This is a genomic window from Ligilactobacillus sp. WC1T17 (genome assembly GCA_900110005.1).
GTDB classification, from domain to species: domain Bacteria; phylum Bacillota; class Bacilli; order Lactobacillales; family Lactobacillaceae; genus Ligilactobacillus; species Ligilactobacillus ruminis_A.
This window is the reverse complement of sequence record FOCC01000009.1, coordinates 1-88,784: the sequence shown is the minus strand read 5'-3', so window position 1 is coordinate 88,784 and position 88,784 is coordinate 1. Positions and strand designations below refer to the sequence as shown.

Sequence of the window (88,784 nt, the reverse complement as noted above, 5' to 3'; positions counted from 1 at the left end):
GGGATTATAACGCAGCCTTAAACATTAGGGAATGGGGCTTACACCCAGAAAAACATGTAAAATTAAGGGATTATCCTAAATTAAAAGCAAGTAACTTGGTGGAAATAATTTAAAAAAAGAAGTTTTTTTTAGGAAACGGAACCAAATCCTACCGAACTAATAGCACAAAATTATGCGTATCACCCTGAGCGAGTCAAAATGGGTGCGATAATTAGTGAATATTATATATTTAGTATAGTGGCGGTATTTCCAGTCATTATAACTAGGTTCGGAGCGTGTATCGTTTTTTTAATGTACACGTAATGTAATCGCGTGACGCGATTCCTACGATTTAATCGTAGGTAGTTCAAAATACATAACATCCCTCCTAGACTATTTCTTTTCATCGAGTAAAACCCCTTTCAGCTAACAGTATAGCCTTTAAAAAGGATTTTTGCTTGAAATAAAAAAAGAAACTAGCCAAAACCAGCTCCGCAAAATATGCTATCTTTGGTATCTGATTTATTAAACATCAAAGCAATTTCACAAAAATTCGCCAAGGCACTTAATAAAGCTAACATTTGGGCAATTTACCTAGCTTCTAAGGAGAAGAGTTACTGGACATTCAACCTTACCAAAAATGTACCTGAAACCTATACCTTACAAGATATAGCAAATTTTTCTAAAGGCTATCTCAAAGATTATCCTGTCTTTAACCAAACAACGTCCGATGGTCTTTTGATTTTAGGATATCCTAAAGACAACTACACCAAAATTGTAGGAACCTACTTTTCTATCCATGCTGTGCACATGCTTCCCCTTGTTGCCATCCTTCTTTTAGGATTTGATTTTTCGCTATTATTCTTATTATCAGCCTAACACATCGTTTTTAAGCAATTGGTATATCGGCAAAATAATAAGGCCCATTTTACTTTATCAAGTATCTTTCCAGTCTTAATTATCTTTCCTGGAGTTCCTTAGCTCTAACTTTCTTTTGATTCACCAACAGTTCTGAAAGCCAACAGGCAAATGCAGCTTTAATTGTCTTCTTTCTCGATAGAATTTCTGAATCTGGTCCTAAAAGCTTTTGACCTTCAGCATTTTTCCAGACCCAACCACTGGTAGCTGGCATTAGATAGCCATAGGTAACGTCCACTTCATCCAGTACATTCCATACGTTTGTAGGTGCCTCACTCGTTAGGCAAAAATACGCCTTTATTGCGTACTTTTCGCCCTCTGGGATACAGAAAAAGCATCCGTATTTAATCTTCTCCGGGTTACCAAAAACAACGGTAGCATACGCTAGTTGACCGAGCTTCTTAGTACTCTTTGACTTCTTTACAGCTGGTTTTGCTTTTCCAGTTGGCTTCACATCCTGCCCCTTTGATATTTCCGGCAATTTACCAGTTTTCACTTGCTCAGCATAAGCTTTAATAAGCTTCCATTCTTCATTAGTTGCCCGAATTGTATGAACTTTACGACCACTTTTTGGCCGTCCCGCACCTTTTCTAAACCCACCTCTAGGCATATCAAATCCTCCTTTGATTACGTATTACGTTTTCTATCTATATTATACTATGATTTCGTATTACGCAAATCAAAAAAAGGAAGCTAATTAGCTTCCTTTTTCATCTCTATTCAATTATTTCTAACTTAGGCAAGTTGTTAACTAAATCAACAGTCTGGAGAGACACGTTAATAATCCGAAGAAGCAGGTTAAAGATGTACTTTGGATCATCACTAAAGTCGTTAGGATCATCGGTAATACCAGACTTCTTATCAGTCTTAACCTGGTATTGATCCATAATCCACTCAATAGCAGAACGTCCATTTACAACGTACTCATAAGCCTTTTCGGGAATGTCTTTGATAGTGATATCAGAGTTAAAGATAATGGTTGACTTGTCTTTCTCCAACTTGCCAGACTCTGCATCCCTCTTCTTGCCAAACTTCATCTTCTTAACAACATAGCTTGGATTTTCGCGGGCTACAATCTGAACTCCGTCGTAAACAGGTACTTCTTCATAGTTGATATGCAAATCCATCAGCTTCTTGCCGACTTCAACATATTTTTCCTTATTAGCTACGATAGGGATGCGAGCTAGATCTTTCTTCAAATCATTAGCATATTTCTGCTGATATTCTGGAGAATTAAGCAAGCCATAGACATAAGCAAAAGTATCATCAAGAGACAATCCAATTTTATCTGCAAATGCTTGATTTACATTATCATGATTTGTTTCAAATAGATCAGATACATCGTTTTGCTCGTTGTCATAACGCATAAACCCTTGGCCCTTTTCAAGCGTATCCATGTTTGGAATTACATTAGTTGCTAATACAGAAAAGTCTCGACTAGCACCTCGACCAGTAGTCACAAGAGTCAAATTATCTTTTCCCCACTTTTTATAATATTGTCCAGGCCTTTCCACAACATCATCATTAAAATACAGCCATTTCTTCGTATATGGTCTGTACATACTAAGCTGAATTTTACTTGGGTCAAACTCTAATTTTAATCCCTTAGTTAAATAATCCTTTAGTTTTACTGTCCACTTTATCTTCTTAGGATCAAGCAAACCAGCTTCACGTTCATTTTTCTCTACTTCAGTATTATAGTTGTCTTCTAAAGTTTTAACATGTTTCAACACTGATGACCTATCATATCCATAAACCCATGCATCCCTATTTGTACTTACCCCAATTGCATTATTATAAAATGGTGATGCTTGTTCACCGACAATGCTAACATAGTTTTGGTAATTAGGATCTCTCTGATTAATCCAATCTTGATTTTCATCGGGAATAATCTGTTGCCAGTTGAGTCCATTAATATTATTGGAATTTTCCAAGATTTGTAACTTTTCATTTCGGCTCAAGTAGTCACCAATATCATGGTAATAGAGCTCATGAGCATCCGAGCCATCCTTTACTAAGATACTGATGGCAATAGGAGTTCTTGTTCCCTGTCCGAAAACGTTATCCTTTTCTTTTCTACGTTGCTCACCTTGTGTTCGAGCATTACCACGCAAATTGAAGATATACAAATAATTAAACTCTTTGTAGAAAGAAGCTCGAAGACCATCTGTACTATTAGAATCAATATAGCTACCATTCGTTACAAAACCAATGATACCCCGATCTCCTAATCTATCTGTCGCCCATCTAAAAGCTTTAACATAGCTGTCATAAGTCCCCTTGCTTAGAGATGATTTACTACTTGTCACATAAGTATTTCTAATTGCTTGTTCTAGTTGGGGATAATGCAAATTTTGATTATTATCGTTGGCATTTTTTTGTCCTACTGAATATGGCGGGTTCCCAATAATAACAGTAATTGGCTCCTTTTGCTGTTCCTTCAAGCGAGCATTGTTTTCACCAAACAGCTTGTCATCTAATACAGGCTGCTCTTCAGTACTTTCAAATGTATCCGTAAGAACAATCCCGTTAAACGGAACATAACCTTCATCTGGCCCATTAACCTCATCAAAAACCGTTTCAATGTTAATCGCCGCAATATAGTAGCTCAGCAGAACAATCTCGTTAGCATGCAGTTCGTGCATGTACTTCCGTAAAATGTCCGCATAGGTAATCTTGCCTTCATCCATCTGTTGCTTCAAGTATTGAAGTGTCCGGGTAATAAAAGTCCCGGTCCCAGTAAATGGGTCAAGAATGTGGACATTTTCATCCGCCAAACTTCTCCCAAGATACTTCTTTAAAGCCCAGCCAACAGATTTAACAATAAAGTCTACTACTTCCACTGGAGTAAAGACAATCCCCATCTGCTCCGTGGTCTTCTTGAAGCCCTTTCTGAAGAAGTTGTCATACAGAGTAACAATAATTTTCTGCTTTGCCTCAGCATTATCAATACCTGATGCCCGCAACTTAACCGATTCATAGAATGGCTCCAATTCCTTTTGCTCTTTATCAAAGCCAAACAAAGAGAAGGCAGAGATAACGTCGTTCATTGCCTTAGAAACCGGATTATTGTTAACAAAGCTGTATTCGCCAAACAAAGCTTGGAAAACAGGCTGGGTAATCAAGTGCTGGGCCAGCATCTCAATAGCCTGTTCTTCATCAATTGAATCGTTAATGTTGTAGCGCAAGCCCTTGATAAAGGTATCAAAGGCCATTTTAGCCCCGCTTTGACTGTCAATCAGATCCTTAATCTTGGTAATGTGCCGCTGGGCAATTCTAGCAACATCAGCTGACCAGTCTTCCAAATACCGACGGTCCCCAACTTTTTTAACAATCTTGCCGTAAAAGGCTTGCTCTATATCAGAAACTTCATCCGTATTCAAGTCAAGACTAAGCTGTTCACCATTCTCCCGCTTTCTCTCTGCTTCCTCTCCCCGCTTTTGAGTAACTGGTCTGCTTGGGTGATTATGAACAGGATTGATCGTTAAACGTTTTGACTTATGCTTGTTTAACTCCAGCTTATTAATTTCTGCTTCAAACCGTTCGTCAGTAGAGCGCAGAGCGTTTAATACCTGCCAAACTTGTTGATACTTCTTGTTATTGTCCAATGCCATTGCTGGATCAACGTTTGCATCAATGACAATCGGCAGGATGATATAACCGTATTTCTTGCCTTCAAATCGTCTCATAATTCGGCCAACAGCTTGCACAATATCAACCTGTGACTTCTTCGGGCTGAAGAAAATGACAGCATCCAGGTTCGGAACATCAATTCCTTCAGTTAAGAAGCGGACGTTAGACAGAATACGGGCTTCATTTTCGGGAATGTCACCTTCTAACCAATCAAGGGCATTCTTTTTCTGCAACGCATTTAAGCCGCCGTCAACGTGCTTAACGTTCACATAGTAGCTACCTTCGCTTTGATCGTCCAGATAGTCATTAACGACACTATTAAATTCATCCGTAATCTCTTTTGAATGAACAATCTTGTCAGTAAATAGGATTGCCCGCTTCATTGGTGCGCCTTCAATAACGCCCGTTTTGCCATTACGTTTAACCATGGCATTCCAAACACCAATGATTTTACCAACGTCATCAGTCACTAATTCACTATCATCATTAGATAAAATGGACTGCATATTCTTGTTGATGTAGCTTTCACTAACCGCAATGACAGAAACCTTGTAGTCAGTCAAGTAGCCTCTGTTAACTGCATCCCCAAAGCCCAAACGGAAAATTTCTTCCCCATAAATGTCTTTGTCATCCATTGATGAAATGACGTAGCTTTCAGATTCAGCCTTCTTCTTAGCATCACTACCGTAAACCTTCGGAGTGGCGGTTTGATACAGGCGAAGCTTTCCCTTTACATTCTGGTTTGAGTGAACCTTGGTAAATACCGTTGGATCACCCATTTGCGCCGCACCAGTTGTCCGGTGCGCTTCATCTGAAATAATCAGATCAAACTCTGGGAAGCCTTGCTTTTGAGCCCGGCCAATAACATCAATTGACTGGTAGGTTGAAAAGACTACTCTAATCTGCTTGCCGTCTCCATCCTTCAAAGCATGGTAGTTCTCCATGAACTGATCCACGTTAGTGGTAGCCGGGAAGCCAATGTCTTTTGCACTTAACTCATCATCCCCGGTCTTTTGCTTAGTTGCCTTGCTGTCCGAAACTACAGAGAAAGAGTCCATCTGCAAATCTGGATTAACATCACTGTTCCAGCTAAACAGGGTCTGAGATAACAGCTGGATGCTTGGAACCAAATAAAGGACATTATAAATATCTTTGCCAGATTCTTTCATCAAGGCTTCTGCAATCTTCAAACTAGTAAAGGTTTTCCCAGTCCCTGGAGCCATAACCAGCTTTCCACGTGAGTGATCCTTAAAATAAGCCACTGACTTTTCAACGGCTTCAATTTGGTAATCTCTCATCTTCTTGGTTTTATGACGCAGATTTTCATTTTTAGAATCAAAGTCAAACAGTTGCCAGTCAATATCAGCGTTTTCCAGCTGGGACAAGCCAATCCTGGTAATAGGCTTAGAGAGACCCTCTAGATCATTTTCAGCGTGCTTGTTCCAATCATCCGTAGTCGTGATTAAAATGCCGTCTGCGTAATAATTCTTGCTTGCTTCAGCCACAAAAGAATCTACATCACCCTTGCTGACCTTGCCCTTATAAAATTTAGCTTGAATAGCCGTGAGTTTACCGCTTACCCGGTTTTTAGCAACAATATCAACCCCAGTGTCTACTCTAGAGATATTATATTCTGCTGGGACTTCCGACAACATCCAAACATTACTAAATTTATTCTTGTAGGCTGGTTCATTCTTGAAGTAAGCAACAGCCATCTTTTCAAATGCTGTTCCCCGGTCCCGGGTATGCTTACCATCGTTAGGCAAATTATTGTCAATTTGCTCGATCAGTTCGTTAAAGGTTGCCATTTATTTTCCCCCAATTAATTGCTTACTGTCTCCTATTTTAACAATTTCTCTAAACAAAAAACTACCTAGTTGGCTAAAACTAGATAGTTCATTGCAGACTTTTGGCAGACAACCATGTCTGCCAGTCTCTTTTTTAGTAGGTGTTGCTTCTCTAAGATACCGTTAAATCAAGGTTCCGCAATCAAATTAAATAAGTCTTTTATTCCCATTCAATTGTTGCGGGCGGCTTAGAGGTAATGTCATACACGACGCGGTTGACGTGACCGACTTCATTAACAATCCTAACGGAAATCTCTTGCAAAACATCCCAAGGAATCTTAGCAAAGTCAGCTGTCATCCCATCAATCGAGGTTACGGCTCTAATGCCGACGGTATAGTCATAAGTCCGGCCGTCGCCCATCACACCAACGGAACGAATCCCTGGCAAAACCGTGAAGTATTGCCAAATCTCTTCATCAAGACCATGTTTGGCAATTACTTCACGTAAGATAGCGTCTGAATCGCGGACAATTTCCAATTTATCCTCGGTAATTTCACCAATAACGCGAATACCGAGACCAGGCCCTGGAAATGGTTGCCGCCACACGAGTTCATGGGGAATGCCTAATTTTTCGCCCAGCTGGCGGGTTTCATCTTTAAATAGAGTCCTAAGCGGTTCAATTAATTTGAAGTGCATGTCCTTAGGAAGTCCGCCGACATTATGGTGTGATTTAATCGTCTTAGCTGTATCTGTGCCTGATTCAATCACGTCGGTATAAAGCGTACCTTGAGCTAAGAAATCAACGTCTTTTAATTTTTGCGCTTCTTCATTGAAGACTTCAATGAATTCCTTGCCAATAATCTTGCGCTTTTGTTCAGGGTCGCTGACACCTTTAAGCTTGCCTAAGAAGCGCTTAGCCGCGTCAACCTTGACAATATTAACCCCTAATCCTTCTGCCAAAGCTGCCATCACTTGCTTGGCTTCATCTTTTCTAAGCAAACCATGGTCGACAAAAATGCAGGTTAATTGCTGACCGATAGCCTTATTTAATAAAGCTGCCGTTACACTAGAATCAACCCCGCCGGAAAGACCTAAGATAACTTTTTTATCCCCGACTTCTTGGCGAATCTTTTCAACTTGCATCAAAATAAAGTCATCCATCGTCCAGTTAGCCTGAGCTTGGCAAACGTTAAAGGCAAAGTTCTTTAAAATATCATTGCCATAAACAGTATTGCGTACTTCCGGATGGAATTGCAAACCGTAAAGTTTGCGGTCATCATTAGCCATCGAAGCAATTGGGCAGTTGGCACTCTTCGCTACGACTTCAAAACCTGCAGGCACTTGGGTCACCAAATCGCCGTGGCTCATCCAAACATCTTGCTTTTGGGGCAAATCTTTAAACATTTTGGCCTCGGCAGAAATAATTTCAATTTCAGCCTTACCATATTCTTTATTTGCCGCACTTTCAACCTTACCGCCCAGTTCATGCGCCATCAGCTGCATACCATAGCAAATGCCCAAAACAGGAATCCCTAAATTGAAGATTTCCGGATCAACTTTAAAAGCATCTTCATCATATACACTGTTAGGCCCGCCGGATAAAATAATCCCTTTAGGATTCATGGCTTTAATCTGTTCTGCTGTTAATTTATGTGACAGCAATTCAGAATAAATGCCAAATTCACGAATACGGCGGGTAATCAACTGGTTATACTGGCTGCCGAAATCTAAGACGATAATCTTGTCAAAAGCCTGCATATCAACATTAGCCACGCTGGTCACCTCATTAGTTTAATATTTGTCTTTACTACATTGTACAGATTGACTTACGCTAGGTCAAACCTTTTCACGGACATTTTAGCAATTTATAATAAAAATAACCATCAAAAGACGGTTATTAAAGCTCATAGATTTAAATTTAATCGGTTTTAGCTAATATTTGCGCAATTTAAGTTCCTTAATCAAATGGTCTTTGCCTTTGACCACAATCAAATCAGCGCGATTTTTGGTCGGCAGGATATAATCAAGCAAGTTAGGATGATTGACCTCTTGCCAAACTCTAGCAGCCATCTTAAAAGCTGCTTTTCGGTCGCCGATGGCATAAGGATAGTAGTAATTAGTCGGATCTTTGAATGCTGTATCCAGCAGTAAACCGAACCGTTCCAAATACCAGCGTTTAATATAACTTTCTTTGGCATCCACATAAATCGAAAAATCAAAAAAGTCGCTGACATAAATCGGTTCATGACTAGGCAGCTGCAAGACATTAATCCCTTCGACAATTAAAATGTCAGGTTTATCAATAATATCAAATTTATCAGCCACAATATCATAGACCTTGTGCGAATATACCGGTGCTTTGGCGGGAATCCCATTTTTAACATCATTGACAAATTTAATCAGCCGCGGCATATCGTAGCTTTCCGGAAAACCCTTGCGCGCCATAATGCCTTTTTTCTTCAACAATGCATTCGGATAAATAAAACCATCCGTCGTAATCAGCTGTACTTTTTTGTGGGGATAAACTTCCGCGAGCAGATTTTTCAACAACCGTGCTGTAGTACTTTTTCCTACCGCCACTGAGCCGGCAATCCCCAAGATAAATGGAACCTTATGTGTTTTAATGCCTAAAAATTTAGCCTGATCCTGCTGCAAAGCCTGCTGGTGCTTCATAAACATCCCTAGCAAATGCACCATTGGCAGATAAATATCAGCGACATCTTTTAGCGATATCTGGTCATTTAATGACTTAATACGCTCTAGCTCCTCTTCGGTTAAATCAGGAATATGATCTTTATAAAAATTGCGCCATTCGTCACGTTCAATTTTATAATAATTAATTTGATTTTCCATTATTCTTGTCCTTAATCTACAATATCAATACGCTTTTATTTTAACACAAAACCAGGGTGCTTTGGCGAATGGTCATGAGGCGTAAGCCAAGCTTGCCCAAATGGCGACGTGAGGGGCTTGTCCCCTCCTAGCCATTTAGGCCTTGGCTCTAGACTCATATGAGCCAAAGCCCGACTAAAATAGGGTGCTTTTCTTGGCGGTTAAGCTTCGTAAGCTAAGTGTCCTGACCCCGCCGTGGGCTGTCAAGCCCCAAGGGGTTAGGGTCTTAGCTCTAGGAGCTTGCCAAGAAAAGCCCGACTACTCCAGGGTGCAAACTGAGCGCTTATGAGCCGTACGCTAAGCTTGGCCTGATGGCGACGCGAGGGGCTTGTCCCCTCCTAGCCTTCAGGTCCTTAGCGCTAGGCTCATGCGAAGTTTTGCCGTACTACACAGGGTGCTTTGGGGAGCGGTTATGGGCTGTATGACAAGCGGACTGCGACGAAGCGGGGCTGTCAAGCCCCCGAGGAGTAGTTCCTTGTCACTAAGCCCATACGACCAAAAGCCCGACTAAACCAGGGTGCAAACTGAGCGCTTATGAGCCGTACGCTAAGCTTGGCCTGATGGCGACGCGAGGGGCTTGTCCCCTCCTAGCCTTCAGGTCCTTAGCGCTAGGCTCATGCGAAGTTTTGCCGTACTACACAGGGTGCTTTTGGGAGCGGTTATGAGCTGTATGACAAGCGGACTGCGACGAAGCGGGGCTGCCAAGCCCCCGAGGAGTAGTTCCTTGTCACTAAGCCCATGCGACCAAAAGCCGTACTACACCAGGGTGCTTTTGGGAGCGGTTATGGGCTGTATGACAAGCGGACTGCGACGAAGCGGGGCTGTCAAGCCCCCGAGGAGTAGTTCCTTGTCACTAAGCCCATACGAGCCAAAGGTGCTTTTTTTAATTACTATCTGCGGTCAATCAGCTGATACAATTCAGGTGAGACGTGGTCAAATAAAGGTGAAAGTTCCCCTTGAGCTAAGATATCCAGCTTATGCATCGCACGCGAACAAATCGTGTAAACCAGCTGTCTTTCATCTTCTTCATGATAATTTTCAGCATTGGCATTCCACATAATGACCGCATCAAATTCCAAGCCCTTAGCCAAGTAGGCTGGCACAATAATAGTGCCTGGAACTAAGCGTTGATTTTCGGTGCGGATGACTGTGGTCTTAATATTTTTTTGCTTTAACGCTTCAAATAAATCCACACATTCCTTTAAGCTTTTAGCGATAATGGCAGTGGTCATTTTCTGCTGGTCATTTTCTGCCAATTGTTTAATGACATCAGCTACTAGGTTTTCTTGGCTTTGGTCAAGTGTTATTGTTGGTAAAGCGCCCTTGCGGTTGAAGGCCGTCACTTTTTCGCCATTGAGCAAAACTTCTTTGGTAAAATCAGTAATCTGCTTGGTTGACCGGTAAGATTTGGTCAGCTGAATAACCTTGGTCTTTTGCCGATCAAATAACGATTCCAATTCATTTAAGAGGCTATGACTATTTTCCTTGGTAAAGATGGCCTGATTCAAATCACCCAGCATGGTGAAATGGGCTTTAGGAAATTTGGTCTTCAAATAAGCCAGCTGAAAGGCGGTGTAATCTTGAATTTCATCAATAAAGACGTGACGCATCTTCGTATCGCCGCTTTGACCGGTAATCAGGTCATATAAATACAAATAGCCCGTCACATCCGTCATCGACATCTTGCCTTTTTTCAATGCTTCAACCACCGAAGCAACATTATCTTGCCAAACATCCTCAGTCAGACCATATTTTTCCACGGCTATTAATTCAGGCAAGTGCCGCAAAAAGTGGATATACTGTGCATTAGGGTTCAAAAAGCGCTTCTTGCGGATTTTTTTGGCAACCTTTTCCAAATCACGCAAAACATACTGTTTGCATAAGAAGAGCAATTCCTTATCCCCATTAGTAAAATTACGCGGATGATCACCGTACAATTCATTGAGTTCCTGAGGCGTTAAGTCTTGAACCGCCTTTTGTACTTCATCCGTGCGAGCTAAATGGCCGATCTTAGAACTAAGACGTTTTAACAGCTCTTCTTGGGTAGCTTCCAACCTAATGCCCAAGTAATAATTTTTATTGAAGGAATAGTAAATTGCTTTGATTTCTTGTTTTGAGAAAAAGATTTCCCCATTGTGCATGATATTTTTAAACCGCATCCCATTTGTTTCCAAATAGTGGCTGTAAACCGTCATGGCCTGGAAAAATTTCAAGCTGTCTTTTAAAGTCTTAACTTGCTTGGCTGAACCCTGGTTATCTTCTTCAAACCGTTCTTTTAAGGTCTCAACTTTTATCTTGGGCAAACGGCGCTGCGTATATTGATAATAAGTCATCTGCACCATATTGTGCTCGCCTAATTCCGGCAAAACCTGGTCAATATAGTCGTTGAAAAGCTGGTTAGGTGAAAATAAGATAATCTGGCCTGAGGTAATCTTGCCCCGGTACCGGTACAAAAGGTAAGCGACCCGCTGCAAGACCGCGGATGTCTTTCCTGAGCCAGCCGCTCCCTGTACAAAAAGCAAATCAGACTTGGTATCGCGGATAATTTGATTCTGTTCTTTTTGAATCGTGGTCACAATACTCTTCATCTTGACATCAGACGCTTCATCTAAAACTTCCAAAAGCATTTGATCGCCCACCGTTTCATCCGTATCAAACACCGTTAAAATTCGGCCATCTTCCACCATAAACTGCCTTTTAAGCAGTAAGTCGACCTTACGTACGCCAACGGGGGTTTCATATTGAGCGGCCCCTAATTTGCCGTCATAATAAACACTGGAAATTGGTGCCCGCCAGTCGTAAACCAAAAAATCATTCGGTCCGTCCGAAAAAGTGGCCAAACCGATATAAATTTTTTCCGGTTTAGCTTCGTCTGCTTCCTGCAAATCAATGCGGGCAAAGTAAGGCTTTTTTTCCAGGCGCTGCAAAATATCCAGCCGATTTTGCGCTTGTTGGCGGTTATTTTCTCTTTCAGCCAATTGCTGCTGCTGTTGGCGGACAGTCAGTGCTGTTTCCATCATTCCAGAATAAGAGCTTGTTTTAATCCGGACGTTATTTTTAAAATCGGCTTGGATGGCAGCCGTATCTTTTTTTACTTGTTTGATTTTCTTTTGTGCTTTAGCTTCAGCTTCTTTAATCTTTGAAACGACCATATCCATTCGTTTTTGTTCTTGTTGCTTAATTGTTTCCGCCATAAAATGCCTCTTTTTCAAAAAATTTCAGTATTCTATTGTAGCATTTTTACTTAGTATCTGAAAAGTATCTGAAAAGTATCTGAAAAGTAAAGTGATTTTTATTCAAATAGGCAAGCCATCCGCTTTTTTGAGAAGCGAATTGGCCTGCCTAAAATAAATTCTTCAGTTATTCAGTAAGCTCTTTTGACAATAAGCTTATTTTTGCGCCAGTTCAGCTTCAATTTTTTGCATTTGCGCTTCAGCTTCCTTAGGCCAAAAAACCTCAAAACCTAAATCTGTCAAATAGTCTTCCCAATTCAAAAAAAGACTGCCGTCTTCTCTTTGCAAGGCCGGTAAGCCGGCATCGCCAATTTCTTTGGAGTGGTCAAAAACGGCTTCTTTATCGCGCAAATCTAAAAAACTTTTGAATTTAGGCATTGATTCAAAAATATTTACAAATTCATAATCAATACCGGCTTTTTTAAAATTAGCCTCCATTGCAATGCAATCAGGGCAAAGCTTAGTGCCGTATACTTTAAGCATTCATATCACCTCTAACACAAATTCATTCCTATTTTACTTTTAAAAAGCGTTTTCGTCACTTATTTTGCTTAACTTCAGCCACATATTTAACAATAAAGTAATCATCCTGTCCTAAAACCGCACTGGAAAAATCTTCTTGATATAGCGGCGGTATGATGGGCTCAAAAGCTTGCAATTTTTTTAGCGCCTTTTTTGCATATCGGGGAATTTCAGCATTTTTCAACCGAACATAAAAATACACATACCGGCCCGCCGGCTTAATAAAATTAGCCTTTTTTGGACTAACTGCCTTGAAAAATTTATCTGGTTTTTTATCCAAAAAATCAGTCGTCAATGTCCCGTACTCAAGTCCAAAGCTGGTTGGATTCAGCGAAATATTATGCTTTAAGGCCGTAACCTGATAATATTTGGGCTGGTTGAGCACTTCTTGGCAAACTTTATTTTCCCCCACCGCAGCAAAATCTTGGAGCCGTTTTGTTACAAAGGCTAGGCTTTCATCCATTTGTTTAAGCATTGCTCTTTGTTTGAAGACGGCTTTTCTTTTAGCATCTAAATACGCTTTTTTGGCGGATAAATCAGTTAGATGAAAAAAGGATTCAATCTCATTTAAAGAACTCCCTAATTTTTGCAAAAGCGTAATCGTCGCCACTACATCGGCTTGTTCTAGGCGATAATACCGATAACCATTACTTTTGACTAAAGCTGGCGTAAGTAACCCTTTTTGTTCATACACATATAGCGCTTTTTTGGTCACATGGCAGATCTTCGCAAATTGTCCGGCTAATAAATAATTTTCTTTCATGCTGTCACATCCTTGACTATGCCCTTAGGTTATAGTTTAAGCTTGAAGCTAGTAAATAACAAGGAGGCTTTTTTATGCAAACAGACCTTAAAAAAAGAGTTGTCTTTTTTTCCTTACCCATTATCAGCGGCTTATTTGTACAACAACTTTACAGCGTCATTGATATAGCTTTAGTCGGTCAATTCATCGGTTCAAATGCCTTAGCTGCCGTGGGGAATGCTTCAAATGTCATTATGTTATTTTTAGTGGTTTCAGGCGGATTTGAAATGGCAGTGGAAATCATGGTTTCCCGTCTATTAGGCGCCCACAAAACCGGCGAAAAAATTGCTATTACCCGCGATATTTTAGCTTTGACGGGCTTAATCGGCATTTTAGCTGCTATCTTAGGCTGGTTTATCCTGCCTTTTATCTATCAAATGATTGCCGTACCTAAGCATCTGTTGCCAATATCTTTAACCTATGGCCGTGTTTATCTCTTAGGTTTGCCTTTTATGTATCTCTATGATGTCAGTCGGGCCGCTCTTTTGGCTAATGAAAAAGCTAAATTCTCTTTTAATCTTTTGCTAGGTTCCAGCATTTTAAACCTCTTATTAAATCTCATGTTCATCTTAGGCTTTAACTTAGGTGTTTTAGGATCTGCTTTAGGGACAGTTTTAGCGCAATTGTTCTTTATGCTAATCACCGTAGCATCCTTAGTTAAATTAGCTAAAGCAGAAAGTCCTACGCTAAGTCTAAGACCTAGATTAACTCCTCACCATGTCAAAGAAGTTTTAGGGATTGCTTTACCAACGATTTTTCAACAATTTGTGATTTCTTTTTCAGCTACGCTAATTCAAGCTTTGGTCAACCCTTTCGGCAAAGAAGTCATTTTAGGTTATGTCGCAATCATCAAAGTAATGAACCTCACCCGCATCGTCTTGGTCGGTTTAGCCCAAACCCTAACCATGCTCTCCGCCCAACTTCTAGCTCAAAAAGCTTTAAAAAAAGTTCGCCAAGTCTATCGGTGGTGTAGCCAATTATCGTTAACCTATTGCTTAATTTTGAATGTACTTTTTATTTTCGCACCTAAAATCTTGGCCGCTATTTTCTTTTCCCCCAGCCAAAACCCGCTGGCTTTTAGCTTCTTTAAGAACTACCTCTATGCCTTTATCGGCATTCAAGTTTTATCCATCTTTAAATTCTTAAACGAAGGCCTCTTGCGCAGTATGGTTAAGATGAAGGCCTACTTATACTGCAATGTCGGCGAGTTAGTCGGCAAGCTTTTGGCTACCTGGCTTTTACTGAAACCTTTAGCCACCAATGCTTTTTGGAGTGGCGAACTTTTAGCGCGGGCTTTACTCCTTTTAGTTTCAACCTGGTACGTCAGCCATTACCTCAAAGAAACGACTAAAATCACTAAAAAGGCATAAATCATTGCTAAAATAAAGGCAATCTTTTTTAGAAAGGATGACGCATATGTCAATTTCATTGATGCTGGTAGTCATCTGTGCCTTTATCACGCCGATGATTCTGGCACGTTTTAAATTATCCCTTTTGCCCAATTCCGTCGCGGAAATTTTGGTAGGAATTATTATTGGCAAAAGTTTTCTGAACCTCATCCAAATCGATGATATTTTAACCGAAATGTCGACTTTTGGGGTCATTATCCTGCTCTTTTTGAGCGGCATGGAAATTGATTTTTCCCTCTTTCAAAAAAATAATGGTCCTAAAACACCTTTGGAAGAAAAAAATGCCGACGCAAAAATTTCCCCAGTTAAAGTAGCCTTGCTAGCCTATGGGTTAAGCCTTTTGACGGCGTTGGGGCTGGCTTTGCTCTTTAAGTGGACCGGTCTTTTTACCAATGTCCCCTTAGCCACCATCTTATTTGCCACCGTGGCCTTGGGCGTAGTAATTTCAGTCTTGAAAGAAAATGAACTGCTGGCTAAACCCTTGGGTCAAACCCTTTTGCTCATTGCGGTCTTGGGCGAAGTGGTACCTTTGTTAGCTCTGACTATTTATAGCTCACTTGTTTCTGGACGGGGTGGTTCCATTTGGCTGATTGGCCTGCTTTTTATCGCGGGCGCTTTAATGTTAAGGCATTTTCGCTGGTTTTTCCCAGCTTTATCTAAATTCAACAAAGCTACCACTCAAGTTGATATGCGCTTAGCTTTTGCGATTATCTTTTCGTTAGTGGTTTTAGCCGAACACGTCGGCGCCGAAAATATTCTGGGAGCCTTTGTCGCTGGCATTGTCATCAAATTACTCAAACCCAGTCATGCTACCGAAGAAAAATTAGATGCCATCGGCTATGGCTTTTTAATCCCCTTCTTTTTTATTTTGACCGGGGCTAAATTAAATATTCCCAGCCTCTTAGCTGATCGGCAAACGCTAATCTTAATTCCGCTCTTTTTTGCAGCTTACGTTATTGCCAAGCTGCCAGCTTTTTTGGGACTAAAAATGCGGTTCAATACCCGCAACGCCTTTGCCGGAACACTGCTGTCTTCGACCACCATCACCTTGGTTTTAGCCGTTTTGACTGTTGCACAAGATTTAAAAGTTATCACCACTCAGCAAGCGAGCGCCTTCATTTTGGCAGGGATTTTGACCTGTCTGGCCGGACCTTTGGCTTTCAATAAATTGCGTATTTTGGAAGCTGATGATTTCAAAAAAACAATTGTCCACTTTTTGGGAACCAATATTGTCACCGTCAACGCTTCAAAACGCTTAAATACGGACTTGTATGATATTAATTTTTACACAAACCTCAAAGAAAATTTCAATACCTATAACTATCTGCAAAATGTTCATTTTTTGCCCGGTTTAAATGTGGATAAATTAATCGCTGACAAAGTCTTTGATGCTGATATTTTAGTTTTAGGCTACGCCAATGCCAATCAAAATGTCCGTTTAGCTTTAGCAGCAAAAGCGTATGGAATCCAGCGGGTTATTTGTGTCTTAGACAATAACGACCCTAAGAGTATGGCCCACATGGAAGAAACCTTGGCCCAAGCCGATATTGAAGTCTTCAATCCTTTTGATACCAGAGTTGGAATGTTAAGTGCTGTTATTACTACACCTTCCATGCTTAATGTCTTGACGGGTAATGCCCGCATCTATGAAATTGTCGTTAAAAATGCTAAATTTGCCGGTGTGCCTTTAAGCAGACTGCCTTTTATAAATGATATCACCGTTAGCCGGATTTACCGCAATCACAAAGCTATCTCGCCTCATGGCGCAACTAAAATCGAACTTGGAGATCACATCTTGTTTTCATGTGATAAAGATATCCTGCTGAAAGTAAATTCAATCCTTAGCAAATTAAATGAATAACTGTTATAATTTGTGTTAGTTTGGATTTGGAGGAATTTGATGGCTTACAAAATTTATCTCGTTCGTCATGGACAAACGATTTTGAACCGCTACAATAAAATGCAGGGCTGGTGTGATTCACCGTTAACACCCAAAGGTATTGAAGACGGCAAAATGGCAGGACAGCATTTAAAGCACCTTAAATTTGACTATGCTTTCCATAGCGATACCACTAGAGCACAACGAACTTGCGGCTATATTTTAGCTGAAAATGACCACCCTACACCGCAACCTTTGGCCTTAGAGAATTTCCGCGAACAAGGTTATGGTTATTTTGAAGGAGCTGATTCTAGCCAAGCATGGCTGATGATTGGCGCAACTCATAACTGTCGGACTTTTAAAGAGTTAATCACCCAATACTCGATTGAAGAAGCCCGCGATTTTTGTAAAGAGCAAGACCCTTTCCATCAAGCCGAAAATAATCAGGAATTTTGGAATCGTTTAGGTCAAGGTTTTGCCTATATCGCTAAAATTGCCCAAGATCAACAAAATATCTTAGTCGTTAGTCATGGAACAACGATTAGAAGTATTGTCCACCACTTTGATCCGACTGTTGATATCACGCAAAGCCCTAAAAACGGCTCTGTGACACGTCTTACTGTCGATCATGACCAAATTAGCGTTGATTATTTCTCGCATTATTTAGATAACGATCTTTACTAGGAGGAAAATTATGATTGACAAATGTTTAGCAAAAGTACCAAACACCAAAATCTATTTAGCTACCCCTTGGTTTAATCCTAAACAAAAGGAAAGGGCTGAACTGGCTAAAAAATATTTAAATGAAAATGAAACTGTCGGTGTTATCCACTTCCCGTTTGATTTCCAATATAAGGATGCTACGGTGGATAATGACCCTGAAGGTGTTTTCGGTACGCCTGAATGGATTCAAGCCACTTTCCAAAATGACTGCACAGCTGTTGCTTCCAGTGATGTCGGTGTCTTTTTGTATGACCTTGACAACATCGATGATGGTTCCGCTTATGAACTGGCTTTATTCCGCAGCCAAGGTAAGCCTTGTGTCATGATTCCATTTTCAGACCGGCCTAAAGATGAAGTTGAAATCAATTTAATGATTGCCGGCGGAGTAACTACTTGGATTAGCCAAGAAAATTTCGCTGACCTTAAAAACTTTAACTTCAACCATCCCCAAGCTAACCCTGTACCGCCATTTAAAGTCTTTTAACTTTTTGCCCCCATTCTACTAAGCAGAATGGGGGCCTTTTTATTTTTAAATAATCGTTTTTTAGCTATTTTACCTCAAACACCGTGTTAAAATAATCATAATTAAAATGTGCTTTAAAGGAGTACAATACATTGCTAACCAAAATAAATTAGTCCTCTACAATGCCAGCGGTCAAATGCTCTATGGCACTCAAACCGTTTCTGGCAAAAAATATTACTTTAATAAAGTTACCGGTGCCTTACAACAAACGGGGCAAGTCTATCTTCAAGGTCACTGGTACCTGCTTAACAGCTACTCCAAACCTTTAACTGGTTTCCAATATATCTCCAGCCAAAAAAAGACCAATCGAACGATTGGTCTTTTTTTATTATAAACTAACTAACGCTTGTGTTCCAATATATACCTTAAGTCCAATAAAAATACCAGATAAACTCCCTGAACACACAAGCCTAAGTTTATCAATAAATAATATTTTAGGCAAATTAGGCACAATTGTCTAATGTAGGATGTATCAACATGGATAATAGCCATAATTATTTTAATTTAGCACTATATTTAGACAGCGTGTCAAAGCAGCATCAACCTTCTTAAAAAAACTTAATATTTTAAAATTTAACTACGATAACTAATCGTTCTATAATTTTTATCTTGACTTTTCTTATATAAGTATTATACTTATATAAGTTGTCTATACTTTTTTTGTGAGGTGCCTAAGGTGAATAAATCTGTCAGAAAAATAATCGATTCCTACTTATCATTGGTCAATCAATATGGAAAAGTAGACGTTCCTATTTTAGCTATTACCAAAAATGCAGATATTTCACGCGCCACCTTCTATAATCATTTTAATAATGTTGAAGAAGTAGTTGTTTTAATTGAACAAGATATTGATAAACAAATTAATCAAACAATCCAAAAATATCGCCAAGACTACGTTGATCAGCCTTACTTAATGCTCGCCCAAAAAGTCCTGCCTATCTTATATGAAAAACGTGATATTTTAAAAATCCTTTATACCAGTCCTTTAAGAGCACATTGGCTTAACTTTTTACGTCAAAAATACGATGGCTGGGTCTCATCTTTTTTTAAAACTAACAAAGATAATAAAATTCCCAAGTACTATTCGAAAAATATGAGCTACTTTTTTTATTTTTCTATCGTCGAACTTTGGCTGGCTAAGCCAATCCCTGAAGATCCGCAAACTTTTGAAAAAATCTTCTTACAAATGGTCTCAACGCCTATTATCAATTTAATTTAATAAAAAAGCCCGTTTAAAACGGGCTTTTTATTATTTAGCGAAAGCTGCCAACAGCTGCAAAATACCTGTAATAATTAAAAACAGCGCAATCACCCAAACCACTAGCACACCAGCTTCTAGAGGATTAAATAACAAAATAACGCCTAACAGTAAAATTAAGAGGTTGCTTACCATGATTATTTTATAATAACTTTCACTAAAAGTTTTGAGTATGCGAGCAAAGGAAAGCTGCAGCACTGCATCTAAAATAAACCAAAAAGCAAATACATAAACAATGAAATTAATACCAGCTAAAGGCCTAAAAACAAAAAGCAAGCCTAAAATAATATCGACAATTCCTAATATAAACACTTTTCCCAACTTTTGGCCGGTCCATTTTTCGAGCCATTGCTTAAACCACAATTCATAGATACCCTTAATGATGGCTAAAATGCCTAAAAGTGTAGCTATCAAAGCCAAAGTTGCTTTGGGATGGCTTAACACAAACAGTCCACTCAAGATAAATAACAAACCTATCAGAAGTAAGGACCAATTGAAACCTTGTCGTGTCTTAAACATAAAATCACCTTCTTTCCCCTTATTATAAGACTTATCAAGCGTAAAAGCTCTAATTTACTCTTGGCTAAAAAAGTGTTACACTAGGCTAAAGTTAACTTTAGGGAGGTTTTTTATGTATACAATTGGCCAAGTTGCTAAAATAACAAATTTACCAATTTCAACCCTACGCTACTATGATAATGCAGGCCTTTTGCCTGAACTCAAAAGACAAAATGGTATCCGCTCCTTTAGCGATCACGACCTTGACACCTTAAATATGATTGACTGCCTGAAAAAGTCAGGCTTGGAAATCAAAGATATCAAATATTATATGGAATTATGCAAAGAAGGTCCCGCAACATTTGGGCAAAGAAAAGAAATCTTTGAAAATCAAAAAGAGCTGGTCTTAGCTGAAATGAATAATTTAAAACGGGTTTTGGCCATGCTGAATTTCAAATGCTGGTATTATGACCAGGCCATCAAAATGGGCACCAGTGATCCGCTGGACCATTTGGACCCTGACGAGCTGCCTGAACCTATTAAAAATGATTATTTATTATCTCATTCTGCCATTAAACACGAAAAAGCCGGTTAAAACCGGCTTTTTTTGACTCCTAATAAACCGCTAGTTCACTGGCTAAATCAAAGAAGTGAGCTTTATTAATATCAAATCCCATCTTAACTTTAGCTCCTGGCTTCATAAAATCTCTAGCATCAACTTTAGAGACAAATTCTGTTTCGCCGACCCGGCTGTAAAGCTGCGAATCAGCCCCTAAAAGTTCGGAAACCACAACTTCACTTTCTACTACTGAGTTAGGGAAGGCTGCCAAAAAGGCTGGTTCGGAGTGAATATCTTCCGGACGAATCCCAAAAATAATTTTCTTATCTTGGTAGCCTTTATCAACTAACACCTTAAGACAGCCCTCAGGCACTTGTAAGGTAAAATTATGCCCTTCATCGGTAATTTGGCCATCATGCAGCGTTACTTTGAAAAAATTCATCGCCGGTGATCCAATAAAACCGCCAACAAAGACATTAGCCGGCTTATCGTACACTTCTTGCGGAGTACCGACTTGTTGAATTTTGCCATCCTTCATGACCACAATCCGGTCGGCCATCGTCATCGCTTCAGTTTGATCGTGGGTCACATAAATCGTCGTCGTTTTGAGCGATTGATGGAGTTTAGCAATTTCAGCCCGCATGGATACCCGTAATTTAGCATCCAAGTTAGACAATGGTTCATCCATCAAAAAGATAGGAGCATCACGTACAATAGCCCGGCCTAAAGCCACCCGCTGCCTTTGACCACCTGACAAAGCTGCCGGCTTACGGGTTAAATATTCTGTTAGCCCCAAAATTTTAGCCGCATGCTGCACTCTTTGATCAATATCTTCTTTAGGATATTTGCGCAATTTCAAACCAAAAGCCATGTTATCATAAACCGTCATATGCGGGTAAAGAGCATAATTTTGAAAAACCATCGCAATATCGCGGTCTTTTGGTGCTTCGTCATTTACCACCCGGCCGTCAATCAAAAATTCACCTTTGGAAATATCTTCCAAACCCGCAATCATCCGCAGAGTCGTAGACTTCCCACAGCCTGAAGGACCAACAAAAACAATAAATTCGCGGTCTTTGACTTCCAAATTAAAATCCGTCACTGAATATTGATCTGCGTCTGCGTTATCATAATGTTTGTAAATATGTCTTAAACTAAGTTCAACCATGTAACTCACCCTTTATTTTTGATTACGTTTACATTGTACACTAGCAACCGTTTGCACAAAATACCAAACTGCACAAAGAGCAGGTGCTTTTTTAGGCACTATGCTGAGCATGTAAAATTAGGTAGCAAAAAACCAAATCATCCATCTCCCGCAAGTTAAGACCCGTTTCCTGCGCCAATTTATCGATTTGATACTGCAAGGTATTGCGGTGGACATATAAAGCTTTGGCAGCCGATGAAATGTTGCCCTTATGCTGGTATAAAGCAGTAATCATAGGCGCTAAAGTCTGCTCTTGGGTAAGCGCAGCATAATATTTTTGCGCCAAGTAATCCTGGTCTAAATTCGTAAAATAGTCAAGGCTCACTGCGGTAAAGTTAAACACTTTTTTAGGCGCTCTAATCGTTACAAAAACTTTTTCTTCTGCTTTAAACAATCGCGCCAAATCATCACCGGCTTCCCAGCTGTGTCCGACAAAGAGGCGGCTTTGGCATTCAAAATCATCCTCTAGCGTTTGCATGACCCCTATCAAATCTTCTTTGGTTAGGCTGGTAGGCGTTATTTTTTCCACTACTACCCCCCGGTTGGGCGCTAGCAAAATGACATCTTCGGGCGGAAAAACAAACATCTTCTTTAAGGCCGCTAAAAAGGTTTCCATGACAAAATTTTGGCTTAACGGCTTGATTTTAAATTGCAAAAATCTAAATTTACCGGTGGAAACCGGCTTTTTTTGCCGCCGCAGCAGGTAATCAGCCCAAGGACTGTGCTGAACTGGAAATGATGGCTTTTGCATTAGCTTCAGAAGCATTTTTTCCCGGTTCGTGAGCATCTCCGCGGTCAAATTAAGCCACTTGTCGCCTACTTTAAAATGCCAGCCTTCTCCCTTATTGTCTTGTGAAAGTTTCGTTTCAAACAGTTGTTGTACCTTATTTTCATCCATCCTACCCCTTCTTTCTGCCTTAATTGTAATCAATGTAAGCGGATTATGCAATCGTTTGTAATATTATTAAAAAAATAAACGCGCTTAAAAAGCCCGCTTATTTAACAAAGGTTTGATAAATTGCGCGAATGGCATTTTCAAAATCCCGTTCAGCCACTGCAATGATAATGTTAAGCTCTGATGACCCTTGATCAATCATCTTAATATTAATATGTTCTTTAGCTAAAGCCGAAAACAAACGTGCAGCCGTCCCCAGCTGATCTTTCATCCCGCGTCCAACGACCGCAATCAAAGCCAAATCAGCTTCGATTTCAATCGAATCAGGGTTGGTTAACCGGTGCAACCTCGTTACGACGGCTTGTTCTTTGTCTAAAAATTCATCTTCATGTACAACCACCGTCATCGTATCGATTCCAGAAGGCATATGTTCAATTGACAAATTACAATCTTCAAAGGCCTGCAGTGCCCGGCGGCAAAAACCAATTTCTGAATTCATCAAATCTTTGGTCACCGTCAACGAACAAAAGCCTTTTTTCCCAGCAATTCCGGTAATAATATAATCCGTTTTGCGTGCTGTGCTTTCAACAATCCATGTGCCGTCATCATCAGGTTTGTTGGTATTTTTAATATTGATTGGAATTCCTTTTGAACGCACTGGGAAAATAGCCGCTTCGTGCAAAACCGAAGCGCCCATATAAGATAATTCCCTTAATTCGCGGTAGGTGATTGTTTTAATCGGCACCGGATGCGCCACAATTTTAGGATCAGCCACTAAAAAGCCTGATACATCTGTCCAATTTTCATAGATATCCGCTTCGCAAGCTGCCGCTACAATTGATCCGGTAATATCCGATCCGCCACGCGAAAAAGTCTTAACCTGACCATCCTTAGCCTGTCCATAAAAGCCGGGAATCACCGCAAATTGGCTTTGAGAAAGGCGCCTAGCCATATTTTTTTGCGTTTTGTAACTGTTTAAATAACCGTCTTCATTGAAAAAAATATACTCATAAGGGTCAATAAAATCAAATTTTAAATAGGCCGCTAAAATTTTACCATTCAGATATTCACCCCGCGAAGCCACATAATCAAACTGCGGTTTTTGGTTTAAATGCTGTTTGATTTGTGAAAAATCTTCTTCTAAGGATAAGTCAAGTTTAAGTCCTTTGATGATGGCTTGAAAACGTCCTTTAACCTGCGCTAATTGGCCCAAAAAATCCTGCTTGCTGCTGGCTAATTGATAACAATTAATCAGCATATCGGTCACTTTTTGGTCTTGTTCAAATCTTTTTCCAGGTGCACTGGGAATCACATATTGCCGCGTTTTATCAGCTTTAATCAACTGACAGGCTTTGGCAACCTGCTTGGCATCAGCCAGGGAGCTGCCGCCGAATTTGACTACTTTTTTCATAACCATCCCCCTTTTGTTACTAGCATTTTCGCGCATTTTTGCCTACATTGCAAGTCCAAAAAAATCCAGCAAAATACTTTGCTGGATTAAAAACAAGGAGGTAATTAACTTTTATTCATGCACGAGCATTTTACTTTCCCAGGAAGTGGCCGTTTGACTTAAAACATCATTCAAGTCTTCAATATTTTGCCGACCGACTGTATCGCACCATTCGATGGCTTTTTGTTTGCCTTCAGTGGCAAAAGGTTCAATGCTGTGGCGCCATGTTGCCCGGCCGCATAAAACACCATTAAAAGTTGAACCGGCTTCATGAGCTAAACGCAAGGTATCTTGGAAGACCTTAGCTGGTACACCGGCACTTAAGAAGATATATGGTACGCCATTTGTAGCCTTGTCTTGTTCTTGGAAGAGTTCTAAAGCTTCTTCTTTGGTATAAACAGGTTCTTTGGTGCCATAACCTTCAACAAAGTCCATAATAATTGGTACTTCAACTTTTAAAACATCAACATTATAGATTGGTTTAGCAAATTCTTTGATCATCTCATTGACCTTATGTGCTTTAACTTGAGCATATTCACGGCTCTTATTGTCGGCAATCTTAGCATCATAAGACATCAATTCCAAGAAGAATGGCATGTCTTCAGCGACACATTCATCCCCGATTCTTTCAACAAAGGCCTGCTTTTTAAGGTTAATTTCATCAGGTTCATCAACATCATAATACAGCATAAATTTAACCGCATCAGCGCCGGCTTCTTTGAGGCGCTTAGCCGACCAGGTTGGCAATAAATCGGGCATGCGTCCTGGTTCAGTAGTGTCATAGCCTGTCTTTTCATAAGCTACCAACAAACCGGCATTATCTGCTCTAACTTTAGCAGCGGGCCAGCCATACTCTGGATCAAGTAAAATGGCTGAAGCATAAGGTGTCAATTCCTTGGAGATTACTTTTTTAAATTCAACAATATCTTCTTCATTTGATTCCTTATTGGCTGCTTGTGCCAACATCTTCTTCAACGATCCCCGCTGGTCAATCGCCAAAGCTGCAATCACTCCATTTTCATTTGATAAACGTTTCAAAGCTTCAATTTTATTTGACATCATTACTACCTTCCCTTTCATACTTAATTAATCGTGATAATATCCTTCACTCCACAGTTGCATTTCATGGTCGAAGAAATGCGGATTGTCATGTTGGTCTTCATTGTCTTCTTCAAGAGCATCAATCTTTTTAATCAAAGCTTGATTCTTTTCGGTTGGCTGATACTTTGCTTCCAAGAAGGTTTTGACAATATCTTCAGCCAAATGTTCGCCAACGGTAGCCCCCCCAAAGCCGATAACATTGGCATTCAATTCTTCTTTAGCATACTTGGCTGTCACAATATCACTAACTAAAGCTGCCCGAATACCGACATTTTTATCAGCTGCCGTTGAAATACCAACCCCGGTTCCGCATAAGACGATCCCCAAATCAGCCTTGCCGTCACGAACCAAGTCAGCTACCTGCAAACCATAAATGGGATAGTGTGTCCGGGTATTGTCGTAAGTACCTACATCAATAACTTCATGTCCCATTGACTTCAACATATCTGAAATTTGAATTTTAATATTCGTAACAATATGGTCATTTCCTAAAGCAATAATCATCGCATTTTCCCCCTAGTACAATTTTTCCAGCATGTCTAAGCGGATTTGGTGTCGTCCGCCCGCATATTCAACGCTCAAATAAGCATCCACTAAAGCTTCTGCCAACTTAGGCCCGACAATTCCGGCCCCAATGGCAATCGCCTTAGCGCCATTGTGCAAGGTTGTCATACGGGCTGTATTTTCTTCTGTCACATTGGCGGTTACCATGCCATGAATCTTATTGCTGGCCATGGCTGATCCCAAACCGTATTCATCAAACATAATGCCTCTTTGGGCTGTATGGTCAAGGACGGCTTTAGCAACGGCAGCCGATGAATCCACAAAGTCTTCCGCCGGTGTCTGCGTTAAATCAAGCACCTCGTACCCTTTATTTTCCAAATAAGCTTTAATCGTTTCTTTTAAATCAAATCCCGCCTTATCAGCGGCTACTGCGATTTTCATCTGATCTTCTCCTTTTGGCTAAGCTAGAATCATTTGAGTATACTCCTGATAATGTGCAAGTGAATTTTCATTCAGCTCAGCATTCGTTATCAAAGCATCCAAATTATATAAATTGTAAAAATAATAAAAATCATCACGGTTAATTTTATGGTAATCACACACACCGATTTTTTGATTGGCATTATTGAGCGCAACCAATTGGGTCTGGCCTTCTTCAGTGTTAGCCGTCATCATCCGGTCATCATGAATGCCGTTTACACCCACAAAAGCTTTGGTGAATTTCAATTCATTTAATGAAGTATTCGTCAACCCACCGATAAAAGCTCCTGACCTTTGGCGGTAAGTCCCACCGATTAAGACCAAGTCAACATTGCGCTTATTTTGCCAACTCTCAAAAACGGGCAGGCTATTAGTGACAATTCTAAAAAAGGAAACATCGTTAACATAATTGACGATTAATTCGTTGGTCGTCCCAGGGCCTAGGTAAATGGTTTCGTGCGGCTTAATCAATGAAGCGGCCTTTTTGGCAACAGCCTTTTTAGCATCCAGGTTCAATTCTTTTTTTTCACTGCGCGACAGCTCAACTTTGCTTTGACTGGCAACACTTTGAGCCCCGCCATGAATCCGAATCAGCTTGCCAATTTGGTCTAATTCATCTAGATCGCGCCTAATTGTCATGTCAGAAACACCTAAACTAGACGTGAGGTCGCTGACCGTCACAATTTCATTTTGATTGACTAAATCTAAAATGGCTAATAAGCGTTTCTTTTTCAGCACTGGGCTTCCCTCCTTTGCGTTTTTGTTCTTCTATGTTCCTTACACTGTTTAATTTAACACCCAAATAAACATAAGTCAACATTTTTCGCACAAAAAATGTTGACTTTGGTGCCGTTTTTAGCTTAAAGACACAAAAAGGCTTGCTATAAAGGCTTTCCCTACTTTCGGATATACTTTATTTTTTTACTTTTTTTACTATCATCATCCTTTTATATAGCATCTTATTTCGTTTTTATTATAAAAATTACTCATTTTTTATAGTTAACTTGACTCTTTACTATTGAAATGCTATTTTATGTTTGTACAAACATTTATAAACAAAGGAGCTTATTGATATGGTAAAACCTATTTTAACTTTGACTCTAAATCCATCAGTTGATATCAGCTATCAACTGCCAACCTTAGCCCTTGATACCGTCAACCGTGTCACCACCGTTTCAAAAACAGCTGGCGGAAAAGGATTAAATGTCGCCAGGGTACTTTCTTTATTAGATCAAGAAGTCTATGCTTCAGGCTTTTTAGGTGGAACTTTAGGCAAGTTTATCTCCCAAGCTTTACCAAAAGATGCAATTGAAGACAAATTTATGCAAATTGCCGGCGAAACGAGAAATTGTATTGCTATTTTGCATGATGACGGCAAACAAACTGAAATTTTGGAAAGCGGACCGGTCATTAGTCAAACAGAAGCCCAAAACTTTTTTAATCACCTCATTTCTTTATTGCCCAAGGTTGATTTGATGACTATTTCCGGCAGCTTGCCTAAGGGGTTGGATAGCGATTTTTATGCGCAATTAATTTCTTTAGCCGACCAATATAATGTTAAAACTATCCTTGATTCTTCTGGCCCAGCGCTCTTGGCCAGCTTAAACGGATCAACACTTCCTTTCTTGATTAAACCTAACCAAGACGAAATTAATCAGATTACCCGTCAAAAGATTGATAGCTTAGAACAATTGGCCAAGCTTTTATTAACTAATTCAAACTTAAAAAATATTCCTTGGGTCGTTGTTTCCCTTGGTGCTAAAGGAGCATTAGCCAAAGTCAAAGATAAACTCTACTTAGCCAGAATTCCTAAGATTACCGCCGTTAACCCTGTAGGATCAGGTGATTCAACCGTCGCCGGCTTAGCCTATGCCCTTAACCAGCAAAATGACCCCAAATATGTCTTAAAAACGGCTATGACCTGCGGTATCTTAAATACTTTAAATCCTAAAACCGGAGTCATTAATCCTGATTTGTTTGATGTTTACTTTAAGCAAGTTGAAATTGAAGAAATGAAATTAGAGGTGACCTTATAATGGAAATAGATGAAAGCTACCAACAAATCTGCCAGCTAAATCCAACGTATCAAATCAAACCCATCACTGATCCTTCTTTTAAACAATATGGCGTTATCTGGGAAAATTATGATTTAACCGAAGTCAAAAATTTTGCTCATAACCACTTTACGATTCCAAGCGGCCCTAATGTTTACGTTCCTTCTAATCCGGAACTTGAAAAATGTGCTTTATTTGGAGAATTATCGCGCGATATTTACGCCTTTATGCCGCTTGAAGCTGGGCAATGTATGGGACATACCAGCGACTTTACGGCCGTTGAATACCATCAAGGAAGTGAAGTTAATATCACTTTGACTGACGTTATTATGGTCTTAGCCCACCGTGCAATCCTTGAAGAAAAAGACTCCATCGATGCTCAAAAAGAAGCCGACCTCTTTTATGTTCCTGCCGGTACCGTTTTTGAAATGTACAGCGATACTTTGCACTACAGTCCCATCATGGTTCACGATAGCGGCTTTAAAGTCATCGTCGTCTTGCCTAAAGGCTCCAATCAGCCGCTAAAAGATGGCTTAAAAACACATAATCCCCGCATCGTGAAACAAAATAAATTTCAATTGGTGCATAAATGCCGCACCGATAAAATCGCCCAAGGTGCTATAATTGGAGTGACTGGTGATTTAATTAAAATCACACCTTTAAAGGAGGATTAAACATGGCTGTTTTACTTGAAAATGAATTTCTTGCCGTAACCATCAGTGAATTTGGCGCGGAACTGACTTCTATCCGTGACAAAAAAAGTGGTCGTGAATACCTTTGGAATGGGGACGCCAAATACTGGAAAAGACATGCCCCTGTCTTGTTCCCCATTGAAGGCAAATTAAAAGACGATACTTACTATGTTGATAATCAAGTTTTCCATATGTCACAACACGGCTTTGCCCGCGATATGGCCTTTGATGTCCTTGAAAAAGCCGAAACCAAAGCTTCTTTTGAACTAAAATCAAATGCACAAACCAAAGCAAAATATCCTTATGATTTTGCCTTTATCATCACTTATAGTCTGGAGCAAAATACAGTCAAAACAAACTATACTGTCAAAAATCCTAGTGAACAGACTATCTATTTCGGCCTTGGCGCTCACCCTGCTTTTTCAACCCAACTCAGTGCCGCTGATAAATTTGAAGACTATGTCATTACAACATCTCCACGAAAGACGTTGACGCGGATTCCACTTGAACAAGGCTTAGTCAATCCTAAAAAGGCTTACCCTGAAGATGTTGGCGAATTTAAAGTCACACATGCCTTGTTTAAAGATGATGCTTTAATTTACGACCTAGGGCAGACTGAACAAGAATTCACCTTAAAGAGCACCGTTCACGGTCACGGCGTTACGGTTAAGACACCTGATTCCAAAGCTTTAGGCCTTTGGTCATGCTACCCTAATGAAGGACAATTTGTCTGCATCGAACCCTGGTGGAGTGTCGCTGATACCGTTGATACTGATCAAAATTTCAAAAGCAAATACTACACAAACACTTTAAAAGCAGGCGAAAGCTTCAGTGCTGGTTTTGAAACAATTATCTTTTAAAAAAAGAGCTGGGAAATCCCAGCTCTTTTTTAGACTTAAGAGAGTTAATTGGCAACAAAGTTCAAGATGTCTCTGAAAAATCGTCGTCCTCAAACTGATTCTTAGAGAACCAAATTTTACGCCCAATGACCAAATAAACAAAAAAGCTAGCGTATGCTAGCTTTTTTTTGCCATTTAATTAAACTATTAAGTTGCCTATACAACATTTCTTTTTGCTTTAAGGTCATTTTGCGCTTTTTTGCATTATGACCGGTCACTGTCCCTACATGCACCCTAACCTTGCCATCTTTTCTAATACCTACAATAAATGGTACCGTTAAATCATCTGATTTTGTCCACTTAGCATACATTTGTTCTAGTATCCTACATTGGTATTTATTAAATGTTCGTTTCTGTGTATTAACTGCATACGATTGTGTTTGATTATTTTTTAGAGTTTGCTGATAAATCGGCAATAATTCTTGACACCAAGGACAAGTAGGAAAGCCGTAATAATAAATACCTGGTTTTAAATCATGCATCTTATTTAAGACTTTAGTCGCATTTTGTTGGCTAAACTGAGCTGTTTTAGTGTTATAATTTCCTGTCCCGCCTGCCGTATCAATCGCACTTCTATACCCAAAATATAATAAATATCCTAATACCATAATGCCTACGCAGATACTTACTTTTTTTAACAATTGCTTTACTCCTCCCAAATGCAATAATGCATATAAAATAGCTTCCCCATCAGCTGTAATCGGTATAAAATTTAAGATATTTACCAAACACATACATTTCATAACAATCATCCATATATTTGGTGAAATCATAATTCCAACTGCTACTAAAAATAATGGCGCTGATGCCGAAATAATCAGTATTTTTAAATAATGATGACGATTGCGATATGAAACTATAGGTGTTAAATACTTTTGAACTACCTACGATTAAAATCGTAGGAATCAAAATGAATAGCTGGATTGCACCCTAAAAAAAAGGCAATTCCATAATGTATAAATTCATGTAAGAAAACGACAAGCAAAATAGATAATAGGTACCAACTCATAAGTTTTAGCATAACTTCGTCCTTTGTTTTAGCGATATTTTCTTAAAAACAAATCGAATAATGCTGCAACTTATCATAAACAGCAGATATGTGGCTAAAACTTTCCAAGTCAAAGCAAAATGTGAATTGAGTGCTTCTTTAGTCATCGACACCTTGATTTCTAGCCCCATTACAGTTGTAATAACTTTGGATGCATTAATTTGAAAAAGCTCTACAAAAGTGTCAATTAAAAAGATAATAAGATATATCATCGAAATTAAACTAAAAAAATTAGTTTTTTTCATCCTTATTTCCCCTTTCTTTAAAAAGAATAAAACTAAGCAGTACTAAACAAATAACGCTTATCACATATAATGTCCATGGAACAGTCAGCGCTAAAGATAATAAAATTAACATCAACATCAATAATAAGGCGGAAACAGCTTCATTTAAATTTCCGGCCGATTTCGGAAATAAAAAGCCAATAATCACTGCCATCATAAAAAACGTTATACTAAAAATAAAATCTTCAACTGCCTTGGAGGTCAATAATACTAAAGCTAGGGTTGGCATAGAGATAATAATTCCTGTCAAAAGCAGTGAAATAACCTCACGCATCACAGAAATTCGGTAAAAACAGTATAGTTTTCCTACTTTAGCAGTAGCATCCCCATAATACATGCCGCTAATTCCAAATAATGGCAATAAAAATAATGCGAGTTGCAGTGTTTCGTCAGTTGAAGCCGTAATAAAAGAAAACAACAGTACTGACAAAATTACGAGCACAATATATAAAGTAGCTTTATTTCGTATAATTGCTCCCATAGTTGTTTTTAGGTTTAGTCTAGGATAAGGAAGGGTTAATTTAAAGTAACGATTCATCCGATAAGTTGGCGTTTGAAGTTTTAAATGAACAGTTAATAACATTAAAATAGTCATTAAAAATACAGATATCACCACATAGATGCCAATGATTATCTCCACACTAGTTAACTTTTTGCCTAAAAAACACTCTACTTTAAAACGATATTTTTCTAAATATATGCCCGCTAATAGTAAAAGAGCAAGATTAAATATTCCATCTACTAAAGGAAGTTTCCTTTTAATCAAGTTCAACCACAAATCATGTAGAAAATCGCTCAAAAGAAAACCAGCAACAAATAATAAATTTGCTGAAAGTAAAACCAACGGCAACATCAAAGCAGAAATCGAAAATAGTTTCAAAACAGGAAATAAGATAATAAATATAAATTCAAAGAGTAATATCCCAATTAGTAGCTTAAAAATCTTTTGAGCAAACCAAACTTCAGCTTCAGTAAACGGAAGTGCTTTTGATATAAAGATAGAATCATCGTTTAGCTTAACCGTCATATTTACTGAAACGTAACAAATTAAAGCAAAAATCCAGCAAATATCAAAAAGGCTGACCAAAGTAATCTTTTCGGCTAAAATCTCAGCAGGAGAGTTAATAAACTTGCTGATATTTTCAAGGCCTTGTACTTCCCTTAAGTTAAGTAAAAAATAATCATAGTAAGCGAAAAACAACCCAATTCCAAAAATAATACGGTTACTCTTTCTTTGAAAAAAAGGACGGCTTAAAATTCCATGAATCGAATCGTTAATGTAAAACTTTGCCAGCGTCCAAATATTTTCCCAATTCAGCGATTTTGGCATCTAAATGCCCCTTCCTTTTGATAATTTCAATTATTTCATCGGGTGTGCCAGAAATTATTCGACTCAAATGTGCATCATCCAAAATCAAAATATTATCAGGGAACCTGCGCAAGAGACTCTCCTCATGCGATACTAAAATAATTTTTTGAACTTTGCTTTGATAAGCGACTGCCTCTTGAACAAAAATAGTCGTTTCAAAATCCAATCCACTAAAGATTTCGTCTCCTATCAATACTGGCGTATGCGTACTGAAAGCAATTGCTATTTGCAGTTTTTTCTTCATTCCAAAAGAATAGGCTGCAATTTTTTTATCAAGTTCCTCCAATATACCAAGCCAAACAGCATATTGTCTGAAATCAGCCGAATTTCCATACGGATAAAGTCCTAAAATAAATTCAGCGTATTCATGTCCAGTCATATATTCAGGCAAAAAAAAGTCTGACGGCAGATAGAAAATAGCTTCTTTAAATTGTTTCTCATTATTTGGACAGCCGTCATATAAAATTTGGCCTGCATCAACTCTATTTAAACCGACAATACTGTTCAATAAGGTTGTCTTACCAGCTCCGTTAATGCCTACAATCACTGAAAGTCCTGTCTTTGAAAAAGTCAGTGTAATATCATCCAAAACTTTTTGTTTGCCAAAAGCCTTGCTTAAATTCCTAACTTCAAGCATTATCTTCTCTTACACCCGATTCCCATCTCCCAAATTTTTGGCCAATGAATCTTAACTCTCCCGCTGAAAGAATAGCCGCGTCTGGTACAATAAAAAGCATATGCTGTAAAAGAAGCAAAAACTACCACCGCAAAAAACATCCAAAACCACTTATTAGTAATAGTGCGCTGATATTTCGTGTTGATTTTTAAAAACCACATATCAATTAAATATCCCATACAAATACCCTCTTTTCAAAAATACATTTTGCAAATCTAATTATATTACCCCTCAAGTATCTCTGTCATAAAAAAGATTAAGCGCTAACTTTTTTTAGTTAAACGTTGCAGCATAATCTTTTTTGGGGCACTCACTCCCTAAAATAAAACACTTAGTGCTATAATCAACTGAAAGGGAGTTGAATCACATGCTAGAAGTACTTATTTTAGAGACTAATCAGAGTTTTCAAACAAAACTCAAAACATTTATTCACAATTTAACGCTGTTTGAAGAATTACAGCTTAATGTGATATCTGGGCTAGATAAGGTACATCCACAAGAACAGGGATTAGAGATGCTTATTTTACTAGCCTTAAATACAGCGGATGATCTAAATCAGGCCAAAAGCATTCATCAAAAAATGCCCAAGGCTAATCTTATTTTATATTCCGCCAATAAACAATTACTTTATCAAGGAATCCATCAGCATTTGTGTCCGCTTGATTGTATCCAAAAAAGCATCGACACTTCAGCTTTTTTTTCCGCTATCCGCCAAAATATCTTATTTGTATCCCAAAATCCGCTATTCCAAATGCCCAAGGATAGTTTTTACTATTGCAAAGTTGAAAATAAAATTGTGCCTATCGCATTAAGTGAAATCTACTACTTTAAACTTATCAATTCCAATACGTTGCAACTTGTTTTTAAACAGGGAAATTTACGCTGTAACGGAACCCTTAAAGAAATCGAAAACTTAAATTTAACACAATTTTTCCGTTGCCATCGCAGCTATATTCTCAATTTACCTAGCATTTCTTTTATTGATTTAGTTGAGCGCAAATGTTTTTTTGATTTTTCAAAAAAAGATTATTGTCCTATTTCAACCCGAAAAATCGGATACTTAAAGCAATACTTTTCAAAAAAAGCATAAAAAATCCACCGGTTTCACGCTGACCGGTGGATTTATTTTTTCATAAAGGAGACTAATTTTAGATCAATGGTTTTTAACTTCTAACTACAAAACGCTGATTGTACCATTAGCAATCAAAACAATGGATAAGATGCACAAAGCTGTAATGACAGCAAAAGTAATCTTTTCGTTCTTGTTGAGCTTTTGGCCCTTTTCATGAACGCATTGGTAGTAGATAATCATACCTGGAATATAACTTAAGGAAACAACTAAAACTGAAGACCAGCCGGCAAGAATCATGCAGATTAATTGGAAGATTGCTGCCAAAAGTCCATAGAACCATTGGAGCCATTCGCCATGTTCACGGCTGTACTTCATTTGGTATAAACCAACGAACATGTAGGAGAATAAAATAGCACTGGAAGCTAAAGTATAGCAGAATTCATAAGCTTGATCTGTGAAAAGCAAAGAGAACAAGAAGATTGTTTGCAAAACAGCTGTTGTATTCAAAGCGTTTACAGGAGCATTATTTTTGTTCAACTTGCCCCAGAACTTAGGAGCAGCATCGTCTTTAGCAATCAAAAGCATTGTTTCAGCAGGAAGCATAGTCCATGAAAGCCAAGAAACAAGCGTTGAAATAATAAGACCAATGTTGATAACATTAGCACCCCAAGCGCCAACGACTAACTTCAAATCGCTGCCTAAAGCTGGCTGTGAAGCACTGGCAAGTTGTGCACGTGACAAAGTACCATAAGGCAAGATAGAAATCATCATGTAGAAGACAAGAAGCAAAAGGAAACCAGTAATCGTAGCTTTTTGAGCTTCTTTTAAACTCTTAGCACGAGAACCCATGACAGAAGCACCTTCAACCCCGATAAAGACCCAAATCAAGGTCATCAAAGTACCCTTCATTTGTTCCCAAAGGCTGCCGGTTGTAGTACCTTTAGACCAGTTATTAGCTACATTGCCCCAAAAATCAGTAGTAAACATGTGACCTTTGAAGAAGACCACGCAGATAATAACAAACATAATCAATGGTACAACCTTGCAGAAAGTACCGATTGTATTAATGAAAGAAGCACTTTCCACCCCTTGTTCAACCAGGAAGGTCAACAACCAGCAAATAATAATGGCAAAGATAATTGATGGAAGATTTTGACCACCTTTAAACAAAGGAATAAAAGTCCCAATCGCACTCATTAACATGGTCGCAAAGGCTAAGTTTCCCAACCATGCTGAAAGCCAGTATGCCCAGCCAGAAATAAATTCGCCTAAAGGGCCAAAGCCGGCACCGGCATAAGCAAAGATACCACTAGACAACTCAGGACGTTTAGCTGTTAAGTTGTTCAAGGATAACACTAACATTAAAAAGCCAAAGCCAACAAATAACCAAGATAAAATTGCAGGTCCTGGAGCTGCTGATTGAGATACACTACTTGTAATACCGAAGATACCAGTCCCGATAGATGAACTAACAATTAAAGCAGTTAATCCGACAAAACCAATACCATTTTTATTTTCATTTTCCATGATACTCACCTCTCAATAATTTACTACCCTTAAAAAAATATAGGACGGGCTATCTACATTATAACCTGTCCTATACCTGTTGTATCTTTAATTATTTAAGATCTTCACGAACAATTGGGCAGGACATGCAACGTGGACCCCCACGACCACGGGATAATTCACTTGAACGAACTTCATGAACTAAGATGCCGTGTTCTCTGAGCAAAGCATTGGATACATAGTTACGGTTGTAGGTTACAACTTCGCCTGGTGCAATTGCCAAAGTATTAGAGCCATCATTCCATTGTTCACGTGGAGCAACAATAGGATCACCATTACCAGTTGGGATCAAATCGATTTGATCTTTACCCAAAGCCTTCTTGAGTACTTCTTTAATATCTGTGTGGTGTTCGAATGTAACACCGCCATCTGCAGTTGGATGGAGTACCCAGTTATCAACATGGCCATCTTCGGTCAAGATATCTGGATGCACTGTGAATTGATCATAATTAATCATGGTAAACACTGTATCAAGGTGCATCATTGCATGGTTATGAGGAATAGAAATTGCAATGATTGTATCGTAGTCAGAATTTGCAAACAAATTCTTAGCCAAGTCTTGAATAGCATTTGCTGTTGTACGTTGGGAAATACCAATAGCAACTACATGATCACTTAAGACAAGTTCGTCGCCGCCTTCAATATGACTTGAGTGGTTGCGATCACGCCATACAGAAACCTTGCCTGCAAAACGTGGGTTATACTTCAAAATGTATTCTGTAATCATGGATTCACGTTGACGTGCTGGGAATGTCATCCGGTTAACAGTCATCCCATCACCGATGGAAGCTTGTGGATCACGTGTGAAATAAGCATTTGGAAGTGGATCCATCAAGAATGGCCATGCAGGTTGTTCAGCAACGGCTGTCAAATCAAGATGATGGATTGCCAAATCTTCATTACGAACCCCTTCATAAATCTTGGTTACCAAATCCTTTGGTGAGAAACTCTTAAGATATTCGATTAAAGCATCATGTGTCATACCTGCAACATAACCTGCTTCAGCCACTTGACGTTCGATGAATTCGTTACGAACAGCTTCGTCGCTTAAAGCTTCAGTGGCAAGATCTTCCGTGTAGATAACTTCGATATCATTGTCACGTAATGTTTGTGCAAAGAAGTCATGTTCTTCTTGTGCAATTGGAAGGTATGGAATATCATCAAAAAGCAGACGTTCCATTGAATCTGGCGTAATATTTTCAATTTCATGTCCTGGACGGTGAAGCATAACTGTCTTCAATTTACCGATTTCAGAAGTAACATGAATTGGATGTTCGTTTGACATAAATTTCACCCCATTTAAATATTTATTAAAATACTTTATAACATCTTTTATGCATGAATAACTGTACCGATTTCACCTGCAAGTGCAGCATCAAGATTTTCCAAAGAAGTTACAATTGCTTGTCTTTCTGGATGGCCTTCAACAAAGGCTAAGCAGGCTTCAATCTTAGGCAGCATACTACCGGCTGCAAATTGCTTTTCGTTGATGTATTTCTTAGCATCAGCTACAGATAAATCAGTCAAGTTTTCTTGATTTGGCTTGTTGAAGTTAATTGCTACATAATCAACAGCAGTTAAGATAATCAACTTATCAGCACCAAGATCATTAGCTAATAAGGCACTTGAACGGTCCTTATCGATAACAGCAGGCACCCCGCTTAAACCGCTTTCAGTTTCAACTACAGGAACACCGCCGCCACCAGCAGCAATGACAAGTTCATTGGCGTTAACCAAATCTCTAATTGTGTTCATTTCCACAATCTTTTGTGGGATTGGGGAAGGAACAACTCTTCTCCAACCACGACCAGCATCTTCAACAAAAGTGTAGCCACTTTCTGCCACAATCTTGTCAGCTTCTTCTTTAGAATAGAAGGCACCGACTGGCTTAGTTGGATTTTGGAAAGCAGGATCAGATGGATCAACAATTGTTTGTGTAATAATTGTAGCTACATCCTTTTCCATGCCGCGCTTCTTCAATTCATTTTGCAAGCTTTGTTGCAAATGATAGCCGATATAGCCTTGGCTCATAGCACCACATTCAGGGAATGGGAATTTAGCACATTGGCCATGTTCAGCAGCGTAGCTCATACCAAGGTTGATTTGGCCAACTTGAGGCCCATTACCATGACTGATAACAACTTCATTGCCGGAGCTAATCAAACCAATTAATGAAGCTACGGTATTTTTCACCAATTCCAATTGCTCGGCTGGTGATTTACCGAGGGCATTACCGCCCAAAGATACTACAACTTTTGCCATATTAATCACCTAATGTAGCAACCATAACAGCCTTGATTGTGTGCATTCTGTTTTCAGCTTCACGGAAGACAACAGAGTTCTTGCTTTCAAAGACTTCATCAGTTACTTCGAGTTCCTTCAAACCAAATTTTTCGTAAACTTCACGGCCAACTTCTGTTTCCAAGTTGTGGAATGCAGGTAAGCAGTGTTCAAAGATAACGTTAGGATTTTCAGTTGCCTTCAAAACGTCCATGGTGATTTGGTATGGTGAAAGGAGTTCGATACGCTTCTTCCACATTTCGTCTGATTCACCCATTGATACCCAAACGTCACCGTAGATAACATCCATGCCCTTAACGCCTTCTTTGATATCGTTTGAAACAACAATCTTAGCGCCTGTTTGAGCAGCAATAGCGTTAGCCTTGTCTAAAACTTCTTGGCTTGGGTTAAGTTCAGCAGGTGTTACAACGTGGTATTCCATACCCATAACAGCTGCACCTAACATCAAAGCGTTAGATACGTTATCATGGCCATCACCAACAAAGGCAAACTTGATGTCCTTGTATTCTTTCTTCAAAACTTCTTTAGCTGTCAAGAAGTCAGCCAAAACTTGTGTTGGGTGGTCAGCATCTGTTAAACCATTCCATACGGGAACACCAGAGTACTTAGCCAAGATTTCAGCAGATTCTTGTGAGAAACCACGGAATTCGATACCATCGAACATACCGCCAAGAACACGAGCTGTATCTTTTACAGATTCCTTGTGGCCAAAGTGGGAGCCGCTTGGTCCAAGGTAAGTTACATGAGCACCTTGGTCATGTGCACCAACTTCAAAGGAGCAACGTGTACGTGTTGAATCCTTTTCAAAAATCAAAGCAATGTTCTTGCCCTTCAAACGTGGTTTTTCAACGCCGGCATACTTGTCTTTCTTGAGTTGTTCTGCCAAGTCAAGCAAGTATTCCATTTCACGTGTGTTGAAATCTGCAAGTGTTAAGTAACTGCGGTTACGTAAGTTAAAAGCCATAATTAAAACCTCCAAAATGTTTTTATGTTTTTATTTATTTCGTTTTTACAGGTATTATTCTATAAAGCGTTTTCAAAAAACTTCAACAAGTTTCAAGAATATTTTTGCGAAAATTTGGAGCAAACTGTATTATTTTTGATAAATGCAACGTGAAAGCCTTTTAAAAAAGCGCTTTCTTTAATACCATGTTTTTGTTATAAATGTTAGCAACTGTTGTTATAATAGAGATATGGATTCAAAAAAATTCAATTTAATATTTTAAGTGAAAGAACTATAAGAAAATGAAATTTTATATCACCAATAAAAACTTAGATAAAATTTCTCTGATTAGAGAAGCTTTAGAACGCAGCTTTGAAAATGTTGTGGTGGGCGAATCAACTGACGCTCAACGCACCTTTGATGATTTAAGACAGATTAAAGTCGACATTTTAATTGTTGACTATGACTTAAGTCCTTTCGATGGGCTTGAATTACTAAAAAAGCTCAAAGATGCTAATATCACCCCGCGAATTATTATGTCAGCCAACACACCTAAGGCACCTTTACTTGAAGCAGCTTATAAAAACGGCTGTGATTTTTTGATTCAACAGCTTAATCCGCTGGAAATATACCATATTTCTAAAATTATCAGCACCCAGCTGAAACTTTTAAGCAACATGCGGGTCATCAATGAATTATCTGATAACTTGAGCAATCCCTATGATCAGCAGCAAACCACTCACCGCAAGCAAACCGACCACGTGGCCGATACACTGCGTTTCTTAGGCATTGCTTCTGAAAAGGGCTACGATTCGATTGTTAAAATCAACAATATTATGGTCGACAAAGACCAAACCTTTGACCAGCTTAATTTAGAAAAAGATTTGGAAATTGATGCCAACGAAAAGAAAAACATGTATCAGCGGATTCGCCGGACAATTTATGTTGGCATTACTAATTTAGCAACCATGTGCATCGATTATCCTGATAATGAAATGCTACTAGATTACGCCAACAACTTGTTTGGTTATCAAAATATCCACGCTGAAATTCAGCACCAAAACGGCATCGAAATTGAACGAGGACAAATTTCTTTACAGCACTTTTTTGACGGACTTTTGCAGGAAAGCTACCGTGTTACTCATTCATAATCGTTCAAGACTAAAAAAGACATCCTTTCAGGATGTCTTTTTTAGTCTTCTTTTGTAGGTGAAAAGCTGCTTTCTCTAAAAATCAACTTAGTTCCAATCACAATTTTTTCCGGTGCATATTGAACCTTATTTTCAATCAATTCTCGTAAAGCTAAAACACCTCTGGAACCCATTTGTTTCGTATGGACCCGGATGGAGCTTAAAGCAGGCATCGTAAATTTAGCGTTGGCCGAATCGTTGAAGCTAATTACATTGACGTCTTCAGGCACTCGCAGATGATTTTCATTTAAAGCCCGCAAAACCCCTACAGCCATCGTATCGCTCGATACAAAAAAAGCATTGGGGAAATCATCCAAAGACCGGTTTTGAATAGCTTCATTAATCAGCTGGTAACCTGATTCAGGCGAAATACTGCCCGAAAAAACATTTTTGGGAGTATAAAGCTTCTTGGTCCGCAAGAAATCACGGAAGGTTTTTAACCGTTCATCGTAAATTTTTTCGTGGTTATCATTAGTCCGACCATTACCGGTAATAATGCCGATGCGGTCCAACCCATGATTCAAAAAGAAGGTCAAAACTTTTTCAACTGGTGTGACCATATCCGTTACCACACATGATTGATTATTTTCCAAGGTATCCTGTCCAACAAAAACAATCATGGGGTTAAGCTCAACCAGCTGCTCAATTTCCAACTGGCTATACCGTCCGATAGCAATCACACCAACTGCATCCTTAATCGATTCTAACGGTTCATCTTTAAAGTAGTGTTTGATTTTATAACCATATTTCTGCGCTGCTTCTTCAACCCCCAAACGAATGGAGAGATAATATTCATCACGTAATTCCTGTGCTTGGGTATACCATTGGACAATGGCGATATTCTGGCCCTTTTTCGTCCGATGCTTAGGCAAAGCATAATTCATATCATCTGCAATACGGAAAATCTTTTGCCGCGTCTTATCGGTCACCGAAAGTGTGGGATCATAATTTAGTACCCGCGAAACGGTCGAAATCGAACAGCCGGCTTTTTTAGCAATTTGACTTAAGTTTGCCATTTCCTACCACCTTTCTTTTTTCATTTTATAAGTATATTTTACCACATTTTTCCTTTAAAATAGTAGTAAACAAAGTAAAAAAAAGTAAAAAAATAGAGCAAAAATCTTTTGACACTATATCTTGAAGGCCTCCAGCCTTTCACCTACTATATCTAGCACAGTTTTTTTTGGTTTCACCCATCTTTTGTGTTATATTGAAATAAAATGTTAGAAAATGAAGGAAGTAAACATGTTAAAAAAAGAACGGCTAATGCATATTTTACAGTTGGTTAACACCAACGAAATCGTCACTGTCAACGACTTAATAGGCGACCTCAATGTCTCTGACATGACCATCAGACGCGATCTTGACGAACTCGCCAAGGCAGGAAAATTGCACCGCATCCATGGCGGCGCTCAAAAAATCGCCACCGTCGAAAAAAAAGAACTATCCCGCAGCGAGAAAATCGTCGTTAACGACGCTTTAAAAGAAGCAATTGCTAAAACAGCTGCCCAAGAGTTAAAAGACGGTGACACCATTTACCTTGGTCCCGGCACAACGCTTGAACCCTTAGTCCATTACGTTGATCCTCAAATCAATTTGCGGGTTGTGACGAACAGCCTGCCTCTTTTTGAAAGGTGGAAAGATACTTCCTGTGAAGTTATCTTAATCGGCGGCAATTATCGGAAGCGATCAGGCGCTTTCATCGGCAGTTTAGCAGAACAAATGCTCAAAGAATTGAAATTCACCAAAGCCTTCGTCAGTGCCAATGGCATCAATGATGCCGACGTAATGACGGCTAACGCTGAAGAAGGTCAGACCCAAGCCCAAGCCTTAAATAATGCTCAAGAAAAAATTCTGTTGCTGGATGAGACCAAGTTCAACCGCAACGATTTTTATCGCTACTATAACCTTTATAATTTCGATAAGGTAATTACTTCAGACGGCCTAAAAGAGGATACTTTAAAACATTATTCAACTTATACTACCATCAAAAAAGCTTAAAAATAACCCCTAAGCCATAAACTTAGGGGTTATTTTAATGTCGCATACGGCGTCTGACAATATTGAAGTAGCGGTCATTTTTTGCTAGAACATTGACTAATCTAAATGCTACTGCAAATAAAAGCACAATAAAGATTAGAAAAATCAATTGGCCTTTGAGCGAATCCAGTGTTGCCACATAATCATAACTGCCATGAACCAGAGCCGGCATCAGGACTGCTAAGACTTGATAGCTTTTCGTTTTAATGGTGTTGCCCAAATAAGAATGTCCCCGTGCTTGTCCATAAAAGACACCCATAAAAACGCCAAAGGCAGCATGTCCCGGAATTGCCGTCACTGCTCTGATTAAAGCTGTCGAAAAGCCGTAGGAAAAGACATAGGAAATATTTTCAAACAAAGCAAATCCTAAAGCCACAAAAACAGCATAAACCACACCATCATATTGACAGTTAAATTCTGGCGAATACCATGACCTCTTTTGTAAGAAATAATACTTCATACCTTCTTCGCTGAAAGCCACAATGCCAAAATACAAAATAAGCTTATATGCCAAGCTCGTTGACGGCATAAATTGACTCAAAATGCCTGTTGTCGCTGCTTCAATCAGCCCCGCAACAATCGCAGCTAAAAAGCCGCCTGTAATCATTTTCCACAATAAAGCCGGACTTTCAGGCTCTAACCGGTCGGATTGATACACTTTGACCATTAGGATAATTGCGGGAATGGTCGCTGCCAAAATCAGCAGCCAACTATACGTCAGCAATGGTGCTGCTAAAAAATAAATAAACATCTTGCCCTCCTGCTTTTATTTTCTTCATTGTAAAACAAAAGTAAAAGGCATGCCAACTGACATGCCTTTTACTTTATCTAATATCTTTAAAAACAGCTAACGACTTCAAAGCCTGACCGCTATTATCAAATAAAGCCATATTTTCCCAAGAAGATCCGCAATCAACCTGTGAAAAATACTTGCTATATCCTAAAATATCCTTTTCATAACTGGCTGAAGCTTGACTAGCCCAGCCGCTTCCTGATGTTTTCCAAGTATTTTTAGGACTGCAAATCCAGCCAGGCTCCCAATAAAAGGCGCCTAAGCCTGCTCCTTTAACCGTTTGATTAACACGGTTGACAGCAAAAAAAACGTCGCGCAAGGCTTGCGCTTGACCTGAAACACTGACAGCATACTGTTTATTAACGATATTTGCTTGTGAAACTGTATTAGGAGTCTCATCAAAAGATTTCAGGGTATATGGCGCTGCTGTTTCGGCTACCATCACTTTTTTATGGAAAGTGTTAGCAATCTTACTTAAACTAGCTGTCAATTGTGCTGCCGTGCCATGCCACATTGGATAATATGATGTGGCAAAGACATCATAATCAACTTTCTGCTTGGCTAAGCATTGCGCATACCAGTATCCATTGGTATTTAAGTCAGTAAAATGAACGGCCTTTAAAATTTTTTGCTTATTTTGCCGATTAACGTCATCAACCGCATAGCAGCCCGCTTGAATTAACGCGGCTACCCCATCAGACAGGTCATATTTTCCACCATATAAACCGCCAACACCACACATGGAACCATTGGTTTCATTACCGATTTGCACCATGCCTACGTTAACACCCGCTTTAAGCAGCTCTTGCAAAGTCCATTTAGTATAACCGTATACAGCTATCTTCTTTTGTTCTAAAGTGTAATTTTTCCAGGCTTTCGGCGGATATTGCTTGGCCGGATCGCACCAAAAATCTGAATACTGCAGGTCAATTAGAACTTTCATGCCAAGTTGGCTAGCTTTTCTGCCTAAAATTTCAGCATTATTCAAGTCTGTATTTCCGCCGCCATACCCCAAGTATGGAGCTTGGCTTTGATAGGGGTTATTCCATATCCGTAAGCGGACATAGTTAACACCGGCTTGTTTCATCACCGTCAACAAATCAGCTTTTTTGTGATTCAAATCATAATAAGCTACCCCTGCTTTATTTAACGCTTGCGCAGAAGATAAATCCGCTCCGGTAATAAAATCATTAGCCAGATTCGTTATTTTTTGAACCCCTGAAGTATTGGCTGACACCTGGCCAGCCAACAGAAGCGTACTTAAGCCCAATAAAATGCCACAACAAAATTTTTTAAGCTTCATCTCAGACACCCTTCTTTATAACTGGTTTTTATTTTCGGCTTGTTTTTGGGCCTTACGCTTTGCCTTAGCCTGTTTTTGGGCTTGCTTTTCAGCCTTTCTTTGCGCTTTTTGTTTCGCCTTGGCCTCTTTTCGCGCTTTTTTTACGCTTTGACGTTGGGCTTTTTTGATGGCTTTAACTTCCTTAGGATTCAGTTCATTCGTCTTTTGCAGGCAAAAATCGTCTAATTTGCCCCACATACCGCTATTACCAATAATTTTGACCCCGATTTTAACCGGTGCTTCCTTAGTCACGGTAAACTGCAGCTTTCCTTCTTTCCAGTCTTTCCAAACAGTCAAACTAGGAAGCTGGCTTGAAATTTCTTGTCCATCCACAACGGCATACAAAGTCAAACTGCTGCCATTTGTCATAGTACCACCTTGAGCCTGCATCGTCAGCTGATATTTACCAGGAAGAAGCGTTACCGTCTGTGAAAGACCAGTCTTAAAGTCACTGCCGGCCCCAAACGAAGCAATATGGCTGCCGGTTTTAGCATTATTGGCATCGTCTTGCAAGCTGATAGCATCATTATCCAACACCCAGCTAGATGCCTTGTCTTCTTGTTCAAAACTTGGATCAGTCAGCAGGCTGTCAATATCTTTTTTTACTTCCGGCTTTGGCAGCATTGGCTCAGCTAAATCAGTATTCTTACCGGTATAAACATCTTTAAAGACATTAATTGAAGCTAAAGCATGTCCTTGATAATCAAAGAGTGCTTCATTTTCCCATTGCGACCCGCCGTAATTTGCAGCGGTCACATTAGGATCATATCCAATGACACTGGAGCTGGCCCAGCCAGAACCGTACTTTTCCCATAAAGCATTGTTGGCTGTCCGTCCTTGATTAGACACCGGAATCCAAGCCGGTTCCCAGTAGCTGACCCCCAAGCCTTTAGCACCAACTTGACTAACTGCACTTATGACGTCACGAATAGCATGCGTTTGCCCCTGTACCGTAGCAGGATAATAGGCTCCATCCGCCAAAAGGTCGCTTAGTTTAGAGACTGAATTAGCATGCCCGGCATCATCATCGCCTTCATCTAAGGTAAAAAGATAAGCCGTTTCCGTTACCATCACCTGCTTGTCATAATCATTGGCGATGGTTTTTAAAACCTCTGTCAACTTGGTCATGCTGCCATGCCAGCAAGGATAATAGCTGGTGGCGTAAACATCATAGTCAACTCGATATTCTTTCAGCTTTTGGGCAAATTCTAAAGCTCTTGTGGCCGGATCAGTGAAGTGTACCGCAACTAAAGCTTTAGGATCAACTTCTCTAGCCGCCTTGCAGCCGGCATTTAACAATGAGAAGCGGTCATCGCCATTAACGCCGGCCAATGCATTGTTGGTTTCATTGCCAATTTGTACAATTGAAACATTCACACCAGCTTCTTTGAGTTGGGTTAAACAATCTTTAGTAAAAGCATATACATCATCAACTTTTTGGGCTAAAGTGTGATTTTGCCAAGCTTTAGGTGCTACTTGCCGGCCAGGATCAGCCCAAAAATCAGAATAATGAAAGTCCGGCTGCACTTTCAACCCCAATTGTGTCGCTCTTTTTCCAATTTCTAAGGCTGTTTTGATGGTGCAATTGCCGGCTCCGTAGCCGTGACCGGCTGCGTCATAAGGGTTATTCCAAATTCTAACCCGAATCGTATTTATGCCATGAGCTTTTAAAATCGCTAATAAGTCTTTTTGACTGCCATCAAGATCATAATACTTGACGCCGCTTTGTTCTTCTGCCAGCATCGTCGAAACATCGGCTCCCATCACAAAGTCACTGGACAAATTATCCACTTTATCCACTCTTACTGTCTGCGATAAATCTTGATTTGCCGTTTGTGCATCAGCCCAAGCTGTTTTTCCAAAACCCAGCGTCCCGAGGCCCAAGGCTAAGATTCCCAGCAATAAACCTTTTTTACCTAACATTTTCATCCACCCTTATTTAAAATTTCCTCATTTTAGGCAAAAATAAAGAGGCTTAACAGCCCCTTTATTAATTATTGAACTGTCTCAAGTTCGCCAATTTCTTTTGTTTCACTAATCTTTTTATACCAATAGGCACTCTTCTTTGGATAACGCTCTTGCGTTTCAAAATCGACATAAAAGAGACCATAACGTTTGGTATAACCGTTAGTCCAAGAGAACATATCCTGCAAAGACCAAACAAAGTAACCTTTGACCTTTACACCGTCTGCCATAGCCTTAGCCATTGCCAATAGGTGCTTTTTAATATAATCAATGCGTTCATCATCTTCAACTGTCTTCTTGTCAGCTAAAAACTTATCCTTGCAGCCCATACCATTTTCAGTGATATAAACATCCTTATCCCAGCCGAAACGGTCTTTCAAACGGGTTAATTGATCATATAAGCCTTTTGGATAAATAGGCCAATCCCAATCAGTAGCTGGAATATCCGTGCGGTTAACCTGTTCGCCGACCCCCTGCATGCGGCTGACTGATGAACCTTTTTCACCTGTACCATTGTGGATAATTTCGGATTTGCCTTGATACCCGCGCATGAATTTGCTGAAGTAGTAGTTAACCCCGACAAAATCCATATCCTTGGCAGCTTTAGCCAGCAAGGCTTCATCTTCAGGCTTGACTTCAATCATCTTTTGCCCGTTAGCTTCAATGATTTCTTGCACCAAGCTCAAAACTTCAGGCGTATACTTCCCACGTACAGTACCATCAAGATAGAAGGTATTATCTAAGGCATCCTGCAAATCAGCAGCGTGCTTGTCAGCCTGACTGTCAGTCATTGGATAGACTGTTTGCAAAGCATGAACAACCCCGATTTGGCCTTGATAGCCGCCTTGTTTGAATAATTCAACAATGCGGGCATGAACCAAGTTCATATTATATTCAGCTTGGAAACATTTATTAAAGTCATATTTAATGCCAGGAGGGAAGGTTCCGCCAATGTATTGTTGAGATGACATTGATGTTGGTTCGTTAATCGTAATCCAATATTTAACTTCTGAACCGAATTCATCAAAACAGAATTTAGCATAATCAACAAAGTGATCTAACATCGCTTGTGATAACCAGCCGCCTTCATCCTGCATAACTTGCGGTGTATCGAAGTGGTGCAGGGTAACAAAAGGTTCAACCCCTTCTTCATGACACTTCTGGAACAATTTATGGTAGTATTCAACCCCACGTTTTTCCACTTTACCATAGCCTTCAGGGAAAATGCGGGCCCAAGAAATGGAAACCCGGATGGCGTTAATGCCGAATTCATGACAAAGTTCCAAATCTTGCGGATACTTATGATAAAAATCACTTGCTGGATCAGGATTTAATTCACCTTTTTCCCGCAGATATTTATCCCAAATCACTTCACCTTTACCGTCTTCGGTCGTAGCTCCTTCGCATTGATAAGCAGCCGTAGCTCCGCCAAAGTAAAAATCTTCTGGTAGCTTATACATATCTCTTCACCTCGTTAGACCTAAGTTTAGTGTGTATTTTCAGCAACAAACTTAATGGCCTTATCAGCGTTTCGGGTGAGTTCAATATATTGCTTACCTGTCGTGGTTAAAAGTTTGATGTTGTTTTGATCACAAATTGTTTGCAAGTTGCCACGCATACTATCCATTTGCGGTGCTAAAATAACCAAATCCATATCGTCAATAATGTCTGTATGTTGACCATAAGCCCGGGCAACAGCACTGAGCGGCAAGTTGCGTTCCTTAGCTACCTTATTCAAAGCCTTGGCTAAGATACCGCTGGTACCACCGCCGGCACAAATAACCATTACATTAGTCGTCTTAGTGATAGTAGCATCATCGCTGTCATTTGCAGCTTCATCTGTTGTTGCCATGACAACTTGTGTTTTATCATCAGTTGTTTCTTGTACTGTTTTTGCTTCTTTTGCTTCTTTTTCCTTTTCTTCAGCTAAGATTGAATCATCGTAAGCACGGAAGAACGGAAGCCAAATCAAAACGTCTAAAACTAAAGCCAAACCAACATAGAGGAATGAGAGTGGGGCAAAACCTGTTGCAACAATAATACCAATTGGAGCTGGAACAGTCCAAGGCATGGTAGCAACCATACTGTTCATACCTAAAGTTGTAACGAAAAACTTGAACATGCAGATGTTAACGATTGGTGTCAAAACAAATGGGACAAAGAACACTGGGTTCATAATGATTGGTGCCCCAAACAAGATTGGTTCGTTAACAGAGAAGGTAACTGGGATAAATGAAGCACGACCGACAGCCTTATTTTGCTTTGATTTTGCCAAGAACAAGAAGATGAAGGCCAAAACAAGAGTTGAACCAGTACCACCCATGTTCATAACATAATCTTGCGTGTTGATAGCCAAAACGTGGTAAGCATGCTTGCCGGCATGAATCAAAGATTGGTTAGCATCAACATTGGATGATTCAATTGCAGCAACCGCTGGAGCCACAATGGAAGGACCTTGCACACCAACAAACCAGAAGAAGGCCATCGCACCAGCGATAATAGACAAACCAAGGTAGCTGTCACTTGCACTGAAGAGTGGTGACAACAAGTTGATAATGCATTCAGACAAGTTAGCCTTGAATAAACCTTGCAAAAGCAATTCAATTAACCAAAAGAAAGTAACTGAAAATGCCATTGGGAAAATATCTTTGAATGTTTGTGAGATATTTTGTGGAACTTCATCAGGCATGTTGATGGTAACATTGTTCTTAACACACCAGTAGTAGATGTTTGGCACAATCAAACCTACAACATAAGCAGCAACTAAACCTTTAGTACCCATGTATGACAAATCTACACCGGCTGTACCAGTCTTGATAGCAACCACAATAAAGGAAACTTCAGCGGCCATAATAACAGAAATCGGATTAATCCGGTTAGTCTTAGGCAGGCTTAAATTCTTGTAGTCGGTCAAATTCTTAGCCGTTGTAGCTGTTACAAATAAGGCTAACAGACCCATGGAGTAGTTATAAGGGAGCATTAAAGCGTTTTCAACAGCTTTCGGCCAATAAAAACCCCAAGCGTTTGGCACGTACGCAATCAAGGTAAAAATACTTGAGAATAAAATAATCGGCATTGCAGCGATGAAACCATCACGAATTGCTGAAACATATGGATTAGCAGCAATCTTTTCAAAAGCTGGCTTCATTTTTTCGATTCGAGCTTCTAATGAATGCATAATTCATTTCCTTCTTTCTTTAGAATAATAAGAGCATATTTTTTATTTTTTGTTATTTATTTTTTAGTCAACGCTTTTGCCTTCGAGTTCATTAACTCGTTCATACAAATCAATGATGGTCTTCATTTCATCTTTGAGCAGCATCGTTGTCATCAAAGTATCTTGACCGTGGCACATGATAAAGGTAACATCCATATCATCGCCGCTAGCTTCAGCACTAAGCAGCTTAGTTTGTTCATTATGCGCCATATTAATTGATTCTTCTGCTTCTTCAACTAATCTGCGAGCTTCTGAAATGTGTCCTTCACTGGCCTTATCCATTGCTTGAATTAAGGCTGTTCGCGCATCACCGGCATATGCAACAATTGCAAAGCCTGTCATTGAAATATCTTCTTTTGTAGCCATTGTTTTTTCCTCCAAAACCTTTTTGAAACCATTTACATTTTCTATTATAAGATTTATGCAAGTATTGTCAACACTATTTTACGAAGTTTTTTTACTTTTTTTACTAATAATCAATCAAAGAACCACGTTACAAAGGCTTGTGCGTTTTTGAACTTTTATCATTTTTCTTGTTTTTTATGATAATTTCAATATTTTAAATCAGCTTTTAATTATTTATTGGTACAAATGCCCGTTTAATCCGGATTTTCTCACCAAAAATAAGCGCTTTTTCTAGTAAAAAAAGCGCAAAAAAACACCAGCCCAAAAGCTGATGTTTAATGTTTAACTTAATTAAAAAGTAACCCGTTTGAAATTGAGCTTTCCTTTCAAATAGTACCGTACCGCAAAGGCAACGACCCCAATAGCTGCATAAGCAATCGGACTCATTGTCCGGTTGATGCTAGCAGGAATAAAAGCAATTAATCCAAAAGCAATCATCCAAATAGCAATCAATTCAAGCGTAATGGCAATACTGCGCCGCGTCCGCTTCTTTTTATCATCATTTTGACTATTTTTAGCCATCATCCGGTAGAAGAAGGCTAAACCGCAGCCGGCAATCACTGAAGTTGCAATTAAGGTCAGCCAACCGCCGTTAACACTTGCTTGTGATTTTGAGAAAGCACCCATCAAAGCGTACAAAATACAAAACATAATCAGCATAATCAAGCCGTTATCAAGAGCTAAAGTCCAAAAACTAGGAATTTCAGTTGCGGATTTGGCTGCATCATCTTTTTTGCCGTTCACAATCATGTCACAGCGTTCCGTAACCGTGCCGTATAATTTAGTTGCCACAATCCCTTGACGTTGTTTTTCTTTTAATTCACGATACATTTCATCTAAGACCTGGTTTTTCTTTTCCTGGTCATAATCTTTTTCATCCAAGGCCTTGCCTAATCGGAAAAGGTAGTCTTCATTACGTTTGGTTAAGCCGTCAAAATGGCCTCCCCTAACGGTAACTTCAACTTCTTCGACTGCCTTTTTAGCACGAGCTTCAGCTTGTTTTTCATGAGCCTTTGCATTTTTCAATTCTTCTGCCACTGAAATTTTCCTCCATCATTTTTTACTGAGTTAACCAGCAGGAGCTTTCATTTAGGAAAGCGCTCTATTTATTTATTATACATTAAATCTAAATTCAATGATATCCCCATCTTGAACTTCGTATTCCTTACCTTCAAGACGCAAACGACCAGCTTCGCGAACGGCCTGCATGCTGCCATATTTATCCAAATCAGCAAAAGAAACTGTTTCAGCACGGATAAAGCCGCGTTCAAAGTCAGAGTGGATGATTCCGGCAACTTGAGGAGCCTTCATACCTTGTTTAAAAGTCCAAGCTCTGGTTTCTTTGCCGCCGGCTGTAAAGAAGGTAGCCAAGCCTAAGAGCTTATAAGATGCTTTGATTAAGCGGTCAAGGCCTGATTCTTCAACCCCTTCAGCTTCCAAAAATTCTTGTTTTTCATCGTCGTCTAATTCGGCAATTTCTTCTTCCGTGCGGGCACAAACAGCTAAAGCTTGCGAACCTTCATTTTCAGCAAAAGTCTTAATTTGTTGGTAATATTCGCAAGCATCCGGGTCAGCCATATCATCTTCACCGATGTTAGCCACGTATAATACAGGCTTGGAAGTGAGCAGGAACAATCCTTTGACAATCTTTTGCTCATCGCTGTCAAATTCCAAACTGCGCACAGGCTTGCCTTCTTCTAAGACGGGCTTAATTTTTGCCAGAACGTTAAATTCAGCAATGGAATCCTTGTCTTTTTGCGTGCGGGCCACTTTTTCCACTTTAACGTAGCGCTTATTAATGGAATCAAGATCAGCTAAAACCAGTTCCATGTTAATCGTATCAATATCATCCAAAGGGTCCACCTTATTGGAAACGTGGGTAATATTGTCATCATCAAAAGCCCGGACAACGTGCACAATTGCATCAACCTGGCGGATATTTTCCAAGAACTTATTGCCAAGACCTTCACCCTTGCTGGCACCTTTAACAATACCGGCAATATCGGTAAATTCAAAAGTTGTGTGCACAATTTTTTTAGCCGGCATAATTTCATCAATCCGTGCTAAACGTGCGTCCGGCACTTCAACCATACCCACGTTAGGGTCGATAGTTGCGAACGGATAGTTGGCCATTTCGGCACCTGCCTTTGTGATTGCGTTAAATAATGTTGATTTGCCGACATTTGGTAAGCCGACAATACCTGCTGTTAATGCCATTAGTCTTCACTCTTTCTTTATTAATCTTTATTAGCTGTTTCTAAAACTTTTTTGAGTTTCTTTTCAAATTCCCGCCGTGGGAGCATAATAATCCGCTGACAGCTGGTGCATTGGATTTTAATATCCATCCCCATGCGGATAATCTCCCACCGGTTGGCGCCACAAGGATGTGGCTTTTTCATTTCCACAATATCATGCAAATTATACATATGCTGCTCCTTAATCTAAACTAATATCGAGAATATCTAAAATACGGTTTAAATCTTCAGTTGATAAATAGTCAATTTCAATTTTGCCCTTGCCTGTTTTAGCGCTATTTTTAATTGCTACCTTCGTACCGAATTTTTCCTGCAAATATTCCTCACTCTTCTTTAAGTAAGGTGATACAAGCGGTTTTTCTTTGATTGGCTTGGTTTTTTTGTCTTTCAAATCGCTGATCAATTCTTCTAACTGCCGCACCGTTAAATTTTCCTGGACGGTTTTTTTAGCCAGATTGGAAATTTTCGCCTTATCCTTTAGCGACAGCAGCGTGCGTGCCTGTCCCATCGATAGTTCGCCGGCCTGAAGCATTTCTTTAACATCTTTAGGCAAAGACAAAAGGCGTAAATAGTTACCGATATAAGGCCGTGACTTGCCTAATTTTTCGGAAACCTGCGCTTGGGTCAAATTGAGATTTTCCATCAGCATATTATATGCCTGAGCTTCTTCTAAAGGGGTTAAATCTTGCCGCTGCAGATTTTCCAAAACGGCAATTTCCATCATTTCTTCTTCCGACATCTCTCTGACAATCGCTGGAATCGTCTGCTTGTGCGCCATCTTTGACGCTCTAAACCGTCTTTCACCGGCAATAATCTCATATCCGGCTATTTTTGATTGCCGCACAATAATCGGCTGAAATACGCCTTGATTGGCAATGGACAAGGCCAATTCTTTGAGACTGGTCTCGTCAAAAATTTTACGCGGCTGGTAAGGATTTGAGCGGATATCATCTAAAGACAGTTCCACGACCTTTTCATCCGCCAGTGTTTCTTCAAAGTCAGAAAACAACGCATCCAGTCCCCGTCCTAATCCATGTTTTTTCTTAGGCATGAGCCGCTAAAACCTCCTTTGCTAGCGCTTGATACATCTGAGCGCCTTTTGATTTATCATCATAATCCACAACTGCTTGTCCAAAGCTCGGAGCTTCAGCTAAGCTGACATTGCGCGGAATCATCGTCTGATAGACCTTATCTTTGAAATATTGTCTGACTTCAGCCACCACATCGCGGCTAATATTGGTTCTTTTGTCAAACATCGTCAGCAAAACTCCTTCAATTTCCAAAGCCGGATTAAGATGCTTTTTCACCTTGGAAACAGTCTGCATCAGCTGTGTTAATCCTTCTAAAGCATAATATTCACATTGAACCGGAATCAAGATTGCATCCGCACTCGTAAAAGCATTGACCGTCAACAATCCTAATGATGGCGGGCAATCAATCAAAATAAAATCATACTGGTCTTTTACCAGCAAGCACGCATCGGCCAGCCTTCTTTCACGTGCCATCACGCTCGTTAACTCCAGTTCAGCACTGGCCAATTTCAGGTTAGCCGGTACGACATCGAGAGTTGGCCGATCCGTATGGAGCAAAACCTCTTCAATGGGCGTATCATCCACTAACACATCATAAATGCTTTGCTTAAATTGCTCGCGTCCAATGCCTAAGCCGCTGGTAGCATTGCCCTGGGCATCTAAATCAATCAGCAGCACTTTTTTTTGCGCATCGGCTAAACAAGCTGCCAAATTAATACTGGTCGTGGTCTTGCCGACGCCGCCTTTTTGGTTGGCCACTGCTATCATAACTCCCATTTAAGCTCCCCCTTATTTTTTACTTTGAAATTCAACAATCATTCGATAACCGTCCTTAGTCTGTTCTTCTTTCAAAGTGACTTCAAGTCCGGTTTTTTCAATCAATTTAAGGGCATCTTTGACTGTATTAGCAGCAATTCTGAAGTCCTTAACGACCCCTTTAATTTGTCTTTTCGCTGCTTTTTTAGGACCCTGTTTGAGTTTTTTTACTAAGGCTTCGGCTTCTTTAACGGATAATTTTTTTTCAGCAATTTCATTTAAAACATAAACCTGCTGTCCTGCTTCTAAACCGCTCATTGCACGTCCATGACGCTCAGTAATATTTTTATTCAATAAAGCTTGTTTGACCGGCTGCGACAGTTTCAAAAGGCGCAGTTTGTTAGCCACAAACGACTGGCTCTTGCCGATTTCTTGCGCTAATTCCTTTTGAGTCAATTGGTTGAATTCCATCAAATCTTTGTAGGCTTGTGCTTCTTCAATCGGTGTCAGCCCTTCTCTTTGCAGATTTTCAATCACCGCCAAAGAAGCAGATTGCTGGTCAGACATTTTTTTGACAATTGCCGGCACCTTTTCCCACTTAAGCTGGCTAACCGCCCGAAAACGTCTTTCACCAGCAATAATTTCATACTGGTCATTACCATAAGGTCTGACCACAATTGGCTGCAGCAGGCCATGTTCCGTAATCGTGGCTGCCAATTCATTAATAGCTTCCTGTGTAAAAATTTTGCGGGGTTGATTTTGATTGGGCACAATTTTGTCCAAAGCAATTTCTTCAACCTTTTCTTGCGCCTCATCTAAGGCAGCTGGTGTTTTTTCTACCTGTTTACGGCTACCCTTAAAAAATGAAAATGCCATCAGCACACACTTCCTTATTTATTTTTCTAACGGCTGCTTAGCCGGTGTTCCTGCCTTACGCGGATATTTAGCCGGCGTTGGTTTAACTTTTTCAATTGTTAAAACATGTCTGATTTCATCAGTCTGCGGCAAAGTCAATGTTTGATCAGCAACCAATTTGCCACCTAAAAGCTCAATGGCATAACCGGCATCAATTAATTCTTGCGCTGATTTTTGTGCCTTCAAAGCAATAAAGCGCCCACCCACCTTGGTTAAAGGCAGACAATATTCGCTTAAGACTGACAGGCGAGCTACGGCCCGTGCTGTTACGACGTCAAAGCTTTCCCGAAAAGCGCTCTTTTTACCGGCAAATGCTTCAGCGCGGCTGTGTTTAAAGGTTACATCCTGCAAGTTAAGCTGCTCAGCCAGTTCGTTTAGGAAATTAATCCGCTTATTTAAAGAATCAACAATCGTCACCTTCAAGTTGGGAAAAGCAATCTTTAAAGGAATCGAAGGAAAACCTGCGCCAGCCCCTACATCACAAATGCTTAAAGGCGCACTTTGCAAATCAGGCACGCACAAAGCCGGAACGATTGAATCATAAAAATGTTTCAAATAAACGTCTTTTTGCGCAGTGATGGCGGTTAAATTAACATGTTCATTGGTTTGAACCAGCAAGTCATAATATTTTGCAAATTGTTCCATTTGCGCATCGGTTAAATCAACACCTTGACTGGCTAAAAGTTGACGAAATTCTTCTGGCGTCATAATTTCTCCTCTTTAAATCAGCATCGTTTTTGTGAAACATAATATCAAAGCTGTTTCACACGCTAACTACAATAGTAAGTTATTTTACTGCGAAAAACAAGTTAACATTTGCGCTTTTTTTCGGTTAATTTTCTAGCCAAAAAGCTAAATTTCCGCTATGCTAAACTTAATGAAGAAAGGGCGTGATCTTTTGTCAAATTCACCTATTACCTACCTCAATGAACCGGACGATCCTATCTATCCCAAACTTTATACTGATGTTTGTGTCGGTTTCAAGCAGGGACGCCAGCTGATGGCAACCATTATCGTCCCACCCGTCAAAAAAATATCTCAAAAACATTTTCCCTTGCTTTTTTGTGTCACTACCAAGCCAGATGAGCTCGTCGTACCCTTCTTAGAGGTCGTCAAAAACGGCTACGTTGTGGCAATTTTAAAGACATTTGGCAGTTCAAATGCCTTAGATGCCAAAGATTTAAAAAGCGGCGTGCGGTTCTTATTAAATCACGCTTTTCAATATCACATCGACCCTTACCGTTATGCTTTTTTCGGCTTAAACGATACAGCCCAAGCTTGCGCTAGCGCCGTTTTAAGCGGTAATGATCAAAATTTTTCCGATGAAGATGTTCATTTTGCACCACTGCACGCTAAAGCCTGCCTGATTTATAATTTAACCTGGCAAGAAGAACTGGCCGAAAACCTACGGCTGAAAAACCTTCCGCCTTTTTATCTACTGCAGCATGCCGCCAAACCTATAGACCAATTTACCGCCTGGATGGATCACCAAGGCGGAACTTATCAAGCCTTCTTGCTCTCACAACCGGCAGAATGCGCCAAAACAGCTTTCACTCCTTATATAATGCAAACGTTTGTTGATTTTTTAGACCAATATGTTAAAAAAAACAAATAAAGATTTACTTATAACTAAAAATTCTTATTTACCTCTTGATTTTTTCACAAATACCGGTTATCATTACACTATACCTAATAACAACAAACATATTTCACTTACCCCCCCTAAAAAGTAAGTGAGAGGCAAAATGGTGTCCCTAAACCATTTTGTTAATATTCCTTTTTCTCCACATTCCTTGGAATTGTGGAGTTTTTTTTTACAGAAACGAGGCTGTCAATATGGATAAACTACCCCAAATTATTGCTTATGCAACCGCTAAGTTGAAAAACGATAAAACTGGCCACGGCCTAGACCACCTGACCCGGGTCGCCCAAAATGCAAAATTACTCTTAAAAGAAGAGCCACAGGCCGATACTTTTATTGTCTTAGCCGCCTGCTGGCTGCATGATACTATCGATGAAAAACTCACCGACCCTAAACAAGCGCAAAGTCAGCTGAAAGCTTTTTTGAAGCAAATCGGCTTAACCGAAGCACAAATACAAGCTATTCTAGCGATTATTACCCAGATGTCGTTTACCCGCAATTTAAACGGCCGGCAAAAACTCAGCTTAGAAGGCCAATTAGTCCAAGACGCCGACTGGCTGGATGCTATCGGTGCTATCGGCTGCGTCAGAGCAATTTATTACGGCGGTGCTCACCGCGAAACCATTTATGATCCAAAAATCAAACCACGAACTAACCTGACTAAAGAAGCTTACCGTCAACTTGAAGACGAGACAATTATTAATCATTTCTACGAAAAGTTGCTCAAAATAGCCGATATGCTTAACACCCAAGCCGCTAAAGAACTGGCAAAAAAGCGGCAAAAATTCATGCTGGCCTTTTTGGAAGAATTCAAAAATGAATGGAATGGTCTTTCTTAAATAATTCTTAACTATTTTTCTGTGCTTTTTTAATGATATTTAGGTACAATAGAACTACAGCTTGAAGTAAGAAACAACAACTATAAAAACTACACCCGTGTCTGATACTCCCCTTTCAGACACGTCGGAAAGCTGGGTTAATGGTAAACTCTCCCCTGTTTATCATTAAACACATACTCCTTTTTTCCTCCGTATTTCCCCATACGGAGGTTTTTTTTAATTTTTTGTAAATCGTAATGATTGCAGAATAATTACTGTTACTACAAGGGGTAGCTAATTTAGCAAAGCGTAATATCCTTGATATATCAAGCTTTTAGCCCTTGACAGCTCTTTTTTAGACCATTAGTATCGTAAAAGTAATCTTATAAATTATTTTCACGAAAGGATTTTTATGTTTAAAAAATTTTTCAAAATATTAACACCGCTCATCCTTGCCTTGAGCCTAGTCTTACTGGCCGGATGTTCAAAAACAGGTAAGCAAAAAACAAATTCTAAAATAAATGTTGTCTCTACCTTAGATTTTTATGGTGAGACAGCCAAAGCCGTTTTAGGCGATAACGGTACCGTTACATCAATTATCAATAATCCTAGTGTCGATCCGCATTCTTTTGAAGCAACCACCAAAACAGCCAAACAAGTCGCCACAGCTGATTTAGTTATCGCTAACGGCGCCGGTTACGACAGCTGGGTCAACAAACTGCAGCAAAAGCAAAGCATCAGCGTAGCCAAACTCATGGGCGTCAAAGACGGTCAAAATGAACATTTGTGGTACAATCCGCAAGCCATGGCTAAATTAGCCGATAAGCTAGCGGCTGTTTATGCAAAAAAAATGCCATCTAAAAAAACCGAATTTCAAAAAAATGCAGCCAAGTATAAGCAAAAAATCCAAAAATTAAATCAGACTTTAAAACAAATTAAGCAGGCCAAAGGTAGTAAAGTAGTTGCCATCTCCGAACCTGTCTTTAATTACTCCTTAGATAAAATGGGCTATACCATCAGCAACAAACACTTCGCCAAGGCTGTCGAAGAAGAAAATGATCCTTCTTATTCCGACATCAAAAACTTGCGAAAGCAAATCAAAACTAAAAAAATCGCCTTTTTCGTTTATAATATTCAAAGTGAAAGTCCAATTGTGAAAAACATTGTTGCTTTATGCCGCAAAAATAATATTCCAATTGTGAAAGTTACAGAAACAATGCCACATAAACAAACTTACTTTAGCTGGATGTCATCCCAGTACCAGCAAGTTGCGAAACTTAACCAATAAATACGAATAATCGTGGAAAGGTCAGTCATGGAAGCAATTATCAAAGTCCAAAATTTAACCCTTAAAATTCCGGGACGAACGCTTTTTTCAAAGCTTTCTTTTGAAATTCCCGCCCATAAACTAACCTGTATCACCGGTGACAACGGTGTGGGCAAAACCACCTTGATTAAACACCTCTTGCAGGATTTAGACCAAAAATACACCAAGCACACCCAATTTATGGTGTCGCGCAAAGAAGTCCAATATGTGCCCCAATTGCGCAATGTCGACGATGAATATCCTTTATGCATCCAAGATTTTGCCGCTTTCGGCTTAAAGCACCCCGGTTTCTTTAAACGCAGCGCCGCCAGTCAAACAAAACTTGATGATGTTTTAAAGGAAACTAACTTGTTAAAAATCAAAAACCAGCCCCTAGGGCATGCTTCCGGCGGAGAAAAGCAGCGGGCTTACCTAGCACAAGCCCTCTGTGCTGATCCAAAATTGTTGATTTTAGATGAAGCTACGGCCAGTCTTGACCGCACCAGCAAGCACGATTTGCTGAAAATGTTGCGTAAAGTAATGCATGAACATGATTTAACCATTTTATTTATTACGCATGATCCCGAATTAATTGAGCAATATGCCGATTATGAACTGAATTTAAAAAATCAACAAGGCACACTCATCTACAAGGGGGATAAATAATGTTTCAATATGATTTTATGCGCTATGCCTTTATTTCAGGTATTTTCATTGCTTTAATCTGTGGTGTAATGGGTGTTTTTGTGGTCGCCAGACAAACGTCTTTTTTCACCCATACCCTATCTGAAATCGGCTTTTCCGGAGCCTCTTTTGGCGTTTTTGCCGGCATTTCGCCTTTAACCGGTATGCTGGTATTTACTTGCTTATCTGCCCTTTTTATCGGCTTTTCAGGCGAAAAAATCGGCCGAAGAGAAGCTTCCATCAGTGTTTTTTCAGGTTTATTTCTAGGGCTGGGAATCTTATTTTTATCCCTCTCAGATAAACAAACCAGTTATGCCACCAGCATTTTATTTGGGAGCATTATTGGCATCGACCGCCAAAATGTCCAGGTATTGGTAGGGCTGAGCATCTTCTTATTAGCTGTTATCTTGCTCTTGTTCAAGCGGTTAGCTTACAACTCCTTTGATGCCCAGGGAGCTGAGTATAACCAGCGGTTTAACCGGCTTATTTCCATTATCTTTTTACTGTTGCTAGCCTTAACCATCAGCATTACCGCCCAAATCGTCGGTTCACTGCTGATTTTTGTCCTTTTGACAATTCCAGCTTCCGCAGCGAAATATTTCACTCATAGTCTGAAAAAAATGATTTTGTTAAATATCTTATTTGCATTAGTCGGCATTTGGCTGGGACTATGGTTGAGTTGGCTTTCCGACTGGCCCGTCAGCTTTTTTATCACTACCATCGAAGCTTTGATCTATGGCAGTGCCCTTTTAAAAGAAACATTAGCTACTAAGCAAAAATAAAGCAGGTTTGATACCTGCTTTTTATTTGCATTTAAAAATTTAGCTGATTATACTGAAGCTAATTATAGCTTTTTTAGGGGGATTATTATGTCACGCACTCACTTGCATACTGTCGTCACCGCCGCTTTTTTTGCAGCAATCGACTATCTTTTTGCTATGTTCCAATTTCATATTCCATCACCGATTGGACATCCTTTCGTTGATTTAGGCTTTACCTTTGTCAGTTTAGGCGTGGTCTTTTTAGGATTTAAATACGGCCTTTTAGCTGGCGCTGTGGGCCTTTTTGTCTTTGACCTGCTAAACGGATACGCTAATCATGCCTACCTAACCATCTTAGAGGTCTTTATCTTATCTTTAGTAGTGGCCTTATTGGAAAAACTTCTGCAGCGCTTTTTAGCCAACCATCCGTCCGCTATCTTTGTACTTGGTTTGGGGGCTGGCTTAACCAAAATCGCTACCGGTTATTTGCGCTATTTGCTGGAAGGCTTAATTGATGCCGGACTTCCGCTTTCCAAAGCTATGGTCACAGCAATGTCAGCTTTCCCAGCTGACATTGCCACGGGGCTGTTAATGATGGTGACCATTCCGGTGTTCTTTTTTGCTTTAGCTAAATTTTTTGCAGCTGCTAACTTTACATTAGAACGTCACTAAGGTAAAAATGTTCGTCAAAAGCTAGCATATAAGTGTTTAATGTGTTATATTATTCGGTGTAGGGGTAGAAAGTCTGGCGTTAAGGGCTGATGGAACGGAATGTGAACATCAGCAGAAGGGTTTTTGTCATGACCTGCGTCATTCTTTCGCATTCACCATAATTAACAATTATCTAATTTTTGGTGCTTGTCTCCCCCAAAATAATTCATTTTAGGGAGATGTTTTTATGACAAAACTTACTTGGAGAAGTCCTAAACTTTCCACTAGGACCGTTACTTTAGCTGCAATGCTGATTGCCATTGAAGTCTGCTTAGGCAAAATATCAGTGGGATCCGACAGCCTTTATAAAATCGGCTTGGGTTTCATCGGCACGGCGCTAATTGGTTATTTTCTCGGTCCTTGGGTCGGCGGATGCGCCATGGTGATTAATGATTTAATCAGTAACACCATCTTTTCAAGCGGGTCGACCTTCTTTTTTGGATTTACCTTTTCAGCCTTTATTGCAGGGGTGATTGCAGGTATTTTCTTGCACCAACAGCCCATTAGCTGGCAAAGGATGCTTTGCTATACTTTTGTGCAGATTTTAATTTCAAATGTCTTCTTTAACACTTTGTGGATTTTTATAATGTATCTACAAACGAAGACTATGGGCGCCTGGTTTGCTCTACTATTGCAACGCTTACCTAAAGAAGTTATCAGCTGGCCGATTCAAACGCTGATTTTACTTGCCATTCTACAAGCTTTAGCTCGGGTGCCACTCAAATCATTGGAATAAAAAAAGGGATTGGTTTTGCCAATCCCTTTTTGAGCTTTATTGCCCCTGCCAAGGATTTTCATTATACCACATTTTACGTCTTAAACTTTATGTAACGATTTTGTAATATTGCTGCAAAAAACTTATTTCATATTTAAGCAAAAAAGGCTATTTTTACGCTTTTTTTAGTTTTTTAAGAAATTCATAAAAGTTTCACATTTCCGCGGTATGCTTGGTATATAGCTATTTTAAACCGAAATATTACAAATAAACGCTTTATGTAACATTTATAACGTCTGATTGCAATACAAAAAGTTTATAATATAATTATGAGACATTATAGATAGTAGTCTATCTAAATTTAGTTTTTGCTTTTATTTCAGACATTATTTAAGACTTAAGATATAGAAAAAAAACGATTGGGAGTTGACGTTCAGTGAATCATACAGCTAAAAATATCTTGATCGGTACCGCTGGTGCAGCTGGCCTCTTCTTAGCTTCAGCTGCTAATGCAAATGCCGACACCACACATACAGTTGCTAAAAATGATACTGTTTGGGATTTATCTCAAAAGTATGGTGTTTCAATCAAATCCATTGAAACTTTAAATAACATTAACCAAAACACACACTTAATTGTAACCGGCCAAAAATTACAAATTCCTAGCAAGGCTGCCAGCACATCTGCTACAACCACAACAACTACAGCTAACGTTAACACCGTTACGGTAGCTTCTGGTGATTCTTTGTGGAGCATTGCCCAAGATTACGGCACAACCGTCGCTAAGATTCGTTCTTTGAATAACATGTCAGCCAACGCTTCTTTGATTACTGTGGGGCAAACGCTTAAAGTTGACGGAACAAAGAAGACAGCTACTACGGCCGTTGCCAATACAACAGCTACCAGCCAAGGGAGCACAGCTAGTTCAACTGCTGCAACGCAAACCCAAGCTAGTGCTAATACGAACACAAATACTGCCAGCCAAAGCAGTTCAAATACGACACAAGCACAAGCTAGTTCAACTAGCCAAAGCCAAACAACTGCTAAAACAGCTAGTGTACAAGTGACTGTTTCAGCTAACCACACTACCCACACAGTGGTTGCAGGCGAATCACTTTGGACCATCGCTCAAGACTATGGCGTAACGGTTTCTTCCTTGCGTCAAGCTAACAATTTGGGGGCTACTTTGCAAGTTGGCGAAAAGTTGACTATTAATGATCCAACAAAGACACCGTCAGCTGCTGCAACTACAACCAGCCAAACTAGTGCCAACACTACTACGAGTTCTAACAACCAAAGCAGTTCAGCTAACACAAGCTCTAATACCAATACTACAAGTACAGCTTCAACGAGCACACGTTCTACAACAACGCAGACGCAAGCAGCTACAACCAATCGCCAATTCGCAACCACAACTTCAAGTTCTGTGAGTGGCAGCGCCATTGTTTCTTATGCGGCTCAATTCTTGGGAACACCATATCTTTGGGGTGGAACATCACCTTCGACTGGTTTTGACTGCTCTGGTTTCACTCAATATGTTTACAGCCACTTCGGCAAGAGTATTGGTCGTGTAACCACACAACAAGAATACGCTGGCACCCAAATCTCAGTCAGCCAAGCTCAACCAGGCGACTTGCTCTTCTGGGGCTCTCATGGTTCTACTTACCACGTAGCAATTTACGTTGGTAATGGTTCTTACATTGCCGCACCTGAACCAGGTTATTCCGTATCTTATGGTAGCATTCAATACTTCATGCCATCATTTGCAGTTCACGTAAATTAATAAAGAAAGGTCGCTGGAAGATTCCAGCGACCTTTTTTATTAGCTATTTTTGCTTCAGTCCCACAAAAAAGAAGAGCGGTGCAAATAAAATAAACAAGGTACTCATCACTAGTGCTTTAATAAAGCCATAACCGTAATCGTATGAAATGGTGTATAGCGTTGAATACTCATAAGGATTAACGCCAACTCCCTTTGTTGACCACGGGCCTGGTTTGGCTGCTGCAGCCGTTTGATTGTGATATTGATCCAATTTATTTTGGTTGTCATTTGCATATTTGGCGCTAAACCAATTGGGATGCATATTTCTGAAAAAAGGTAGTAACAAGACCGTAATCAGCAAATAAACTTGATACCAGGCAAATTTGAGACCTGTCGTTTTAACATCACCCAAATATAACAAAATAAGCCCCAAGCAAATTAGCCCAATCAAAAAATACCAAAGCATACGCAATACATGTAAAAATTTTTCTTTCATGTAAGTCCCCTCCAATTAGTCTGATTAACACTTGAAATAATATAAATTAAGCAAATTGTAATTATCTAATATATAAACAACCTTCTCATGCATCATCCTTTTTAATCTATATCCTTTACCAAAACGCTGCATATTTTATATGTCACAGCATTTCACTTTGCTTCATTTTTTACCTCAAAGCATACGCTTATGCCTTTGTTAAAAAACGATTAACATTCACTTTACATTATATTAAATTTCCCTTATAATGGCAATGCTAAAATATTGAATTTAACTTTTTTCGCTTCAATTATTACAAAAAAATATCTTTTGGGAGTGTGATGACAATGGTTGAAACTAGATGGTCGTGGGTACGACAATTATATTGGGGAATTGTTTTATTTATTATTTTTTTTGCAGCAAATATGTTCTTTTTTGATGAGACGCTGCTCTTCAAAACATTGCTAAACTTATTTATTGCACTGCTTTCACTTTGAATTGCTTTTTTTGCTTTAAAAACATTTAAAGTAACGCCTATTCGTTTAAAGACTAACCAATTTAACAAGATATATCTTTTATTATTCGCATTTTGCCTGTTGCTCTTTATGCTTGCTAGCCCTTTAGCTAGCCTAAAAGCAATGCTTCATTCCAAATACCTGCCTTTAGCCTTGTTAAGTACTTTTACTGGCAGCCTTTTTGAAGAGGCGATTTGTCGCGGCCTAATTCTATCAGCCTTTTTAGGCTGGTCCTACTACAATAGTTTTAAACATTCTTTTTTAATTTCAGCAATTTTATCTTCGACTCTCTTTGCCTTGATGTACTTAACCAACTTTTTTAGCGATACTCCTAGTCTTACCGTCAAAGAACAGGATAATATGCCAGTGAGCTTTCTTGACCTCGCCATCAGGGTTTACGTCCTTATCATGGAGCGGACTCTCGACCCAAGGAATATGATAATCACTCAAAATATCCCGCCAGTTCTCAGGTGCACTCTCGGGATAGACTACAAAAGTCCACATTCTTGCTCGTTGATCTTTACTTTTTTCCATAAAAAAACCTCCTAAATACATAACTTTCATCAAGGAGGTATCTCTCGAATATCATTCAATCAGTTAGCAAAAAAAGTATAGTGCTATACTTTACGAATTTTCTATTTGATAAAAAGGGCACAATACCTTATAATTTTACTCTAGGATAACTTCCAGTATCTTTCGCCAAAAAGAGTATGACTGCAAGTTATGTTTTTTTATTTACGGTATAAAGTATACCATATCCAAATAAAAGGGACTTAGAATAAATCTAAGTCCCTTTTATTTTAAATTTAAAACATCCAGCCCGTCATAACCAAACCACGAGCCCAATTCAGCTCTATTTGTCCATAACTGGAAATTTTTTTATAGAAGTTACCAACCGCAGAACTCATCTTTTTATTCTTTGATAAATTTTTAATTGCTAGCTGACGCAACCCAACTTCTAAATTCATCAATTCATTCTTAAAATCAGCTTTACCAGTCATTCTATTCTTAAAATTAACAAGTATAGCACGCTCATCTTCGTAAACATCAACATCTACTATAAGATTATAAACATCGTTAATAATCTCTTCCTCTGTTATTTTCGACATTATACTTATCCTCTATAATTCGGATGGTAATATCCTCCAGCAAGAGAACTTACCCAACCATTAGCCATAACACCTGTAACAGCTTCAAAAGGTGACTTCGTGACTTTATAATCCCACTTACCATTTCTATACCTACAAGAATATCCATTCGCTGCATAATATACCGGTTTACAATAACCTGAGTTTGCAGAAGCATTATTGCCCACACTCAAAAAAATAAAAGAACAAAAAACAGCAACTAAACTAAGCAAAATTTTTTTAAACATTTTAACACCCCATTCTTTATAAAGAATAGCAAATAAATTTTTCTAAATCAACACGAAATTAAAAGTATACTTTGTGGGTTTCACCCACACCCACAAGCTGAGCCAGCTTGACCGCTATTCCACTCGCCGTTCAGGCGTCGGAAAGTCATTGCATGCCTTTCCTTAGCTCTCAGTGTCTTGTTACTGCAGTCAAAGCAAGGGTTGCCCTACGGCGTCTCGCTGTCGCTTGCCCCTTGCTTTGACATCTACTTCCTGCTGGCTCTCGCCTCCGATTTTTGTTTTGTGTTATACTTAAGTTACGAAAAGATAGTGCACTTCGCTCACCTCCTTTCACAATCCCAAACAGGAATTGCAATCGGTTAGCGCCGAATGCTATTTAAGTATAGCAAATACAAGCTATCTACGCATAGAAGCTCTTGTACGGCTAGCACGAGCAACTTTAGGCGTATTTAGCAATCTCTCTAGCTCTCTCAGGCGTGCTAAAATCGATCAAAAGATCATTAGCCCTAAGCAACACTACTATTTTTCAAAAAGGTTGCTCTTGGTCTGCTAGACTTATCTTTTTTCCCAAAACTTCTATCAACATCAAGAAGTGACCTTGCCGGTGATAATACATTCTTGAGTTCATTAGGTTTTGGGTTTACATACAAAAAGCGATTACTCTCTCCCAAAACATCACCATCAACAACCGTTTCTTCAGTATAGGCTGCTAGATCCGGATTTATCCATTCCTTAACCTTAGACGTTATCTTAGCTTGTCCAATATTGACTTTATCAGTAACACCATTCAAATATCTAACTAAAGACTTTTTCTATCGATCGATATTGTTAATTAACTGTTTTCGTATATCCTTAAACGTCTCACTGGCAGACTGTTCAAATTCTTTAACATTATTTACTGGTGTACTATCATCATTCGAAATAAATTCCATATCATTAGCAATAGACTTCTCCGGTTTCAAAATACGAGCTAGAACCTTTGTATCTGTATTTATAAAGTCTGTAACCGACCCCATAAAAATAGTCTTTTGAAGCCCATCATAGAAATAAACAGGCTCATCACCAGCTGGAATAACATCATGTTCTTTCAAAACAGAGTTAATAGTGTTTGTAACGTGTGATATTTTACTATCAAACTCAACTTGCAACGCCTTATTTTGCTGTTCTAAAACCCTCTGCTGAGCCTCAAGTTCACGTTTCTTCTCTAGTTGTATCTCGTAAGACTGCTCTAAACTCGCCAACTCGTTCTTCATCTCTTTATACTCGGAAACGGTCAACTTCTTACGCTTGCTATCTTTTTCGCCTCGTTCAACATCAAACCCCGATTCTTTCAATCTCTTTGGCAATTCACTCTGAACGTCCCTCAACGTGTTTCGATCGAATACATCTTTAGCACATAGTCTCTTATACTGAGTAATAGGGACAATACCCATATGCATATGCGGTGTACTTTCATCCATATGGACTTTAGCATACACTACATTCTCACTGCCAAATTTTTCTCCAAAATATTTAACCAACTCGGCAAAATATTCACGAATCTGCTTACTCTCCATACCGATAAAAGCCTCTGGTGAAGCTGAAACAACCCATTCAGCTAGCACGATAGCATCTTTCCTTACTTTCCAAGAACCTTTCCGATTTAGAGAAATATTCTTATTGACGCAATCAACATACGACTCACCTTGAACCTTAACTAGGTCAAAATTAAATCGAGATCTTAACGGGTCAATTTCTTTATTTGAATGTTTACTGGTCTTTCGTTCGTTATGAATCTCGATACCACCCAAATTACTTGAGTTAAATTTTTTCATGGTAGCTACTACAAAGTTTTTTGGCATTTTTTTGCCCTCCTATTTCCAGAATAAACTCAATCTAACAGAGAATTTAAATCTTGTTTTTTGGGGGCAAAATTTTACAAGCTATAAAAAAGCCACTTGAAAAACTGTCGAAATTAGAACGAAGTATAGATAAAAAATAAAGTATAGTGAAGTATAGTGGGTTCTGCGAGGCTGTTTTTTTTTTGCATAAGTCTATGCAAAAAAGTGGGTAGACTTTCAGCCTACCCACTAGCTCACTTTTTTATCAAAAAGTATCGCTCGAATGATTGCTGATCTATTACGCAATCATTCCTGTAATTTTTCCCGAGCATCGAGCTCGAAAAAAATTAGCCCTTTTTAGCCATTTCTTTCACTTTAGCTATATTATCCGCTAAGTAGTCTTTCTTTTCTTCTTTAGGATGGTTCTCTTGATATATCGAATCGATCGCAGCTTTAATAACTAACGTGTTATTATTAGCGACTATATCGAACCACTCATCTTGTCCAGTACTCAAGCAATATCGCAAAAAGGACGCAAAGCTCTCAATTCTGCTATCTAAGATAAACTCCATCATCTCCCGAAGAACAGCACGTCTAGAACTCAAAGAAAGGGCAAAATACTCTTCAATATCAGCCCCGCAGTGGCAGATAATCTCATCTCGCTTGTACTGGTACTTCTCGGGGTTGTCCATATGTATCAGATACCGCACTAACCCTTTTGCATTCGCTGTCTTTTGCGGTATAGGAGCGTTTAGAGCATCCGTAATCTCTTGGACTTGCTCAAAGCTCTTCTTACCTTTAAAGAAATGCTTTGTGCCTTCTGTTTTGGACTTGTCTTATGCATTAAGATTAATCACTAACGGCCTAGCTACACCTATTATCTTTCACTTCATCCTGGAATTACTGTTAAATAATTATTCTATCGGTGTAATGTTCACACTTATACCTATTTTTGCTCTAAGCCTTTTTGCCTTATATCAGCTTGATCAGGCTCAAAATGCCTTAAAAAAAGTTAACTTAATTTAAAATAAAAAGCCGACAACCACAATTTACCGGCTTTTTTGATAAAAAAATGTCCCTGCCTGGGAAGCTTGGGACATCTTTTTATATGGTATATATTGGAAAGTTTATCAAGCATTTCGCTTTGATATTCATTATAGCTTGAATCAGTGTCTTTTCAATGAAGAAATACGCACTAATTAACTAATTTATCGCATATTGTGTCAGCTACAATTTTACAATTATAAAGCCGTACTGGCCTAACCGTGCATCTTTGTTAAGCAAATTTTGGCTCAAAATCAGCTGCGCATTTTCAGGCACAACAATCTTAATACTGCCATAGCCTAAATTAAAGCACATAAAGAAGCGCTCATGGCGATATTTGCGGACAAAGGTCATAATACCTGCTTTGTTATTAATCTGTCCCCATTCAAAACTGCCCTGGGTAAAGAGGTCGACATATTTACGCCGCATCGATGTAAGCTGGGTGATAAACCGCTCCATTGTTTCATTTTGCTGCTCTTTTATCCACACCATAGTCGGCTGCAAGGCCGGATTTTGCGGTTCAAATTTAAAAATATCGATCTCATCTTCGGACGGCGCTTGCACTTTTTGGGTTGAAAGTAACGCTTCCGTTCCATAAAACACACTTGGTGTTTGCACCTGCACAAAACTGAAAGCCAAAATAGCCCTCATTAAAGCTTCATTTCCTTGGCACATCTCGCTAAGCCGAATCGTTCCCGGTCCATCTAATTCAATGATATTTAACGCCGCCATTTTATTTTTAATAGCTTCATTAACCTGGCTTTCTGCTAAATCAGATGGTGCTAAGCTATTTTTGATAAAGGTACTTTCAATATCAAAGGCATAAGCATTATCAAAACTGGCTGCTAGAACATTTTCCGCCAAAGGCATCGTTTGAAAATGGCTTTTGCCAACTAATAAAACATTTTTATCCAAAGCTTCCAAACTTAATTTGAGCTTCAATTTAAAAGCTTCCGGCAATTCGTCCGCATCATTTAAACACCAGGCGTCAATCCCAAAATGCCGGGTCCAATAAGTAAGCACATCTAAAAAGAAATTCTGCACTTCGGGATTTCCCAGGTTTAACCTAGGCTGGTGCGGATTATGGTCAACAGCTTCATAAGTCAAAGTCTTGGCATAATCGGCAATATCTCCGGGAACATAGCGTACGGGATATTTATCAATCAAAAACCATTGGGCATAAGATGATTGTTCGCTATATTGGCGCACATCCTGCCATTCCAGTGAAAAATCGCTCAGATGGCTGCAAGAAATATCCACCATCACATGCATATTATGCTGGTGCGCTTGCGCAATCAATTCTTTAAGGGTTTCCTTGGTACCAAAGGCCGGATCGACTTGGTAAAAGTCAATCGTATCAAATTTGTGGCTTGAATAAGCGGCAAAAAAAGGCGTCAAATATAGGCCATTAAAGCCGAGGCGACTGATATAATTCAAATGATCGCTAATCCCCCGCAAATCGCCGCCAAAAAGGCTGGCTTGAGTTGGTTTGTCATCCCACCGGCTGCAATTAGCTGGATCAGTCTGCTCATCGCCATTGGCAAAGCGGTCTGGCATAACTCGGTACCAAATGGTCTTTTTAGCCCATTGTTCGTCATAAAAAGCCCCTTCATTTTGCAGATAAGGGGTCACAAAGCCCCGCATCTGCATGACATTGTTCAAATTATATGTTTTAACGGCTTTCGAATCATATAAATATTCGCTATCATCATTTGCCAGCAAATGAAAGGCATAAACTAACTTATGCTTATCCATCACAGGTAAGAAAGCTTCCCAATAGTCGCTTTTGCTGTTAGCCAAAATTTTGACCATTTCCATTTGGTCAAAAGCCCACGTATCACCTTCAACTTGGTTTAAAGCAGGCTCTTTAGGCAAACCATACAGCACCTTAATTTTGCTAAAATCATTATGCTTCGTCTTTAAGCGCACACAATATTGCTTATGGTTGGTTAAGTAGCCCATTTCACTTTCTGGGCGGTGATAAATTGCTGCTTTTTCCATCTTCTTTACCTCACCTCATTTACAAGTCTATTATAGCGTATTCAACGCCTAAGACTAAAAAAAAGAGGCTTTTTAGCCCCTTAAATTTATCTAATGCTCTGCCAGATAATAATCGTTAAAATGCGTCTTTGCATAAACAACCAAGAATAAAATGACGACTGCAAGCGATTGTATCATCAGCATCAAAGCCATATCAAAATGCAATGTTCCTAAAGCAAAGGCGATAAAAGATGCTGGTCCCAAGATGTTTAACATCACATTCAAGGATTCCTTAAATGAATCAATGGTTATGGCTGGACTATGCTTGCCTAGCCATAAGAAGAAGCTGCCCACGCCTAAAATTAACAGGTCTGTCATCAAAAACAGGCTGCCCACTAAAACCATCATCGAAAAGGCAATTTGTGCTTTATTACGCAGGTACCAAGTCTTAATCAGCTGCTCTTGCCACTTACCGCTGGTAGGCGTTAAAGTGCTGGCATAGTACAGTTTATAGGTGATACCTTGTTCCCTGAAATAGAAATATTTATCGCACAAAACGACGGCTGCTTTGGCTTTATTAACCTGTTTTTTAGTTAAATTAATCCCAATGAGCTGGCCTTTTTTTTGCTTAATAACCTGACTTTTTTGGAAATGATATTGGTCATTAGAAAAGTCCGTCTTCTTCACGATACGGTCTAATTGCTGATTGGACAGCATCTGCTTGACAACCGGCATATACGCGTTAAGATCAACTTTTTGCTGGTGTTGATAATATAATGGAACCGGTATCAACATTAGCATAAACAAAAAAACTACTACAAAAAGCATTTGCCACAATTTTAATTGTTTACGGTTCGCAAACATTTTTTTCGGTGAAGCCCAGGCTGCAAAATAGCTGGCCGGAAATTTTTCATTCATCTTTACAACCTCATTTCGTTTCTGATGTTACTGTAATTATAACACATTTTGCAACCGTTTGCAGAGTTTTTTCAAAATAAGCCTAGCAAATACTGCTAGGCCCTTAGCAATTATTTTATTGTATTGCCCCTAAGCACACCATTAGGGGCAAGCTTTACCCTTTGGCACCACCAGCGGTTAAACCTGTAACAAAATATCTTTGCAAGAAGAAGAACAAGGCACAAATTGGTAAGGCAATTAAGATAGCCCCGGCCGCAAATAAGGCGACCTGCTGGTCTTTAGGATCGGAAATAAATTCCTGCAATCCTACCGCCACCGTCAAGTTTGATTCTTCACGCAGAAGGTAGCGGGCTGTCATGTAATCGCCAAATGGTCCCATAAAGGCCCACAAAGCTTGCACGGCAATCATTGGTTTTACCAGCGGCATCACAATTTTCCAAAAAATCGTGAAGTTGCCGGCCCCGTCTAACTTAGCCGATTCATCAAAATCATACGGCACTGTATCAAAATAGCCTTTCATCAGCCAGGTATTCATAGGAATCCCGCCGCCGATATAAATCAAAGTCAAGAACCAGTCATGGTCAAGCCCGCCTAAGAGCATTCCTAAGACATAATATGCTGTCAAAGCAGCCATCGTCGGCACCATTTGAACAACTAAGAAAAAGGTTAACGACCATTTTTTGCCGACAAAGTTATACCGCGAATAAGTGTAGCCTGCCAGCGTAATAACAGCTACCTGGATAATCATAGTAAAAATGGAAATAACCAACGTATTGCCATACCACGTTCCATACAGGGTATTGGTAAATAATTCTTTGAAATTATTCAAAGTCCATGGACCTGAAAAATCTAAGGTAAAGGCCACCACATCGCTGCGCTTAAAGGCCGTCATCGTCGTAATCAGGAGTGGATAAATGATAATTACCGCTAAAATGACCAAATATAAATAGGTCAAAAAATGTTTCAAAAAGCGGCTTCTTTTAATCGAACCGGCTTTTTTAATTTTGATTTGTTCTGCCATCAAACCCCTCCTAATCCATCTCAAAAGCACGTGTCTTCTTAAAGACGGCCAAAGAAACACAAATCACAATTGCCGAAATAATCAAGGTTACCGCCGAAGCTAACCCATATTGCGGCGTTGTCCCGGTTGTCAGCTTATAAATCCATGAAATGAGGATATCTGAATTACCGGCCCCGCCGCCAACATCTCCGGGACCCCCGTTATTGAAGAGGTAAATGATAGAGAAGTTGTTGAAGTTGAAGGTGTATTGCGTCACAAAGGTTGGTGCTGCTACCCCTAAAATCGCCGGTAAGGTAATGTGGTTGAATTTTTGCAGGGAAGTAGCTCCGTCAATTGTTGCTGCTTCATATAAATCTTGCGAAATAGACTGCAAAATACCGGTTACCAAAACGTAAATATATGGGAAGCCCAGCCAGCCTTGAATCATGATCAAAGCCACTTTAGTCCAAAACGGATCGGTCATCCAGCTGATTTGAGGTATGTTAACCGGCAAGAAATGATTCAAGAATGGAATCACCTGGACATTGATGGCACCGGCTGAATCATTGAAGATATTTGAAAAACTCATTATCGTCACAAAAGCCGGTACCGCCCATGGCAAAAGAAAGATAATCCCAAAGATTTTCTTACCTTTAATAAAATCTTGATTAGCTACCACAGCAGTAAAGACCCCTAAGACAATCTGCAAAGTTGAAGCACATAAAGTCCAAATGACTGTCCAGCCAAAGACCGCATTAAACGTTGCCCGGTAAGAGCTCAGCATGAACATATCATGGAAATTTTGAAGGCCTATCCAGGAAATCAATGAAGCCGGCGGAATGTGGTTGAAATCATAATTGGTGAAAGCCATCAGCAAGGTCACAAAGACAGGTAAAATGATGGTAAAAATCATCAAAATATAAGCTGGAAAAGTCAGCAGGTAAGGAAAGCCTCCTTCAACAATCGATTGACCCAATTCTTTAAAAGTCTTTGGAATATCCTTTCCTTGATTGATTTTTTCAGCCGTATGCTTGGCATCCAGCAGGTTGGCCCCGTAAAAAATCACAAAAATCACTGTCAGCAAGACTTGTAAGGTCCCTCTAACCATCAAAAACATGGAATGATCGCGGCCAGCCACCGTGCCTAAAGTTACTAAACCCTTTAGCGCACCAGCACCAAAAACAATCATTTCGATTACAAATAATAAGAAAATGCCTAAAAAGATGCAGCCTTTAGCTTTTTGTCCATTTTTAAATTGCCCCAAACCCGGCAAAAGCGACAGCCACATATTTTTTTTAGGATCTAGCTTCTCCACATTAACTCCTCCTTTATGCCTATTTTTAAACTAAAATACCCTGATCTTAGTCCTTATATTTTTGTTCAATGGATTGTTTGATTTGCTTAACAGCGGCATCAGCTGCTTGCTTTGGTGTCTGCTTACCGGAAGCGGCATTGACAACCAAGTTTTCAGCCCCGGTCCAAACTTCGGCCATTTCTGGCAAGTTAGGCATTGGTTCCGCATCTTCGAACTGATTGATAACCGCCTTGGATAATTCGGTCCCGTGCTTGACGACATACTTGCGGGCATTGCTGTTAGCCGGAATTTCTTGGATATCTTTGTAGAATTTTTCTTGATTCTTGTCATTTGTCAAATAGTCGATGAATTTTTGACTCAATGCTTTATTTTTGGTGTACTTGGAAATAACCCAAGCTTTGCCACCGCCAAAGGCTTGATATTTCTTGCCGTTATCTAAAGTTGGAATGGTCGATACCCCGTAATTGACCTTAGCCTTTTTGTAAGTTGCTGCCATCCATGGTCCATCAATAACAACTGCTGTTTTACCGGACGTAAATTGGTCAGTGATAAAGTTTTCGTTTGATGTCGTTGATTGCATCCCTTTTGGCCAAACCTTAGTAAACCAATTGGTGATATAAGTCAACCCTTCAACCGCACCAGCATTGTTTAAGCCAATCTTTTTAGGGTTGGTGTTATTACTCCCAAAGACATAGCCGCCATAACCCTTAATTAAACCGTAGGCATTGTAGAAATTCGTCCATTGGCATAAGAAGCCGACATTTTTTGTCTTATCGTTAGCATAAGCATACTTGCTGTCCTTTGAGATAGCTTCCAAATCCTTGAAGGTCTTTGGTGCTTGTGAAATCAAATCTTTGTTGTAGTAAGCAACCAAGGTTTCAATAACCGCCGGTTCACCATATTGTTTGCCATTCAAGGTAACTAACTTCTTAGCGTTTGAATCATAACGTCCTGAAACTAATTTAACATTGGCTAATTGACCCTGCTTGCCTAACACCCCAACCCGGTCAAATGGCGCCATCATAACATCTGGTGCTTTGCCGGCAGGCCCATCAAGTTTCAAAGCATCCAAGGTTGAAAGTGCATCCTTGGTCTTAACGACAACCTTGACGTTGTTATCCTTTTCAAACTTGCCCTTGATATCGTTGATATAATTCTTATAACCTTTATCAACCGAAATAGTGATGGTCTTCTTGGCAGAAGCTGAATCGCTGCTCTTATTTCCGCAAGCTGCTAACGAAAATGTTGCTCCCAAAACGGCTGCCACGACACCAGCATTTTTCACATATTTGTTCATAGTAAATCCCCCTCTAGGTAATTCGTTTTCTTACAACTCTAATTATGTTGCATTTAAAAAAGTTATGCAACCGATTACAAATTGTTATCGGTAACAAGTTTACCGTTTTCATAAAAGATTAACCCTTTTTACAACAAAAAAAGCTGGGAAAATCACGTCTTCCCAGCCCATATTATTCCTGTGTAATCACAAAGCCACGGTGTTCAATTGTTTTGCCACTCACACACTGTGACATTAAAATGTTACCTGAGCTTGCAAAAGTCAGCGGTTCTTGACCCAAATTGAACCAAGCGTGCAACTTCTTTGGCCCCCAAGTTCGAATCACTTCAAAGCAATCTTTTTTATCATCAGCATGTACAAATTCAAGTGTTCCAAAAGACAAGGCTGCAGTCTCATCCAACCGCAAATGAATCAATTGTTGCATAAATTTAAGCATCTGTCGGTCTTGTCTTGTTTCATCCCAAATCATACACTTGCGGCAGCCTGGATCATAACCGCCATCTAATCCGACTTCCGTTCCATAATAGATGCAAGGAGTCCCTGGCAGCATAAACATGAAGGCCAGCGTCTGCTTTTGTAAATCCTTGTCACCATGGCATAAAGTCAGCAAACGCGCCGTATCATGCGTATCCATCGCATTTAACATAACTTGGTTCGTTTGATCACGGTACTTCATCAAATGCTCTTCAAGCATCGAAAGCATTTGGCTTAAAGAAATCGCATTTTTGACGAAATGTAGCGTAATAGCTTCCGTAAACGGATAATTCATCGCGCCATCAAATTCTTCCTGGGAAAGCCACGGCTGGGCACTATGCCAAACTTCACCAACCACATAAAAGTCAGCTTTCAAAGCATGCGTGCGCCGGTAAAATTCTTTCCAAAAATGATGGTCAATTTCATTGGCAACATCTAAACGCCATGCGTCAATGTCAAATTCTTTAATCCAGTATTCGGCAATTTCCAGCAGATATTCCTTGGCTTCTGCGTTACTGGTATCAATTTTAGGCATATGCGGGGTCGTAGCAAAGACTTCATAGGTCAAATCTGTTGCATGCTCTGCGTTAGCGGTCTCTTTATATGAGACAGGGAATTGGTTAATATGAAACCATTTTGCAAAGCGCGACTGCGCACCTTTTTCTTTAACATCCTGCCATTGCATCGAAAAATCGCCCATATGATTGAAAACAGCGTCAAACATGACACGCATCCCCATAGCATGTGCTTTATCAATCAATTTTTTTAAAATCGTCTTATCACCAAAAGCAGGGTCGACTTCAAAATAATCAATCGTATCATATTTGTGGTTGGAACTTGCTTTAAAAATAGGGCACAGATACAGTCCATTCACGCCCAATTTTTTAAGATAGTCCAGATGGTCATAGATACCCTTCAAATCACCGCCAAAAAAGTTCGTTGGGGTGGGATTTGCACTGCCCCATGGCAGAGTACCTTGAGGGTCATTAGTTTTATCCCCATTGGCAAATCTTTCGGGGAAAATCTGATACCACACCGTGCGTTTCACCCAATCCGGCGTCTTAATCCAGTCAACCTCATGCAAGTAAGGCATACGAAAACAATCTAACCTATCAATATTAGCAATTGAATATGACATGACTTTACGGTCATCATATAAAATTTCCTGACCATCAGCCCCCACCAAATGAAAGGCATATTGCAAACGATGCAATGGCATCACGACTTCAGCCTGATAAAAATCATGGAAACGGCTGGAAAATAATTTTTTCATGACGATTTCGTCATGTTCCCAAGTACTTTCATCTTTCTCATTAACTTTATTGCCATAAGGATCGCCGTAGAGCAAAATAGCCTGTTTTACATCATCTTTTTTGGTTTTCAGGCGAATCTGAAAGACATCTTTGGTCTTAAGGTAAGCCATTTCGCTATCTGGACGATGATAGAGTGCTGAAATTTCCATCTAAATCCCCCTATTCTGTCATAAAAACTAAACTTGAAAATGGAGCTAGCGTCAAGACATTATCCTCATCCAGGCTAAGATTCCCATTTTGCAAGACGATATGCTTATCAGAAAGGCTGCCCTTTACCTGATACTTGACCGTCTTATCGCACAAATTGCAAATAATATAAGCTATACTGTCATTGAGCATGCGCGTATAAACATACAAATCATCACTGGTATCTTCCAAAACAAAGTTTCCTTCAATAAAGAGTGGCTTTTGCTTTAAGTGTAAAACCTGCCGATAGTAGTTCAAAATACTGCTAGGATCGGCTTGCTCGTCCGCTACATTGACACCATTTTCCTTACCATACTTCCATGGTTTGGTGGCTGAAAAGCCGTAGTACTCAGCATGATTCCACTGCATTGGCGTTCTAGAAGCCATCTTGTGACTTTCAGAAAGCATTTTTAAAGCTTCCTCTTTAGCAAGGCCTGCTTTCAAGGCTTCATGATAAAAAGCCGTTGCCTGCTGGTCTTCAAAATCTTCAATCTTGTCGAGCACGGCCGCCTCCATCCCGATTTCTTCACCATAGTAAACACAAGCTAAACCCCGTTGCAAATACATCAAGGTTGCCAACATTTTGGCAGCAGCTTTTTTATGAGCACTGTTTTTAGCTACCTTGGTTAAAATTCGTGGCAAATCGTGATTATTTAAGTACAGTGTAGGATAGCTGATACCTTGCAGCCTCTTTTGCCATGAAACCATCGTATCTTTAAAGATATCGATTCGAAGTGGTAAAGGCTGACCGAAGGCAGGCAAAGCTGGATTTAATTTGCTTTGGTCATTTTCAAAATAACGGAAAGTTACCACTGTGTCACATAATTCTTTTTTCGGATCAGTGTAATCAACTGCCAAATCAATATCAGCACTAGCTGCTTCACCCAAAATAAAGAGATCTGCTTTATACTCACGCAAGTTATGAATAAATTCATGCAAATAAGTTTGAACGAGCGGGAGATTAGCAAAGAACATCTCCGCAACTTGCGGTCCTTTTTTGCCATGTGACGGCATATTTTGTGCAAAATCAGCCTTAGCGATATGAATAAAGGCATCTAAACGAAAGCCGTCAACGCCATGATCAATCCAAAACTTGGCAATGTCAATCATGGACCTCCGCACTTCAGGATTTCTCCAATTCAAATCCGGCATCCTTTTGTCAAATAAATGGAAGTAATAACTATCCTCATCTTGGGGATCTTTTTCCCAAACACTGCCACCAAAAAAAGAACCCCAGTTATTTGGCAAAGCATCGTGACGCCCTTTTTGCCAAATATAGTAATCACGGTATAGACTATCGGGATTTGCTAAAGCATCTTTAAACCATGGATGTTGATCTGATGTATGATTGACCACAAAATCTAAAATCACATCAATTCCTAATTTATGTGCGTTTTTAACTAATTCATCAAAGTCACGTAAAGTCCCCATTTTCTCATCTAACGCATAATAATTTGAAACATCATAACCATTATCAACTTGAGGTGATACAAAAATTGGATTAAGCCATAAAGTATTGATACCGAGATCTTTTAAATAGTCTAATTTGCTGATGACACCGCGTAAATCGCCGATACCATCTCCATTTGCGTCTTTAAAGCTTTTGGGATACACCTGATAAATAATCCGATCTTGATATTTTTTAATTCCCACAGCAGTCGGCCCCCTTAATCGTTTTTCATTCAATTATGAGTGTAGCTTCAATTTGCTTTCAACGCAAGCGGTTTCATAATGTTATCGATAACAAATCGCATCATCAATCATCCTGCAACTAAAGTCATTAATATTCAACCTAAAATAAGCGGCAAGGAAATCCTCGCCGCTTATTTTTTATCTAGGTTGTACCTCTTTTAATCAAAGTTGGTTCAATTAACTTAAAGCCCTGCTTTTGGCCTTTTTGGGAAATTTTTTTAAGCAGCATTTCTCCGCAAATTTCGCCTAAATTGACAATATCCTGCTTAATGGTCGTAAGTTGCGGGGAGGCAACTTTGTCTAAAAAGACGCCATCATAACCAATCACGCCATAATCTTCTGGAATTTTACCGCCTTTATTTTGAATAGCGCGCTCCACACCCACTGCTAGCCGGTCACTTGCACAGACAAAAAACGTCTTTTTAGGATACTTCTCCCATAATTGACTGATTTTAGCTTCACTAGTATGTGAATGGTTGTTAATGCGGACTATTTCAGGTTCCAGTAAATGCTGTTGCATCACCTTTAAATAGCCGCGTTCCCTGGAATATTCAAAAGGCTCACGTAGATTAATTCCGACAAAAACAATCCGCTGATATCCACAGGAAAGAGCGTAATTTGTCGCTAATTCTCCGCCTGCTTGGTTGTTAATATCTACAAAATCGTAGCCGTAATTATTTTCGCCATACAAAACGACCGGCTTTTCCAACCGGCCAATCCATTCATAATCCTTGTCACGCATTCCAGTAATAACATATCCGTCACAGCCGCCGATATCAAAATTTTTATTAGTCATCAGTTGCAAGGAGTACTGTTTTTGACTCAAAGCCCGTGACAAACCAATCATCAGATTCATATAGTGGGGCTCAACATTTGACATTTCCTCCAGGATAAAAAGTTTTATGACCTGCGTTTTATTGCTAGCTAAGGCTTTAGCTGCGATATTTGGCCGGTAATTGAGCTTTTGCATCGCTTGAAAGACTAAAGCCTTTAATTCATCAGTCACCTGATCCGGGTGGTTAATCACCCGCGAAACGGTCATCTTCGACACATTGGCTTCATTAGCAACATCAGCTAGTGTTGTCATGATCACATCCCCTTTGTAAGCCTTCTCAATCAAGTATAGCAGATTTCCAAGCGAGCGGTTGCATATTTTTGATCAAAAAAACATCTCTTCACAGTGAAGAGATGTTTTTCTTTTATTAACACATTAGATCAATTATTAGATTGTAAGAGCAATCAAGTTGTCACCATGCTTTACATCTTCGTGGTTAACACGAGTTACACTAGCATAGTTCTTGGTGTTAGTAACAACAACCATTACAGTTGTATCGTAGCCAGCCTTCTTAACGGCGTCCAAGTCGACAGTCCCTAAAATGTCGCCTTTTTTAACGTGTTGGCCTTGAGCTACATTAGAAGTGAAACCTTCACCCTTCAAGTTGACTGTGTCAATACCGATGTGGAGCAAGACTTCGGCACCATTGTCCCCCTTAATACCATATGCATGCTTTGTCTTGTAAGCAACTGTGATTTCACCATCAACAGGTGCATAGATTGTGCCATCGCTAGGAACAACAGCAGCGCCGTCACCCATCAACTTTTGTGAGAAAACTTGATCGTTAACTTGGCTTAAATCAACGGACTTGCCATCAATAGGAGCCAAAACTTCACCATTTTCAACACCGGAAACAGCATTTGCTTCAGCAGTGTTTTCATCAACTGGTGTAGCATCACCAGCTGGGTTTTCAACAGCTAACATTAAATCGCTGTGGCTCTTGCCGTAGAAGTATGTTACAGCAAAGGCAATTGCAAAACTGATAGCTTCGCACAAAACGTACATTGGAATTGACTTAGCGTAGATTGACAAGAAGCCGATTACACCAGCTGAACCCAAGGAAACAGCGATAACGTGGAACAAACCAGCAAATGCAGAAGCAACACATGAACCAATCAAAGCGCAGAAGAATGGGAAGCGGTACTTCAAGTTAACACCGAACAAAGCAGGTTCTGTAATACCGAGCAAAGCAGAAACAGTTGCAGATGATGTCAAACCTTTTGTCTTTGAATCTTTTGTCAAAGTAAAGATTGCAAAACATGCAGCAGCTTGTGCCATGTTAGCCATAGAAGCAACAACGAAGATAAAGTCACCATAACCAGTGTGGTTAGAGTTGAAGGCTGTAAGCAATTGAGTTTCGATAGCTGGGAAACTTTGGTGTAAACCAGTCAAAACGATTGGTGAGTAAACAGCACCGAACAAACCTGTACCAACAAAGCCTAAAGTATCGTAGCACCATACAATGCCATTTGTAACAGCATCAGACAAAGCACGCATTACAGGACCAACAGCTGCAAAAGTAACAAAGGCTGTGATCAATGTTGAAAGTAATGGTGTAAATGTAAAGTCAACAGCTGATGGTAAGTGCTTGTGGAACCATTTTTCCAAAATTGACAAAATCCAAACAGCAGCCAAAACAGGAATAACTTGGCCGGTATAAGCTGAAAATGAAACATGCAAACCGAAGATATCCCAGTACTTGAGGCCTTGGATAGCAGCTGGATTTGTAGCTGTAATCGTCATCATCAGACCCATTGTAGCGCCTAAGAATTGGTTACCGCCGAAACGCTTAGCAGCAGACATACCAATCAAAACAGGCATGAAGGTAAATGGAGCAGCAGAGATAACAGAAATCATTGAAGATGTGCCGCCCAAAGCTGGGTACATTTCAACTAAAGACTTAGCACCAAACAACCCTTCAGAAGTAAAGAGGTTGTTCAAAGCCATAAGTAAACCACCGGCAACCAAAGCTGGAATAAGTGGAACAAAGATATCTGACAAAAGTTTGATGAAGGCCATAACCGGATTGTTCTTTTGGCCGCTTTCAGCAACCTGCTTCAATTCATCAGTTGAAGCTTCCTTCAAACCAGTAGCTTTGATTAATTCATCATAAACAAAATCAACATCCCCTGGTCCGATGATGATTTGATATTGACCATTTGTCTTAAAAGTACCTTTAACATCTGGGTTAGTATCCAAAGCTCTTTGGTTAACCTTAGTGTCGTCTTTCAAAACAAGACGTAAACGTGTAGCACAGTGAGCAGCACCAAGCATATTGTCGCGACCAACAGCTGCAACAACATCTTGAGCAACTTTTTTGTGATCCATGAGATTCACTCCTTTAACATAATCCTATAATAATTGCTTAATAAAAATGATTTTCCGTAAGCGTTTCACATAGCTTACAAATACTATGATAACGCATTCTTGAAATATGTCAATCGTTTATCATGTTTTTTTCAAAAAAAAATTTAGTTAACCTCATAATCCTTATTAAATCAGTGTTTTAGTATGTTAAACGTTTGACATAAGTTTCAATTAACGCTACAATAAAAATGTATTTAGACAACGTTTTCAAAAAAATCAATCTTTATCACACAGGAAGGTATGTATATGGAATGGACTCGTGAAATGCGTTACCGCTCTTATGGAGATTGGAGTGCGCAAACTTTATTAGAATTGCAAGCCAACGCTTTAAAATCAACTTTTAAATTAGGCTATCATATTATGCCAAGTTCCGGTCTGCTTAATGACCCTAATGGTTTTTCATATTATAATGGATATTGGCATGTTTTTTATCAAGCTTATCCCTTTGGGGCTGTGCATGGTCTTAAATCTTGGTTCCACTTGCGTTCCAAAGATTTAGTCAACTGGGAACCTTTAGGCCTTGCCTTAAAGCCCGACTGCAAATATGACAGTCATGGGGCTTACTCCGGTTCCGCTAAAGAAGTTAACGGTAAACTTTTCATTATGTATACTGGTAATGAACGTGATGAAAACTGGGTCCGTCACCCGCATCAATTAGGTGCTGTTATGGATGAAAATAACCAGATTACCAAATTGCCCCAGCCTTTAATTGAACAGCCTAAAGAAGTGAGCGAACATTTCCGTGATCCGCAACTCATTTGGCACCGTGACGCCTACTACGTCATCATTGGTGCTCAAGATGAAGCAACTAAAAAGGGTAAAATCATCTTATATAAGTCTAAAGATCTCGAAAAATTCACTGAAATCGGTTATTTGGACTTTACTGACCAAGATATGGGTTATATGATTGAATGCCCTAACTTAGTCTTTATCGATGACCAGCCGGTTTTGCTTTTCTGTCCGCAAGGCATGGCTCAAAGCGCCTGCGCTTATGATGACATTTACCCTAACTGCTATTTAGTCGGTGATAAAGTCCGCTTAGATGCCGGTAAGTTTGAAAGCAGCCATCAAATTAAAAACTTTGACGAAGGTTTTGACGTTTATGCCAGCCAGGCTTTCAATGCGCCAGACGGTAAAGTCTATGCCATCAGTTGGGTCGGCTTGCCTGATGTGGACTACCCTTCCGATAACGAAGGCTGGGCTCATTGTTTAAGTCAGGTCAAAGAACTAACGCTCAAGGACGGACAATTATACTTAAGACCAGTCAAAGCTATGGCTGACCTCAGATACGACGGCCAGCCTTTAACAGCTACGCCTGCTATCCAACAAGTCCAAGAACTTGTCGCAGACAGTGGCAACCAATATGAAGTAAAATTAACTCTAGCTGCTAACCAACAAGGTACTTTAAATCTAGCCTATGATCCTCAAACAAAACAAAGTCTCAAAGTTATTTTCGATACTGAAGCCGGAACTTTAACTTTAGACCGGACTGATTGCGGTCAAAGTTTCGCAACGGATTATAAGACAACCCGCACAGCTGAAATTAAGCCGCATGCTGCACTTGACTTAGATATTTTTATCGATAATTCCTTATGTGAAATCTTTGTTAACGGCGGCCAATTTACGATGACATCCCGTTTCTTTATGGAACCCGGTGTCCGTCAAATTAACCTGAAAGCCGACCAAGCCGTTGCTTTCCGCGGTACCTTCTGGAAAATGCGCAGCATCTAAAGTGAAAGGACGATTTTATGCGACCAAAACTGACAGATGTCGCGACACGAGCCGGTGTATCACCTACGACTGTTTCACGTGTCATTAATAACCATGGCTATATCAGCGAAAAAACGCGGCAAAAAGTCATGCAAGCCATGGATGAACTAAACTATCAACCCAACTCCCTAGCTCGCTCTTTACACGGCAAAAGCACCCATTTAATTGGGGTCATCTTTCCTTCCATCACCAATCCTTTTTACGCTGAATTGGTGCAGCATGTGGAAGAAAGATTGTTTAACGCCGGATACAAGGTGATTTTGTGCAACTCGGCCCAGGATAAAGAAAAAGAGCGCGACTACTTAAAAATGCTTTTGGCTAACCAGGTTGACGGCATTATTGCCGGGGCTCACAACCTGGGAATTGAAGAATACAATAATGTCGGCTTGCCGATTGTTTCCTTTGACCGCCATTTATCTGATACCGTCCCCACGGTCAGTTGCGACAACTACCAAGGGACAATGCTGGCAACTAAGGCCCTCTACCAAGCCGGTGCCAGACATATTTATTTCTTGGGTAACCCGCAAAAAAGCGGCAATCCGACTGATAAACGTTTGCAGGGGTATTGCGATGCCATTGATGAACTAAGCTTATCTCGACATACACATACGGTCAGCTTTACCGAGTCTGCCTCTTTAAAATTGTATTCGATCAGAGAACTGCTCACTAATTGCCATCCCGACGGCATTGTCTGCACCGATGATTTGACAGCCCTGTTAGTTTTGCAGGTAGCTAAGGAATTACAGCTCAAAGTCCCCGAAAATCTTAAAATTACCGGGTTTGACGGTACGGAGCTTATTCAAACCTACCATCCGGAATTGGCGACTGTCATCCAACCGTTAAGCGACATCGCTTCCGTCTTAGTCAATGTTTTGCTTTCAAGAATTACTAATCCAAATGGGCAGCTGGCACAAATGGAGTACACTTTACCGGTTACTTTTAAAAACGCTGACTCAATTTAACAATAAAAGCATCTGCCTGTGGCGGATGCTTTTTAATTGAAATAAAAAAAGCAGCCTTAGGCTGCTTTTTTTGCTATTTAGTTTGACAAAATACGCCCCGATGGTCACTAATCACCGGACCTGTCTGCCCGTCAAACACAACTTCACTTAAAACGGGTTCAAATTCCGCTGTGGCAAAGATAAAATCAATTCTTAAAGCCTCGCTATTGCCTTCCCAGCCGTCAATATCAGCTTCAATGGTTGGCCCGCCGCTTTTTTTTCTGGCAGCTTGGTAGGTATCTTGTAAACCAAGTTCACTGTCCAAAATAGCTTGATAGCCTTTGGTTTGGGCAGGATTATTAAAATCCCCCATCACCACCAAAGGATGCTTTTGTGCCAAAGCCTGAACCGCTTTTTGCCATTCAGCTAAAAAACCATCTTTAAGCCAAGAAAAGTGGGCGCTGACGGCATAAAGCTCTTGACCGTTAATTTGAGTCTTAGCAACTAAGATGCGGCGCGTATGATAATCAGTCGGATCATCGGTCTTGGAGACCACAAAACTTTGGGATTCCAGCGGTTCTTTTGCTAAAATAGCCACCCCTTCATTAAAATGATCATAGCCGATATGGTTGTAGGCATAGCTGAAGTAGTAGTTAGCCCCCTTGTCTTTGAGATAACGCACTAAAGCTAAAGCATAATTATCTTCATGCAGGGGAAACTGGTCTGGCACAGGACAAAAGTTATCAATTGGCCCTATAACAGGGCTGTCTTTTTCCTGATTAATTTCTTGCAGACAAACCACATCGCAATCCTTTTTTAAAATCATTTCGCCTAAACTTTGCAGTTTAGCTTCAATATTTTCGCCCATCAGGGAATGGGTATTCAAAGTTAAAAAATTTGCCATCTTACTCTTTCCTTTCACCATAACTCTTTTTAAGATAACAAAAGGGACTGGTCAAAACCAGCCCCTTTTGCAAGACATTTTAAAGCTCAACCGTTCCAATGACTGTCTTAGCAGACATTTGACCGAGATTGTTCAGTTTAACTGACTTTACAGCTGTCATATTTGTGAATGCAACCACAACTGTAGTCCCCTTGCCAGCTTGGCGTACTTGATCCCAATCACTCACTGCAAGCAGGTCACCGCGTGAAACTTCTTGGCCTTCTTTGACTTTGACATCAAATGGAGCGCCCTTAAGTTCAACTGTGTCAAGACCCATATGAACTAATACTTCAAGACCATCTTTAGTTGTGATGCCTAAAGCATGTTTTGTTGGGAAGACATTGGTTACCTTACCAGAAACAGGAGCATAAACTTCTTTGCCAGTTGGTTCAACGGCAAAACCATCACCCATCATTTTCTTTGAAAAAACAGGGTCTTTAACATCTTCAATCTTAATTACTTGTCCATCAGCAACACTGGCAACTTCTTCAGTTACACCTTTAAATTCAGCTTTTGTTTCTTCTTTAGCTTCATTGCCTGAAAAATCAACAACAGGAATTTCAACGCCTGAATCAAGCATATCTTGCACATCAGACTTCAAAACGTCTGCTTTTGGACCATAAACAGCTTGCACACCTTTGTCTTTGATAACAAGTCCCAAAGCACCAGCATGCTTCCAATTTTCTTCAGAGCCTACTTTAGAAGGATCCTTAACTGTTACACGCAAACGTGTCATGCAGGCATCAACGTCTTCAATGTTAGCACGACCGCCAAGCAAGTTGATAACTTTAACAACTTGTGAGTTAGGATCTGCTTTGCCATCTGAAGTTGTAGCAGATGTTGCACTTGCATCGCTTACAGTATCATCATTGTAGTTGCCATTGCGGCCTGGTGTTGCAAAGTTAAACTTCTTAATCATGTAGTTGGCAACGAAGTACATGATAACACCAAAGAGAATAGATACCCAAACGAAGTTGATAAGATCGCCGGCAAGACCAGCTTTAAGTGCCATTGGTGTTCTAGTCAAAAGTTCGATGTTACCAAATGAGTGAACACGAAGATGAACTAAGTCAGCCATAGCAAAGGCACAACCTTGGATAACAGCGTAAACGAGGTAAAGTGGCATTGCGATAAACATGAACATGTATTCCAATGGTTCAGTAACACCTGTCAAGAAGACAGCAAGTGCTGAAGAGATATACATTGACTTGTATTGTTCACGCTTGTCTGGATCAACGTTGCGGTACATAGCGTAGCAAAGACCCATCAAAGTACCAGTAGCACCAATCATTTGACCAACTTTGAAACGAGCTGGTGTCCAATGTGTCAAAACATAGTGGTACTTAGCCATATGGCCAGCAGCCTTCAAGTTGAAGAGGTCAGTTGCCCAAGCTAACCAAAGTGGATCTTGGCCGAATACTTGGTGACCTGCTTGTGCACCTGTCAAAACAGTATATGTGCTGCCTAAAGCAGTGTAGTTCATAGGAATAGTCAACATGTGGTGCAAACCAAATGGTAAGAGCAAACGTTCAAGTGTACCATAAAGGAATGGTGCAAGGAAACGAGCACTGTCTTGAGATGTAGCAATCCAGGAACCAAAGGCATTGATACCAGATTGTGCAACTGGCCAGAAAGCAGCCAAAATCAAACCGACAATAACAGAACGGAACATAACAACAAGTGGAACAAAGCGCTTACCATTAAAGAATGATAAAGCATCAGGCAACTTGCGGAAGTTGTAGTACTTGTTGTAGGCTGTAGCACCAACAAAACCAGCGATAATACCAACAAACACACCCATGTTCAAAGCTGGGTAGTTGAGCACGTTGATGAAGTAATCAGCAACGGCAATCTTTGTCCCAAAAATGGTATGAACATAAGCTTTGGAGTTAGTTAACATATCAGTTGAAGTAACCCCATAAACAACAGCGGTTACACTGTTTAAGAAAATAAATGAAAGGCCCGCAGCAAAAGCACCGCCAGCACGTTCCTTAGCCCAGCTACCACCAATAGCTAAGGCAAATAAGATATGCAGGTTGTTAATAACACCCCAACCAATTTGAGCCATCAAAGCCCCAAGTGATACCAAAAAACCAATCTTAGGATTAATCAATGGAATGACTGTCCCAAGAGAAATCATCAAACCGGCGGCAGGCATAACGGCAACAACAACCATTAAGCACTTGCCAAATTTTTGCCAAAATTCGAAGGTAAAAATTTCTTTGAATGAATTTTTCATCCTTATAACTCCTTTACAATAAAATAATTGCTAAAATTGTAGAAACGGTTGCATTTTTAATGCAATCGGTTTCATCAACAATTCTTATTATAGCCTATTTTTATTTTTTGTAAACCCTTTATTTGATTTTCTTTAAGTTTTTTTCGAAATTGCTTTAAAATTATCGCACACGTTTGCATTATTGCAATATCAGCTTTTTTCTCACTGATTTGTCCCAATAACTCACCAAGTGAGCGCTTTAAAAAGATCAGTATTAAGTTTTTTGAATGCAACCAGCTTTATTTAAAAAGTTCATTTGCAAGTATTATCTGTGAACGTTAACATTAAATTTATTAGATATACCAATTATAAGAAAAAGGGGGGATATAAACGTGAAATTCATCAAAAATTATAATAATAACGCTGCCTTAGTTGAAGACCAAAATCATACTGAATGGATTGTTTTAGGCAAAGGTATCGGCTTTGGCATGAAAGCCGGCATGGACATTGATGACACAAAGATTGCCAAGCGGTTTATCGCCGAAGATTCCAAAGATTTAGAACCGGAAAATTTCAAAGACTTAAGTCAAAAGGCCATGGAAGCTGCCGGAGATGTTGCCGAAATGTCCAAAGAAAAATTTGGTATTGCCTTCAATGTTTTTGAACTACCTACGATTAAAATCGTAGGAATCGCTTCACGCGATTACATTACGTGTACATTAAAAAAACGATACACGCTCCGAACCTAGTTATAATGACTGGAAATACCGCCACTATAATAAATATATAATATTCACTAATTATCGCACCCATTTTGACTCGCTCAGGGTGATACGCATAA

General features: G+C 39.7%; 80 protein-coding genes, 2 pseudogenes and 1 riboswitch. Of the genes and pseudogenes, 26 read left to right on the top strand and 56 right to left on the bottom strand.

The window, feature by feature from the left end; translation table 11 throughout:
- Positions 1 to 489 precede the first annotated feature (489 nt).
- The gene (locus BMX26_RS06985) at positions 490 to 858 is read left to right on the top strand and encodes a hypothetical protein (protein WP_143454878.1); all 369 of its coding nucleotides are present in this window, start codon (positions 490 to 492) and stop codon (positions 856 to 858) included.
- A gap of 79 nt (positions 859 to 937) precedes the next feature.
- On the opposite strand, the gene BMX26_RS06980 is transcribed toward BMX26_RS06985, so the two are convergent.
- The 7 genes from BMX26_RS06980 to BMX26_RS06950 all read right to left on the bottom strand — a co-directional run bounded on the left by BMX26_RS06980 (position 938) and on the right by BMX26_RS06950 (position 13,728).
- Positions 938 to 1,507 (bottom strand): hypothetical protein, encoded by a 570-nt coding sequence (locus tag BMX26_RS06980; RefSeq protein WP_075530726.1) that lies wholly within the window; start codon positions 1,505 to 1,507, stop codon positions 938 to 940.
- 106 nt (positions 1,508 to 1,613) lie between these two features.
- A complete protein-coding gene (locus BMX26_RS06975; protein ID WP_075530725.1) occupies positions 1,614 to 6,338 on the bottom strand; it encodes a DEAD/DEAH box helicase in 4,725 nt (1,574 codons plus the stop codon).
- Positions 6,339 to 6,537: 199 nt separating this feature from the next.
- Entirely contained in the window at positions 6,538 to 8,091 is a 1,554-nt protein-coding gene (gene guaA, locus BMX26_RS06970) for a glutamine-hydrolyzing GMP synthase (protein WP_075530724.1), read from the bottom strand.
- Positions 8,092 to 8,250: 159 nt separating this feature from the next.
- Positions 8,251 to 9,171, bottom strand: a complete 921-nt coding sequence (coaA, locus tag BMX26_RS06965; protein WP_075530723.1) for a type I pantothenate kinase — start codon at positions 9,169 to 9,171, stop codon at positions 8,251 to 8,253.
- A gap of 929 nt (positions 9,172 to 10,100) precedes the next feature.
- The gene (gene helD / locus BMX26_RS06960) at positions 10,101 to 12,404 is read right to left on the bottom strand and encodes an RNA polymerase recycling motor HelD (RefSeq protein ID WP_075530722.1); all 2,304 of its coding nucleotides are present in this window, start codon (positions 12,402 to 12,404) and stop codon (positions 10,101 to 10,103) included.
- Between the two features lie 195 nt (positions 12,405 to 12,599).
- Positions 12,600 to 12,926 (bottom strand): glutaredoxin domain-containing protein, encoded by a 327-nt coding sequence (locus BMX26_RS06955; RefSeq protein WP_075530721.1) that lies wholly within the window; start codon positions 12,924 to 12,926, stop codon positions 12,600 to 12,602.
- A 55-nt stretch (positions 12,927 to 12,981) separates the two neighbouring features.
- Positions 12,982 to 13,728, bottom strand: a complete 747-nt coding sequence (locus BMX26_RS06950) for a MerR family transcriptional regulator (RefSeq protein WP_075530720.1) — start codon at positions 13,726 to 13,728, stop codon at positions 12,982 to 12,984.
- A 74-nt stretch (positions 13,729 to 13,802) separates the two neighbouring features.
- Here BMX26_RS06950 and BMX26_RS06945 point away from each other — a divergent pair, with 74 nt between their 5' ends.
- The 6 genes from BMX26_RS06945 to BMX26_RS06920 all read left to right on the top strand — a co-directional run bounded on the left by BMX26_RS06945 (position 13,803) and on the right by BMX26_RS06920 (position 19,520).
- A complete protein-coding gene (locus BMX26_RS06945) occupies positions 13,803 to 15,137 on the top strand; it encodes an MATE family efflux transporter (protein ID WP_075530719.1) in 1,335 nt (444 codons plus the stop codon).
- A gap of 46 nt (positions 15,138 to 15,183) precedes the next feature.
- Positions 15,184 to 17,037 (top strand): cation:proton antiporter family protein, encoded by a 1,854-nt coding sequence (locus tag BMX26_RS06940; protein ID WP_075530718.1) that lies wholly within the window; start codon positions 15,184 to 15,186, stop codon positions 17,035 to 17,037.
- 39 nt (positions 17,038 to 17,076) lie between these two features.
- A complete protein-coding gene (locus BMX26_RS06935; protein WP_075530717.1) occupies positions 17,077 to 17,739 on the top strand; it encodes a histidine phosphatase family protein in 663 nt (220 codons plus the stop codon).
- A gap of 10 nt (positions 17,740 to 17,749) precedes the next feature.
- Positions 17,750 to 18,262, top strand: coding sequence for a nucleoside 2-deoxyribosyltransferase (locus tag BMX26_RS06930; RefSeq protein WP_075530716.1), 513 nt, complete (start codon positions 17,750 to 17,752; stop codon positions 18,260 to 18,262).
- A 106-nt stretch (positions 18,263 to 18,368) separates the two neighbouring features.
- A complete protein-coding gene (locus tag BMX26_RS06925) occupies positions 18,369 to 18,635 on the top strand; it encodes a hypothetical protein (RefSeq protein WP_075530715.1) in 267 nt (88 codons plus the stop codon).
- 342 nt (positions 18,636 to 18,977) lie between these two features.
- Positions 18,978 to 19,520: a TetR/AcrR family transcriptional regulator gene (locus BMX26_RS06920; protein ID WP_075530714.1), complete on the top strand. Its 543-nt coding sequence runs from the start codon at positions 18,978 to 18,980 to the stop codon at positions 19,518 to 19,520.
- Between the two features lie 30 nt (positions 19,521 to 19,550).
- Here BMX26_RS06920 and BMX26_RS06915 read toward each other — a convergent pair whose 3' ends face one another.
- The gene (locus BMX26_RS06915; RefSeq protein WP_075530713.1) at positions 19,551 to 20,078 is read right to left on the bottom strand and encodes an HdeD family acid-resistance protein; all 528 of its coding nucleotides are present in this window, start codon (positions 20,076 to 20,078) and stop codon (positions 19,551 to 19,553) included.
- 112 nt (positions 20,079 to 20,190) lie between these two features.
- Between BMX26_RS06915 and BMX26_RS06910 the strand changes: the two genes are divergently transcribed.
- Positions 20,191 to 20,652 carry a MerR family transcriptional regulator gene (locus tag BMX26_RS06910; RefSeq protein ID WP_075530712.1) on the top strand — a complete coding sequence of 154 codons (462 nt, stop codon included), beginning with the start codon at positions 20,191 to 20,193 and terminating at the stop codon, positions 20,650 to 20,652.
- Between the two features lie 19 nt (positions 20,653 to 20,671).
- On the opposite strand, the gene BMX26_RS06905 is transcribed toward BMX26_RS06910, so the two are convergent.
- From BMX26_RS06905 to BMX26_RS06875, 7 genes are all read right to left on the bottom strand, one after another.
- The gene (locus tag BMX26_RS06905) at positions 20,672 to 21,784 is read right to left on the bottom strand and encodes an ABC transporter ATP-binding protein (RefSeq protein ID WP_075530711.1); all 1,113 of its coding nucleotides are present in this window, start codon (positions 21,782 to 21,784) and stop codon (positions 20,672 to 20,674) included.
- Positions 21,785 to 21,875: 91 nt separating this feature from the next.
- Positions 21,876 to 22,721 carry a helix-turn-helix domain-containing protein gene (locus BMX26_RS06900; RefSeq protein WP_075530710.1) on the bottom strand — a complete coding sequence of 282 codons (846 nt, stop codon included), beginning with the start codon at positions 22,719 to 22,721 and terminating at the stop codon, positions 21,876 to 21,878.
- A 97-nt stretch (positions 22,722 to 22,818) separates the two neighbouring features.
- Positions 22,819 to 24,129 carry an aspartate kinase gene (locus BMX26_RS06895; protein WP_075530709.1) on the bottom strand — a complete coding sequence of 437 codons (1,311 nt, stop codon included), beginning with the start codon at positions 24,127 to 24,129 and terminating at the stop codon, positions 22,819 to 22,821.
- Between the two features lie 111 nt (positions 24,130 to 24,240).
- Positions 24,241 to 25,227, bottom strand: coding sequence for a tagatose-bisphosphate aldolase (gene lacD / locus BMX26_RS06890; protein ID WP_075530708.1), 987 nt, complete (start codon positions 25,225 to 25,227; stop codon positions 24,241 to 24,243).
- A 27-nt stretch (positions 25,228 to 25,254) separates the two neighbouring features.
- Positions 25,255 to 25,773: a galactose-6-phosphate isomerase subunit LacB gene (gene lacB / locus BMX26_RS06885; protein WP_075530707.1), complete on the bottom strand. Its 519-nt coding sequence runs from the start codon at positions 25,771 to 25,773 to the stop codon at positions 25,255 to 25,257.
- 12 nt (positions 25,774 to 25,785) lie between these two features.
- Positions 25,786 to 26,214, bottom strand: coding sequence for a galactose-6-phosphate isomerase subunit LacA (lacA, locus tag BMX26_RS06880; protein ID WP_075530706.1), 429 nt, complete (start codon positions 26,212 to 26,214; stop codon positions 25,786 to 25,788).
- An 18-nt stretch (positions 26,215 to 26,232) separates the two neighbouring features.
- The gene (locus BMX26_RS06875; protein ID WP_075530705.1) at positions 26,233 to 26,991 is read right to left on the bottom strand and encodes a DeoR/GlpR family DNA-binding transcription regulator; all 759 of its coding nucleotides are present in this window, start codon (positions 26,989 to 26,991) and stop codon (positions 26,233 to 26,235) included.
- Between the two features lie 335 nt (positions 26,992 to 27,326).
- Between BMX26_RS06875 and BMX26_RS06870 the strand changes: the two genes are divergently transcribed.
- From BMX26_RS06870 to BMX26_RS06860, 3 genes are read left to right on the top strand one after another with little or no spacing between them, the layout of a single operon-like run.
- Positions 27,327 to 28,289 carry a hexose kinase gene (locus tag BMX26_RS06870; protein WP_075530704.1) on the top strand — a complete coding sequence of 321 codons (963 nt, stop codon included), beginning with the start codon at positions 27,327 to 27,329 and terminating at the stop codon, positions 28,287 to 28,289.
- A complete protein-coding gene (locus BMX26_RS06865) occupies positions 28,289 to 28,981 on the top strand; it encodes a DUF4867 family protein (protein WP_075530703.1) in 693 nt (230 codons plus the stop codon). Before BMX26_RS06870 ends, BMX26_RS06865 begins: the two co-directional genes overlap by 1 nt.
- Positions 28,982 to 28,983: 2 nt before the next feature.
- On the top strand, positions 28,984 to 29,859 hold the full coding sequence (locus BMX26_RS06860; RefSeq protein WP_075530702.1) for an aldose 1-epimerase family protein: 876 nt from the start codon (positions 28,984 to 28,986) through the stop codon (positions 29,857 to 29,859).
- A 146-nt stretch (positions 29,860 to 30,005) separates the two neighbouring features.
- On the opposite strand, the gene BMX26_RS06855 is transcribed toward BMX26_RS06860, so the two are convergent.
- The 4 genes from BMX26_RS06855 to BMX26_RS06835 form a co-directional block, all read right to left on the bottom strand.
- Positions 30,006 to 30,671, bottom strand: coding sequence for a hypothetical protein (locus BMX26_RS06855; RefSeq protein WP_075530701.1), 666 nt, complete (start codon positions 30,669 to 30,671; stop codon positions 30,006 to 30,008).
- Positions 30,672 to 31,177: 506 nt separating this feature from the next.
- A complete protein-coding gene (locus tag BMX26_RS06845; protein ID WP_075530699.1) occupies positions 31,178 to 32,560 on the bottom strand; it encodes a hypothetical protein in 1,383 nt (460 codons plus the stop codon).
- Positions 32,505 to 33,188 (bottom strand): ATP-binding cassette domain-containing protein, encoded by a 684-nt coding sequence (locus tag BMX26_RS06840; protein ID WP_180366057.1) that lies wholly within the window; start codon positions 33,186 to 33,188, stop codon positions 32,505 to 32,507. Before BMX26_RS06840 ends, BMX26_RS06845 begins: the two co-directional genes overlap by 56 nt.
- 47 nt (positions 33,189 to 33,235) lie before the next feature.
- The gene (locus tag BMX26_RS06835) at positions 33,236 to 33,454 is read right to left on the bottom strand and encodes a hypothetical protein (RefSeq protein WP_075530697.1); all 219 of its coding nucleotides are present in this window, start codon (positions 33,452 to 33,454) and stop codon (positions 33,236 to 33,238) included.
- A 188-nt stretch (positions 33,455 to 33,642) separates the two neighbouring features.
- Between BMX26_RS06835 and BMX26_RS06830 the strand changes: the two genes are divergently transcribed.
- On the top strand, positions 33,643 to 34,365 hold the full coding sequence (locus tag BMX26_RS06830; RefSeq protein ID WP_075530696.1) for a LytR/AlgR family response regulator transcription factor: 723 nt from the start codon (positions 33,643 to 33,645) through the stop codon (positions 34,363 to 34,365).
- Positions 34,366 to 34,449: 84 nt separating this feature from the next.
- Here BMX26_RS06830 and BMX26_RS06825 read toward each other — a convergent pair whose 3' ends face one another.
- The 4 genes from BMX26_RS06825 to argF all read right to left on the bottom strand — a co-directional run bounded on the left by BMX26_RS06825 (position 34,450) and on the right by argF (position 39,178).
- Positions 34,450 to 35,874, bottom strand: a complete 1,425-nt coding sequence (locus BMX26_RS06825; RefSeq protein ID WP_075530695.1) for a basic amino acid/polyamine antiporter — start codon at positions 35,872 to 35,874, stop codon at positions 34,450 to 34,452.
- A gap of 91 nt (positions 35,875 to 35,965) precedes the next feature.
- Positions 35,966 to 37,198 (bottom strand): arginine deiminase, encoded by a 1,233-nt coding sequence (gene arcA / locus BMX26_RS06820; RefSeq protein ID WP_075530694.1) that lies wholly within the window; start codon positions 37,196 to 37,198, stop codon positions 35,966 to 35,968.
- A gap of 47 nt (positions 37,199 to 37,245) precedes the next feature.
- Entirely contained in the window at positions 37,246 to 38,175 is a 930-nt protein-coding gene (gene arcC, locus BMX26_RS06815; protein ID WP_075530693.1) for a carbamate kinase, read from the bottom strand.
- A 1-nt stretch (position 38,176) separates the two neighbouring features.
- Positions 38,177 to 39,178 (bottom strand): ornithine carbamoyltransferase, encoded by a 1,002-nt coding sequence (gene argF / locus BMX26_RS06810; protein WP_075530692.1) that lies wholly within the window; start codon positions 39,176 to 39,178, stop codon positions 38,177 to 38,179.
- Between the two features lie 281 nt (positions 39,179 to 39,459).
- On the opposite strand from argF, the gene BMX26_RS06805 reads away from it, so the two are divergent.
- On the top strand, positions 39,460 to 40,308 hold the full coding sequence (locus BMX26_RS06805) for a DNA-binding domain-containing protein (RefSeq protein ID WP_075530691.1): 849 nt from the start codon (positions 39,460 to 39,462) through the stop codon (positions 40,306 to 40,308).
- A gap of 41 nt (positions 40,309 to 40,349) precedes the next feature.
- Here the strand turns inward: BMX26_RS06805 and BMX26_RS06800 are convergent, their stop codons facing one another.
- Positions 40,350 to 41,363, bottom strand: a complete 1,014-nt coding sequence (locus BMX26_RS06800) for a LacI family DNA-binding transcriptional regulator (RefSeq protein WP_075530690.1) — start codon at positions 41,361 to 41,363, stop codon at positions 40,350 to 40,352.
- 229 nt (positions 41,364 to 41,592) lie between these two features.
- Here BMX26_RS06800 and BMX26_RS06795 point away from each other — a divergent pair, with 229 nt between their 5' ends.
- A complete protein-coding gene (locus tag BMX26_RS06795) occupies positions 41,593 to 42,348 on the top strand; it encodes a DeoR/GlpR family DNA-binding transcription regulator (protein ID WP_075530689.1) in 756 nt (251 codons plus the stop codon).
- Between the two features lie 34 nt (positions 42,349 to 42,382).
- Here BMX26_RS06795 and BMX26_RS06790 read toward each other — a convergent pair whose 3' ends face one another.
- From BMX26_RS06790 to rsmG, 13 genes are all read right to left on the bottom strand, one after another.
- A complete protein-coding gene (locus tag BMX26_RS06790) occupies positions 42,383 to 43,138 on the bottom strand; it encodes a PrsW family intramembrane metalloprotease (RefSeq protein ID WP_075530688.1) in 756 nt (251 codons plus the stop codon).
- Positions 43,139 to 43,211: 73 nt separating this feature from the next.
- Positions 43,212 to 44,483, bottom strand: coding sequence for a glycoside hydrolase family 53 protein (locus BMX26_RS06785; protein ID WP_075530687.1), 1,272 nt, complete (start codon positions 44,481 to 44,483; stop codon positions 43,212 to 43,214).
- Positions 44,484 to 44,498: 15 nt separating this feature from the next.
- Positions 44,499 to 46,445, bottom strand: coding sequence for a glycoside hydrolase family 53 protein (locus BMX26_RS06780; protein ID WP_075530686.1), 1,947 nt, complete (start codon positions 46,443 to 46,445; stop codon positions 44,499 to 44,501).
- Positions 46,446 to 46,516: 71 nt separating this feature from the next.
- Positions 46,517 to 47,947, bottom strand: a complete 1,431-nt coding sequence (lacG, locus tag BMX26_RS06775; RefSeq protein WP_075530685.1) for a 6-phospho-beta-galactosidase — start codon at positions 47,945 to 47,947, stop codon at positions 46,517 to 46,519.
- Positions 47,948 to 47,973: 26 nt separating this feature from the next.
- Positions 47,974 to 49,665: a lactose-specific PTS transporter subunit EIIC gene (locus BMX26_RS06770; RefSeq protein WP_075530684.1), complete on the bottom strand. Its 1,692-nt coding sequence runs from the start codon at positions 49,663 to 49,665 to the stop codon at positions 47,974 to 47,976.
- Positions 49,666 to 49,728: 63 nt separating this feature from the next.
- Complete coding sequence (locus BMX26_RS06765; protein WP_075530683.1) at positions 49,729 to 50,070, bottom strand: PTS lactose/cellobiose transporter subunit IIA; 342 nt, start codon at positions 50,068 to 50,070, stop codon at positions 49,729 to 49,731.
- A 330-nt stretch (positions 50,071 to 50,400) separates the two neighbouring features.
- The gene (locus tag BMX26_RS06760) at positions 50,401 to 51,147 is read right to left on the bottom strand and encodes a DUF1129 domain-containing protein (protein ID WP_075530682.1); all 747 of its coding nucleotides are present in this window, start codon (positions 51,145 to 51,147) and stop codon (positions 50,401 to 50,403) included.
- A gap of 75 nt (positions 51,148 to 51,222) precedes the next feature.
- A complete protein-coding gene (ychF, locus tag BMX26_RS06755) occupies positions 51,223 to 52,326 on the bottom strand; it encodes a redox-regulated ATPase YchF (RefSeq protein WP_075530681.1) in 1,104 nt (367 codons plus the stop codon).
- A gap of 20 nt (positions 52,327 to 52,346) precedes the next feature.
- Complete coding sequence (locus tag BMX26_RS06750) at positions 52,347 to 52,535, bottom strand: DUF951 domain-containing protein (RefSeq protein ID WP_075530680.1); 189 nt, start codon at positions 52,533 to 52,535, stop codon at positions 52,347 to 52,349.
- 10 nt (positions 52,536 to 52,545) lie between these two features.
- Positions 52,546 to 53,415 (bottom strand): ParB/RepB/Spo0J family partition protein, encoded by an 870-nt coding sequence (locus tag BMX26_RS06745; RefSeq protein WP_075530679.1) that lies wholly within the window; start codon positions 53,413 to 53,415, stop codon positions 52,546 to 52,548.
- On the bottom strand, positions 53,408 to 54,172 hold the full coding sequence (locus tag BMX26_RS06740) for a ParA family protein (RefSeq protein WP_075530678.1): 765 nt from the start codon (positions 54,170 to 54,172) through the stop codon (positions 53,408 to 53,410). The genes BMX26_RS06745 and BMX26_RS06740 overlap by 8 nt, the downstream gene beginning before the upstream one ends.
- Positions 54,173 to 54,184: 12 nt before the next feature.
- Positions 54,185 to 55,027, bottom strand: coding sequence for a nucleoid occlusion protein (noc, locus tag BMX26_RS06735; RefSeq protein WP_075530730.1), 843 nt, complete (start codon positions 55,025 to 55,027; stop codon positions 54,185 to 54,187).
- Between the two features lie 18 nt (positions 55,028 to 55,045).
- Positions 55,046 to 55,774 carry a 16S rRNA (guanine(527)-N(7))-methyltransferase RsmG gene (rsmG, locus tag BMX26_RS06730; RefSeq protein WP_075530677.1) on the bottom strand — a complete coding sequence of 243 codons (729 nt, stop codon included), beginning with the start codon at positions 55,772 to 55,774 and terminating at the stop codon, positions 55,046 to 55,048.
- A 190-nt stretch (positions 55,775 to 55,964) separates the two neighbouring features.
- Between rsmG and BMX26_RS06725 the strand changes: the two genes are divergently transcribed.
- The 8 genes from BMX26_RS06725 (at position 55,965) to BMX26_RS06690 (ending at position 63,486) form a co-directional block, all read left to right on the top strand.
- The gene (locus BMX26_RS06725) at positions 55,965 to 56,681 is read left to right on the top strand and encodes a hypothetical protein (RefSeq protein ID WP_075530676.1); all 717 of its coding nucleotides are present in this window, start codon (positions 55,965 to 55,967) and stop codon (positions 56,679 to 56,681) included.
- 221 nt (positions 56,682 to 56,902) lie between these two features.
- Entirely contained in the window at positions 56,903 to 57,547 is a 645-nt protein-coding gene (locus BMX26_RS06720) for an HD domain-containing protein (protein ID WP_075530675.1), read from the top strand.
- Positions 57,548 to 57,938: 391 nt separating this feature from the next.
- Complete coding sequence (locus BMX26_RS06715) at positions 57,939 to 58,814, top strand: metal ABC transporter solute-binding protein, Zn/Mn family (protein WP_075530674.1); 876 nt, start codon at positions 57,939 to 57,941, stop codon at positions 58,812 to 58,814.
- Positions 58,815 to 58,841: 27 nt separating this feature from the next.
- On the top strand, positions 58,842 to 59,498 hold the full coding sequence (locus BMX26_RS06710; protein ID WP_075530673.1) for a metal ABC transporter ATP-binding protein: 657 nt from the start codon (positions 58,842 to 58,844) through the stop codon (positions 59,496 to 59,498).
- Positions 59,498 to 60,298, top strand: a complete 801-nt coding sequence (locus BMX26_RS06705; protein ID WP_075530672.1) for a metal ABC transporter permease — start codon at positions 59,498 to 59,500, stop codon at positions 60,296 to 60,298. The genes BMX26_RS06710 and BMX26_RS06705 overlap by 1 nt, the downstream gene beginning before the upstream one ends.
- 87 nt (positions 60,299 to 60,385) lie before the next feature.
- Positions 60,386 to 60,949, top strand: coding sequence for an ECF transporter S component (locus BMX26_RS06700; protein ID WP_075530671.1), 564 nt, complete (start codon positions 60,386 to 60,388; stop codon positions 60,947 to 60,949).
- A gap of 57 nt (positions 60,950 to 61,006) precedes the next feature.
- Positions 61,007 to 61,109, top strand: a riboswitch (THF riboswitch).
- 66 nt (positions 61,110 to 61,175) lie between these two features.
- Positions 61,176 to 61,724 (top strand): folate family ECF transporter S component, encoded by a 549-nt coding sequence (locus tag BMX26_RS06695; RefSeq protein WP_075530670.1) that lies wholly within the window; start codon positions 61,176 to 61,178, stop codon positions 61,722 to 61,724.
- Positions 61,725 to 62,139: 415 nt separating this feature from the next.
- The gene (locus BMX26_RS06690) at positions 62,140 to 63,486 is read left to right on the top strand and encodes a C40 family peptidase (RefSeq protein WP_075530669.1); all 1,347 of its coding nucleotides are present in this window, start codon (positions 62,140 to 62,142) and stop codon (positions 63,484 to 63,486) included.
- Between the two features lie 43 nt (positions 63,487 to 63,529).
- On the opposite strand, the gene BMX26_RS06685 is transcribed toward BMX26_RS06690, so the two are convergent.
- Complete coding sequence (locus BMX26_RS06685; protein WP_075530668.1) at positions 63,530 to 63,961, bottom strand: hypothetical protein; 432 nt, start codon at positions 63,959 to 63,961, stop codon at positions 63,530 to 63,532.
- 584 nt (positions 63,962 to 64,545) lie between these two features.
- On the opposite strand from BMX26_RS06685, the pseudogene BMX26_RS09910 reads away from it, so the two are divergent.
- Positions 64,546 to 64,722: pseudogene (locus BMX26_RS09910) on the top strand (hypothetical protein); the annotation flags it as partial.
- 39 nt (positions 64,723 to 64,761) lie between these two features.
- Here BMX26_RS09910 and BMX26_RS06680 read toward each other — a convergent pair.
- The 16 genes and pseudogenes from BMX26_RS06680 to BMX26_RS06610 all read right to left on the bottom strand — a co-directional run bounded on the left by BMX26_RS06680 (position 64,762) and on the right by BMX26_RS06610 (position 82,032).
- Positions 64,762 to 64,989 carry a Rep family protein gene (locus tag BMX26_RS06680; protein WP_082272505.1) on the bottom strand — a complete coding sequence of 76 codons (228 nt, stop codon included), beginning with the start codon at positions 64,987 to 64,989 and terminating at the stop codon, positions 64,762 to 64,764.
- Positions 64,990 to 65,261: 272 nt separating this feature from the next.
- Positions 65,262 to 65,564 (bottom strand): bacteriocin immunity protein, encoded by a 303-nt coding sequence (locus tag BMX26_RS06675; protein WP_075530667.1) that lies wholly within the window; start codon positions 65,562 to 65,564, stop codon positions 65,262 to 65,264.
- Between the two features lie 5 nt (positions 65,565 to 65,569).
- A complete protein-coding gene (locus tag BMX26_RS06670; protein WP_143454876.1) occupies positions 65,570 to 65,830 on the bottom strand; it encodes a garvicin Q family class II bacteriocin in 261 nt (86 codons plus the stop codon).
- A gap of 506 nt (positions 65,831 to 66,336) precedes the next feature.
- Complete coding sequence (locus BMX26_RS06665; RefSeq protein WP_075530666.1) at positions 66,337 to 66,621, bottom strand: hypothetical protein; 285 nt, start codon at positions 66,619 to 66,621, stop codon at positions 66,337 to 66,339.
- A 21-nt stretch (positions 66,622 to 66,642) separates the two neighbouring features.
- Positions 66,643 to 67,671, bottom strand: coding sequence for a MobV family relaxase (gene mobV / locus BMX26_RS06660; RefSeq protein ID WP_075530665.1), 1,029 nt, complete (start codon positions 67,669 to 67,671; stop codon positions 66,643 to 66,645).
- Positions 67,672 to 67,997: 326 nt separating this feature from the next.
- Positions 67,998 to 68,255 (bottom strand): hypothetical protein, encoded by a 258-nt coding sequence (locus tag BMX26_RS09905; protein WP_412771408.1) that lies wholly within the window; start codon positions 68,253 to 68,255, stop codon positions 67,998 to 68,000.
- A gap of 30 nt (positions 68,256 to 68,285) precedes the next feature.
- Positions 68,286 to 68,444, bottom strand: a pseudogene (locus BMX26_RS09900) (Rep family protein); the annotation flags it as partial.
- A gap of 433 nt (positions 68,445 to 68,877) precedes the next feature.
- Complete coding sequence (locus BMX26_RS06650; RefSeq protein ID WP_075530663.1) at positions 68,878 to 70,695, bottom strand: alpha amylase N-terminal ig-like domain-containing protein; 1,818 nt, start codon at positions 70,693 to 70,695, stop codon at positions 68,878 to 68,880.
- A gap of 90 nt (positions 70,696 to 70,785) precedes the next feature.
- Positions 70,786 to 71,592, bottom strand: a complete 807-nt coding sequence (locus tag BMX26_RS06645; protein WP_075530662.1) for a maltodextrose utilization protein MalA — start codon at positions 71,590 to 71,592, stop codon at positions 70,786 to 70,788.
- Between the two features lie 154 nt (positions 71,593 to 71,746).
- Positions 71,747 to 72,613 (bottom strand): sugar ABC transporter permease, encoded by an 867-nt coding sequence (locus tag BMX26_RS06640; RefSeq protein ID WP_082272503.1) that lies wholly within the window; start codon positions 72,611 to 72,613, stop codon positions 71,747 to 71,749.
- A 10-nt stretch (positions 72,614 to 72,623) separates the two neighbouring features.
- Entirely contained in the window at positions 72,624 to 73,880 is a 1,257-nt protein-coding gene (locus tag BMX26_RS06635; RefSeq protein ID WP_173647631.1) for a carbohydrate ABC transporter permease, read from the bottom strand.
- 73 nt (positions 73,881 to 73,953) lie between these two features.
- Positions 73,954 to 75,204 (bottom strand): extracellular solute-binding protein, encoded by a 1,251-nt coding sequence (locus BMX26_RS06630; RefSeq protein WP_075530660.1) that lies wholly within the window; start codon positions 75,202 to 75,204, stop codon positions 73,954 to 73,956.
- Positions 75,205 to 75,376: 172 nt separating this feature from the next.
- Positions 75,377 to 77,140 (bottom strand): glycoside hydrolase family 13 protein, encoded by a 1,764-nt coding sequence (locus BMX26_RS06625; protein ID WP_075530659.1) that lies wholly within the window; start codon positions 77,138 to 77,140, stop codon positions 75,377 to 75,379.
- Positions 77,141 to 77,150: 10 nt separating this feature from the next.
- Positions 77,151 to 78,830 carry an alpha-glucosidase gene (locus BMX26_RS06620; RefSeq protein ID WP_075530658.1) on the bottom strand — a complete coding sequence of 560 codons (1,680 nt, stop codon included), beginning with the start codon at positions 78,828 to 78,830 and terminating at the stop codon, positions 77,151 to 77,153.
- Between the two features lie 181 nt (positions 78,831 to 79,011).
- The gene (locus tag BMX26_RS06615) at positions 79,012 to 79,956 is read right to left on the bottom strand and encodes a LacI family DNA-binding transcriptional regulator (protein ID WP_075530657.1); all 945 of its coding nucleotides are present in this window, start codon (positions 79,954 to 79,956) and stop codon (positions 79,012 to 79,014) included.
- 135 nt (positions 79,957 to 80,091) lie between these two features.
- Positions 80,092 to 82,032: a sucrose-specific PTS transporter subunit IIBC gene (locus BMX26_RS06610; protein ID WP_075530656.1), complete on the bottom strand. Its 1,941-nt coding sequence runs from the start codon at positions 82,030 to 82,032 to the stop codon at positions 80,092 to 80,094.
- A 285-nt stretch (positions 82,033 to 82,317) separates the two neighbouring features.
- Between BMX26_RS06610 and BMX26_RS06605 the strand changes: the two genes are divergently transcribed.
- Both BMX26_RS06605 and BMX26_RS06600 read left to right on the top strand, forming a co-directional pair.
- Positions 82,318 to 83,802 (top strand): sucrose-6-phosphate hydrolase, encoded by a 1,485-nt coding sequence (locus tag BMX26_RS06605; RefSeq protein ID WP_075530655.1) that lies wholly within the window; start codon positions 82,318 to 82,320, stop codon positions 83,800 to 83,802.
- A 17-nt stretch (positions 83,803 to 83,819) separates the two neighbouring features.
- A complete protein-coding gene (locus BMX26_RS06600; RefSeq protein WP_075530654.1) occupies positions 83,820 to 84,803 on the top strand; it encodes a LacI family DNA-binding transcriptional regulator in 984 nt (327 codons plus the stop codon).
- A 73-nt stretch (positions 84,804 to 84,876) separates the two neighbouring features.
- Here BMX26_RS06600 and BMX26_RS06595 read toward each other — a convergent pair whose 3' ends face one another.
- The gene (locus tag BMX26_RS06595) at positions 84,877 to 85,686 is read right to left on the bottom strand and encodes an endonuclease/exonuclease/phosphatase family protein (protein ID WP_075530653.1); all 810 of its coding nucleotides are present in this window, start codon (positions 85,684 to 85,686) and stop codon (positions 84,877 to 84,879) included.
- Between the two features lie 79 nt (positions 85,687 to 85,765).
- A complete protein-coding gene (locus BMX26_RS06590; RefSeq protein WP_075530652.1) occupies positions 85,766 to 87,964 on the bottom strand; it encodes a PTS transporter subunit IIBC in 2,199 nt (732 codons plus the stop codon).
- A gap of 371 nt (positions 87,965 to 88,335) precedes the next feature.
- Between BMX26_RS06590 and BMX26_RS06585 the strand changes: the two genes are divergently transcribed.
- Positions 88,336 to 88,692, top strand: coding sequence for a CAT RNA binding domain-containing protein (locus tag BMX26_RS06585; protein WP_075530651.1), 357 nt, complete (start codon positions 88,336 to 88,338; stop codon positions 88,690 to 88,692).
- The last annotated feature ends 92 nt before the right edge of the window (positions 88,693 to 88,784 follow it).

What these genes read in the sequence shown, in the direction of transcription:
- BMX26_RS06740 (WP_075530678.1), bottom strand. Translation starts at nt 54,172, where the DNA reads ATGGGAGTTATGATAGCAGTGGCCAACCAAAAAGGCGGCGTCGGCAAG.
- coaA (WP_075530723.1), bottom strand. Translation starts at nt 9,171, where the DNA reads ATGGAAAATCAAATTAATTATTATAAAATTGAACGTGACGAATGGCGC.
- BMX26_RS06635 (WP_173647631.1), bottom strand. Translation starts at nt 73,880, where the DNA reads ATGTGGCTGTCGCTTTTGCCGGGTTTGGGGCAATTTAAAAATGGACAA.
- BMX26_RS06800 (WP_075530690.1), bottom strand. Translation starts at nt 41,363, where the DNA reads ATGGCAAACTTAAGTCAAATTGCTAAAAAAGCCGGCTGTTCGATTTCG.
- BMX26_RS06830 (WP_075530696.1), top strand. Translation starts at nt 33,643, where the DNA reads ATGCTAGAAGTACTTATTTTAGAGACTAATCAGAGTTTTCAAACAAAA.
- BMX26_RS06935 (WP_075530717.1), top strand. Translation starts at nt 17,077, where the DNA reads ATGGCTTACAAAATTTATCTCGTTCGTCATGGACAAACGATTTTGAAC.
- BMX26_RS06770 (WP_075530684.1), bottom strand. Translation starts at nt 49,665, where the DNA reads ATGCATTCATTAGAAGCTCGAATCGAAAAAATGAAGCCAGCTTTTGAA.
- BMX26_RS06805 (WP_075530691.1), top strand. Translation starts at nt 39,460, where the DNA reads ATGAAATTTTATATCACCAATAAAAACTTAGATAAAATTTCTCTGATT.
- arcC (WP_075530693.1), bottom strand. Translation starts at nt 38,175, where the DNA reads ATGGCAAAAGTTGTAGTATCTTTGGGCGGTAATGCCCTCGGTAAATCA.
- BMX26_RS06670 (WP_143454876.1), bottom strand. Translation starts at nt 65,830, where the DNA reads ATGTTTAAAAAAATTTTGCTTAGTTTAGTTGCTGTTTTTTGTTCTTTT.
- lacD (WP_075530708.1), bottom strand. Translation starts at nt 25,227, where the DNA reads ATGTCAAATAAAATTGAAGCTTTGAAACGTTTATCAAATGAAAATGGA.
- rsmG (WP_075530677.1), bottom strand. Translation starts at nt 55,774, where the DNA reads ATGACGCCAGAAGAATTTCGTCAACTTTTAGCCAGTCAAGGTGTTGAT.
- BMX26_RS06695 (WP_075530670.1), top strand. Translation starts at nt 61,176, where the DNA reads ATGACAAAACTTACTTGGAGAAGTCCTAAACTTTCCACTAGGACCGTT.
- BMX26_RS06720 (WP_075530675.1), top strand. Translation starts at nt 56,903, where the DNA reads ATGGATAAACTACCCCAAATTATTGCTTATGCAACCGCTAAGTTGAAA.
- BMX26_RS06865 (WP_075530703.1), top strand. Translation starts at nt 28,289, where the DNA reads ATGGAAATAGATGAAAGCTACCAACAAATCTGCCAGCTAAATCCAACG.
- BMX26_RS06680 (WP_082272505.1), bottom strand. Translation starts at nt 64,989, where the DNA reads ATGGAAAAAAGTAAAGATCAACGAGCAAGAATGTGGACTTTTGTAGTC.
- BMX26_RS06975 (WP_075530725.1), bottom strand. Translation starts at nt 6,338, where the DNA reads ATGGCAACCTTTAACGAACTGATCGAGCAAATTGACAATAATTTGCCT.
- BMX26_RS06615 (WP_075530657.1), bottom strand. Translation starts at nt 79,956, where the DNA reads ATGACAACACTAGCTGATGTTGCTAATGAAGCCAATGTGTCGAAGATG.
- BMX26_RS06685 (WP_075530668.1), bottom strand. Translation starts at nt 63,961, where the DNA reads ATGAAAGAAAAATTTTTACATGTATTGCGTATGCTTTGGTATTTTTTG.
- BMX26_RS06705 (WP_075530672.1), top strand. Translation starts at nt 59,498, where the DNA reads ATGTTTCAATATGATTTTATGCGCTATGCCTTTATTTCAGGTATTTTC.
- BMX26_RS06625 (WP_075530659.1), bottom strand. Translation starts at nt 77,140, where the DNA reads ATGGAAATTTCAGCACTCTATCATCGTCCAGATAGCGAAATGGCTTAC.
- BMX26_RS06785 (WP_075530687.1), bottom strand. Translation starts at nt 44,483, where the DNA reads ATGAAGCTTAAAAAATTTTGTTGTGGCATTTTATTGGGCTTAAGTACG.
- BMX26_RS06950 (WP_075530720.1), bottom strand. Translation starts at nt 13,728, where the DNA reads ATGAAAGAAAATTATTTATTAGCCGGACAATTTGCGAAGATCTGCCAT.
- BMX26_RS06895 (WP_075530709.1), bottom strand. Translation starts at nt 24,129, where the DNA reads ATGAAAAAAGTAGTCAAATTCGGCGGCAGCTCCCTGGCTGATGCCAAG.
- BMX26_RS06945 (WP_075530719.1), top strand. Translation starts at nt 13,803, where the DNA reads ATGCAAACAGACCTTAAAAAAAGAGTTGTCTTTTTTTCCTTACCCATT.
- BMX26_RS06780 (WP_075530686.1), bottom strand. Translation starts at nt 46,445, where the DNA reads ATGTTAGGTAAAAAAGGTTTATTGCTGGGAATCTTAGCCTTGGGCCTC.
- arcA (WP_075530694.1), bottom strand. Translation starts at nt 37,198, where the DNA reads ATGTCAAACGAACATCCAATTCATGTTACTTCTGAAATCGGTAAATTG.
- BMX26_RS06595 (WP_075530653.1), bottom strand. Translation starts at nt 85,686, where the DNA reads ATGGCAAATTTTTTAACTTTGAATACCCATTCCCTGATGGGCGAAAAT.
- BMX26_RS06910 (WP_075530712.1), top strand. Translation starts at nt 20,191, where the DNA reads ATGTATACAATTGGCCAAGTTGCTAAAATAACAAATTTACCAATTTCA.
- BMX26_RS06790 (WP_075530688.1), bottom strand. Translation starts at nt 43,138, where the DNA reads ATGTTTATTTATTTTTTAGCAGCACCATTGCTGACGTATAGTTGGCTG.
- BMX26_RS06710 (WP_075530673.1), top strand. Translation starts at nt 58,842, where the DNA reads ATGGAAGCAATTATCAAAGTCCAAAATTTAACCCTTAAAATTCCGGGA.
- BMX26_RS06905 (WP_075530711.1), bottom strand. Translation starts at nt 21,784, where the DNA reads ATGGTTGAACTTAGTTTAAGACATATTTACAAACATTATGATAACGCA.
- BMX26_RS06900 (WP_075530710.1), bottom strand. Translation starts at nt 22,721, where the DNA reads ATGGATGAAAATAAGGTACAACAACTGTTTGAAACGAAACTTTCACAA.
- lacA (WP_075530706.1), bottom strand. Translation starts at nt 26,214, where the DNA reads ATGAAAATCGCAGTAGCCGCTGATAAGGCGGGATTTGATTTAAAAGAA.
- BMX26_RS06750 (WP_075530680.1), bottom strand. Translation starts at nt 52,535, where the DNA reads ATGTATAATTTGCATGATATTGTGGAAATGAAAAAGCCACATCCTTGT.
- lacG (WP_075530685.1), bottom strand. Translation starts at nt 47,947, where the DNA reads ATGTATAAGCTACCAGAAGATTTTTACTTTGGCGGAGCTACGGCTGCT.
- BMX26_RS06870 (WP_075530704.1), top strand. Translation starts at nt 27,327, where the DNA reads ATGGTAAAACCTATTTTAACTTTGACTCTAAATCCATCAGTTGATATC.
- BMX26_RS06825 (WP_075530695.1), bottom strand. Translation starts at nt 35,874, where the DNA reads ATGGAAAATGAAAATAAAAATGGTATTGGTTTTGTCGGATTAACTGCT.
- BMX26_RS06630 (WP_075530660.1), bottom strand. Translation starts at nt 75,204, where the DNA reads ATGAACAAATATGTGAAAAATGCTGGTGTCGTGGCAGCCGTTTTGGGA.
- BMX26_RS06645 (WP_075530662.1), bottom strand. Translation starts at nt 71,592, where the DNA reads ATGAATGAAAAATTTCCGGCCAGCTATTTTGCAGCCTGGGCTTCACCG.
- mobV (WP_075530665.1), bottom strand. Translation starts at nt 67,671, where the DNA reads ATGCCAAAAAACTTTGTAGTAGCTACCATGAAAAAATTTAACTCAAGT.
- lacB (WP_075530707.1), bottom strand. Translation starts at nt 25,773, where the DNA reads ATGATTATTGCTTTAGGAAATGACCATATTGTTACGAATATTAAAATT.
- BMX26_RS06855 (WP_075530701.1), bottom strand. Translation starts at nt 30,671, where the DNA reads ATGATTTCACCAAATATATGGATGATTGTTATGAAATGTATGTGTTTG.
- BMX26_RS06930 (WP_075530716.1), top strand. Translation starts at nt 17,750, where the DNA reads ATGATTGACAAATGTTTAGCAAAAGTACCAAACACCAAAATCTATTTA.
- BMX26_RS06940 (WP_075530718.1), top strand. Translation starts at nt 15,184, where the DNA reads ATGTCAATTTCATTGATGCTGGTAGTCATCTGTGCCTTTATCACGCCG.
- BMX26_RS06600 (WP_075530654.1), top strand. Translation starts at nt 83,820, where the DNA reads ATGCGACCAAAACTGACAGATGTCGCGACACGAGCCGGTGTATCACCT.
- BMX26_RS06590 (WP_075530652.1), bottom strand. Translation starts at nt 87,964, where the DNA reads ATGAAAAATTCATTCAAAGAAATTTTTACCTTCGAATTTTGGCAAAAA.
- BMX26_RS06715 (WP_075530674.1), top strand. Translation starts at nt 57,939, where the DNA reads ATGTTTAAAAAATTTTTCAAAATATTAACACCGCTCATCCTTGCCTTG.
- helD (WP_075530722.1), bottom strand. Translation starts at nt 12,404, where the DNA reads ATGGCGGAAACAATTAAGCAACAAGAACAAAAACGAATGGATATGGTC.
- BMX26_RS06700 (WP_075530671.1), top strand. Translation starts at nt 60,386, where the DNA reads ATGTCACGCACTCACTTGCATACTGTCGTCACCGCCGCTTTTTTTGCA.
- BMX26_RS06610 (WP_075530656.1), bottom strand. Translation starts at nt 82,032, where the DNA reads ATGGATCACAAAAAAGTTGCTCAAGATGTTGTTGCAGCTGTTGGTCGC.
- BMX26_RS06765 (WP_075530683.1), bottom strand. Translation starts at nt 50,070, where the DNA reads ATGGCTACAAAAGAAGATATTTCAATGACAGGCTTTGCAATTGTTGCA.
- BMX26_RS06925 (WP_075530715.1), top strand. Translation starts at nt 18,369, where the DNA reads ATGTGCTTTAAAGGAGTACAATACATTGCTAACCAAAATAAATTAGTC.
- BMX26_RS06605 (WP_075530655.1), top strand. Translation starts at nt 82,318, where the DNA reads ATGGAATGGACTCGTGAAATGCGTTACCGCTCTTATGGAGATTGGAGT.
- BMX26_RS06915 (WP_075530713.1), bottom strand. Translation starts at nt 20,078, where the DNA reads ATGTTTAAGACACGACAAGGTTTCAATTGGTCCTTACTTCTGATAGGT.
- BMX26_RS06860 (WP_075530702.1), top strand. Translation starts at nt 28,984, where the DNA reads ATGGCTGTTTTACTTGAAAATGAATTTCTTGCCGTAACCATCAGTGAA.
- ychF (WP_075530681.1), bottom strand. Translation starts at nt 52,326, where the DNA reads ATGGCATTAACAGCAGGTATTGTCGGCTTACCAAATGTCGGCAAATCA.
- noc (WP_075530730.1), bottom strand. Translation starts at nt 55,027, where the DNA reads ATGGCATTTTCATTTTTTAAGGGTAGCCGTAAACAGGTAGAAAAAACA.
- BMX26_RS06980 (WP_075530726.1), bottom strand. Translation starts at nt 1,507, where the DNA reads ATGCCTAGAGGTGGGTTTAGAAAAGGTGCGGGACGGCCAAAAAGTGGT.
- BMX26_RS06795 (WP_075530689.1), top strand. Translation starts at nt 41,593, where the DNA reads ATGTTAAAAAAAGAACGGCTAATGCATATTTTACAGTTGGTTAACACC.
- BMX26_RS06845 (WP_075530699.1), bottom strand. Translation starts at nt 32,560, where the DNA reads ATGCCAAAATCGCTGAATTGGGAAAATATTTGGACGCTGGCAAAGTTT.
- BMX26_RS06640 (WP_082272503.1), bottom strand. Translation starts at nt 72,613, where the DNA reads ATGGCAGAACAAATCAAAATTAAAAAAGCCGGTTCGATTAAAAGAAGC.
- argF (WP_075530692.1), bottom strand. Translation starts at nt 39,178, where the DNA reads ATGGCTTTTAACTTACGTAACCGCAGTTACTTAACACTTGCAGATTTC.
- BMX26_RS06675 (WP_075530667.1), bottom strand. Translation starts at nt 65,564, where the DNA reads ATGTCGAAAATAACAGAGGAAGAGATTATTAACGATGTTTATAATCTT.
- BMX26_RS06745 (WP_075530679.1), bottom strand. Translation starts at nt 53,415, where the DNA reads ATGCCTAAGAAAAAACATGGATTAGGACGGGGACTGGATGCGTTGTTT.
- BMX26_RS06835 (WP_075530697.1), bottom strand. Translation starts at nt 33,454, where the DNA reads ATGGGATATTTAATTGATATGTGGTTTTTAAAAATCAACACGAAATAT.
- BMX26_RS06955 (WP_075530721.1), bottom strand. Translation starts at nt 12,926, where the DNA reads ATGCTTAAAGTATACGGCACTAAGCTTTGCCCTGATTGCATTGCAATG.
- BMX26_RS06650 (WP_075530663.1), bottom strand. Translation starts at nt 70,695, where the DNA reads ATGGAAAAAGCAGCAATTTATCACCGCCCAGAAAGTGAAATGGGCTAC.